The sequence below is a fragment of the Hungatella sp. genome (assembly GCF_046966825.1).
On the sequence record NZ_JBKVCZ010000007.1, the window covers coordinates 1 to 93,596 of the forward strand.

82 protein-coding genes and 1 pseudogene are annotated in these 93,596 nt (G+C 49.2%); 19 read left to right on the forward strand and 64 right to left on the reverse strand.

What is annotated here, in order from left to right:
* A pseudogene (locus ACLTD4_RS03645) lies at nt 1-311 on the forward strand (hypothetical protein); the annotation flags it as partial.
* 168 nt (nt 312-479) lie between these two features.
* Here ACLTD4_RS03645 and ACLTD4_RS03650 read toward each other — a convergent pair.
* From ACLTD4_RS03650 to ACLTD4_RS03785, 28 genes are all read right to left on the reverse strand, one after another.
* Nucleotides 480-2,312 carry a bifunctional metallophosphatase/5'-nucleotidase gene (locus tag ACLTD4_RS03650; protein ID WP_117623168.1) on the reverse strand — a complete coding sequence of 611 codons (1,833 nt, stop codon included), beginning with the start codon at nt 2,310-2,312 and terminating at the stop codon, nt 480-482.
* A gap of 190 nt (nt 2,313-2,502) precedes the next feature.
* On the reverse strand, nt 2,503-4,293 hold the full coding sequence (aspS, locus tag ACLTD4_RS03655; protein ID WP_412331136.1) for an aspartate--tRNA ligase: 1,791 nt from the start codon (nt 4,291-4,293) through the stop codon (nt 2,503-2,505).
* A 26-nt stretch (nt 4,294-4,319) separates the two neighbouring features.
* On the reverse strand, nt 4,320-5,579 hold the full coding sequence (hisS, locus tag ACLTD4_RS03660; protein WP_055656863.1) for a histidine--tRNA ligase: 1,260 nt from the start codon (nt 5,577-5,579) through the stop codon (nt 4,320-4,322).
* Between the two features lie 264 nt (nt 5,580-5,843).
* Nucleotides 5,844-7,274 carry a 6-phospho-beta-glucosidase gene (locus tag ACLTD4_RS03665; RefSeq protein ID WP_055656858.1) on the reverse strand — a complete coding sequence of 477 codons (1,431 nt, stop codon included), beginning with the start codon at nt 7,272-7,274 and terminating at the stop codon, nt 5,844-5,846.
* Nucleotides 7,271-7,909, reverse strand: a complete 639-nt coding sequence (gene pgmB, locus ACLTD4_RS03670) for a beta-phosphoglucomutase (RefSeq protein WP_117623166.1) — start codon at nt 7,907-7,909, stop codon at nt 7,271-7,273. The genes ACLTD4_RS03665 and pgmB overlap by 4 nt, the downstream gene beginning before the upstream one ends.
* A 22-nt stretch (nt 7,910-7,931) precedes the next feature.
* On the reverse strand, nt 7,932-9,632 hold the full coding sequence (locus ACLTD4_RS03675; RefSeq protein ID WP_117623165.1) for a glycoside hydrolase family 3 protein: 1,701 nt from the start codon (nt 9,630-9,632) through the stop codon (nt 7,932-7,934).
* Nucleotides 9,625-11,583: a beta-glucoside-specific PTS transporter subunit IIABC gene (locus ACLTD4_RS03680; protein ID WP_055656852.1), complete on the reverse strand. Its 1,959-nt coding sequence runs from the start codon at nt 11,581-11,583 to the stop codon at nt 9,625-9,627. Before ACLTD4_RS03680 ends, ACLTD4_RS03675 begins: the two co-directional genes overlap by 8 nt.
* 137 nt (nt 11,584-11,720) lie before the next feature.
* Complete coding sequence (locus tag ACLTD4_RS03685; protein WP_055656850.1) at nt 11,721-12,563, reverse strand: helix-turn-helix domain-containing protein; 843 nt, start codon at nt 12,561-12,563, stop codon at nt 11,721-11,723.
* Nucleotides 12,564-12,877: 314 nt separating this feature from the next.
* Nucleotides 12,878-13,483, reverse strand: coding sequence for a hypothetical protein (locus ACLTD4_RS03690; protein WP_242354504.1), 606 nt, complete (start codon nt 13,481-13,483; stop codon nt 12,878-12,880).
* A 2-nt stretch (nt 13,484-13,485) separates the two neighbouring features.
* Nucleotides 13,486-13,809: a PTS lactose/cellobiose transporter subunit IIA gene (locus ACLTD4_RS03695; RefSeq protein WP_055656847.1), complete on the reverse strand. Its 324-nt coding sequence runs from the start codon at nt 13,807-13,809 to the stop codon at nt 13,486-13,488.
* A 14-nt stretch (nt 13,810-13,823) separates the two neighbouring features.
* Nucleotides 13,824-14,123 carry a PTS sugar transporter subunit IIB gene (locus ACLTD4_RS03700; protein ID WP_002602171.1) on the reverse strand — a complete coding sequence of 100 codons (300 nt, stop codon included), beginning with the start codon at nt 14,121-14,123 and terminating at the stop codon, nt 13,824-13,826.
* 52 nt (nt 14,124-14,175) lie between these two features.
* Nucleotides 14,176-15,513 (reverse strand): 6-phospho-alpha-glucosidase, encoded by a 1,338-nt coding sequence (locus ACLTD4_RS03705; RefSeq protein ID WP_117623164.1) that lies wholly within the window; start codon nt 15,511-15,513, stop codon nt 14,176-14,178.
* A gap of 53 nt (nt 15,514-15,566) precedes the next feature.
* Entirely contained in the window at nt 15,567-17,585 is a 2,019-nt protein-coding gene (locus ACLTD4_RS03710) for a BglG family transcription antiterminator (RefSeq protein WP_412331137.1), read from the reverse strand.
* Between the two features lie 7 nt (nt 17,586-17,592).
* Nucleotides 17,593-18,870, reverse strand: coding sequence for a PTS sugar transporter subunit IIC (locus ACLTD4_RS03715; protein WP_002602168.1), 1,278 nt, complete (start codon nt 18,868-18,870; stop codon nt 17,593-17,595).
* A 209-nt stretch (nt 18,871-19,079) separates the two neighbouring features.
* Complete coding sequence (locus ACLTD4_RS03720; RefSeq protein ID WP_117623162.1) at nt 19,080-20,021, reverse strand: glycosyl hydrolase; 942 nt, start codon at nt 20,019-20,021, stop codon at nt 19,080-19,082.
* Between the two features lie 71 nt (nt 20,022-20,092).
* Nucleotides 20,093-20,926, reverse strand: a complete 834-nt coding sequence (locus tag ACLTD4_RS03725; protein WP_117623161.1) for a carbohydrate ABC transporter permease — start codon at nt 20,924-20,926, stop codon at nt 20,093-20,095.
* On the reverse strand, nt 20,927-21,808 hold the full coding sequence (locus tag ACLTD4_RS03730) for a carbohydrate ABC transporter permease (RefSeq protein ID WP_002602165.1): 882 nt from the start codon (nt 21,806-21,808) through the stop codon (nt 20,927-20,929).
* Between the two features lie 42 nt (nt 21,809-21,850).
* Nucleotides 21,851-23,149: an ABC transporter substrate-binding protein gene (locus tag ACLTD4_RS03735; protein WP_181988633.1), complete on the reverse strand. Its 1,299-nt coding sequence runs from the start codon at nt 23,147-23,149 to the stop codon at nt 21,851-21,853.
* 143 nt (nt 23,150-23,292) lie between these two features.
* Nucleotides 23,293-24,822, reverse strand: coding sequence for a response regulator transcription factor (locus tag ACLTD4_RS03740; protein WP_117623159.1), 1,530 nt, complete (start codon nt 24,820-24,822; stop codon nt 23,293-23,295).
* A gap of 12 nt (nt 24,823-24,834) precedes the next feature.
* Entirely contained in the window at nt 24,835-26,574 is a 1,740-nt protein-coding gene (locus tag ACLTD4_RS03745; RefSeq protein ID WP_117623158.1) for a sensor histidine kinase, read from the reverse strand.
* Nucleotides 26,575-26,589: 15 nt separating this feature from the next.
* Nucleotides 26,590-28,050 (reverse strand): coproporphyrinogen dehydrogenase HemZ, encoded by a 1,461-nt coding sequence (hemZ, locus tag ACLTD4_RS03750; RefSeq protein WP_117623157.1) that lies wholly within the window; start codon nt 28,048-28,050, stop codon nt 26,590-26,592.
* 13 nt (nt 28,051-28,063) lie between these two features.
* Entirely contained in the window at nt 28,064-28,708 is a 645-nt protein-coding gene (locus tag ACLTD4_RS03755; protein WP_117623156.1) for an MBL fold metallo-hydrolase, read from the reverse strand.
* A gap of 119 nt (nt 28,709-28,827) precedes the next feature.
* Nucleotides 28,828-31,167 carry a RelA/SpoT family protein gene (locus tag ACLTD4_RS03760; RefSeq protein WP_117623155.1) on the reverse strand — a complete coding sequence of 780 codons (2,340 nt, stop codon included), beginning with the start codon at nt 31,165-31,167 and terminating at the stop codon, nt 28,828-28,830.
* A 293-nt stretch (nt 31,168-31,460) separates the two neighbouring features.
* On the reverse strand, nt 31,461-32,525 hold the full coding sequence (locus tag ACLTD4_RS03765) for a lactonase family protein (protein ID WP_117623154.1): 1,065 nt from the start codon (nt 32,523-32,525) through the stop codon (nt 31,461-31,463).
* Nucleotides 32,526-32,542: 17 nt separating this feature from the next.
* Nucleotides 32,543-33,445, reverse strand: coding sequence for an RraA family protein (locus tag ACLTD4_RS03770; protein ID WP_117623153.1), 903 nt, complete (start codon nt 33,443-33,445; stop codon nt 32,543-32,545).
* Nucleotides 33,442-34,170, reverse strand: coding sequence for an SDR family NAD(P)-dependent oxidoreductase (locus ACLTD4_RS03775; protein ID WP_207660915.1), 729 nt, complete (start codon nt 34,168-34,170; stop codon nt 33,442-33,444). Before ACLTD4_RS03775 ends, ACLTD4_RS03770 begins: the two co-directional genes overlap by 4 nt.
* Before the next feature lie 4 nt (nt 34,171-34,174).
* On the reverse strand, nt 34,175-35,548 hold the full coding sequence (locus ACLTD4_RS03780; RefSeq protein ID WP_117623151.1) for a mandelate racemase/muconate lactonizing enzyme family protein: 1,374 nt from the start codon (nt 35,546-35,548) through the stop codon (nt 34,175-34,177).
* A gap of 19 nt (nt 35,549-35,567) precedes the next feature.
* Nucleotides 35,568-36,893: an endo-1,4-beta-xylanase gene (locus ACLTD4_RS03785; protein WP_117623150.1), complete on the reverse strand. Its 1,326-nt coding sequence runs from the start codon at nt 36,891-36,893 to the stop codon at nt 35,568-35,570.
* Nucleotides 36,894-36,996: 103 nt separating this feature from the next.
* On the opposite strand from ACLTD4_RS03785, the gene ACLTD4_RS03790 reads away from it, so the two are divergent.
* Entirely contained in the window at nt 36,997-37,866 is an 870-nt protein-coding gene (locus ACLTD4_RS03790) for a helix-turn-helix domain-containing protein (protein ID WP_055656822.1), read from the forward strand.
* Here the strand turns inward: ACLTD4_RS03790 and ACLTD4_RS03795 are convergent.
* The 5 genes from ACLTD4_RS03795 to add form a co-directional block, all read right to left on the reverse strand.
* A complete protein-coding gene (locus ACLTD4_RS03795; protein ID WP_117623148.1) occupies nt 37,831-39,069 on the reverse strand; it encodes an FAD-dependent oxidoreductase in 1,239 nt (412 codons plus the stop codon). The genes ACLTD4_RS03790 and ACLTD4_RS03795 overlap by 36 nt on opposite strands.
* Nucleotides 39,070-39,081: 12 nt before the next feature.
* A complete protein-coding gene (locus ACLTD4_RS03800; RefSeq protein WP_055656818.1) occupies nt 39,082-39,909 on the reverse strand; it encodes a carbohydrate ABC transporter permease in 828 nt (275 codons plus the stop codon).
* 2 nt (nt 39,910-39,911) lie between these two features.
* A complete protein-coding gene (locus ACLTD4_RS03805; protein ID WP_055656816.1) occupies nt 39,912-40,832 on the reverse strand; it encodes a carbohydrate ABC transporter permease in 921 nt (306 codons plus the stop codon).
* A gap of 63 nt (nt 40,833-40,895) precedes the next feature.
* Nucleotides 40,896-42,359 (reverse strand): ABC transporter substrate-binding protein, encoded by a 1,464-nt coding sequence (locus ACLTD4_RS03810; protein WP_117623147.1) that lies wholly within the window; start codon nt 42,357-42,359, stop codon nt 40,896-40,898.
* A gap of 244 nt (nt 42,360-42,603) precedes the next feature.
* Entirely contained in the window at nt 42,604-43,581 is a 978-nt protein-coding gene (gene add / locus ACLTD4_RS03815; RefSeq protein ID WP_117623146.1) for an adenosine deaminase, read from the reverse strand.
* 160 nt (nt 43,582-43,741) lie between these two features.
* Here add and ACLTD4_RS03820 point away from each other — a divergent pair, with 160 nt between their 5' ends.
* From ACLTD4_RS03820 to ACLTD4_RS03830, 3 genes are read left to right on the forward strand one after another with little or no spacing between them, the layout of a single operon-like run.
* Nucleotides 43,742-44,248 carry a cupin domain-containing protein gene (locus ACLTD4_RS03820; RefSeq protein WP_055656811.1) on the forward strand — a complete coding sequence of 169 codons (507 nt, stop codon included), beginning with the start codon at nt 43,742-43,744 and terminating at the stop codon, nt 44,246-44,248.
* Between the two features lie 5 nt (nt 44,249-44,253).
* Entirely contained in the window at nt 44,254-44,799 is a 546-nt protein-coding gene (locus tag ACLTD4_RS03825) for a nitroreductase family protein (protein WP_055656809.1), read from the forward strand.
* Nucleotides 44,781-45,998, forward strand: coding sequence for a hypothetical protein (locus tag ACLTD4_RS03830; protein WP_055656808.1), 1,218 nt, complete (start codon nt 44,781-44,783; stop codon nt 45,996-45,998). Before ACLTD4_RS03825 ends, ACLTD4_RS03830 begins: the two co-directional genes overlap by 19 nt.
* A 257-nt stretch (nt 45,999-46,255) precedes the next feature.
* On the opposite strand, the gene ACLTD4_RS03835 is transcribed toward ACLTD4_RS03830, so the two are convergent.
* From ACLTD4_RS03835 to proC, 16 genes are all read right to left on the reverse strand, one after another.
* Nucleotides 46,256-47,467 carry an NAD(P)-dependent oxidoreductase gene (locus tag ACLTD4_RS03835; RefSeq protein WP_002602154.1) on the reverse strand — a complete coding sequence of 404 codons (1,212 nt, stop codon included), beginning with the start codon at nt 47,465-47,467 and terminating at the stop codon, nt 46,256-46,258.
* Between the two features lie 195 nt (nt 47,468-47,662).
* Nucleotides 47,663-48,535 (reverse strand): helix-turn-helix transcriptional regulator, encoded by an 873-nt coding sequence (locus ACLTD4_RS03840; protein ID WP_002602153.1) that lies wholly within the window; start codon nt 48,533-48,535, stop codon nt 47,663-47,665.
* A 258-nt stretch (nt 48,536-48,793) separates the two neighbouring features.
* Complete coding sequence (locus ACLTD4_RS03845) at nt 48,794-50,407, reverse strand: amidohydrolase (protein ID WP_117623145.1); 1,614 nt, start codon at nt 50,405-50,407, stop codon at nt 48,794-48,796.
* Nucleotides 50,408-50,425: 18 nt separating this feature from the next.
* On the reverse strand, nt 50,426-50,620 hold the full coding sequence (locus ACLTD4_RS03850) for a DUF6783 domain-containing protein (protein WP_147335892.1): 195 nt from the start codon (nt 50,618-50,620) through the stop codon (nt 50,426-50,428).
* On the reverse strand, nt 50,601-51,125 hold the full coding sequence (locus ACLTD4_RS03855; protein ID WP_055656806.1) for an adenine phosphoribosyltransferase: 525 nt from the start codon (nt 51,123-51,125) through the stop codon (nt 50,601-50,603). Before ACLTD4_RS03855 ends, ACLTD4_RS03850 begins: the two co-directional genes overlap by 20 nt.
* Nucleotides 51,126-51,449: 324 nt before the next feature.
* Nucleotides 51,450-51,707: a TM2 domain-containing protein gene (locus ACLTD4_RS03860; protein ID WP_412331138.1), complete on the reverse strand. Its 258-nt coding sequence runs from the start codon at nt 51,705-51,707 to the stop codon at nt 51,450-51,452.
* A 167-nt stretch (nt 51,708-51,874) separates the two neighbouring features.
* Nucleotides 51,875-52,741: a sugar phosphate isomerase/epimerase family protein gene (locus ACLTD4_RS03865; protein ID WP_117623143.1), complete on the reverse strand. Its 867-nt coding sequence runs from the start codon at nt 52,739-52,741 to the stop codon at nt 51,875-51,877.
* Nucleotides 52,742-52,761: 20 nt separating this feature from the next.
* Complete coding sequence (locus tag ACLTD4_RS03870) at nt 52,762-53,766, reverse strand: Gfo/Idh/MocA family protein (protein WP_117623142.1); 1,005 nt, start codon at nt 53,764-53,766, stop codon at nt 52,762-52,764.
* 55 nt (nt 53,767-53,821) lie between these two features.
* Nucleotides 53,822-55,015 (reverse strand): Gfo/Idh/MocA family protein, encoded by a 1,194-nt coding sequence (locus ACLTD4_RS03875; protein WP_117623141.1) that lies wholly within the window; start codon nt 55,013-55,015, stop codon nt 53,822-53,824.
* 18 nt (nt 55,016-55,033) lie between these two features.
* Nucleotides 55,034-55,912 (reverse strand): sugar phosphate isomerase/epimerase family protein, encoded by an 879-nt coding sequence (locus ACLTD4_RS03880; protein ID WP_117623140.1) that lies wholly within the window; start codon nt 55,910-55,912, stop codon nt 55,034-55,036.
* An 18-nt stretch (nt 55,913-55,930) separates the two neighbouring features.
* Nucleotides 55,931-57,403 carry an MFS transporter gene (locus ACLTD4_RS03885; protein ID WP_055656797.1) on the reverse strand — a complete coding sequence of 491 codons (1,473 nt, stop codon included), beginning with the start codon at nt 57,401-57,403 and terminating at the stop codon, nt 55,931-55,933.
* A 152-nt stretch (nt 57,404-57,555) separates the two neighbouring features.
* Nucleotides 57,556-58,782 carry a helix-turn-helix transcriptional regulator gene (locus ACLTD4_RS03890; RefSeq protein ID WP_055656795.1) on the reverse strand — a complete coding sequence of 409 codons (1,227 nt, stop codon included), beginning with the start codon at nt 58,780-58,782 and terminating at the stop codon, nt 57,556-57,558.
* A 224-nt stretch (nt 58,783-59,006) separates the two neighbouring features.
* Nucleotides 59,007-59,894, reverse strand: coding sequence for a site-specific tyrosine recombinase XerD (xerD, locus tag ACLTD4_RS03895; protein ID WP_002602131.1), 888 nt, complete (start codon nt 59,892-59,894; stop codon nt 59,007-59,009).
* A 263-nt stretch (nt 59,895-60,157) separates the two neighbouring features.
* A complete protein-coding gene (locus tag ACLTD4_RS03900; protein ID WP_002602130.1) occupies nt 60,158-60,784 on the reverse strand; it encodes a stage II sporulation protein M in 627 nt (208 codons plus the stop codon).
* Nucleotides 60,785-60,938: 154 nt separating this feature from the next.
* Nucleotides 60,939-61,487 carry an NUDIX hydrolase gene (locus ACLTD4_RS03905; RefSeq protein WP_002602129.1) on the reverse strand — a complete coding sequence of 183 codons (549 nt, stop codon included), beginning with the start codon at nt 61,485-61,487 and terminating at the stop codon, nt 60,939-60,941.
* A gap of 64 nt (nt 61,488-61,551) precedes the next feature.
* Entirely contained in the window at nt 61,552-62,349 is a 798-nt protein-coding gene (gene proC / locus ACLTD4_RS03910) for a pyrroline-5-carboxylate reductase (protein WP_117623139.1), read from the reverse strand.
* A 367-nt stretch (nt 62,350-62,716) separates the two neighbouring features.
* On the opposite strand from proC, the gene ACLTD4_RS03915 reads away from it, so the two are divergent.
* Genes ACLTD4_RS03915 through ACLTD4_RS03925 form a run of 3 tightly spaced genes read left to right on the forward strand, consistent with a single transcriptional unit; the run spans nt 62,717 to nt 65,662 of the window.
* On the forward strand, nt 62,717-63,424 hold the full coding sequence (locus tag ACLTD4_RS03915; protein ID WP_117623138.1) for a transcriptional regulator: 708 nt from the start codon (nt 62,717-62,719) through the stop codon (nt 63,422-63,424).
* The gene (locus tag ACLTD4_RS03920) at nt 63,421-64,575 is read left to right on the forward strand and encodes an aminotransferase class V-fold PLP-dependent enzyme (RefSeq protein WP_117623137.1); all 1,155 of its coding nucleotides are present in this window, start codon (nt 63,421-63,423) and stop codon (nt 64,573-64,575) included. Before ACLTD4_RS03915 ends, ACLTD4_RS03920 begins: the two co-directional genes overlap by 4 nt.
* On the forward strand, nt 64,568-65,662 hold the full coding sequence (locus tag ACLTD4_RS03925) for a hypothetical protein (protein WP_117623136.1): 1,095 nt from the start codon (nt 64,568-64,570) through the stop codon (nt 65,660-65,662). The genes ACLTD4_RS03920 and ACLTD4_RS03925 overlap by 8 nt, the downstream gene beginning before the upstream one ends.
* Nucleotides 65,663-65,928: 266 nt before the next feature.
* Here the strand turns inward: ACLTD4_RS03925 and ACLTD4_RS03930 are convergent, their stop codons facing one another.
* The 5 genes from ACLTD4_RS03930 to dgoD form a co-directional block, all read right to left on the reverse strand.
* Nucleotides 65,929-66,708: an IclR family transcriptional regulator gene (locus ACLTD4_RS03930; protein WP_055656786.1), complete on the reverse strand. Its 780-nt coding sequence runs from the start codon at nt 66,706-66,708 to the stop codon at nt 65,929-65,931.
* A gap of 99 nt (nt 66,709-66,807) precedes the next feature.
* Nucleotides 66,808-67,641 carry a carbohydrate ABC transporter permease gene (locus tag ACLTD4_RS03935; RefSeq protein WP_055656784.1) on the reverse strand — a complete coding sequence of 278 codons (834 nt, stop codon included), beginning with the start codon at nt 67,639-67,641 and terminating at the stop codon, nt 66,808-66,810.
* Nucleotides 67,634-68,512, reverse strand: coding sequence for a carbohydrate ABC transporter permease (locus ACLTD4_RS03940; RefSeq protein WP_055656933.1), 879 nt, complete (start codon nt 68,510-68,512; stop codon nt 67,634-67,636). The genes ACLTD4_RS03935 and ACLTD4_RS03940 overlap by 8 nt, the downstream gene beginning before the upstream one ends.
* 84 nt (nt 68,513-68,596) lie before the next feature.
* Nucleotides 68,597-69,961, reverse strand: a complete 1,365-nt coding sequence (locus ACLTD4_RS03945) for an ABC transporter substrate-binding protein (protein WP_117623135.1) — start codon at nt 69,959-69,961, stop codon at nt 68,597-68,599.
* Between the two features lie 28 nt (nt 69,962-69,989).
* On the reverse strand, nt 69,990-71,141 hold the full coding sequence (gene dgoD, locus ACLTD4_RS03950) for a galactonate dehydratase (RefSeq protein ID WP_117623134.1): 1,152 nt from the start codon (nt 71,139-71,141) through the stop codon (nt 69,990-69,992).
* A gap of 368 nt (nt 71,142-71,509) precedes the next feature.
* On the opposite strand from dgoD, the gene ACLTD4_RS03955 reads away from it, so the two are divergent.
* The 3 genes from ACLTD4_RS03955 (at nt 71,510) to ACLTD4_RS03965 (ending at nt 73,881) form a co-directional block, all read left to right on the forward strand.
* On the forward strand, nt 71,510-72,142 hold the full coding sequence (locus tag ACLTD4_RS03955; RefSeq protein ID WP_181988632.1) for a bifunctional 4-hydroxy-2-oxoglutarate aldolase/2-dehydro-3-deoxy-phosphogluconate aldolase: 633 nt from the start codon (nt 71,510-71,512) through the stop codon (nt 72,140-72,142).
* Nucleotides 72,096-73,142, forward strand: coding sequence for a 2-dehydro-3-deoxygalactonokinase (locus ACLTD4_RS03960; RefSeq protein WP_181988631.1), 1,047 nt, complete (start codon nt 72,096-72,098; stop codon nt 73,140-73,142). Before ACLTD4_RS03955 ends, ACLTD4_RS03960 begins: the two co-directional genes overlap by 47 nt.
* A 67-nt stretch (nt 73,143-73,209) precedes the next feature.
* Nucleotides 73,210-73,881, forward strand: a complete 672-nt coding sequence (locus ACLTD4_RS03965) for a GntR family transcriptional regulator (protein ID WP_055656774.1) — start codon at nt 73,210-73,212, stop codon at nt 73,879-73,881.
* Between the two features lie 29 nt (nt 73,882-73,910).
* Here ACLTD4_RS03965 and ACLTD4_RS03970 read toward each other — a convergent pair whose 3' ends face one another.
* The 8 genes from ACLTD4_RS03970 to ACLTD4_RS04005 all read right to left on the reverse strand — a co-directional run bounded on the left by ACLTD4_RS03970 (nt 73,911) and on the right by ACLTD4_RS04005 (nt 83,138).
* Complete coding sequence (locus tag ACLTD4_RS03970; protein WP_412331139.1) at nt 73,911-75,332, reverse strand: GntP family permease; 1,422 nt, start codon at nt 75,330-75,332, stop codon at nt 73,911-73,913.
* A 19-nt stretch (nt 75,333-75,351) separates the two neighbouring features.
* Complete coding sequence (locus ACLTD4_RS03975) at nt 75,352-76,518, reverse strand: UxaA family hydrolase (protein WP_320990426.1); 1,167 nt, start codon at nt 76,516-76,518, stop codon at nt 75,352-75,354.
* An 18-nt stretch (nt 76,519-76,536) separates the two neighbouring features.
* Nucleotides 76,537-76,851, reverse strand: coding sequence for a UxaA family hydrolase (locus tag ACLTD4_RS03980; protein WP_002602124.1), 315 nt, complete (start codon nt 76,849-76,851; stop codon nt 76,537-76,539).
* Between the two features lies 1 nt (nt 76,852).
* Nucleotides 76,853-78,133, reverse strand: coding sequence for a nickel-dependent lactate racemase (gene larA / locus ACLTD4_RS03985; RefSeq protein WP_055656765.1), 1,281 nt, complete (start codon nt 78,131-78,133; stop codon nt 76,853-76,855).
* 262 nt (nt 78,134-78,395) lie between these two features.
* Nucleotides 78,396-79,145 (reverse strand): DeoR/GlpR family DNA-binding transcription regulator, encoded by a 750-nt coding sequence (locus ACLTD4_RS03990; RefSeq protein WP_055656763.1) that lies wholly within the window; start codon nt 79,143-79,145, stop codon nt 78,396-78,398.
* A 173-nt stretch (nt 79,146-79,318) separates the two neighbouring features.
* Nucleotides 79,319-80,719 carry a GntP family permease gene (locus tag ACLTD4_RS03995; protein ID WP_117623130.1) on the reverse strand — a complete coding sequence of 467 codons (1,401 nt, stop codon included), beginning with the start codon at nt 80,717-80,719 and terminating at the stop codon, nt 79,319-79,321.
* 82 nt (nt 80,720-80,801) lie between these two features.
* Nucleotides 80,802-81,803, reverse strand: coding sequence for a 4-hydroxythreonine-4-phosphate dehydrogenase PdxA (gene pdxA, locus ACLTD4_RS04000; protein WP_117623129.1), 1,002 nt, complete (start codon nt 81,801-81,803; stop codon nt 80,802-80,804).
* A gap of 27 nt (nt 81,804-81,830) precedes the next feature.
* The gene (locus ACLTD4_RS04005; RefSeq protein WP_055656759.1) at nt 81,831-83,138 is read right to left on the reverse strand and encodes a four-carbon acid sugar kinase family protein; all 1,308 of its coding nucleotides are present in this window, start codon (nt 83,136-83,138) and stop codon (nt 81,831-81,833) included.
* A 775-nt stretch (nt 83,139-83,913) separates the two neighbouring features.
* On the opposite strand from ACLTD4_RS04005, the gene ACLTD4_RS04010 reads away from it, so the two are divergent.
* From ACLTD4_RS04010 to trpA, 7 genes are all read left to right on the forward strand, one after another.
* The gene (locus tag ACLTD4_RS04010; RefSeq protein WP_055656757.1) at nt 83,914-85,458 is read left to right on the forward strand and encodes an anthranilate synthase component I family protein; all 1,545 of its coding nucleotides are present in this window, start codon (nt 83,914-83,916) and stop codon (nt 85,456-85,458) included.
* Nucleotides 85,458-86,141, forward strand: a complete 684-nt coding sequence (locus tag ACLTD4_RS04015) for an anthranilate synthase component II (protein WP_118519163.1) — start codon at nt 85,458-85,460, stop codon at nt 86,139-86,141. Before ACLTD4_RS04010 ends, ACLTD4_RS04015 begins: the two co-directional genes overlap by 1 nt.
* A gap of 99 nt (nt 86,142-86,240) precedes the next feature.
* On the forward strand, nt 86,241-87,284 hold the full coding sequence (gene trpD / locus ACLTD4_RS04020) for an anthranilate phosphoribosyltransferase (RefSeq protein WP_002602116.1): 1,044 nt from the start codon (nt 86,241-86,243) through the stop codon (nt 87,282-87,284).
* A gap of 10 nt (nt 87,285-87,294) precedes the next feature.
* On the forward strand, nt 87,295-88,176 hold the full coding sequence (gene trpC, locus ACLTD4_RS04025) for an indole-3-glycerol phosphate synthase TrpC (RefSeq protein ID WP_117623128.1): 882 nt from the start codon (nt 87,295-87,297) through the stop codon (nt 88,174-88,176).
* Nucleotides 88,173-88,940 (forward strand): phosphoribosylanthranilate isomerase, encoded by a 768-nt coding sequence (locus tag ACLTD4_RS04030; protein ID WP_333490841.1) that lies wholly within the window; start codon nt 88,173-88,175, stop codon nt 88,938-88,940. Before trpC ends, ACLTD4_RS04030 begins: the two co-directional genes overlap by 4 nt.
* Nucleotides 88,941-88,942: 2 nt before the next feature.
* Entirely contained in the window at nt 88,943-90,127 is a 1,185-nt protein-coding gene (gene trpB / locus ACLTD4_RS04035) for a tryptophan synthase subunit beta (RefSeq protein WP_117623126.1), read from the forward strand.
* Entirely contained in the window at nt 90,120-90,890 is a 771-nt protein-coding gene (gene trpA / locus ACLTD4_RS04040) for a tryptophan synthase subunit alpha (RefSeq protein WP_117623125.1), read from the forward strand. Before trpB ends, trpA begins: the two co-directional genes overlap by 8 nt.
* Nucleotides 90,891-90,991: 101 nt before the next feature.
* On the opposite strand, the gene ACLTD4_RS04045 is transcribed toward trpA, so the two are convergent.
* Complete coding sequence (locus tag ACLTD4_RS04045; protein ID WP_117622677.1) at nt 90,992-91,978, reverse strand: hypothetical protein; 987 nt, start codon at nt 91,976-91,978, stop codon at nt 90,992-90,994.
* 392 nt (nt 91,979-92,370) lie between these two features.
* Here ACLTD4_RS04045 and ACLTD4_RS04050 point away from each other — a divergent pair, with 392 nt between their 5' ends.
* Nucleotides 92,371-92,838 carry a hypothetical protein gene (locus ACLTD4_RS04050; protein WP_117622676.1) on the forward strand — a complete coding sequence of 156 codons (468 nt, stop codon included), beginning with the start codon at nt 92,371-92,373 and terminating at the stop codon, nt 92,836-92,838.
* 35 nt (nt 92,839-92,873) lie between these two features.
* Here the strand turns inward: ACLTD4_RS04050 and ACLTD4_RS04055 are convergent.
* The coding region (locus ACLTD4_RS04055; RefSeq protein WP_412331140.1) for a helix-turn-helix transcriptional regulator at nt 92,874-93,596 on the reverse strand (723 nt) is incomplete at its 5' end.

Below are 93,596 nucleotides of genomic sequence, written 5' to 3' on the forward strand. Positions count from 1 at the left end.
AGTTTCTGAGGTTCTGCTGCAGCATGGCCTTAAAACAGAATGTGGCCCAGAACCGCAAATACATGAGCCTGACCGCCTATCCCAGCCGCAACAACTTTGCCGCCTGTCTGCTCCTTCTCCAGAACGGTGGACTGCTGTCTGTGAAATACACAGAGATTGCGGAGTACTTAACAATCTCCTACCGCCACCTGATGCATCTAATCTCCACCATGTGTGAGGAAAAGATTCTGGAACGTGTACCGAAGGGCGTCCGAATCCTGGACTGGGATAAGGTGCACGAGCTGGCGGAGGAGATACGGGAGGAGGAATAGATGGGGATGAAGACAAAGGCTTGAAGACGATTGATATATTAAAAAGGCGGCTCACGAATTATGGATCGTGAGACCGCTCTTTTTATAATAAGTGTTTATGAAGTCGCTAATGCTCTTTTTATGGTATTGATTTTATAACATTTATTTTATTTCATTCATTCGCTGATACTATTTAACCGTAATTCTTCCCTGGCCATGCGGGTCGCCGTAATCAGCGCCTACATTGCCGCCTAAGTTGGTATTGATATATGCGGAAAGAATGTCCACATCCGTCATGACCTCGTCCCTTGTGATATTCGCACCTGCAAACATGGTCATTCCGTCACCGCCGGATTTCAGCATATAGTTATGGGAAGCTACCGTATATGTCTTGTTTACATCCAGAGCTTCCGCCCCTACCTTGATATCAGTCACGCGGTAAGCGCCGCCAACTTTTATAAAGTTCCCCTTTTCATCGGTCTGAACCGTAGTCGGAACAGACGTATCGATGGTATAGGATAGTCCTGATACCTGAAGGAAGCCGCCATTTTCATCCGGGCAGTTTCTGGAAGCCATTTCCAGAGCGTCCTTAATCTGCTGGCCCTTCACTTCTACTACGCATCCCATGTTGCCGTATGGGAATACTGCCAGTGTATCGTTATACGTGATATTGCCTGCCGCTATGTTGGCACGGATGCCCCCGCCGTTGGATAATCCGATATCGGCGCCCAGTACGTAGCGGTATGCATCAGCAGTCAGATCGCCCAGGTTCGTCTCGGCGCTTCGCACTGCGCGTTCTCCCGTCGCAGGATCGTTGACAGTCAAGTCCACGTCACTGTGCCCCAGTACTGCTTTTAACGTCTCATTGTACTGCGCCTGAATTCCTTTGATGAACTGATCGGTGTCATAGTCCACATTTTTACCGTCCTCCGTGACAGCACTTCCGCCAGGAAGAGTGAGCTGCATGCCGATCGTCAGCATATCAGGATTTTTAATCTTATCTCTGTTGGCATCGTAAATCTCTCTCCAGCGGTTATAGGATCCCAGTTCTCTCTTTGCAATTCTGCTTAAGGAATCCCCGGACTTAACCGTGTACGCCCTCGAAGCGCCTCCGGCCTCCACCTTGGAGATCAGTTCTGTCGTGATTGTTCCGTCTTTTTTGATCGTCATCTTTCCGATATCCTGAAGCTTCGTACCAGTCTGCGTAAGCGTGATATCTTTTCCGTCCTTGTTCTTCACAACCTTGGAGGGAACCGTCTCATGAGAGTGGCCGTCGATCACAGCATCAATCCCGTTGGTATTCTTAATGACGCTGTCAGATGACCAGCGCTCGGTGGTTCCGTTTTCTCCCAGATGGCCAACGAGAATGACGTAATTGGCTCCATCCGCTCTGGCCGCGTCCACGCTGGACTGGATCCGGTCATAGAGCTTCTGTCCGCTCTCGTCCTCACAGAAACTGTAGATATAGTTTCCGTTTGCATCCTGGAAATACGCCGGAGTGGATTTCGTAAAGCTTTCCGGTGTGCTGGCGCCCACCAGGGCAACCTTCGTATCTCCGTATGTCATCATCTTGTACGGGGCGAATACGGTCTGTCCTGTGCGCAGATCCAGGAAGTTACTGGAATAGTAGCCGCAGCTCAGTTTCCCCGCCAGTTCCAGGAAACGTGGCATGCCGTAATCGAATTCATGGTTTCCAGGTATGGCAAAGTCATAGCCAACCTTATTCATGATATCGATTAAGTAACCTCCATCGGAAAGCGTTCCGATGGGCGCGCCCTGAATAGCATCGCCGGCGTCCACGAGGACAACGTACGGTGTCTGCTCAAGCATCTGCTTCTTATAAAGCGCCAGCCCTGCATATCCGATGTTGTCATCAACGCCGCAGTGGACATCGTTGGTATACAGCACAACGATATCGTGGTCTGCCGCCGCCGCAGTAAACGACATGCCAGTGGTCAGGGACAGCACCATCAGCAGCGTGAGCCACAGAGACAGAAACCTTCTTTTTCCGCTTCTTTTCATTTCTTAAAGCCTCCTTTTTTACATTTTTTACCTTTAAGTTTATTATAACAGATAAATGTAAAATAAGGGTATTGTTTTTCTGTTTTTTTCTTATATTAAAATAAGCTGACAGAATGACAAACAACAGCCCGCATCCTGGCGCCATTTCCGGCGCGAGATGCGGGCTGTCTGTATCTGTCTCTATTTTTCTTTATTCTTCTGTCTCTGCGATCTCAATATACAGCTCTTCCAGCTGTTTTGGATCAACCGGCGCCGGTGCCTCTGACATCATGCAGGAAGCGTCCTTCACCTTCGGGAATGCGATTACGTCACGGATGCTGTCAGCACCTACCATGAGCATGACCACACGGTCGAGGCCGTAAGCCAGGCCTGCGTGAGGCGGTACTCCGTATTTAAATGCGTCAAGCAGGAATCCGAACTGCTCCTGTGCCTGCTCCGGGGTGAAGCCCAGTACTTCGAACATCTTGGACTGGCTGTCTCCCTGATGGATACGGACAGAGCCGCCGCCCATCTCGGTACCATTTAACACGATATCGTAGGCTTTTGCGCGCACTGCGCCCGGATCGCTGTCGATTAAATGCCAGTCCTCGTCCATCGGCATGGTAAATGGATGGTGCATGGCAACGAAACGTCCCTGTTCCTCGGAATACTCAAGAAGCGGGAATTCCGTTACCCATAAGAACTTGAAGTCGTCCTTCTTCAGTAAATCCTGCTGCTTCGCCAGCTCAAGCCTTAAGTTTCCTAATACATCGAAAACCACTTTATCTCTGTCAGCCGCAAAGAGGAGTAAGTCTCCCGGCTTTCCTTCCATGGCTTCCACTAACGCGTGAAGCTCATCCTCTGTCATGAATTTTGCAAAGGAGGACTTGTAAGTTCCATCCTCAGCTATGGCAATGTAAGCCAGTCCCTTTGCACCGAAGCCCTTTGCGAATTCCACCAGGGCGTCGATCTTCTTACGAGGCATGGCTCCCTGGCCGTCTGCATTGATACCGCGCACGGAACCGCCTGCTTCCAGGGCATTTTTAAATACAGCAAACTCGGAACCACGAACCACATCAGACACGTTCTTTAATTCCATGCCAAAACGCATATCAGGCTTATCGGAACCGAAGCGGTCCATCGCCTCGCGCCATGTCATTCTGGGAATTGGGAGTTCCAGATCAAAATTACAGATTTCCTTAAATAATCTCTTTAACAGTCTCTCATTTACCTCAAGGACGTCTTCCACATCCACGAAGGACAGCTCCATATCGATCTGTGTGAATTCCGGCTGTCTGTCGGCGCGTAAATCTTCATCGCGGTAGCATCTGGCCAGCTGGAAATACCGGTCATAGCCGGAACACATGAGCAGCTGCTTATATAACTGCGGAGACTGCGGAAGCGCATAGAAGGCTCCCGGATGAACACGGCTCGGTACGAGATAATCTCGTGCGCCTTCCGGTGTGCTCTTAATCAGGGTAGGAGTCTCAATCTCGAAGAAGCCTTCCTCTGCCAGAAATGCTCTCGTGATGATCGCGACCTGGCTTCTGACCATAATATTTCTCTGAATATCCGGTCTTCTTAAATCAAGATAGCGGTATTTTAAACGAAGTTCTTCCTTCGTCTTGCTGTTTTCCTCAATCGGAAATGGCGGTGTCTCTGATTCGGAAAGAACGCGAAGACTCTCTGCTCTGACCTCAATATCACCGGTTGCCAGATTTTCGTTCACTCCGCCTGCACGCTTCTCCACGTGTCCGGTTACCGCGATTACGAATTCGCTTCTCAGCTTCTCAGCCTTTGCAAAATTCTCAGCGCCGCAGTCACTCTCCTCGAAGATAATCTGCAGAATACCGGAACGGTCTCTTAAATCCACGAAAATAATTCCGCCTTTATTTCTGCTCTTCTGCACCCAGCCCATAACGGTGACGGTCTCACCGGCATTACTGCTCGTTACCTCTGTACATCTATGGGATCTTTTCAGTCCCAGCATTGATTCTGCCATAATGTTCCTCCAACTTAATCGTAATATTATTTCAAAGCTTCCCTGTAAAATTCCTTAAACTCGGTATAGCCTTCCTTCTGTAAATTCTCCTTCTGGAACTTCTTGTTCTTGTTCATCTGAGATACGAGAACGCAGACACCCTTTGCACGCTCGTCCATGGCCTCCTGAATAGCCGCTGTCATCACATCGGCGCTGACGCCCTTTTCGATCAAAAACGCCTTCTTCTCCGTACTTCCCGGAACGGTAAAGCCCTCTTCCATCAGGATGGTAATGATTCTCTCGAAGCCGATGGAAAAGCCGCAGGCCGGTGTCTCCATGCCGGTAAATTTGCCGATCATCTTATCGTAACGGCCGCCGCCGCCGACAGATCCCGGGAATCCATCCACCTGGATCTCATAGATCGTGCCGGTATAGTAGGACATTCCGCGCACCAGGGTCGGATCGAAAATAATATCGAACTGACTGGTAGCGATACTGTTTACACTGTCCATAATGGCTGCCAGATTTTCTGCCAGCTCCGGATCCATTACGTCTTTTAATGTCTCGCCGAGAGAACGGACCCCCGCCGCATCCGGTGTCACCGAACCGAACAGAGCTAGATACCGATCAATCTTCTCTTTCTCATAACCGGCTTCTAAAAGCTCGGCGCGGGCGCCTTCCATGCCAATCTTATCCATCTTATCCAGAATGATAAACACCTGGTCAAAGGATTCCTCCGGGAAACCGCAGTAGGATGCCATTCCCTTTAAGATATTTCTGTCATTGATGCGGACATGGTAACCCTTAAAGCCGACTTTGCCAAGAAGCGTGGTAGTTGCGAGAATCAATTCGATTTCAGCCAGTCTGGTCGGATCGCCCAGAATATCAATATCGCACTGAACAAACTGACGGAATCTGCCTCTCTGAGGCTTGTCCGCCCTCCATACGCTGCCCATCTGCAGTGCCTTGAACGGCGCTGGAAGCGTCGCCGCATTATTGGAGTAATAGCGGCATAACGGTACGGTTAAATCATAGCGAAGACCGCTGTCTGCCAGATCGTTCTCCGTCTCCGCGGTATCGAGGCGCAGCTTGTCTCCGCGCTTCATAATCTTGAAAATCAGTTTTTCATTATCGCCGCCCTGCTTGCTGGTCAGGTTTTCAATATGTTCCACACACGGGGTCTCGATGGAATTAAATCCAAATCCACCGTATGTCTCACGAATCTGATTCATTACATATTCCCGTACCGCCATCTCTGCGGGCAGGATATCTTTCATGCCGGTAACCGGTTTCTTTTTTAATGCCATACGTCTCACTCCGTTATCATTTTATTCATTTCTTCCCTGTAATTCGCCGCTTTCACGGGAATAACACGTCTTCTCTCTATTTTACTGGTCTTTTTTAGTTTTGCAAGTAGTTTTTGTAATTTTCCTGCCGCAGCGGTACATTTCCACCTGATCGTAAACGTTTTTGCCCCCAGCCGCCGCAGTTTACACAAAAAACGAAGAAGAACAAAAGGATACTCTCCTTCGTTCCTCTCCGTCTTCCGCATGGTCCGAACTACCGTGCGCTTACTCCCAGACACATTCTCCCCCGGTCCCAATTACCTGCCTGTACCATTCAAACGATTTTTTCTTCCTTCTCCCACCGGTTCCGGTTCCATCATCCTGCTTATCCACGTAGATGAATCCGTACCGCTTTTTCATTTCCCCGGTAGAGGCGCTGACCAGGTCGATGCAGCCCCATGTCGTATAGCCCAGCAGTTCCACACCGTCTTCCTCCACCGCCTTTATCATTTCCCGAATATGGGCTTTTAAGTATGCAATCCGGTAGTCGTCCTCAACTGTTCCGTCAGCCTTTACCTCGTCCACAGCCCCCAGGCCATTTTCTACAATAAACAGCGGCTTCTGGTAACGGTCGTATAAATTGTTCAGGGTAATGCGCAGCCCCACCGGATCAATCTGCCAGCCCCAGTCGCTGGCTTTCAAATAAGGGTTTCTCAAGCTGGACATGACATTGCCCGCAGTCTTTTCCATCTGCCCTGCATCCGCGGCGGTCAGGTGTGACGTATAATAGCTGAATGACACAAAATCCACAGTATTTTCCTCCAGGATCCGTTCATCCTCCGGGCCCATGGAAGGAAAGCAGCCCTTCCGCATAAGCGCCCTGGCGGCATAAGCCGGATACTTCCCGCGCACCTGCACATCGGCAAAGAAGTAGTTTTCCCGGTCCTTTTCCAGCGCCGCCCATACGTCATCCGGATTACATGTATTGGCATAACAGCTTCCCGCCGCAAGCATACAGCCGATCTTAAATTCCGGATTGATCTCCCTGGCCGCCTTCACAGCCAGCGCGGAAGCCAGAAGCTGGTGGTGGGCAGCCTGGTACTTCACCTTCTCCTGATCCTCACCATCCTCAAAAAACAGACCTGCGCCCACAAAAGGCAGGTGCATGACCATGTTGATCTCATTAAAGGTCAGCCAGTATTTTACCTTATCCCTAAAGCGTTTAAACAGCGTCGCCGCATACTTTACAAATAAGTCTGCCATGCTCCGGCTTCTCCACGAACCCAGTTCTCTGACAAGAGTGAGCGGAACGTCAAAATGGCAGATCGTCACCAGCGGCTCAATGCCATATTTTCTCAGCTCATCTATCAGTGCGTCGTAAAAAAGCAGTCCCTCTTCATTAGGATCGTCCTCCAGGCCGGTGGGGAATATCCTGGACCAGGCAATGGAAAAACGGTAGCATTTGAATCCCATTTCCGCAAACAGCTTCACATCTTCTTTCATATGGTGATACATGTCTATGGCCTCCCGGGAGGGATATCTCTCCCCCTCGCCCAGTTTTTCATAAGGCAGAATCCCCGTCATCACGGGAAAACGGTTCTCCCCTGCCGGTATCATATCCACCGTCGTCAGACCTTTCCCGCCTTCCAAATAACCGCCCTCACACTGGTTTGCGGCCGTCGCGCCTCCCCATAAAAAATCATCTGCCAGTCTCATCCAATCTCCTCCAATGTATACTCCTTCAGGCTTCCTACAACCATATCTGCTTCAGGCAGATTCTCCCGGCTTCCGATACCGGTCGCCTTCATGCCCGCACTGTGAGCCGCTTCAATGCCTGCCTCCGAATCCTCGAACACGAGGCATTCCTCACATGGCAGTCCCAGGGCCTCGGCTCCTTTTATAAACACCTCCGGGTCCGGTTTGGTCTTTTCTACCTTTGTCCCGTCGATAATTGCGTCAAAATATCGCGTCAGTCCCAGTCTGTCGAGAATTATCATGGAATTTTTGCTGGCAGAGCCCAGGGCCGTTAAATAACCCTTTGCTCTGGCCTCCTTTAGCAGTTCAACAGTACCCGGCAGCACTTCATCTTCTTTCATCCCGGAAATATACTCCACATATCTGCGGTTTTTCCTCTCACAGTACGCCTCCTGTTCCTTTTCATCCATGAAAATATTCCCGATCTCAAGAAGTATCTCCATGGAACGTTTCCTGCTGACCCCCTTAAGCCGCTCGTTATCCTTTATCGCAAACAAAAAACCCAGCTCCTCTGCAATCTCTTTCCATGCAAGGTAATGGTACTTGGCCGTATCCACCAGCACGCCATCCAAATCAAACAACAGACCTTTTATCATAGTTCGCTCTCCTTCCCTGCAGTTAAAAGGCGGCATCCCAGTATCCACAGTACGGATCATTGGGGGCTTTTCCTTTAAATTCACTTTTTCCTGTGATTTTCTCCACAAGCACCTTCGGATTAAATTCATTGGCCGTATAGGCGTTAATATATGTGGAAATCATAGGCACATCCTGCAAATGGTATGGATTGGCAATGGAGATAAACACCGTCGGAATTTCCTTCACAAACCACGGCGCATCCAGCCCCATAGGCGGCTTCCAGTTGATCCGCACCGTCGTCTGGTTACTTGCCGTTTTGATATTGGCAAAATAGAAGACAATATCGTACGTCTCGCGCAGTTGCTTCACCGGGGCTTTATAAAAGAGAGCGCCGTGCAGTTTCTCATCGAAGCGCTCTGCCTTAAATCCGGCTTTTTTCAGTTCCTCTATAAACAGGCTTCCTAACGCCGGTTTCCCGCTGGCGCTGACCGCGTCTCCCAGGACAATCACCATGGCGCGTTTTTTCTTCTCCGGATCCACTGGAATGAGCTTCTGCGTATCCTTCACCAGGGTAATGGACTCATCCGCAAGCTGGTACGCCCATGTTATGTGTTCCTGGCATTTGAGCACGGAGAGACCTTCCTTGGGCGGCATTAGCGTGTTATTCTTTTTCCTCGTGTTCAGGCCCAAAGATGCCTTTGTGGCCAGAATTCTTCTGACGGCCTCATCAAGCCGTTCCTGCGTCACCACGCCGTCCCGTATTCCCTTTTTCATTGAAGCCACGTCTTCCTCTAAATCACGGGTAAACAGGATCATATCGCAGCCCGCTGCTATGGCTCCCGGTATCAAATCTTCCCTGCGGCCCATGGCTCCAAAGCCCACCATAGCGGTGGCATCTGTCACAATCAGCCCGTTAAATTCCAGTTTTCCCCTCAGAAGCCCCTGCAGTAGCTCCGGCGACAACGACCCCGGCATAATGTCCTCATCCTTTATATCCGGGGAAAAGTACCGTGTATACGCAGGCTGCATGATATGGCCGGCCATAATGGTTTTCGCCCCATTCCTGATCATTGCGCTGTAGATATCCCCATACGTGCGGTCCCACTCTTCTACGGAAAGAGAATTCACCGAAGCCAGCAGATGCTGGTCTCTGTCATCTACTCCGTCACCGGGAAAATGCTTTACGGATACAGCGACTCCATTCTCCTGACATCCCTTCATGTAGGCCAGAGACATGCGTTTTACACGCTCCGGATCTGAACCGTAGGTCCTCACATTCGTAATCGGATTGGAGAAATTCATATCAATATCAACGACCGGGGCAAAGGCCCAGTTACAGCCAACCGCCGCGCCTTCCCTGCCCGCAATGACGCCCAGCCTGTATGCCTGCTCCGTATTGTCGCTGGCCGCCACCTGAATCTGCCTGCCGAAAAACGTCCCCTCATTGCCGATCCCGTCGCCGCCGGCTTCTAAATTGGCCGCCAGCAGCATGGGCGTCTTCGACTCTTCCTGAAGCAGCTTATGGATCTCGTAAATCTTCTCCGCTGCTCCGGGGCGGTACATCATAGCTCCTGGGTGATACGCCTCCACGATCCTTCTTAACTCATTAAAATCATCGCTGTCACCGTGGAGGCAAAAGAGCTGCCCCACCTTTTCTTCCTCTGACATTCCGTCTAAGGTCTTTTCCACCCATGCGATGTCCCCATCCTTTAAGAAAAACGGATTTGCCTTTAAATCAATCATGTTGACCTTGCTCCTTTCCCGCTAAAATAAGCAGCGGCTCTCCGGCCTTTCTGTGCTTAGCATCAACCGGAATGATATCCCGGTAGGCCGCCGTATTCGCCACGATGACAGGCGTAATCGGAGAATAGCCTGATTTTTTAATAAATTCCAAATCGAACTCCACAAGCTTCTGGCCCTTTTTCACATGGTCGCCATTCGCCGCCATAACACGAAAGCCTTCGCCATTTAATTTAACAGTATCCATCCCGATATGAATGAGCAGCTCCGCTCCCTGGTCCGTAACCATACCGATGGCATGGCCGGTAGGGAAAATCGCCGACACGGTTCCGTCAGCAGGCGCATAGACGCAGCCCTCCTCCGGTTCCACTGCAATCCCTTTGCCTAGTACTCCCTGGGAAAATGCTTCATCTTCCACATCGCACAGAGCCACAAGCCTTCCTGTTAACGGGCTTTCGATCTCCTCGCCGGACTGTGTCACATCTGCTTTTACAGACTCTTCTGCTTTCATAGACTCAGCTTCTTCCATACCGGTTTCTTCTGCCTTTATTTCTTTCGTCTGATTTTCTTCCTTGTCTTTAAACAGAATCATCATGGCCGCAAACGAGATTACCATAGCAATTCCCACCGCAATCAGGCTGAATACGAGGCTGGTGCTGCTTCCGTCTGGATTAATGTAACAGGTAAAACAGAAGATTCCCTGTCCGCCCATATTAAAGTACCGGGTTCCTCCCGCCACCGCGATGGCGCCTGCGATACCGGAGGCAGCACAGCTTATGATAAACGGAGTCTTAAGCGGCAGCGTCACACCGTAAATCGCCGGCTCTGTAATCCCGAAAATACCGGAAAACAGGGCAGAAATAGAAGTTGACCGTAAATTTTTATTCTTTGTTCTTATGACAATAGCCGCCAGTACCGCCACCTGGGTGAAGCAGCCCGCACACGTCGCCGCAAAGATCACGTCATACCCCATAGTTGCCATATTGTTGAGCACAATGGGGATCATTCCCTGATGGACGCCGAAAATAACGAACACTTGCCAGAATGCGCCTACAAACAAGCCGAATACAATCGGACTTAAATTAAAGAGCGCTTCCGTAATCATACCGATGATATTGGAGAGCCATGTTGCCACCGGACCGATCACCAGAAATGTGATGGGAACCGTAACCACCAGCGTTACAAGGGGAACAAGGAAAGATTTGACGACTGCCGGGCTCCACTCCTTCATCTTCCGTTCCACCTTGGAACCGAACCAGACAGCCAGGATAACAGGAATTACCGTGGAAGAGTAGTTATTTAAAATCACGGGAATTCCCAGGAAATTCATGTAAATTTTAGATTCAAATATGCTTCCGGCAAATAAAGTGGAAACCGGCTCGCCCGCCATCACACTTATAATAGCCGGATAAATCATGGTACAGCCGATGGCAATACCAATCACTTCATTGCACTTAAATTTCTTTGCCGCCGTATACCCAAGAATTACCGGGAAGAAATAAAAGATACAATCGCCTACCGCGTATAAGATCTGGTACGTCCCGCGGTCAGCCGTCATGAGCCCCAGCGTGGTAAGCATCACCAGCAGCCCCTTGACAATACCGCAGGCGCACAGAAGTCCGATTGCTGGCATGAATACGCCGGAAATAACGTCTACCAGCCCGCTCTTTTCCCCCTGCCCGCTCTCCGGCTGCCCCTGGTTTAAGTGAGCTGCCTTTAAAACCGCTTCGTACACATCCGGAACATGGGTGCCGATCACAATCTGGAACTGGCCGCCACTGATAATTACGTTAACCACCCCTTCCGTGTTTCTCAGCATTTCCGCATTTGCCGCCCCCTCATCCTTCAGCCGGAAGCGCAGACGTGTAAAACAGTGTTCTAAGGAAAGTATATTCCCTTTTCCGCCTACATTTTGAATAATTACCTTTGCAAGACCATCGTATTTGCCAGCCATACTCCTTCTCCTTTTCACTTTTTCTTATATTATAAAAGGAAATCAGCCGTTTATCTTTGGTAATTCCGGTATAATTATTCTCAATTTCCGACATTTATAAAACAGTTTCTATGTTAGCCTCGGTCCTGACTGCCGTGTCAACCTCTCTGCTGGTTTTCTTTTCTGTATTTGAGCGGCGTTGTTCCGTAGAACGCCTTAAAATCCCGGATAAACGCCTTACTGTCCGAGAATCCCGTATCCAGCGCAACTTCCAGAATGGATTTATCCGTAAACATGAGCTGCTTTCTTGCATTGTAGAGACGGAGCTTTCTCAAATGGACAAGAAAGCCTTCTCCGATATAGTTTTTAAAGCTTTTGGAGAAATAATCGGGATTGTAGCCAAAATGGCCCGCCACATCGCTGAGTTTTAAATTCTCATTGTAATGCTTATCAATATAGTTTACGATCTCTTTATAGATTTCCCCTGATTTCATGGATTTTATATGGCTGCTGTCTTTATCCAGCATACACTCTGTAAACAGCAGGTATATCAGCTCATAAGCGCTGCTCCTGATCATAAGGTTGTACCACTCCCCCTCCTGCCGGTACGTTTCCCTTATACGCATCATGACGCTGCGCAGCCTGTCGCCGACCTCTTTTCTTCCGCTGATTTCAAACCACGCCAGATCAATACCCGGATTCAGCTCTTTTAAAAAGGTATAGGAAATCAGAATGGAACAGCCCGTCTGGTTCTCTCCCTGAAAAGCCATAAAGCTGTGAAATTCTCCGTGGTTAATAATGGCCAGATCCAGATCCCCCATGGTTCTCGTAATTCCATTCACCCACAGCTTGAATCCATCGCCCCTGGCCAAAACGATCTCCACACTTCTGTGCCAGTGCTGCGCAACGTAGGCCCCGTCATTTACAATATTTTCATGGGGAACCACCTTGACCGGATAATTTTTTCGCATTTGGTTGATTTCATAGTAGCCTTCTTCCATCTGAATTATCCTTTCTTATTTTATAATAGCCGAACTGGCATATACAAATTACGTGCATATGTCAAATCCGGCCAAGTGCCTATAATCTCATTTAAAATAGGTTTTATTTCCAATTACAACTTTCTGGCCTTTTCGAGTTTTGCAATCGGTTTTTAAATTTTCCAGCTTAACATCGGAAAGAACCACTCTTGTATTTCTCATGCCTAACCCTCACTTAATATAACTTTTATTATATTCGATAGCAGCCAAAATATCAATCAAAAGGAAGCAGATGGCCATTCCCGCCATCTGCTTCCTTCCAAAAACCCTATATACTAATCTCTCCCCGAACTGTAAACAAATGCTCCCGGCACCGCCTTCGACGGGTCGTAATTCTCCAGGATCTTTCTGTAACGCTCCTTATATCCGTTATCCACGTCAAGCTGTGGAATCACCTTTGCCCCTTCCTCAAAGAAATGGATTGAACCGCGTCCCATCTCCTGGCCGCGCCTTGTGTGCTTGTCCAGCGCCACATCCAGGATCTCCGGTACTTTGCCCATGGCCGCCTCTTTAATGATGATATTCTTTAAATAATCACTGGAGCGGTCCTTCGTGCATGCGCAGAGAATTCTGATCGCATGGATAAAGAACATGGGCTGGTCGCCGTCGTCATATGCGAACTTCTTTCTCATTTCATCTAAGGTATTGATCTTTCCTGCCGCGTCCAGATCGCCGAATCCGATGTCCTCCACAGAGATCGACAGCAGACGGTGCCATACCTTTTCCAGTAAGGCCGGGCCGGAGGTGTACAGCTCATACGCGTACTGACACGCTTCCTCCACCATTCCGCGGCGAATCGACTTCTGCAGACAGGAGATGATCTCATCTGCCGCAAAACCATTCTTTGTCGTGGCATTTGCCCATATCGTGTAATTTGCCATCCTCATGCTCCCTTCTGATTCGTATAGATTTCTATCAATTCTTCTACCAAAACGCGCACCAGCTCCGCCGCCATGATCTGATCCTCTGCGTGAGACATTAACAGGGTAATCTGCGGCTCCAGGGTGTTGACCTCATTTAACAGGATCTCGCCGTGCTGCTCGTGAGCCTGGCGGTAGAACTGCTCGCCTTCCTTGATTCTCGGCTCCACAAGCTCCCAGTTTCCTTTTTTCGCCTCCTGCAGCGCCTGCATATAACAGGACTTGGCACAGCCGGCATAGGTCACGATCTGCATTGCACATTCCGATAATTTCGTAACATCAGCCATATTTTAAGCCTTTCTCATGATTTTTTTGCCAGTTCAATTGCAAAATCCAGGGCTTTGTCGCCATCGGCCAGTGCATAAACCCTTGGTTCAATGCTTGCAACCGGTATATTTAAAATACTCTTTATGTTGTTTACCGCGTAAACCAGCTGTGGTCCGACGAGACACACGTCCCACTTACCAATTTCATCACTGATTCCCGCATTTGGCACCGCCTCACAGGTAAGCTCCATATTCCGCTTCTCAGCCGCATCCTTCATCTTTTTCATGATGATGGAACTGCTCATTCCGGCATTACAGCAAATTAATATTTTCATATTGCCTCCTTCTATACTATGTGCCCTAAGGCTGTATCATCCTGACAGGATATTACTTTAATTCCGGCCAGTACTCCTTGTTCACCTCGATATAATCGTCGAGAATCTTCTTGGCTACATTGGCGCTCGGTACGGTCTTCGATAAGGTCAGTGCCTGCCACAGCTTATGATAGCTTCCCTGCTCGTAAGCGTCAACCGTCAGTTTCTCCACTGCGACCTGCTGTTCCATCAGTCCCTTCTGGAATGTCGGGATCGTTCCGATGGTGATCGGCTCGTAACCGTCTTTTCCAACGATACACGGAATCTCTACCATGGCATCCTTGTCGAAATTCTCGATGGCTCCGTTATTTCTTACAATGAGCAGCATTCTCTCATGTGTATTGAAGGCCAGTGCTGTCGCTAAATCCACGATGAAAGAAGCGTGAATACCGATCTCCAGGGAGGTTCCCTCAGCGGTTCCGGCTTCTGCGATCCTTGCGCATTCGCCGAAGACGCGTTTCTCTCTGCCATCCATAACCTGATTTGCTCTCGTATACTCAGGATTTGTGTGGGCTACCATGTCGTCGCCGAATAAGTAGTACTGGAAATAGGAGTTGGGAGCCATGGTAGGATCAATGGCGGTTAAATCTTTTACCTTCTTTGCTGTCTCATACCAGGAGTTGTCCGTATAGTCTCCGTTATTTCCTTCGTCAGGGAGCGTATTGCCGTATTCCAACTGATGCGCAAGGAGTTTATCAATGTATTCGTTGCCGTCGTTGTCCTTGATGGAGGTCCACCAGCCGAAGTGATTGAGACCGAAGTAGCGCACGGTCATTTCCTTGCGGTCGTTAAAGCCCAGGATCTTTGCAATGTTGTTTTCCATACCGATCGGCATATCGCAGATGTTGATGACTCTCGCATCCGGCTTAAAGCGTCTGCACGCCTCCGCCACGATGGCCGCCGGGTTGGAGTAGTTCAGCATCCAGCAGTTCGGAGAGTATTTCTCCATGTACTCGATATTTTCCAGAACGCCCGGGATGGAGCGCATGCCGTAAGCAATTCCGCCTGGGCCGCAGGTTTCCTGGCCGACTACGCCGTATTTTAACGGGATCTTCTCATCCTTTTCTCTCATCGGAAGCTGTCCTACGCGGATATGGGCCAGACAGAAGTCAACGTCTGTATAAGCCGTCTCCGGATCTGTGGTAGCCACAAACTCGATGGAAGGATCCTTTTCCCTGACGATAATCTCGCAGGCCTTAGCCAGTCTGCCCTGGCGCTCCTCATCGTTGTCATACAGCTTGATAGCGCGGAGCGGAAGCCTGTCCATGTTGTCCAGCAACATCAGAATAATCTCAGGTGTATAGGTGCTGCCGCCGCCTGCTATTACTACGGAAAATTTTTTCTTACTCATATTCTATGATTCTCCTTCTACTAGATATAATTTCGTTTCTCTTATCCTGCCTTTTAAAAGAGCTCGATGGAAGTCGATATGCTTATTAAACGGTTCAGAAAATCTGTTTCATCTTTTGCCTCATACAGGGTGTTCACCAGGTTTTCATTCATGGCTACCTGTTTAAAAAATTCGAACAGAATACTCACATCGTCGTTGGGCCTTCCCTCAATCGCCAGGAGGAAGATGACCTTCACTGCTTTTTTGCAGATCGTGACCGGCGGCTTTAAGATGGCTGCCGCCACCGCAGTCTCCTTCGCAAAGGTCATGAGCGGGTGGGGAATCATCACGGACTCCCCGATGACTGTGGGGTAGTTGACTTCTCTGGACAGGACGTCATCCACATACTCTTCCACCGTCTCGATCTTATCCTGCTCCTTAAACTTCCTGGAAAGCGTCTCGATAACAATTTCAAACGGCGCCTTTCCAGCCCAGTCTGCGGATCCGGCATCCTTTGCAAAGATCTTGATGCACTGTGTGTTAAAATACTTGTTGACGATCGTGGTAAACCGTCTGCTCACCCGCATGCGTCTGATAAACCCGTTCAGCGCGGAAAAGTCCTGCTGGTTCGGAATTCCATTGATCCGGAACACGGGTATGTCCGTCTTTACTCTCTGCCCTTCGGTGGAAATGATCAAATCCACCGCAGAAGCAGTGACAGCCCCCTCATCGCCATACGGCGAGGGATACTCCAGCTGGTGCTTGGGAAGGACCTTTACAAGTTCAATCTGATTCTGGAAATGATCGTTGAGCCAGTTGCAGATAACCGCGTTGACGCTCTGCCGCGGAGCACTGATCACCACGGTTTTTAACCGCCGGTTCACCTTTTCCAGAAAATAGGCCACATAAAGGGCCATATAGGCGATCTCTTCATCCCGGATCGGAATACTCTTATATTTGAACATGATCGGGACAAGCAGAATCGCGATTTCGTAGGCATATGGATACTGGGTTTTGATATCCTGCAATATCGGATTGTCGATCCGGTATCCGGTATCGATCCTGCGGATTAAATACTCCAGATGAAGCGCCATATTGTTGAACAGCTCGTCGGACTGGTGTAAGTCAAAGCTGTATTTGGCCAGCACTTCCTGACAGAACTCATTTAAAATAACACCGCTCAGCGCACTGGCCCTCGTGTCCCCCTGACTCTGAACGAGCCTTATGGAGTACAGAAATATTTTAAGGAGCGCTTCGTCGCTCTCTGTCAGATCCAGTTTCTGTGCCTTCAAATGATACAAAAGATTGGTCAGGACCTCCACCGGGAATTCGTCCGCCTTCACGCCAAAGAGCTCATGGCCCTGGCGTTTCCTCATGACTGTGGCGTAAATGGCGCCTACCACCATGTAGAGACTGGCATCAGACACCAGAATCTCATGGCCGCCGAAATAATCCTTGACCGCTTTTACGAATAACTCATACTCTCCCCGGTCAAACTGGCCGCGAAACAGGAGTTCCAGGTAATCACTGCCCCAATCCGTATGAGTCTGTACTTCATATTTGATAATGTTAAAAATGGAAAGTCTTATCTTTTCTTCGTTGTCCACGCCCCGGGCCTGGTTCCCTTCCAGAACAAGGATGCATAAGTCCATTTTATCCTCCAGCATCCTGCGAAGCTTCAGCACTTCCTCCCGAAGCGCCGTCTGGGATAAGAACAGCTCCTCTTCCAGATCGTATAAGTTGCAGCTCCCCTCTTCCAGGGCGTGGCCCAGAATCGCGTAGCCGCGGTTGTGGGGGGCAATGACATGATTCCTGTCACTGCCTCCGCTTAAAACAGCCCGAAAATATTCCATATCCCCCTGCGTGATATAATAACCGATTCTTTTCGAGGCTTTTATGGAGGGGGAAAGCAGCCTTCCCTCCGTTTGGCAGAGTAATGGATCACCTTTTAAAGCCGAGTTTATCTGCAGAATATCGTTCCTGATCGTGCGGGAAGACACTCCAAAATATTTTGCCAGTTTATCACCAGTGATGCCTGACACGTTATTCATGATATACTCTATGATTTCTATCTGCCTTTTCGTAACTGTCATGTTCTGCCTACTCCGCTTCGCTCTGGGCTTCTCTCTTCAATTCGTCTTTTTCCATCATCTTGAAGAATGGATAATAAATCAGTGCCATGAGAATCAGTGATACAAATACGAGTACAACGCTTCTCCAGTCATACGTGGTTAAGAACGCGCCTACGCCCGGAGGTAAGAATCCTGGAGGTGCTGCCACCGGATAGCCGACCAGCCCCATCTTCATACTGAAGTATGTAAGAACGGTAATGAGCAGTGGTCCGAATACGAACGGAATGAACATATACGGATTCAAAAGAATCGGAAGTCCGAAGATAACCGGCTCATTGATGCCAAAAATAGATGGAACGAGTGATGCCACACCGATGGATTTAAACGACTTCGCCTTTGATTTCATCATAAACAGGACGAGGCCTAAAGTCAATCCGGAACCTGCTACCTGAAGGAAATTGTAGTAGAGTCCATAGGTGAAAATATGGGTAACCGGAGCACCCGATGCGTAATTGGCCATATTCTCAGCCTGATATGCAATTGCAAATGCAGCCCACACCGCGGAGGTGATGGAAGGTCCGTGAAGACCAAAGAACCATAAAAACTGTGTCAGGAAGATTACAATCAGCAGGGCCGGAAGCGTGTCCATAGTGCTGATCGCAGGTGCCAGCAGCTTCATAATGGCCGCCGGGAATACCAGTCCGGAAACCGCAATCGAGATGTTGGCGATGGCAACCGCCACAATAACGTTGACTACCAGAGGGATCAGGGAGGCGAAGCTCTCTCCTACCATCGGAGGTACGGAGGATGGCAGCTTGATAATCGCATTCCTCTTGATCAGGAACCGTGTGATTTCCACACTCAAAATACCGGAAACAATACTGGTAAAGAGACCCGACGCCCCCAGAAACTCGGTGCTGATTCCGCCGTCAATGGAAACTGCGGACAGAATCAGATGAACGATGATAGCCGTCACACCCGTCTGCGTATTGTGGATTCCGTACCTTTTTGCCAGTGCCACGGCGATGAAGAATGCCGCGAAAATCGACAGCAGGTCATTGGTAAAACCGGCCGCATACGTCAGCACACCCATATGGGCGGAGATAAAATCGTGGATAGGTCCTGAAGCGATTAAGTTGTTCAGCGCGATCGGCAGAAGAAAGATAGAGCCGATAATGATGACCGGAATATCTGCGATCATGCCGTCTTTGATAGCCTGGAGCCAGTTGTTTTTCTCAACCCAGTTGGCAACGGGCATCATGTACTTCATAAGCTTGTCCTGAAAACCTGTGGTTTTCTCATTCATAAAGAAAGTTCCCCCTTTAATCATTTGTTCTTAAGGCCTTAATATTGTAACTAGAGTGTACCTGATTTTAATTTTCACCGCAAACGTTCTTTTTCCTAAGTGTTAGGAAACCATGTCACGATCCCCGGATATAATTTCAGGGCCTTAAGAAAGCCTGACATCAAAAAAGAATGCCCAAAGAGCCGCGCTCCTCAGGCATTCATCTGCTTTTATCCTAAATCCATATCCACATGATCTCTGTCACATACCAGTTGTTCCCCATCCACCTTCAGCTCCGCCACCTGCAGGGAAGTTCTCCTGTGCCTGTATTCCCAGACAAAATCCGGATTACTGCGTTCCTCCCTGCTCACCTCCGGGTGGGTAAAATAGAATATATATGCCCTGTCCTTATGGACCAGAACATCGGCATGGGCCGCTATCGTCCCGTCGTCGGTCCTGCTGCCCGGCTGTGCCAGAATATTGGGGCAGCGGTCCCAATGCTTCAGATCATCACTTCTGTAAACCCCCAGTCCCTCCCATGGATCGGTAATCATCCAGTAATGATGTTGAAAGAAGAAGACATTGGGGCCTTCATGAGGGCAGTCCGTAATCTCCGGCCCGCCCGCAGTCCAGTGATAAAGATCTTCGCTGTACGCCGTATAGGTATGACTGTCATGAACCTCATCTTTATACCACATTTTCCAGATACCATCCGGACAGCGCACCACGCAGGCGTCTATCACCCGGTCTGAAGATAGAGTAAGGGGTCCCTGGAGCGTCCAGTCCCACAGATTCCCGCTGGTATAGTGTAAAATCGTTCTTTTACAGTCCCACGTGGCGGGAATCCCTCTGACGTATGACACATACATGTGGTAAACGCCCTCATATTCCATAATCTCCGGCGCCCAGTATGTATTTCTGCCTTTCTCGTATTCCAGGCCCCGGGCGGTTCCCCGGTAAATCCAGGTCTTCCCGCAGTCATCAGAGCTGACAATCCCAATGTCGGTTCCATGTACATAGGAAACCCCATGATTGACGGCTGCCGCCCTTCTGTTTGTATAAAATATCCACCAGCTCTGTTCCTGTTTATTCCAGATAATTACCGGATCCGCGGCGCCGTCGTAAATCGGATCGCGAAACAGAGGCGCCCCGGGCACTACTGTATTTTTCATTATAAATCGACCTCCTTTATTTTCGCTGACAGTGCACCAGACTGACCTGTCCCCCTGGTTCGCTGCTGCACTTAACCTTTGACTGCTCCACTTGTAATGCCGGCAATAATATGCTTCTGCATCGCCACATAGAAAATCGTAATTGGAATCAGCACAATCACCATGGTGCAGAGCATCACGGTCCAGTTGTTGGCGAACTGTCCGACCCCCTTATATACCTCCATAATCAACGTAAACTTATCCGAAGAACTGATAAAGAGATAGGGCAGCATGAAATCATTCCATATCCACATAACATCAAAGATCACAATCGTCGTAGTAACCGGCTTTAACAGGGGAAATACGATCCGCCAGAACAGTTTCCAGAGATTGGCTCCGTCGATCAGCGCAGCTTCCTCCAGGTCCTTTGGCACTCCTCCTAAAAATCCCTGATACATGAACATGGCGAAATTACACCAGCTGGAATACAGCACAATCATGCCGGCTACGGAATTCTGCAGTTTTAAGAAGGACATCAGGTTAAACAGCGGAATCAGCGTCGTCTGGACCGGAACCATGAAGCCAATCAGAAAATAGAAGAAAAGGAATTGGGTCAGCTTATTTTTTCTCCTGCTTATGGCATAGGAAGCCATAGAGCCGATGGATATGATAATGACCACCGATACCACCGTAATCAGAATCGAATTGCGGAAGCTGCTCCAGAAATTGATTGTGTCAAGCGCCTGTCTGTACAAATCAAGAGTAAAGCTTTTTACAGGGAGAGAAAGCGGGAATACGGTTGCTTCCCTGGCTGGTTTAAACGTATTGACGAGAAGATAATAAAATGGTATGAAGAAAATAATACAGACACCGAGCATCGCCGCTTCACCCAGAATACTCTTTACGCCTCGTTTCCTTACTGTCATTTATTCCACCTCCCGTTTCTTCATAAGCTTTAACTGAATCACGCTGATCACTGCGATAAAGACAAAGAAAATCGCCGACATGGCCGTCGCTTTGCCGTAGGATTTTTCGACAAAGCCCGTTTTTATAATAATCTGTGAAACCAGTGTTGTCGATGTACCGGGACCTCCGCTGGTCAGTGCAAACGGCAGATCATAAAGCTTCATGGAATTTAAGAGCAGAAGCATGACGCTGACCGTCATGGCGGAAGCCAGCATGGGAAATGTGATATACCGGAATTTCTGCCAAGCAGTCGCTCCATCCACATTGGCGGCCTCATAATACTCCGTTGGAATGCTCTGAAGCTGCGCCAGATAGATACAGGCGTGCCATCCCACGACGCTCCATAGGTTGACAAGAAGTACGGAAAACATGGCCCATTTCGGAACCGCCAGCCACATGACCGGATGGATCCCAAACAGTCCCAGCAGCTTATTGAGGAGTCCGTTGCCTGTAGGCGACAGGATATATGCCCATAAATAGCCCAGAATAATCGCACTGGGAACAGATGGGAAAAAGAATACGGCTCTCTGGAGATTCTTCGTTTTCATACCGGAATTTAACACCAGAGACAGCGGAATGGCGAAAACAGTTGTCACCAGAGGAAACACGATGCTGTAAAAGCACGTGTTCAGCAGAGCGGTCTTCATAGACCGGTCCGCAAACACCAGCCTGAAATTTTTAAGTCCCGTAAAGCTTAAGTGACTCATGGAATATCCGTCCCAGTTGGTAAAAGACAGTCCCAGAGTCTGGACCAGCGGTATTACCGTAAGTATCGTATATACAATAAACGCGGGCAGAATAAACAGCAGATAAGGCAGTTCTTTTCTCAGTTTAACCTTCATTTCAATCATCCTTTCCTGAAAATGGGTAGAAAAAAATAAAAGCTATTGACTTAATTCTGCCTGTTTTTCATCAAGCCTCACAGGTATATTCTCGATCGTATCGGCTCCTGTAATCGTATCCTGGATACCGGATAAGAACTCCTTGTAGATACCGGAGGAATTATTCCATACAATCTGCGGCAGATAGAAGCTGCCGGAAACCGCATCCCCTTTGAATTTCTCAAAGACAGTTCCCATGGTATAGTCGATTCCTTCCACGATGATCGCATTATTTGTTACCTTCTGCCATTTCACAATATTTTCGTCCCTTGCCATGTACTCGATAAATGCACGGCAGGCATCCTTATGCTCGGAGGTGGTGCTGACAGACAATCCTACATTCACTGCGCCCGGCAGGACACGGTTTCCGCTGTTGTCGGAAAGTCCGAAAATGTCGTAGTTCAGCTCGGGGTTCTTCTGTTCAATCATGGCAATATTCCATGGACCGCCGTGCATCATGGCAACCTCACCGTTGGCAAACATGTCGATCACCTGGTCGCTGTTAAGTCCAAGCGCCATCTGGCTGTAGAGTCCGCTGGCTATCATATCGTTGTACCAGAGCTTCAGCGGCTCCGTATATTTCTCCTGGAACGTTGCCTTTCCCTCGTTGATCTGGACATCCGCATCCGGTTCCTGGCTGATGACGCTGCACTGATACAGGTCCTGCGCCAGGTTATGAACATTATCGGCATCATCCAGATAGGGTTCCACGCCAATCGCCTTCAGTTTTGCCGCACAGTCCACGAAGTCCTGCCATGTCTCAGGCTCCTTCTCAATACCGGCCTGTTCAAACAAATCTTTGTTATAGAAGATTCCGCCAATCCAGGCATCCGGAGAATACCCGTATATCTTCCCATCTTTTCCGTAGGTCGCCGAGGTTGCAGGGTCGATCCTGGAGAATATCTCCATATCGCTGATATCTTCCGCTACGCCCTTGCTGATAACCTCCTGCTTATTTTCTGCCGCGATATAGAACATATCGGTCATCTGCCCGGAGGCAGCTAATACACTGAATTTATCCACATACTGCTGTACCGGCGGAACGTATTGAAGGTCTATTTTGATATTGGGATTTTCCTGTTCAAAGCCCGCAATAAACTCTCCCAGAATCTCATCTGTATTCCACGATAAAAGACTGATCGTTACCTTTTCCCCTGAAGCCTTCGCATTTCCCTCTGTTGTACTCTCCGCTGCGGCACTGTCCGCCGAAGTAGTCGATCCGTTGTTCCCCTGGCCGCCGCAGCCGGACAGAACCGCCGCTGCTGCTAATACGCCTGCTAATAATGCTGCTCCTTTTTTCATTTCAGGAACCCTCCCTTTCTTTGATAAGTCCATTATATCCGTCCGGGATCCATTTCTAAATGTCTAAAACTCGGGGATTTTTGCTTCTTATCAGGGGAGCCTGCCGTTAATCCTGCTAAATACTACGCTTCTGTTGCTCAAAACTACGAATGCCTGCGGTACCGGTTGGGAGACTGTCCCGTATACTCTTTGAACTTTCGTGAAAAATGGTACTCGCTTTCATACCCGATCTGCCTTGCAACAGTCCCGATGGTATCATCCGTCGTTGTGAGAAGCTCTTTTGCCTTCTGCATCCGCAGCTGTGTGACGTAATCCCAGTACCCAAGCCCCGTTTTTTCTTTGTACAGACTGGTAAAATAGTTTTTGCTGATTCCGATAAAGTCCGCCGCCATCTGGACAGAAAAGCCGGGATCCGAGAACTTAAGCTCCGCAAAGGAATTTGCCCGGAATACGGCGTGTTCTCCTTTTCCCGCCTTTCGCATCGTATGGTCAAGCTCATCGAATGCCTCTTCTATCCTGCGGCATAAGAAGCGCTTCAGCACATCGCAGCTGACCGTATCGTAGATTTTCTCCATGCGAAGATTTCTCATCAGGTGAAAGGACTCCTCAGGTGCAAACTTTTTTAAACAGAACTTTATTTTCACCAGAACATCCAGCGCAAAATTTTTCAGTAGACGGGGCGAGATCTGCTCCAGCCTGGCCTTATTAAACTGCCCGTTTATCAGACTTATCAGACTCTCCGGTGTATTCTCTGCCAGCGCCGCCACAATCAATCCGTCCAGAGGCACCTTCAGCTCTGTATCCTGAAACGGATAATCCTCCAGCTTGTATACGCTGCCGTATTTCTCATAGAAACCGTAATTTTCCTGTGAATAGGACCGCGAAAGGAAATCGCCGAGCGGCCATGTACTCTCCCCGCTTTTCCATAAGTAAAGCTCTGCGGCGTAATCATTTTCCCGAAAAAACTCTATTATGGCCTGTGATGCAGACTCATCGGGAACTGCATCGCCGTAACCGAGGTAAAGGGAGGTACCCGACAGAATAAAGATCAGATCCAGCCCCTCAGAGACAACCGGCCGTAACGCCAGCCCTGCTGTAAGTTCTTTCATCCTCGCCGCCGGCGCCTCGTCACCGGTAAGCGGACGCAGAATCAGGCGGTACAGGGCCTTCATTTCTGAAAGGTACTTATACGGAGGCATTTTTCCGTCCGCATTCTGGGAAATACAGGCAAATATCTGATTCATTTCGTCTGTATACGGATTGGAATACAGATCCCGGGGGGGCTCCTGCCGGCATCTGGAATCCAGTGTTTTTTTGATTTTATCCACCTGCTGGTTCAGCATCATACGGCTCACCGGTTTTAGGAGGAAATCCTGTACGCCATAGCGGATGGCCTTCTGTGCGTAAGAAAAATCACTGTATGCACTGACAATCACGATCTGGACATCCTGATTTTCTTCTCTAATGCACCGGACGCACTCAAGGCCGTCCAGAAGCGGCAGCTGGATGTCCATAAAGATCAGATCCGGCTGGAGGCGTTCGTACATTTGAAGAGCTTCCTGGCCGTCAGCCGCTGTTCCCACAATTTGAAATCCCTTTTCTTCCCAGGGAACCAATTTTTCAAAGAGCTGGTAATTAATGATCTCGTCATCCACAAAACAAACCTTATACATAATTTCCCCCAATTATACGGTCTCGTACGGGATACGCAGGGTAACCTCCGTATACTCTGATTCTCTGCTGTCGATGGTAATGCCATACTCTTCCCCGTAGGTCAGACGCAGCCTTGCATTCGTATTGATAATTCCGATTCCCCCAGCCTCCGCCTGGCCGTTCAGCCTGCACCGCAGAGCCTCCAGAGCCTCTTTACCCATCCCACATCCATTATCTCTTACCAGTATCAGGATGTCTTTCTCTTCTTTCCACACACGAATGGCAATGACACCGCCAGTCCGGTTCTTAAGCGCGTGCTTAAAGCAGTTTTCCACGACCGGCTGCAGCACAAACTTGCAGGTCTGGCAGTCGTAGAGTTCCGGATCACAGCTGATTTCATAAGTAAACATTTGGGTAAACCTTTTCTTATAAAACATCAGATAGTCATCGGTATACTCCAGCTCCTCTTTCAGAGAGACGCTCTCCCGCTTCCGTTCCATCGTGTAGCGCATCATCCGGCTGAGCGCCTGAATCATTTCTTCAATCTCCAGATTATCAGACAGGACAGCCTTTGCCTGGATCAGCTGAAATACATTGTAAAGGAAATGCGGATTGATCTGATTCGTCAGCGCTTCCAGCTCCGCCTCTTTCTGTTTCAGCTTCGCCACATAGACGTCATTAATCAGATCATTCATATGGTCTGCCATCTCCTCGAAGCGGGAACGTATGACAGCCAGCTCCTGCGGCGCATGTTCAAAGCCGCTGATATCCGTGGAACGGCTTCCGTCATAGGAAACAATTCTCTGAATCAGGGCGTTGAAAGGCCGTTTGATCAAATGGCTGTTATAGGCAGAGATCAGAACCAGAAAGATCAGAACCACCGCCATGAGAAGCGCTGCAACGGTAAGAAGCTGCATGATCGGCTGTATGATGATTGCCAGACTGTTCTCCGATACCATCGTCCATCTGTTTGACAGCTTTTTCGCAATGTAGACCGACTGATCGTTCTGCGTTGCTCCGCAGTCCCCTTCCTTCAGGCTGTCTAAAAATTCTTCTTCCACCTGATCTGACCAGGACCGGCCATTTTTATAGTCCAAAATCATGCGGTTATCTTCATCCAGAATGAGGAACCCTGAATCCGACATCTGCTGTGCGGAAAAGAAATCCGTCAGCTTCGACAGATCGCATTCCATCAAAATATAGCCGATCAGAAGATCCGACTGATAAACCGGAAAAAAAGCCGTAATGGTCCTGTATGGCCCTTTATTTTCGTACATATGGTCTCTTCCATGGGGCGACGCATATCTGACAAATGTTTTATTCGCTAAAGCCTCCTGAAACCAGTCTGCATTTACATAATCATAGCCGCTGCGCAGAATATCGTTCATGCTGTACACAACGGTGGAGTCCGGCTGTATAAATAGTACATCGGTTATGTAATCACTGAATAGATTCATATTAGTCAGAAACGTATCGACGCTGCGTATGGCCTGCATCCACTCGGCGGAGTACAGCTTATAATGGCCTCGCAGCAGCCTGACCGCAGGTGTGTAGCCCGCCAGCGTAACAAAGGGCTCCTCCATACTTTTCAGTCTGCTGTCCAGCGTGTCTGCCACGGTGACCAGCTGCTCCTCCTTACTCCGGAGGATGTTGTCCCTCATGTATCTGCCAATAAAGATGGTAAATACAATAGTCAACAGAATAATCGCCGTAATAAACACACCGGAAACTCTCATAACTGTCTGGGTTACAATTGACCGCTGCTTTTTCAATCTCTTCCCCCTGTATTAATTTCTGTTAAGCAGTTTTTCCTTCCGCTCCAGCATCTCATCAATTCTGGCAATATACTGCTCCACATCCTTTACGTTCTCCACCCGCTCCAGCCGATTTTCCGCCGGATATACCACTTTTGTAGTAGTCCCTGCCCCGCAGGCCACTATCGTCTGCTTTTCTTCCATAATCAGAATATTATAGATACACGCTTTTCCCGGCCTGGAATAGCCTACGTTTTCAAAATTGCCGGCCATGTTTTTCTGACGGTATAAATAATATGGTTCCTGCCCCATTTCACGGGCACAGGAAGCGGTTAAATCGATCATATCCTGGGTGTTTGTTATCTTTAAATCCCCATATTTTTCCTTAAACATGTTAAGCCGGGCTGCACGCTTGATCGCCAGAGAGTGAACGGTGATGCTGTCCGGATCAAGCGCCCTGATCTCCTCCATGGTGTGGCGGACATCTTCCAAATCTTCTTCCGGAAGCCCAATAATCAAATCCATGTTGATATTGTCAAATCCCATCTCCCGCGCAAGCCGGTACTTCTCTTTTACCATGTCCACGGTGTGGCGGCGGCCGATCAAGTCCAGCGTCGCCTGTTTCATGGTCTGAGGATTGATGGAAATACGGGTGACTCCGTAATCCAGCAGAACCTTTAATTTTTCCTCCGTGATACTGTCCGGACGCCCTGCCTCTACGGTAAATTCCTTGACTGAAGAAAAGTCGAATGTGGCTTTCAGCTTCCTCATGACCATCTCCAGATGTTCCGCAGACAGCGAGGTAGGTGTTCCTCCGCCAAAGTATACCGTATCCAGGGTACGGCCGGCCATGGTTCGGGCTGCGTAGTCCATCTCCTTAAAAAGCGCGGACAGATATTCCTCCATCCGCTTCTCCCAGCTCTTAATAGGGAAGGAGGTAAAGGAACAGTAGAGACACGTAGTCGGGCAGAACGGGATTCCCACATACAGGCTGTAGCCGTTCTCATAATCGATCGCGGAGAGAAGTTCCCGCTCACGCTCAGCGATCTCGATGCTTAAATCGATCTTCGCGTCGCTGGTTAAGTAAGTCTCCTTCATATAGGAACGGATCTCGTCCTCCTCTTTTCCCTCTGTCAGCTTCGTCATGGCAATCTTCGTCGGACGGATTCCAGTAAGCGTCCCCCAGGGCAGCTCTTTCTTCGTCTTTTCTGAGAGCAGGCCGTACAGCATGCGCTTAATCCGGTTCTTTGTCTCAAAACGGTTGGAATAGTCCGCCTCCACCGCCGCTTCGTTCTCCAGGATTTCTCCATCTTCCACATACTCTCTGACTGTCAGGAAATAGCGGTTCTCTCCCGTCTTCCCATACACAGACAGACGGGGCTTCTCTTCCCCGTCCACTTCTTCATGAATATACGTTTCTCCCGGGTAAAATGCCATAAGCAGTTCCCGGATATCCTGCTCAAAGGCGTTGTCGTCTAATATAATTCCTATCATGGTATTTTCGTTCCTATCTGTTGTAAAATGCGACCGGATTATGGGCCTTCTCGTGTCTGATGGTGGTCGGCTCCCCGTGTCCCGGATAAACCATCGTGTCCTCCGGAAGAACAAACAGCCGTTCTTTGATGGAGCGAATGATATCCGCAGAGCTTCCTGTGGGGAAATCGGTCCGTCCCAGGGATTCCGCAAATAAGGTATCCCCGGATATCAGAACGTCCTCCTCTTCTATCCACAGGCACATGGAGCCCGCGGTATGGCCGGGAGTCTCTATAACCTGCCATTTCAAACCGGCAAGCTCCAGGACATCCCCGTCCTTTACCAGACGGTCCGGTCTCAGCGAAAAGCCGGTTCCGTAGGAGCCTGTCATATTAAGCCTGGAATCCCCCAGAAGCTTCGCTTCCTTTTCCGCCGCATAGACGGTGATCTCCTGAAATGCACGGCGGATCTCCTCCACCGCTAAAATATGATCGAAATGGCCGTGGGTCAGCACAATCGCCTCCGGAATAATTCCATACTCCCTGCATTTATTCAAAATATGGGCTCCGTTGTCTCCCGGGTCCACGATAACCGCCTTCTTTAAATCTTCCCGGTACACCAGGTAGCAGTTGGTTCCGACCATTCCAACGGTACACGTTCTGATTCTGAAATTACTCATACGCTCATCCTCTCTCTTCCTTTTCCTTCTACGTGAGCAGTACTGCATGGCAAAATCTGGCCTGCAGACTCACAGAGTTACAGTTACAGTTACCGTTCCTATGAAACAAGAGAACTGCGTTATCCCGCAGTCCTCTCTATATCAATTACGCCTTCAATTTGTCTCAGTTTATCGGTCAGCCGGTTCAGCTCCTCCACGCCGTGAATATCAAAAGTCATCGTGATGGTAGCCTTTCCCTGTTTGTTCGTTCTGGAATTCATGGAGGTGATATCGATCTGGCGCTCCGTGAAGACCTTGGAAATGTCTACGAACATACCAATCCGGTTGTTTGCATAGATCTTGATCTCCGTCGAGTAGCGTTCCTTCGTATCATCGCCCTCCGGTGTCTGCCACTCCGCATCGATCAGACGGCTTCTCTCATCTTCCGGAAGGTTGATGACATTTACGCAGTCGGTCCTGTGGATGGAAATTCCACGGCCGCGCGTGACGAAGCCTACGATCTCGTCGCCCGGTACCGGGCTGCAGCATTTGGAAAAACGGACCGCCAGATCATGGATTCCCTTGACCACGATGCCGCTCTTGCTGTGTTTGTTGACAGGCAGTTTATTGCTCATGTCCTCGATATCATTTAAAATCGTGGTATCGGTGACTTCCTTCTTCATCTTCTTGGCCCGCTCATCCACCATCTTGTTGATGACCTGGCCCTCTTTCAGTCCGCCGTGTCCGATCGACGCCAGCACGGACTCCCAGTCGCGGAACGCATAGCGTTTCATGACTTTATCCTGATATTCCGGCTTGTTGATATCGGAATAAACGATACCCTTCGCCTTGCAGTAGCGGTCCACCATCTCTTTGCCCCGGAGAATATTGTCCTCCTTGAGCTCAGTCTTAAACCACTGGTTGATCTTATTCTTGGCCTGTGTGCTCTTTACGATATTCAGCCAGTCACGGCTCGGCCCCTTGCAGTTCTGGGAGGTGATGACCTCCACCTGATCGCCGTTCTGGATCACATAATCGATATTGACCAGCTTGCCGTTCACCCGCGCGCCGACCATCTTGTTGCCAACCGCACTGTGAATGGAATACGCAAAGTCTATAGGTGTAGAGCCGCTTGGAAGATTCTTGACATCGCCGGATGGGGTGAAACAGTAGACACTGTCGGAAAACAGGTCCAGATCGCCCTTGACCATATTCAAGAATTCCTTGTTGTCTGACATGTCTTTCTGCCATTCCAGGATCTGGCGCAGCCAGCTTAACTTCTCCTCTTCCTTGCCTGCCGCCACCTGTCCGCTTCCGCTCTCCTTATACTTCCAGTGGGCGGCGATACCGTATTCCGCGGTCCGGTGCATCTCATACGTACGGATCTGAATCTCGAACGGCTGTCCATTGCTTCCGATCAGTGTCGTATGGAGTGACTGGTACATATTGGGCTTCGGCATGGCGATATAGTCCTTGAACCTGCCTGGAATCGGCTTATACAATTCATGGATGACGCCCAGCGCCGCATAACAGTCCTTGACGCTGTCCACGATGATTCTCACAGCAAACAGATCGTAAATCTGGTCGAGAGTTTTGTTCTGATTCACCATCTTCTTATAGATACTGAAGAAATGCTTCACTCTTCCGTCCACCTTGGCTACGATGGCCGCCTCGTTTAAGTGTTCCTGCACTTCATCCACGATGCTCTTTACAAATGACTCTCTGGCGTCTTTCTTTAAGGAAATCTTCTCAGCCAGATCGTAATACACATCCGGCTGCAAATATTTTAAGGACAGATCGTCCAGTTCTATCTTAATTTTGGAAATACCGAGGCGGTGAGCAATGGGGGCATAGATCTCCATGGTCTCGCGGGCTTTTTCCTTTTGTTTCTCCGGTTTCATGTACTGGAGCGTTCTCATGTTATGGAGCCGGTCCGCCAGCTTGATGATGATGACACGGATATCCTTCGCCATGGCCAGGAACATCTTCCTCAGATTCTCGGCCTGCAGCTCCATCTTATCCATGGACCAGGACAGCTGAGTCAGTTTCGTAACGCCGTCGACAAGAAGCGCCACCTCTCCCCCAAACTCTTTTCCCAGTTCATCGAGCGTCATAACAGTATCTTCCACCACATCGTGAAGAATTCCTGCTGCGATCGTCTCCTTATCCATCTCTAAATCGGCCAGAATAATGGCAACACAAAGAGGGTGAATAATATACGGTTCACCCGACTTCCTCTTCTGCTCCTTATGAAAATTATCAGCAACATGGTAAGCCTTTTCGATCATGCTGATATCATCGGAAGGATGGTATCTGCGGATACTGGCAATCAATTCCTGATACAGCACCTCCGGACTGGTAAAATCAGCCGGGGCTTCCAGTTCCTCATCATTAGGCGACTTGATCTCCACCGCACCGTCAACCCTTCCAACTCCCAATGGAGTCCTATTCAGTTTTTCCATGGTTGATTCATCTGCCATATACTGTCACCTTTTCGCAACTTATCGGTTATTATAAACATAGTTAACATTCATTATAAATTTTTTTGACGAAAAATGCAAATGGTTTTTTATCAACAGATACGTTCATACAATACTATTGAATTTTAAAACCCCACCTGTACTTTTTATAATACTATCCAACTTAACATAAATCTATAACAGGTTCAGTGTCGTCCTGCCGCGCTTCCTTCTATTTTGCACACGCCGCCAGGTTATCATTTCCATAGAAAACGTCAGCCTCAAAAACTGGGACTGACGTTCTGCATTTTATTTTAAGTTTCTTTATTCAACTGCGTATTTACAAGGCATACAGGCATGCTTATCCCCTTTATTTCCCGTAGATAGCTGAGTCCCCCGGTTTTGCTGTCTCTTAAATAAACAGTGATATTATCCGTATCCCGGTTGGTACAAAGCAAGTACCTGTCACAGGAAGCCAGTATAAAATCTCTGGGGTGTTTTCCCTTACACGAAAAATTCATAATCCGTTTTATCCGTCCGTTTTCAGATACTCTGTATACTGCGATATCATCGGCTCCCCGGTTAGAACTGTAGAGATATTTCCCATCTCTGCTGATGCGGATAGCGGCACCTATGGAATACCCCTCATACCGGCAGAGGGCGCTCTCCTTTCCAATTGTCTCAAATCCCGCTTCACTGCTGTACTCAAGGGTAAACACTTCAGAGGTGAGTTCCGCCAGAACATATGCAAATCTGCCGTTTGGATGGAACACCAAATGTCTTGGCCCTGATCCCTGCGGAAATGTGACACACAGATCTTTCCTTTCAACCAATTTACCCTGACACCGGTCAACCTCATAGACAATCAGACGGTCTATCCCTAAATCACACACACAAATTCTCATTCCATCGGGTGTAATCGAGACAGAATGTGCATGAGCTTTCTCCTGCCTTACCGGATCGCGTCCCTGACCGGAATGCACTTTTTCATCGTGAAGACTGCCAATCCCCCCGTCTTCTCTGATCTCATACATCAGGACGCTTGCATCCCGGTAACTCACTGCAAATAAAAGTTTTTCTTCCGAGTCCAGCGCAACATGAACGAGTCCTGCTCCTGGAGCCAGAACCTTATTAATCAGAGTAAGCCCTTTCTCCGTACAGTGGAAGGCCGCAATCTCTCCCCGGATCCCCGGCTGCGCTTCGGATACGGCATACAGTATTTCCCCGTTTCCGGACACAATCAGATAGGTAGGTGATATCATCTCCGCCACAAGCTTAAGAGGCGTTTCCGGTGCATATCCCATGTCCATGGTAATCTGATAAATCCCTCTGCTGTTCTGCTGCGTATACGTTCCGATAAATAATCTGTTTTTCATCATATCCCACCTCTGATTGATTATAGAGCAGTTTGAGTATCGTTCGGGTCTCCATGACGCGCCAGATCATACTCCTTCGACCAGTCGAGCTCTCTGTATTCGCTGCCCTGAGGATCATTAGCAATGAATTCAACAAGCTGATTAAGCATCTCTTCCGTCCAGGTATTTCTGTCTATCTGGGCCGTTGTAAAGACATTCTGCGTAATCATTTCAAACCCGAAGATATCCTTAATATGAGTCTTTGCTGCGCCATTAACCACCTCTTCCACCTCGTGGCTCGGAATAAAGAACACTCCGCTGTAATCGGCAAATACAATATCCCCGGGAAGGCAGACTGCATTTCCAAACCGAATGACCGTATTAAATCCGGTCATAACAAAGTCCCTGATCGGTGTAGGATCAATGCCCCGGTAATAAGCCTGAAATCCCTTCACTTTTCTCATCTGTTCCATGTCCCGAACGCCCCCCCATATAACAGCGCCTCCGGTCTTTGTTTTCGTCTGAATTGCCGTAGCCAGATTGCCCCCCACAAACGTTCCTTTATAGATTTTATCATACATATCTGCAACTACAACATCGCCTTCTACCAGACTGTCGATCACCCACTGATTATAATTACCTTTGCGTCCTTCTGCCATTCCTGCAAGAAAGCATACCTCATGAAGGTCAGGTCTCGTCGGTACAAAGGCGGCGGTGACTGCCCTCCCAATCAGTTTTCTCTCATCATCATGCAGCCGCTTAAGCTTTCCCTCAAATTGATTGTCATAGCCCTTTACAAAAAGGGGCTTCCAGATCTCCTCCAACGTCATTCCCCGCAGCGCCTCCAGATAATGATCCGGCACTCTCGGTCTTCCATCCGGGAAACGTTCCCCCTTCCATTCAGGAGTCAGGGCGATAATCTCCTCACGCACATTATATCTCATAGATGCATTCCTCCGTCAATTACCAGGTCTGTGCCTATTATATAGCGCCCTTCCTCTGAACACAGAAGCAGTACGCCTCCGCTGCAGTCACACGCACGTCCTGCGTAACCACAGGGAATACCGTCCATCACTTTTTTAGAGTATTCCGGATCAGACAGAGCCGCCTCATTCCTCGGTGTCGCAATGACTCCCGGAGACATATTGTTGACGGTTACACCATAGGGAGCCATCTGTTTTGCCACATTTCTTACCAGATTATACTGCGCGTCCTTTGTCGCTGCATAAATGCCCATTTCCGGATGCGGTTTATACTGCTGAACACTTCCCACCGCTACAATTCTTCCCCAGCCCTTTTTCGCCATGTAAGGTCCATACAGTTGCATCAGTTCCAACGTACTCAATAAGTTCACATGGACCTGCAGATTAAATTCTTCTGGTGTAATCTGATTCCATGGCTTGCGGATCTGAACGGATGCGTTCAGAACAAGAATATCGACGTCGCCGGTTTTCCGGTATAGCTCGCTGCAGCTTCCCGATTCCGATAAATCTGCCGTCACCGGCCTGGAACCCGGAATGCCAGCTGCCGCTTTTTCGCATTTCTCCATGCTCTTTGAACCATGTACAAATACTGTGGCACCCTGCTCTGCCAGACACGATGCGACCGCATATCCGATTCCCTGGGTAGAACCCGTAACCAGTGCTGTTTTTCCAGTTAAATCAAACATATTATCAACTCCATTCCCGGTCATTAGCCCATTCATGATCCCACTGGGCTGTAGACTCCCACTGTCCTGTATACTTTTTGTGGAGATGCTCAGCAATTAATTCTTCGTTTAATTCATCAATTCCAAGTCCAGGCTTATCCGGAACTTCTATAAATCCATTCTGGAACAGCGGATTGGCAATTCCCTTAGCCAGATCATTCCACCATGGTATATCAATGGAATGGAATTCTACCGCCATCACATTACGCACTGCGGCCGCACAGTGAACCGCTGCCATACAGCCAATAGGGCTTTCGGCCATGTGGATCGCCATGGCAACACCGTATTTATTGCACATATCCCCCAGCTTTTTCGTCTCCATTGCACCGCCGATCGTCAGTACATCCGGATGTACGAGGGACACGCCCCCCGCTTCCATCAGCGGTTCGAAATTCTCATGCAGATAGATATCCTCGCCGGTCGCTATTGGAATCGTAGTTGCCCGTGATATGTTTACATAATGCTGTGTATTCTGCCAGGGCGCTACATCCTCAAGCCATGCAATGTTATATTTTTCTAAGCGTCTTGCAACTTTTATGCAGTCCTGCCATGCGATATGTCCCAAGTGATCAATCGCCAGAGGAATCTCATATCCAATTACTTCCCGAACTTCACGGACGTAATTCTCCATATAATTCAGGCCATTTTCCGTTATCTGGATTCCTGTCGCATAATGAGGAATTGTGAAAACCCGGTAATTTTCTCCTCTCATAAGTTCATAGTCAATAGAACCGCTCTGATGCATGATCGCTTTGGCAGAATACTTTCTAATATCATCCAGAAAGCCCATCGGAGCGTTTAAACAGCCCTTTTCTTCTAGAAGCATTTCTATTCCGAGATCCATTTTCAGAAACGTAAATCCAGCCTCCATCCGTTTTTTCAGTGCTCTTCCCATATCCGTTCCCGTATGTTTCCCATCTACATCGGTATCGCAGTATACCCTTACCTTGTCGCGGTATTTGCCTCCAAGTAACTGATACATCGGCACACCGTACGCTTTTCCGACCAGATCCCACAGTGCTATCTCAATTCCGGAAACACCGCCCCCCTGTCTGGAATGGCCGCCGAACTGCCTGATCCGGTTAAAAAGCTTATCCACATTACACGGATTTTCTCCAACCAGCCTGCTTTTCAACATAAGAACATAGGTGTCACTGGAGGCATCTCTCACCTCTCCGTAACCGATTAGTCCCTGATTCGTGTAAACCTTGATTAACGGGCAGTGTTTGGGCGCTCCATCTATATTGGCAACTCTGATATCTGTAATCTTTAAATTCGACGGACCGGAACACATATTTGTGTTTTCTGATACAATATCCGATATAAGCCTGTTTTCCATTCTGCTGTCTCCTCCATTGTTAAAGAATGATCTCGAAACGATTAGAGGCTTTTTTCGAGAAATCGATTTCTTTTTCTACGGTCTTACCACCCACGTCAAACGTTAGCCTGTATTTACCGTAGAATCCTTTAAAATGTGCTTTACCCTCCCCATCAGTCATACAGTCTTCCTCTGTGTGCCATTCGTTCTGGAATAAATTCTTTATAACCTTATAGGCGGGTTTTTCCGACATATCAAAACGGAGAAGTCCGCCATGGTAATAATTTTCTCCGGACGCCATATCGCCCTGCGGCGCAAAAGCGGCATATCCGTCTACCATATTCCAGTAAATAATGGCTTCTACCGCCTCATGGCTGAACCAGATGGAGTACAGCTGCTTTATGAGTTCCGCCTGAATTTCTTCGTCTTCCTCCTCCTTTGAATATGCGGGAATCGTAATCTCTGTAATCTGGATCGGCCGGTTAAGCTTTGCATATTGATCCAGAACAGCAAACAGCTTCTCAGGATTTCCCATCCGCTCAATACATACATTTTCCTGCTCTCTGGGATAGAACATATGATACTGCATACCGATGGTATCAATCGGTGTATGGTTTAACAGTGCTCTTTCGATTTGCAGATAATACGCAGAACGATTATATTTAAACTGTTCCCAGGAGGCACTGGACGCCTCATTGATGATCAGTTCATTATTTTTGAAGTAACGGTCTGCACGATCAAAACTCCATTCAACCACATCAGGTTCTTTAAAGAATTTCCGGTCCTCAAAAAGCTTGATTTCCATAGTTTCATTAATTACTTCCCAGCCATGAATCCTGTCTCCATAACGATCTGCCAGCTCATGAAAACGCTTGTCCAAAAGCCGCTTAGTCTCATCAATATCGTCCGGCACCCAGTCTGGCGACCATGGCATGTAATTTAAACAGTGGGCCTTCGGCGTAATTCCATTCTCTTCGCAGTATTCAAGACAGAGATCCGGAACCGGACGGCGATACACTCTTGGGCTGTCCTTTTCAAAGCGCGGCTTCCCCTGCTCAGGCTCTAAATCTTTCCAATAAAACGGCAGTGTGGCCAGATTAAAAGTCTCTTTAAACAGTTCTTTGTATTTATCATTTTTCTCTTTTGTCTCCAACTCATCCAGCATAAACAGATTTGCACCGTGTTTGAATTCATGTTTCTCTAAAACCGCTTTTATACGTACTCCTTTTAGAGGGGCTCCATCGCAGTCTTTGGTACTCAGTTCTGCAAATCCCTTTCTGTTTTTTTCAATTCCAAGAGCCACCCGGTCATTCGTATATTCTTTCTGTTCATTGAAATACTTGAAAACTGTTTCTTTTCTTCCCATCTTTATTTCCACCTTTTTCCTTTTTCGCTTTGATTGACTGCTATCATAAAAACTCTTATAATGTGATTAGGACACCCTACTTTATATTACCCAGGAGGCTATCATGATTGCCAAAGAATACATAATCCCGGGGCACAGCACTCCCACTTCTCAGCTACGTATGACGGAGGTTCTGACCCTGCATAAAGACAAGGTACTTCTCTATGAGCACCATCACACGGAGATTGAGATCGGACTCTACAACAGTTTTGGTGAATACAGCATTGACGGTATTATATACCATTTTCAGCCTGGTGATATCTTTATTTTCCCGAGCAACACAGACCACCGAATCTTAAAACTTGAACGCAATTCTGATTTGAAAGTTCTTAATATTTTTCTGGAACCGACACTTATCTGGTCTCCTGGCAATGGCATGTTTAATCCCAGATATATAAATGTATTTTCCAGACCTGAATTCAATTATCACCTGCCAGCGGGAGATCCGTTTAATGCTCAGCTGACAATGCGGCTTTTAGACATCCGGAAAGAGTTCTGCGACCGTCTCCCGGAATATGAATCCATGGTTAAAGTTCACTTACTGGCTATCTTAATTGAGATCACCCGCCACTACAATCCACAGGAACAGATCACTGCCTCCCCTGCCAATGAAGAAAATCTGATATGCCTGGAACATGCGATCGAGTATATCATGACCAACTTAACTGCTTCGCTTACTTTAAATGATATCGCCCGCCATGCCGGTTTAAGCAGAACGTATTTTTCTACTATTTTTAAGAAAATGAACGGCATATCCGTCTGGGATTTTATTACGATCAAACGGATTGACTTAGCTATCCATTACCTTACTCAAACCAGCAAGGATATCACGGAAATCGCAGGATTATGCGGATTTAACAGCACTACAAATTTTAATTACGCCTTTAAAAAGATAACCTCACTCTCTCCGGGTGTTTATCGGAAAAGTATCTGACGCTAAGCCGGCCTCAGCAAAATGAATCTTCTGCCCATGCTTTCTAAGCGTGTCCTGCAGAGCCCTCCTGTCTAATTGTGAAAAGTCGCAGGTCTGAGCGGCAGCGATGCCTGCCGCCTCCCCTGTCACCGCACAGCCGGGAATTGCCCGGATGATATCCCACATACCGTCATCCACAGATACACACCGGCCCGCGCCGATTAAGTTTCTTATTTTTCCGGAGTAGAGACACCGGAATGGAATCTCATACACCATCCCCCTTTTTCTCCAGTCCCCAACCATACCGATTGAGTCCTCAAATTGCTTATCATTTTCAGATTCCTTAAGCGTATATTCGCCGCAGAGACGCCTTGTCATTCGGACCTGTGGTATCGTACTGATCGTAACCGGTTCAAAAGAATCATCTTTTAATTTATTTTGTCTGATATCTTCCAGTGTTGCTTTATGGGAAGCAAACAGCAGTTCGCTGTTTTCTTTTCCGTCCAGACCTGAAAAACGGCGTTTCAACAGTGCCTCTCCCTTATCCCTTTCCGTATCCGCTGGAGCGTCAGCAAATCCCAGTATTCTGAGCTTTACTCCCTCTCTTCCATTTTGGTAATACCACCCTGCAAGCGTATTCTTTTTCTTATACTCTTCTGTATCTCCATGGGCCAGCCAATAAAGGTCCGCATCTCCCGTTGCATCCACATAGGCTGCTGCACAGACAGCACTTCTCCCGCTTTTATTCTCAATGACCAGTGCACGAACTTTATCACGCTCCATATGTACACTGCAGATCCGGGTATCATAGAGAATTTCCACTCCATTTTTCAGCAGTAATTCTTCTGTCAGAAGAGCCATACTCTGCGGGTTAAACTGAACCTCAAATCTCTGTTTTGATCGCTCCTCTTTTGTACCATATTCAAGCCAAGCTTTGGGATAACGTTCCTGGGCTCCCTGGCTTATAGAAAGATGAAACAACTCCTCTGCTATGCCGTAGGACATCTGATTACCTCTGCCGTCGCACAGCGGCAGGTAGATCGTCACCAGACCGGCTGTCGCTAAGCCTCCCAGGATACACTGTTTTTCAATGAGAAGAACTTCCGCTCCGTTTCTCGCTGCCGCCAATGCCGCTGATATTCCCGCTATTCCACCGCCAGCCACCACCACATCAACAGAAGGGTGAAGTGGAATCTTTAACTCTTCTTTTATGTATTGCTCCATTACTCTCCTCCATCACTGTTTAATTCCTGACACTGCAATACTGGCCACGATATGCTTTTGAAGCAGCAGGAACAAAATTGTTAAGGGAATCGCGCTTAACACCGCCACTGCCATTCTGGGACCGTAATATACACTGTTTTGCTGTGCATTAAACATAGCCACGCCTACGGAAATCACCTGCTTTGCCGAATCACGGATAACTACCAGCGGCCATAAGTAGGAATTCCAGTTAGCAATCACCTGAAGAATACTTAATGTAGCCATTACCGGTTTTGACAGTGGAAGAATGATGCTGAAGAAAACACGCCATTCTCCCGCTCCATCCAGATATGCCGATTCCGCCAGTGAATCCGGGATTGATGCAATATTCTGTCTTGCAAAGAACACACCGTATACGTAAGCAAAATTCCCCAGGATCAAAGGCCAGTATGTATTTAAAAGCCCCCAGCTCTTATACTGCAGATACAGCGGTACAAGCCTCGATTCAAAAGGAACCATCATGACAGCAAGCATAAAAATATACCAGAACTTCTTTCCGACAAAATCTCCTTTTGCGAATGCATATCCGCACATAAGGGAGAAAAATACGGAAATCAGGGTATTCACAATTGTAATGAAAATCGTATTTCCATAGTATCTTGCCAGGTCTATCAGTTTTGCAGCTGCCTTATAGTTAAACAGAGTAGCTTCGTACGGTAACCATGAAAACGGCGGAAGCGCCGTCGTCGCGGCACGGTCAAAGGAAAGAACAACCGCCCACCACAGCGGTGTCAGAATAATTACTAGAATGACCAATAAGATAACGATTGTAACTGATTTTCTAATTTTTGCTTTTCTCATACTCATTTCTCCTCATCCAAAAAGCCCGTCAACTTAACATTCAGCATGGTAAACGCAAATACCATAACAAATAAAATCATTGCTCCGGCTGAGGAAATGCCATAGTTAGGCACTTCAAAGCTAAACTGATAAATATACATTAAAATTGTCTGCAGAGTGCCTCCCGGTACGCCCGCAGAACTGTTTCCGCCGATGATAAACAGATCCGTAAATCTGGATAACCCGTTAATCATCGTCGTTACAAGCAAGAAGGAAAAGCAGCCTCTCATGCAGGGAATGGTTATATAGCAGATTTTTTTCCAGCCATTGGCTCCGTCAACAGCCGCCGCATCATAAATTTCCGTTGGCACAGACTGCATACTTGCCAGATTAATCAGCATGGAATACCCCATATTCATCCAGCACCACAGGATCGTCGCTCCGATCTTTGCATATTTAGCATTGGACAACCACCCAATGGTTATCTCACGTCCCATAATCCGGCTTAAAAATGTATTTAAAAGTCCCCCATCCCCCTGTAAAACAGCCTGAAACATCAGGATTACACTGACTCCTGTAATAATATTGGGAAGATAGAAGCCAATTCTGAAAAAGCTCTGCGCCTTACCGGAACCGAGACTGTTAATCATGGTTGCCAGTATAAAACCCAGAGGAATTGTCAGCAGCCCCAAAAGAGCCAATAAGACAGTGTTCCATAAAGATTTTAAGAAGGTTGACTGTGTCATCAGTACCTTATAATTTTTTAGTCCCGCGAACTTTTCTCCAAATCCGATTACTGACACGTCAAACAAGCTGTATTTGATTGTTGTAAGCATAGGAAGGTAAACCAACAGCAGCAGGGTCACAATACTGACAATAATAAAGGAGTACCATGTCATCTGTTTTTTTATCTTTCTTTTTGTCCATTTTTTTTGTTTCATCATACCTCCTGCTTTCTATCAGGAGATGGGAAATGGTCAGAACCATTTCCCATCATTATGCCTGTGTTACTGAATGGATTTCAAATACTCATCGACCGAGTTTTGAAGTGTCTTAGCTGCTTCTTCCGGTGTAGTAACCTGATTAAGCAGATCACTGATAACGACACCCATCGTCGAGGTTACCGGCCCAAAGCTCACATTATTAAAGAAATCATTAGTGGAATTGTTAAAGCCATCCGGTATCTCTTCCATGGCTCTGTTAATAGCCTGAACCTTATCACCCATTTCCGTCTTTACGAATTCCATGCCAGATGGATTATTGGGTATTCTTCCACAATCGGAAACCCATTTTGATACGGTTTCATCCGTAGATATGAATTTAAGGAATTCCCATGCCCATTCTTTATTCTCACTGGTCTTGCAGATCGCCACATTGTTGCTTCCCATAAAAGCGGATGGTTTTCCTTTATACTCTCCGGCTTCTATGGCCGGCATGTTCCAGAAAACAAACTTATCTTCGACTCCGGCTGCCTTCGCTTCTTTATAATGCTTATATGCGCTCTGATCCCAGCGAATTGCCGTATCATTTTCAGCCGTCAGGGTTTTATCGACGTTGACACCTTCTCTTACATTGGAACTGCAGTATTGCCCAAGATCCTGCAGCATCTTTAATGCTTTAACCGTTCCATCGCCTGTAAAATCAACCTTACTGTCCAATGGGGTCTTTCCGTATGTAATTACTTTGGCATCAAACCCTGAGGCCATCATCTGGTAATTAAAAAAGCTGTTGGCGGTACTATTCGTATCTACCAGCTGAACCCCATACGTCTGTTTTCCGGTAACCGGATCGGTTCCCGTCATCTTTTCCGCCATGGCAAGCATATCTTCCCATGTCCAGTCCTCCCCCGGGAGTTCCACGCCGTAATGTTCGAAAATATCCTTGTCCAGATATACGATCATAGGATCAACCACATACTGAATCCCGGTTGTCGTGGATACGGAGAGATCGTTTACCGCATCCGTGCGTCTCTGTTCCACTGCATAAATCTGCTTCCGAAACTCCGGATCTGCTTCTAAATAGCTGTCCAAAGGCTCTACAAGATCACATATACTGGCCCCGTGCAGTATCAGGTCGATTCCCCCGCCCAACACCGCCGTCTGGATGGAAGACTGCCAGTTTTCCCACGGCACGGCCTCAATTTCCACATGAACGTTGGGATACAGCTCGTTCCATTTATTTACAACAACATCGTATCCCGGTGTCTCTTCCCCTGTAATCATGTCGAGACTTCCCTTTTCTCCCTGCTCTGCAAACAGTCCAGGCCCATACACATGCAGTGTAATCTCTTCCTCACTGGTTCCCGCCTCCCTGCTGCTTTCCGCCTGGGTGGTCTGTGACGCCTGCGCTGACTGTTCCGCAGCCGCCACCGTACTTTCTACTGCTTTTGTCTCATCCCCCGATGAACCACAGCCAGATAAAAGTCCTGCAGCCATTACTGTTCCCATTAATAACGTCAGATGCTTTTTCATAGTAGATCCTCCTCCGATATAGTTTTATAAATGGATTCGTTGACTCTGTATCTTCATAAGATATGTGTATATTTTAGCAAATGAGAGTTAGTTTACAACAAATATATTATACTGTTTGACAAATATATTTGTTTCTGCATTTTGCCGGAAAGGATAAGCCAATCAAGCGAAATGCAAAACAACGCCGGGTCCTGATAAAACCAGGTTCCCGGCGCTGCTGTTACCATTATTTATGTACTTTTTCCTATTTTCTCATGAGCTCACGAATTCTGCATTTCACCTCTTCCCCCACAAACGCCCCATCAACCGCATACTCATTCATCTTCTTAAGTTCCTCTTCCCGGAATCCCAATTCACTTATAAGCAATTCCGCCTCCCGCTCCAGGGAAGTGTCGGATACCGTCATATTATCGGTATTATACGTGACTCTTATGCCCCTGTCGAAAAACTTCTTCAGAGGATGCTCCTTGATTCCGGCCACAGCCTTTGTCTGCAGATTGCTCACCACGCACATCTCCAGGGTGATCTTCTCCTGTTCCAACAGCCTCATGCAATCTTCCGACTGAATGGCCGCGCAGCCGTGCCCGATTCTCTTCGCGCCAAACGCCACAGCTCTCGCCACATTCTCATAATCTCCGCATTCACCGGCATGAATCGTAAACGGTACCCCGGCCTGATACACCCGTTTAAACATTCCTTCAAAATGCTCCATCGCAACGAAGCCCTCCGGTCCGGCGATATCCGCGCCAACGACGCCTCTTCCCAGATACGCCTTCGCCAGCTCCATCGTCTCCTCATTCTCCGCGTCGCTGCCGTTTACCATGGCGCACAGCAATACTCCCGCGTAAATTCCGGTCTCCAGACAGCCTTTCTTCACGCCTTTCACGACGGCTTCCACCGCCTGTTCCTGCGTAAGCCCCTTCTGCTTATGAAGCTGCGGTGCAAATCGAAGCTCCGCGTAGACCAGCCCCTGTCCTGCCAGCCGTTTCACCAGATCGCAGGAGGCCAATTCCAGAGCGTCTTCCGTCTGAAGCAGCATTCCCGGCAGATCAAAACATTTTAAATAATCCGGCAGACTTTCACAGTTCTCGCCTACCGACAGCAGTCCCTTTACATCCTTCCCGCCAAAATCGTATCCAATTCTATCCGCCAGTGTCTTTACCACTTCTATAGACAGTGAACCATCGAGATGCAGGTGTAAATCCGTTTCCGGTCGTCTCATAATCAATCCCTCGTTTCTGTAAAATGATAGTCTCAGTATACCATAACCATTAAATTCGCGAAAGAGCGTTTCCGGTTGTATTTTTCTCCAAAAAGCATTATGATTAATATCAGGATACGGACCTCCGCGGCAGATCAATCATACATAAAAAAGGAGCTTCATGAAAAACAAAGCAGAAAACAGCAGAACTGGAAATTCCCGATCCTTAGATCAGTCTTACATCTGGAAAGATGCGGCCGGGCTCATCACAAAAGAACTGGGAAAATCCGTTGGAAGTGAACGTCTTTACGTCAATCTGGATATCATTCCTCCAGGCGCTTTCAGCGCAACGTACCACAGTCATTCCTGTCAGGAAGAATTCTTCTATATCCTGTCCGGCACTGGGACTCTTCGCCTCAACGATGAGATGTATCCGGTCGGACCAGAAGACTTTTTCGCAAAACCTGCAGGCAAAAACATCGCCCACACCTTCTACAATTCCGGCAGAGAGAATTTATGTATACTTGACCTCGGAACCGTAGATCCGGAAGATACCTGTTACTATCCGGACGAGCAGATGTATCTGCATAAATCGAATGGAGAAAGAAGAACCTACCGCGCGGACGCCTTAGGAAACGACTGGTGTTCCAACCCGGATCAAACACGCACCACCAAGAAAGGAGATTAACAACCATGGATACTATGAACGCAATCCGCAATCGAAAAAGCTTTCGCGGCCCCTTTACAGACACCCCCGTTTCACGGGAAGATTTAACCGAACTTCTGGAGGCAGGTTACTTAGCCCCCTCCGGCTGCAACCTGCAGACCACCAGGCTGATAGGCGTGGATGATCCGGAGCTTCTGGCCGGACTTGCCGATATCTACAGCCACGAATGGGCAAAGGGAGCCACCGCCGCCATCCTTCTGATTGGCAGCTACACCATGTCACCCAGCGGAGTTTCCTACCACGTCCACGATTACTGTGCAGCCGCTGAAAACATCTATCTGGCTGCCGCCGACAAGGGCCTTGGAACGGTGTGGATCGAAGGACAGATCCGCGGAGAAAGGGCAGAAAAGATGGGCAGATTACTGGGCGTGCCGGAGGATCAGACCGTCTACATCTACATGCCGGTAGGCTATCCCGCAAAGCCCGGCCTGGACGCCAAAAAGAAACCGTTTGAGGATCGGGTATGGTTCAATGGATACGGAGGCGCCAAATCATGCACTTCAACAGAATAATAAAAAAGACAGGCGTTCTCACCTTCCTTGCCCTGACTCTGGCCCTGGGCCTGACCGCCTGCTCAAGAAGTCAGGCAGGGGCGGCGGATTCCTCCTCCCAGACATCCACGCAGCAGTCCCCGGCCTCCGATACAGCCGGACAGCAGACCGCCGCTTCCGATACAACGGAACCGCAAACTGAAGCATTATCGGCCGAGAACTCCTCTTCCGGGTCCGCTGTCGATTCCACAGCTCCGTCTGCCGGCCAGATCTACCTGTTCGGTGAGGAACATGGCGTGGAAAAAATCCTGAATAAAGAGGTTGAAATATGGAACGATTATTACCACAACCAAAATATGAGACATTTATTTGTGGAGCTTCCATACTATACCGCAGAATATTTAAACCTGTGGATGAAGTCGGACAGCAACGAGATCCTCGATGCCATCTACGATGACTGGGACGGCTCCGCTGCCCACAATCCCTACATCAGGCCATTTTATAAGGCAATTAAGGAAAAGTGCCCCGAGACCATTTTCCACGGAACCGACGTGGGTCACCAGTACTTCTCGACTGGAGAGCGATATCTGGCGTATTTGAAAGAAAACGGGCAGGAAAACTCCGAGCAGTACCAGTTTACACAGAAGGTTATCGAACAGGGAAAATACTATTACGACCATTCTGACGATGTCTACCGTGAAAACATGATGGTAGAAAACTTTATCCAGGAATACGATAAGTTAAATAACATAGATATTATGGGCATCTACGGAGGCGCCCACACGAATCCCGAGTCCCTGGACAACACCGGCACCATTCCATGCATGGCAAACCAGCTGAAGGAGCATTACGGTGATGTCATTCATTCGGAGAACCTGGTTCTTGCTGTGAAAGACGACATTCCCGTCCGAACCGACAAACTCACCGTCAACGGAAAAGAGTACGAGGCTTCCTACTTCGGGAAACAGGATTTAACAGGCTTTAAGGATTATTTATCCCGTGAATTCTGGCGCCTGGACAATGCATACGATGATTTTAAGGGCTGTGCTTTAACCGGAGAGCAGCTCCCCTATGGCAATTACCCCATGCGGATCGAAACCGGACAGGTCTTTGTCATAGACTACACAAAAACCGACGGTTCTGTTACGAGGCAGTATTACCGGTCTGACGGAAACCAGTGGAACGGATCGCCGTCAACGCAGGGCATTACCGTGGAGTAATCCCACGCGGGGGAGAGACGGAGCGATATGTGAGTATATTTATCCCTCTCACTGCTCGTGGATATAAAAATGGCTGCGCCGGAAAGTACGATGAGATATTCTGTGCTTTCTGACGCAGCCATTTTCACTTGTTTTTTTATGACGCCTGACGGTTCGATTTCATATGTGCATTTCTATATCCATTTCACATATACATTTCATGTATTCATCTCACGCATTCATCTTACATATTCATCTCTTATATCCATTTCATATATTCATCTCATATATTCATCCATGGCTTCCGCCACCACTTTGGAATAGGCTGCCGCTTCCACCACAGTTCTCGCGCCCAGCACCACGTCGCCGGAGGCGAAGATCCCCGGGATCGTTGTCTGGCCGTTCTCATCGGTCATCAACAGGCCGTTGGGTGAAGCCTTCAGCCCTTCCGTCGTATTGACGAGCTTGCTTTTCGGACCCTGGCTGATGGAAATGATCGTGGAATCGGCGTATATCTGTTCCATCTTCTCATCGACACCGGTCTGATTGCCTTCCTCGTCGTAAAGTATATTTTCAAACACCGGTCCGTCGTCTGTGATCTCTGCAATCTGTTTCCCAAACTCGAAGGCCGCGCCATCCAGTCTGGCGTAGGCAGTCTCATGTTCACTGGCATTGCTGGCAAGGCCTCTCGCATATAAGGTCACCTCGCGGGCGCCGTGGCGGATCACGGTACGGGCCACATCCATGGCCGAATTCCCCATGCCGATAATCGCCACCCGTTCTCCCAGATCGTAGGCGTCCGGATTCGCCAGATAGTCGATGGCATAGTGTACATTTCCAAGGGATTCCCCCTTGACGCCCAGGGTCTTCGGCCTCCAGACTCCGGTTCCGATAAAGATGCTCTCGTATCCGTCCCGGAACAGATCTTTAATCTCCAGCGCCGTGCCGATGGCCGTGTTGGGCCTGATCTTCACGCCAATCTCCAACAGCTTCTTCTTATAGCGGTCCAGGATCGTCTTCGGCAGACGGAACGCGGGGATTCCATACTGAAGGACGCCTCCGATCTTATCCTTCGAATCGAAGATGGTGACACTGTAGCCCTTCTTTGTCAGCAGGATAGCGATGGTAATTCCGGCCGGGCCTGCGCCGATAACCGCAACCTTCTTTCCATTTTTCGGCTGACACTCAATCTTCATCTTATCAAAAATAGTATCGGAAATGTAATTTTCAATGCTGCTGATATGGACCGGCTGTCCTTTTCTGCCGAGTATGCAGTGGCCCTCACACTGATTTTCATGATTACATACCAGAGAACAGACTAAGGACATGGGATTATTGGCGAATATCATATCTCCCGCCCGATTTAAATCGCCTTCCTTAAACGCCTCGATCATCTTTGGAATCGGTGTGTGTATCGGGCACCCCTGCTGACACATCGGCTTCTTGCAGTTTAAACATCTGTTTGCTTCATCAATCACATGAACAGCCATGACAATCCCTTCCTTTCGCTGTTTGGAACACTGTTGTATTTTGTATACAATTATTTTTGTTCACATCATAGCACAAAGGAAACCAGTAATCAATATCCGGACTTCATGTATTGAAAAAAATAAATTTTGATATTTTATTATCTTTTTCGTTTATTTTTAAACGATTAAAACAGGGTTTGGGGCTGTTTAATCCCCTCACTTCTTATCCCCCCAGATCACCGCTACAACGGCACAGAGAATTCCGCTGATGGGGTAAACGATCCAGGCAATCCGAAACATATCCCATGCCAGCCCCAGATAGAGGAAGAGAGCCGTAGCCAGAAGCATGATGACGCCGCACGCCTTTCCCACGATCGCCTCCCCTTTCTCTCTGCTCCCATCGTGGCGCTTATTGTATTCCTCGACCTCGTACTTTTCCTTCTGAATTCCAAAGTACACAAACATACCAACTGCAATGGTGACACAGAGCAGGAAAAAGCCGCCGGAAAACTGTTCTTTTAAAGGGATGTTTATGGAATCCAGCGCGATATTCACACAGATTCCAAACAGGATCAAACATACTGCAAAAGCGATGGCGATGCCGAATCTTCTGGTAAAAACGGAACGTTCTTCTTCCGAATAAAAATCCTGGATATGAGGATATTTCTTTTCAAATGCTTCCATGTTGATGCCGGTCACAATCATAACGGCCACCGACACACCCACGACCGCAATCAAAAAGATCGCCAGAATATCCTCATGAACGATTCCATCCAGGAAAGCCATCAGCGTGACCGCGGCCAGAATTAATGTAACGCAGCCTGTTATGCGATGGGAGAAGCTGTTCATGAAACGGTCGTATCCCGCAGCATCCGCCTGGTCCTCCAGTGTCATATCTCCCTTGACCAGGGAATCCATGTCACAGTGAAACATATCACAGATGATTAACAGTTTCTCCATCTCCGGATAAGACTGACCTGATTCCCATTTGGAAACCGCCTGCCGCGATACCTCCAGCTGCTCCGCCAGCTGTTCCTGGGTCAGATTGTTCCTTTTTCTCAACACTTGTAAATTATCAGAAAAACTCATATATTTTCCCTCCTGTAGGATATATTTTATAGTTTTATTCTACAGTTGCATGGCCGCCACTTCCACCAACCTGACGTAGCATTCCATTTTTTTCATGCTACTTGCGGTTGCATCCCTTATTTTACGTAGTTTTTGATGAGTTCTGTCATCATAATATAATAATTTTATTTATCGCTATGTAATCAAAAAGACCGGCCGCGCGTTCTGCCTTTTGGCAGTCTGATACTGCAGCCGGCCTCCATAAGGATTGCCGTCACCTTATAGTCGGAAAATTGTATCTCCGGATTTTATCGTTTCAAGTACTCTTATTTCTCTAAGTTCATCTTTAGGAACTGTAAGGGGATTTTTTTCCAGTATAACCAGGTCCGCAGCCTTCCCCGCCGCTATGCTTCCCTTCCTGTCCTCTTCAAAAATCTGGTACGCTCCGTTCACCGTCACGGCCTTAAGCGCTTCCATTACGGTGATCGTCTGCTCTGCTCCCAGCACACGGCCCTTTGCCGTCTTCCGGTTCACGGCGTTGTGTACTGCCCCCATCACGTCGGGCGGAGCCACCGGGCTGTCCTGATGAAGCGTAAAGGAGACTCCGCGCTCCAGGGCCGAACGGGCCGGACTGATGCGGGCCGCCCTCTTCGGGCCCAGCACGGACTCATAGTGGTAGTCGCCCCAGTAATACACATGGTCGAGGAAAAAGCTGGCGATCATGCCGATCTCCTTCATCCGATCCAGCTGATCTTCCCGCACGGTCTGGCAGTGAATGATCACTGGGCGCAGATTCTTCTCACTCCCCGTCTCCTCAAGTACCGACTGATAGCAGCGGATCATCTGCTCGATTGCTTCATCCCCGTTGGCGTGTACATTGATCTGCCAGCGGTTTTTCACGCAGGTGCGCATGATATCCATCACATAGGCTTCCGTCTGCACCGGAAATCCCCGGTAATCCGGCTTCTCGCCGTCCGGAACCACGTAGTACGGCTCTGACAGCCAGGCCGTCTTCCCCTGAGGCGAGCCATCCAGAAACAGCTTCACTCCCGCGGGGCGCAGATGGTTTTCATAGCCTTTCGCCGCAAGCGCTTCCGGTCCCTGCTCCGTCAGAAACTGACCGGCCAGCTCCGGTATCAGATACATGACCACATCGTTCTTTAAAAGTCCCATGGACGCGGCTCCTTTTAAGAGCTGATACTGCCCTTCCGTAACCTTGCCGTCGTGAACTGTAGTCAGGCCATAGGATGCGTACAGCTCTGAGGCATCTCCCACCGCCTTCACCACATCTTCGGGAGTCGGCCCCTGCATCACTCCGTTTTTCCCGAGAAATGCCTGTTCCTTCAAAAGCCCTGTGGGTTCCACGACTCCGCCCTCGGGAACTGTGAAATGATCTCCCGTGTACCCCAAAAGCTCCAGCCCTTTCGTGTTCACCACACACAGATGGCCGGAGACGTGAGTCGCCGCGACGGGAATCTCCGTACTCACGCGGTCTAAGTCTTCCTTCGTGGGATGAACTCCCTCCGGGAAGACGCTGTTGTCGTATCCCATGCCCAGCAGCCACTGGCCCGGTTTTAGTGAATGCGTCTCCAAAAAGGTCTTCAGCACCTGCACTACGTCCTCCACGCTGTCGCAGGTTCCCAGCGGCGACGGTTTTAGGTTGGCGATTAACAGCTGGTACGCCACCGCGCTTAAGTGGGAGTGGCCGTCGATAAAGCCGGGAAGCACCGTATGGCCTTCCATGTCCCAAAGCGCGCCGTCCGGAGCCAGCGCCTTCATCTCCTCCAGCGTGCCGGTTCCGCCGATCATTCCGTCCCGGATCAGAACCGCCTCCGGTTCAGTCCGGGACTCATCCATTGTCAAAAAGGTTCCATGGTACAAGATTTTATCCATTCTCTACACCTCTGTGATTCATGTTCTCCGATTAGAGCGTGTCTGAAAATTGCTTTTCGTCAGCTGTGCGTCACACTTTGTGGGAGATTGGGCCCCGATGAAGGAGGCGTAGTGGGCTACGCTGACTGAATTGGGGCTCAATATGCCGCGAAGTGGGGCGTGCATCTGGCGGAAATGAATTTTCAGACACGCTCTAGTTCCCCTCGTAGGCAATCAGGGATTCCACGTCATATCCCTTTAATTTTTCTCTTCCATTTAAGCCCTTTAACTCCATGATAAAGCAGATCTTTACCACCTCTCCGCCCATCTCCTTTATCAGTCCGATAATGGCCTCGATCGTGCCGCCCGTGGCGATTAAATCATCGATGATCACGACCTTCTGGCCTGGCTTTATGGAATCTCTGTGCATCTCGATGGTAGCTTTGCCGTATTCCAGCTCGTAATCGGCGGAGATAACCTCTCTCGGAAGCTTTCCCTGCTTTCTCACCGGAACGAAGCCTTTGTGCTCCGCGTAGGCAACCGGAACGCCAAAGATAAACCCTCTCGATTCCGGGCCGACTACGACATCGTAATCCACATCCTTTAACATCCCGCGCACGCCGTCAACCGCCAGTGCCAGCCCGTCCGCGTCCTGCAGAATGGTGGTGACATCACGGAAAATAATGCCCGGCTCCGGGAAATCCGGGATACTTGTTACGTAATCTTCTAATTTTTTCATGCTTTTTACCTCTTCTTTATATTTTGTAGTTTTACTTTTTTCATGCATCATTTCATAGGACAAGCGTTCCTATGAAATAAAAATAACCGAAATAAAAAATAACCGGAATAAAAAATAACCGGAATAAAAAATAACCGGAAACCATGAGCGGTTTCCGGCAGCGTTCCGAATCTTCCTTGCTCTTCGCGGCTCTTTCATTATAGCACAGGCCCACAAAGAAATCAGTCTATTTTTTTGCTTTTCTTTTTACATTTCTTATCACTATACGGCCGAAAAAATGTACCAAAGCTTCCAGCCAGCCGGGACGCAGAAGCCGCAGCGCCATTACAGAAACAGCCTGCCCTGCTCGTCAGCCTGCCTGGGCAGTGCAATCATCAAATCAATCAATGTCATTGCAAACGGAATTCCTGTCCAGCAAAACAGCAGATAAATAAAGCCCAGGGCATACTGCTTCGTATAAAATCGATGGCCGCCGACCCAGCCCAGGCACAGGGCCAACAGGATATATTTTTTCGGAATACCGGCACCGGCTGTCTGGTTCCGGCATGGTTTGCGATGAAATCGCCAAGACGCATCCACCACTTCGGTTTATCCACGATTCCGTACTCTTTTTTCAGCGCAGCCATCTCCTCTTCCAGAGCGATCATCTGGTTGGGATCAATGTAATCCGGATGGTCCTGCATCCTTCTTTTCCCCATCGTTTTGCCTCCTGCTGCCGGGAGCCGCACTCCCGGCAGGTATCCATCACCCTAATCCATGCAAAACCAGTCCGCATATCCCATCTTCTCAAGGTTCTCTTTGCTGATCCTCAGGCTTTCAAACGGGTCTCTCCCGTACGTGGTATCCTGTTCAATGAGAAAATATTCGCTGCCTTCAGCAAAACCGGCTTCTATGCATTCCTTAACCGGAAGATTCCCCTCTCCTATCTCCGCAAATTCCACGATGTCAGAAAATGCAGCCATAAAGGCCTTCGGATCAAACGGTCCCTCCGGCATCTGAATCTGTCCGATGCGGTAATCCTTTAAATGGAGCAGCCGGATTCTTCCATCATACTTCTTTATGAATTCCACCGGATTCTCTCCACCGCGGTGGATCCAGTGGATATCCAGCTCAAATCCCATATATCTTGTATGGTTCCTGATAATGTCCAGCAGATATTCACCGTCATACTTTACGAACTCTACATGGTGGTTGTGATAATACAAATCAATTCCCTGCTCTTTTAATCTGCCGGCGATCTCATCTGCACGTTTCACAAAATCCAGAGCCTTCTCACGGCTCCCCATGCAGGTCATTGGAAGCATGCCGATACGCAGCATATCACAGTTTAACGTCCTGCAGTCAGCAACAATCTTATCGAAATCCGTAGTCAGGTATTCCCCTGGCATCCCCGGCATCATCGGCTCCATAGCTGCGCTTAAAGCTGCGATTTTAATTCCGAATTCCTCACAGGCCTTCTTCATGCCTGCAACATTCTCCTCTGTCATAGGGATCTGAGACACCTCCACGCAGTGATATCCCAGCTCTGCGCAGGCCTTTAATGTCCTATAGGCCCCAAGCTCTGCAATTTTATCTTTGATGGTACTCATCTGAATTCCGATCAGTCCCTTATTCATACGATATCTCCTCTCTGAAATCACGATATGGTTACGTAAGCGCCGCTCCTGCCAGACTCTAAAATGGCGTCTATCAGGCGAATGCTCATTTCTGCGTCCTTTACTCGGATATAGTCCCCTTTTTCCTCTTCCAGTACCTGATAAAACCTGCGAATCAGTTTTTCATGACTGGCGCCGTAATAGAAACGGGTCCCTGGAAATTTCCTGTCCTCAGTCAAATACTTTTTTTCTCCACCCGGCAGGATTTGATACAGGATATTTTCCTCTATACGGAACTCAGCGCGTTCCAGCTGGACCGCAATCTGCACCGCCTCGTTCTTATAGTTGGCATTCGTGGCAAAGAACAGACCTTTCGCACCATTTGCATAGTCCAGCCTTGCGGTCACCGTATCCTCTACCTCGATGCCGTAATCCAGGATCTGGCTTACAGAGGCTTTCAGCCCTTTCATGTTTCCGCCTAAATAGTACAGAAGGTCCAGAGTATGCACCGACTGATTAATCATACAACCGCCCCCTGCCGTAATCCAGCTTCCTCTCCAGGGCTTTACGCGGTAATACTCGGCCGGACGGTACCAGGGGACGATGCCTCTCGTCCCCACCACCTGCCCATATTCACCACCTTCTATGAGCTTCTTTAACAGCTCCACGCTCTCGTTGAGACGGTTCTGCAGGCAGATGGTGATACGGACCTCCGGATGCGCTTCTTCCAGCCGGACAAACCGTTCGGCTTCCTCCGTATTTAGGGCCACCGGCTTTTCACAGAAGACGTTGCAGCCCATCTCCACCAGTTCTTTCGTCACCGGATAATGCAGGTAATGGGGCAGACACACATGAACACAGTCCGGTCTTTCTTTCTCCACCATCTCATGGTAATCCGTATAAAAGACTGTGCCGGACGGCGCTGCTTCCTTCGTCTCCGGATTGCTGTCGCAAACCGCGCACAGAACCATATCCGGACTTGACTCTATGATCGGTATATGTATTTTGGATATATCTCCCAATCCAATAACTGCGGCCTTCTTCATCTTTCATCCTCCAGGTTCTGCGGATATGCGCCGGTTCTGCACCGGTGCATTTACGCTAACGGGTTGGGAATTTGCCTTCGGCGGCAATCTTCCTGTTTAGTTCTTCCAGATACAGATCCTCGTCCACCGGCAGATCCACTCCCTTTCCCAGCCAGCTGGAAAGCAGGGTCGCATTCGCCAGGTTTACACCGTTGATGCCGTCGGCCCCCGGTGCCAAAAGAGGGGTTCCCTCCAGTATATGGCATGCGAAATCCTCCATTACGGTCATATGCTGCACGCCCCATCCATCTGTATTCTCAAAGGTTTCCACCGTGTACAGGCCATCAGCTCCGGCAGCGTTTCCCTGTGTCAATTTCACCAGCTCCATCATGGACATCGTGCGGTTTAACTCGTCTTCCTTTTTCTTCAGCCGGTAAACTGTCGCTGTTCTGCTGTCTTCCACGACAATCTTTCCGCCGTCCAGGTCGATCTCCAGACGGTCTGTACCGATGGGATCATGGGTACAGGTTACAAAGCTCCCGGTCGCTCCGCCAGGATATTCCGTAACAATGGTAACGTCGTTCTCCACAATAATATCCCTGTGATCGCCATAGATGCATTTTGCGTAAACCTTATTGGGGATTCCGCATATCCACTGCCACAGATCCAGCTGATGAGGAGCCTGATTGACCAGGACGCCTCCGCCCTCTCCTCCCCAGGTCGCGCGCCAGCCGCTCTGACGGTAATAGCTGTCCGGACGCCACCAGGAATTGATAATCCAGTTAGAACGGCGGATCTGTCCCAGCTCTCCGGACTCGATGATATCCTTAACCTGCTGATACAGCCTGTTCGTGCGCTGATTAAACATAATACCGAAAGCCGTCTCCGGATGCGCCGCCGCGCATTCGTTCATCTCACGCACAGACTTTGCGTATACGCCCGCCGGCTTCTCAACCAGGACATTCATCCCCCTTTCCAGACAGTAAATCGCAATCTCTGTGTGGAGATAGTGGGGAACCGTCGTAACTACCGCGTCAACCGTACCGGAATCCACCAGATCCTTCCAGTCTTTAAAAAACGGCGTCTCGGGATACTTTTCTTTACACATGGCCTCCTTCGCAGGGTCCGTATCGCACAATGCACCGAGGGCACAGTGAGGCGGACACTCCGGTGCGGGCATCCCCGGGAAGCCGCCCCTGCCCGTTAAAAATCCAGCGTATGCGCCTCCCTGTGCCCCGATTCCAACTAATCCAAATCTTACTTTATCCATAAAAACTCTCCTTTCCACCTAACGCTCTATAGCGTTTAATATCTCTTTCAGAGCGTAATACTGCAACGCGTAGCCTTCCGCACCGTCCGTGGCCTTGTTTTCCCGGATGATGCTGTCCGCATCCGCGAGCTCCAGGGATTTTAGCGCATCAAATACTACCAGATGGGGTTCCAGTGTCAGAAAGCCCTCATATCCTTCTTCTCTGACAGCTCTCTCCAGAATCTCTTTAATTTTTCCTTCGCCGGTCCCGCAGAGCACATTTTCTTTATCCGATGCCACGGCATCCTTAATATGGATATAAACAACCTGGTCATGGAGAAGCTTCCAGCACTCCACAGGGTCCTCTTCACACTGCACAAAGTTGGCAAAATCAAAGACTGCCTTAAAATGATCGCTTCCCAACGCATCCAGGATCACCCTGCAGCGCTCCTTCCCATCTCCATAGATCCCCTTTTCATTTTCATGGATCAGTACAACGCCGTACGTTCTGGCTACAGCGTCAAACTTTATCAGCTTTTCGATCACTGCTTCCCGGTAGTCCTCCGGATTCCGTCCCTCCGGAATATAGAAACTGAAAATGCGAATGTAACGACAGTCCAGTACCTTTGCGATCCTGCATAGCTCCTCCAGCTGAACCAGCTGTTTTGCGATCCCTTCCTCATCACCGATTTCAACTTTACCTATGGGGGAGCCTAAGGAAGATACCCGGACTCCCGCGTCCTTAAGCTTCGGCAGCAGCTTCTCCTTCACCTCTTTTGCCGAATAGTCAGCTATACTCTTTCCATCGGCAGTACGAAGGGAAATGTACTCCATACCAAGTCCTGTAACCACCCTCAGCTGTTCATCGAAATCAGAACTGATCTCATCGGAAAATCCGGAAATCATAATTTTCTCCATATGAAGCAACCTCCTGTTTTAAGCATGCTGCGCCTGCGCTTTGATTTCTGCAATCCTTTCCTGAATTTCTTCCATCTTTTCCTTTGTCAGAGGGTAGAACTTCATGGCAACCAGGTTACAGAACAGGCCGAATAAAATCAATCCGAAGAAACAGACCAGGCCGATGAATTTCAGTTGAGGGCTATAGGGAGTATCTACAGTAGGCAGAGTCTCTTTAAAACCGATCATGGCGCACATAACGCCTACGATACTCGCCGCCAGAGAGGAAATCAGCTTATCTACAAAGCTGAACAGGGTTCCCATCAGGCCAGGAACGTATTTCCCGGAACGGTAAACTTCATAGTCGGCACAGTCAGCAGTCATGGGAATAACGATATTGCCGGATACTCCCATACACCCCTGTCCCAGAATATACAACACCAGGAATGCCAGAGTGAAGAAATTCCAGCCGGTGAAGCCTGCAATACCCGGAAATGACATCTGAGCCGGATCTCCGACCACAAACAGTACAATATTTAAGATTGTAAAAATGAGACCTCCCCAGGTTCCGAACAGCATGGCCTTTCTCTGTCCTAAACGGGTTGCGATCCATCCTACGCCGAAGAACAGGATCAGCATGTTCGGAATGGACGTATAACCGGCTACAGCGCCGGACAGCGCATAGTTGCCGCAGACGATGGCATACAGGATAACGCCTATGGTAGAGTTGCTTCGGACAGAGGATGCCAGCTTATCCGTAGATGCCGCGACTACCAGCATCTGGATAGCCCTGTTATTCTTAAGCACTTCCCAGTAATCCTTAAACCCTACCTTGACCGCTTTGCCTGTACCAAAGAACTCCAGGCGGTCCTTGCTGGAAATGCAGTAAACGGCAATACAGGTCAGGATCGCGGATACGGCTGCCACATAGCACCAGATTTCGTGGAAGAATGCGGCGTTGAATCCCCCGTGTTTCGGTACTAAATAACCGGAAATAAAGATCGGAAGCACCGCAAATACGAGCGTATTATAAACGCCGTCAAATATCGAGAACAGAGGTCTCTGCCTTGGGTCATTGGTCAGACAGGACTGGGCGGATTTCGTAACTACGCATTGGAACGTATAGCCAATGATATAAATCATGTAAATCAGCACAAAGAAAATAAAACGCGCCCCCTGCGGAAAGAGATGGGTCACATGAAGCAGGATAAAGCTTGCCACGGCAAGAATCACATTACCGATGACCATAAACGGACGGTTTTTGCCGAATTTTGTATTCGTCTTATCTACCAGATATCCGATGAACGGGTCTGTGACACCGTCCCAGATACGCATCGTGGTGATCAACGTTGATGCAACGACTACACCTACGCCCACATAGCCGGTTAAGTAATAAGCGATAAAGTTCATCATAAACATGTACAGGTTCGTAGCCGTATTATTAAATGCAAATCCCCCGATCTGCCACAACTTCGCGCGGTGCATGCCGCTTGTATTCGTTGTTGTTCCCATATGTATAAACCCTCCTGATATTTTAATAAAAGCATGGTCCCGTTAGGACAGTCGTCCTCCTTTTTCTAACGACATTTTAACACTGCTCAGAAAAATGTATGAGGAGAGTTTTTGTAGAAATCTGTAATATTATTATATTTTTTGTGAGCTCCCTACAATTGGGTCCTGACGAGAATCAGCTCCCGATACTCGCTGGGAGTTTTACCTGTAGCCTTTTTAAACAGCTTGCTGAAATAATTCACATCCGAGATTCCCACGTCTGCCGCAATATTCTGAATCTGCATATTGGACGTATTCAGATAACGGATCGCCTGCTTCATCCTCTGCTGGTTTACGTATGCCGTAATGGTTACCGACATCTCCTTCTTAAACAGTGAGGACAGATAGCTGGGATTGACACAATACTCTGCCGCCAGGTTCCTCAATGACAGGTCGGACATCAGGTTTAAATCAATATGGTTGACTACCTTTTGAACCAGAGGCGAATATCCCTGAAGAGAGTAATTCCTCACCAGCATACAGTACTTGCGAATCATCTCCAGATTGAACCGGTCTGCCTCCGTCTTCGTCATCAGCGTTTCTATCTTCTTCGCAAACTTGCAGGATAATTCATCGATATGTACCGGATGCACGCATCCCGCCTGGGCCGCCTTCCGGTAAAGCGTATTGGCCGTAATCATAAGATTTCTGAAGTTCCTTGCAGGGTCTTTATACCGTTTGGCAATGTGGAAATTACGGAATCTCCCATGGACCTTTAAGGCTTTTTCCATATTCCCCTGAGCTATGGCAGCCAGCAGCTCCTCTTCTGCTTTATATCTTTCTTCAATCAGCTTTGCCGCCAGAGGCTCAGCCGGAGGATTGCTGAAAAAATTCATATCCCCGTATTCATCAATGCTTTCTCTGCGGACAATTTCCATTTCCCGCCCGCCATAGAGTTTCCCTGCCATAGCTGTAAGGACTGCCAGCCAGGGCTCATAGAGCAGCATAACCGGAACTGCATTATAGTATTCCTGCAGCTCCTTCATCAGCCCCATAGGGATTTTATGGGACTGCACAAGCATATTGAGCTGATACTCATCCACATATTCCTTCTGATACGGCCCAACTAACACCATTTCTCCATACTGGCCTTCTTCCTTCGGTATTCGGAACAGGCAGTATTCCATTTCAAAACAGTCATTTAAAAAATACAGGATCCCTTCCCGGCAGAAACTGTACAGATGCCTTACCGTCTGTCCGATCCCGCCCTCCTCCATAAACGTCTTCCTGATACCCAGGTCAAAATCCCCGATTTCGTCATCAGGTGTTTTTATGACCGTCATATTTACTCCAAAGCCCCCTACGAACGCCTCAATGACTTCCAATAAATCTACCTGCATCTTTTCCTCCATCTGTTTTACAAATATACGAATTCTGCATCAGGACACACGGCCTGTGATCTAATTGCTAATATACCTTAAAACGATTTGGAATCGGTAGAACAATTTCAAGCATATATCGTAAAATTTTTACCCCAAATGATCGTTACTCCTGAAATTTTGCTGTTTACGGCATCAAAAAAAGAGCCAGGTACTGAAAACTGGCTCTTTCATAAAATTCTCTGTTAATTCCTCGGATGTGCCCCCGCGTATGCACTGCGAACCGCCTCTCCCTGGGCGTAATTCATGTACATCTGGGTCGTCGCCATATCGGAATGGCCCATCATGGCCTGAACCGCGTGAATATCGGCTCCATTCTTAAGAAGATGGGCGGCGAAGGAGTGACGCAGCGTATGAGGCGTTATATCCGCCTGAATACCGGCCTTTTCTCCATAAAATTTAATAATCTTCCAAAAGCCCTGGCGGCTCATGGGGCGGCCGCTGCAGTTGGTGAACAGCCACTCGCTCTCCTGGCCCTTTAACAAACTGACGCGTCCGTTTTCCATGTAATTCAGCATGGCCTGCTTCGCAACCTTCCCGAAAGGAATCATGCGCTCTTTATGTTCATCCCGGCACGTGATAAAACCAACTGCCAGATTGATGTCTTCCACCTTTAAATTAATCAATTCCGAAACACGGATTCCCGTAGCATAAAGAAGCTCCAGCATGGCCTTGTCCCGGATCTCCTTCGGCGAATCGCCGTTTGGCTGCTCCAGTAAGCTGTTCACTTCCTCTACTGTCAGTATGGTCGGGGCTTTTTTCTCAATCTTCGGAGCCTTTATAAGTTCCGCCGGATCTCTTCGAATCCGTCCCTCTCCGAATTCATAGTGAAAAAACGCTTTCATGGAAGCCAGAGTCCTGGAAATGGTTGTAGTCGCCCTGCCCTCCTTCTCCAGATACAGCACATAGGAATTAAGGCTTGTCTTTGTAACCTTTTCCACATCCGTAATTCCCTGCGCCTCCAGATAGGAAGCCAGCTGCAGTAAGTCTCTCTGATAAGAGACCTCCGTATTCTTAGAGGTCTTCTTCACCTCTCTTAAGTACTTTACAAACTCATTTATCTCCGTAACCATCTCTACGTCCCCTAACCTGCCGGTATCAAAACAGCCCCAAAATCGGCCTCTTCCTATCCATTATATAGAGTTATTTCGATAAAATCAAACACATTTTTCCCACTTTGGGGGCATTTTCATACTACTTTACATAAAAAGTACAACATGTTGGAAACGCAGGGATTTCTCTCGCAACATGTTGTAAAAAAAGTTTTAAATATTTTTTTGACTTTTTTCGTCTTTTAGCCTGAAAACGCCCTTTTCATGCGGTCTTTCAGACATTTTTACCCAGTCATACTCAGAAAGTAGGGATTCAGCCACACCTCGCACGCGCTTCCGGCAGCCACAAATGCCAGCACCAGAAGCAGCGCCGGAATTCTCAGTCTTCCGTTTCTCCTGATTCCCCACATGAGCAGCAGACACCAGACGGGAACGTACAGAAATGCCTGCGGCATCACACTCGCAAGAAAAAACGGCAGTCCCAGAATTCCCTTCTGTCCCGTCATGACGGATAAAACCACCCCCACCGACAGGCCGAAGCCGGCGCTCAGGACGCAGAAGCACGGCACCGCGTAGGCGGTCAGGCCGATCAGCCAGGCGATCAGCACTTCAATCATTCTCTGACGGCAGATATCTCCAAACAGCGCCAGCTGCTCCGTTCTTCCCAGATTCGACTGGTGGCTCAGCAGATTTAAATAGTATCCCGCCTGATCGCTTAAAGAAGCATGCAGGAAATTAGCCGCGGCTGTCCCTGCCAGGAGTCCGGCAAAAAAGAACAGGATAAAACGGTTTCCGCCGCTTCCGTATCCCACGGCAGGCAGGGCAGCCGGGCTTTTCCGAAAATGGATGGGCGTAAACGTTCCGCCCCGTATCCGAAGTCTCGGTCCCATGCTTCTAAGTCGTATGGCCATATACAAAAACCCCCTCACAGGTCTTGTCACAATCTATGCCTGTAAGGGGATTTCTATGCACCGGATTCGCGGGGGGGCGGCTGATTCGTCCTGCCACTGACCTGCTGATCTGTCCTGCTATTCTGTCCTGCTGCCGACCGGCTGATCCAGCCGGCTATTCCACGTGGTATTTTCTGGCATATGCCATGATGGCAGCGATCGTCTTTCCGTCCGTAATTTTTCCTTCAAAAATAAGCTTCTCCAAATCAGCAACTGTCCATTCTTCCACATCGATGCACTCGTCGTCATCGAGATGCTGTCTGGACGGCTCCAGTTCCCTCGCCACAAAGATGTCGATGGCCTCGTCACAGAAGGCCACGGTCGTGTTCACGCTGATTAAATACTCCATCTTTTCTTTGTCTGTCTTAAATCCGGTCTCCTCTTCCAGCTCCCTGTGCGCACAGTCCAGCTTCGGCTCCTCCGGGAAATCCAGAGCGCCGGCCGGAATCTCCAGCGTATAGCGGTCCAGTGCGTTCCGGTACTGGCGGACCATCAGAAGCTTTCCTTCCTTCGTCACAGGAACCACTGCAGCCGCGCCGTTGTGATGGATAAAATCCCAGTGAGCCTCATGCCCATTGGCTTCCACTGTGTCCTCGTAGATCTTTAAAATTGTTCCCTGATACTTAAGTTCCCTGTTCAAACGCTTTACCGGCGGCTGTTCCATCTGATATCCTCCATCTTTACACTTTATTTCTTAATTATATATTTCGCCATCTTGATAAGTGGCGTCATTTTATATTTTCACATTTCTCATAACAGGCGTCTCCCGCCTTAATCACCGCATTGCGGAACCCATGTTCCTCCAGCGCCGCTACCGCCGCGATCGTCGTACCGCCCGGCGAGCAGACCTTGTCTTTCAGCGCACCCGGATGTTCTCCGGTTTCCAGCACCATCTTCGCGCTTCCCAAAACGGTCTGGGCCGCCATCTTATAGGCGGTGTCCCGTGGGAGTCCGTACTTCACCGCACTGTCAGCCAGAGCCTCGATAAACATGTATACATAGGCCGGAGAGCTTCCGCTGGCACAGACAACCGCACTCATCAGCCGTTCCTCCACGATACACATCTCACCAAATGAGGTGAAGATATTCCGGAGGGTCTCTTTTTCCTCGTCATCAAACGCCTTTTCATCGAAGCAGACGCCCGTCATCCCTTCGCCCAGGAGCGCCGGTGTATTCGGCATCGCCCGCACTACCCGTTTTTCTATTCCCAGCTTTTCCTTCAGCTGGCCGATGGTAATTCCCGGCGCAATGGAAATAATCACATTGGCTTCCGTCACCACGTTGCGGATATTTTTAAGCACCGGATCGAAATACTGGGGTTTTACCGCCAGAATGATGTACTTCGCCTGGTTGGCACATTCCGCATTGCTTCCCACATGAGCGACTCCCGTCTCCTCCGTGATCTCTTCGCATTTCTCCTCATTCACATCCGTGAAAATGATGTCTCCCTTACCATATACATGAAGCAGCCCCTTTAAAATCGCACTGCCCATATTGCCGATGCCGATAATTCCAATCTTCGCCATATACGATGCCTCCTGTTCCTTATGTTCAGCCTGTCTCAATGATACATATTCTAACACTCTTCCATTCAATATTCAATGGCCGCAGAACCAGGAAATTCCTTTTTCAAAAAATTCCGATCAAAAATCCATTCATTTTATACTCATCCATTTATTCATATATTTCTCAACTTTATCTGGCTTCCTCCTGACATTTTGCCTTATTTTTTTATCTCACGTTTATCATTTCAACTTTTTGTCATGACATTTTCATACTTTTTGTTGATTTTATCGCATTTTTTATATTTTTTTCAACATTTTGTTTGACTGTATCATACCTCAGTGATAAAATTAAATGAGAAAAGACAAGCCAACAATAACGGAGGGGTTTATGAAAACAATCTACGATAACTGGCCATTCTGGCAGAGGCTTTTAAACATGCTGGAGAATGAATTCGGCAACCGCTGTGAACTGATTCTGCACGATCTGACCAGGGATTACGCCCATACGGTCGTCGATATCCGTAACGGCCACATTACCGGGCGCAAAATCGGTGACTGCGGAAGTAACCTCGGTCTGGAGGTACTGCGCGGAGAAGTTAAGGACGGAGACCGGTACAACTACGTTGTCCACACACCAAATGGGAAGATTCTGCGCTCTTCCACAATGTTTCTCTATGATGATGACGGTAATGTAATCGGCTCACTCTGCATTAATCTGGATATCACGCAGACCGTTGCCCTGGAAGGAATACTGCATCAGTATAACCGTTACGTTCCCGGCAAGGAGACAGAAAAACCGGAGGAGGAATGCAAGGAGACGTTTGCAGGCAACATCAGTGATGTACTCGATTTTCTTATTGAGCAGGCCGGAGAACTGATCGGGAAACCGGCAGATGAGATGAACCGTCTGGAAAAAATCCGTTTTACTGGATATCTCGATGCGAAGGGCGCTTTTCTAATCACCAAAGCCAGTGACCGGGTCTGTGATTACTTAAAGATTTCCCGCTATACACTGTATAACTACCTGGATCTGGCCAGAACTGAAAATGGGGATTCCGATTTAAACACCAAAAGAGAAGGGACAGGGGTAAAATGAATATTTATGACGAACTGAATGTGGACAGGATCATCAATGCCAGCGATACCTACACACGAATCGGCGGTTCCCGCATGAGCCGCCGCACACTGGAGACCATGCAGGAAGCCGCAGAAAGCTTTGTGGACATCGGAGAATTATCCGATGCCATTTGCAAACGAATTGCAGAGCGCACAGGCAATGAGACGGCGTTTATCTCATCGGGGGCGGGAGCCTGCGTCGTTCTCACTGCCAGCGCCTGTATGACCAGGGGAAACGAAGAGCTGATGTACCAGCTGCCAGATGCCTCTTCCTGCCCGAAGAATGAAATCATCGTATTTGCGTCTCAGAAGAACTGTCCGATTCTTCCCTACTGGCATTTAACCGAGCTTTCTGGCGCATCGCTTATTCCTGTGGCGGACAGTATTAAATCGCTTCAGGAGGCCATCGGCCCGAAGACGGCCGCCGTCTTTTTCTTCACCGGAACCGTTTATGAATGGACCACTCCTGACTTAAGGGATGTGATTGAGACAGCCCACGAGACCGGTGTGCCCGTGATCGTGGATGCGGCGGCTCAGCTTCCTCCGAAGTCTCTGATGTCCTGGTATACCGTGGACTTAAAAGCGGATGCCGTCATTTTCAGCGGCGGAAAATTCATAAACGGTCCTCAGACGACGGGGATCGTGCTGGGGCGCCATGAGATTCTCGACCACTGCCGGGCCATGGCCAGCCCTAATGTAAGAATCGGCCGGCCCTATAAGGTAGGCAAAGAGGAGTATGCGGCATTTTACCGGGCCTGCATGGATTTCCTTGACCTTAATGAGGAGGCGAAGTACCAGGAACTAAAGGCTGTTCTGGAACACATAAAGGCCTCTCTTTCCGAAGTTCCAGGGTATCACAGCTACATAGAGGAAACCGGACGTCTCGGCCAGCAGATCCCCATGCTCTACCTTCAGTTCACCGATGGAACCACGGGAAAAGAGTGCTATGACTTCCTGTATTCTGCACCGGAACGGATAGATATCGGAACCTTTAACCCCAAAGATCCCACGGGTGATCCGTGCCGCATCTTTATCAACGCCATCAATCTGCGTGAACCGGATCTCCCAATTCTGATTCAGAAACTGAACCGCTTCCTCACCTTGCCGGAAAGGGGGCGTTCTCATGAATGAAAAAACGCTGGTCCGGTACTACGATGCCCCAAAAAACAGTTTCTTTAACGGCGAGCTCTGTGGCCGTGATGGAGACTGGCATGTCGAATACAGAAACGACGGGCCGCCCGAAACAGACCTTTTCTTAAGCCCCGGATGGATCGATATGCACTCTCACATCTTTGATGGATTCGGCCTTTTCGGTACGGAAGCCGATGCGGTTGGCTGGAAGACAGGAACCTGTCTTCTGGTCGATGCCGGAACCGTGGGGGAATACACACTTCACGGCTTTACAAAGTATGTGATGCCGACTATTGAAACGAATATCAGGCTGTTCCTCTGCATCAGCCCGATCGGCGTGATCTTCCATCACGATTATAATGCCATGCAGTATTTGAATGTTGACCGCTGTGCCGCATGTGTGGCCGAACATCCCGGACTGATTTCCGGTGTGAAGGTGCGTATGGGCAGTGAGACCATCCGTCACGAGGGTCTCGAACCGCTGCGCTTAGCCAGCCTTGCCGCCCGGAAGGGAGGTGTTCCGATGATGGTTCACGTCGGAGGAAATCCCCCGTATTTAAAGGACATGGAACCGTATTTTGAAAAGGGAGACATCATAACCCATGTATTCAATGGCCGCGGCGGCGACGTGTGGAACCCTGACGGTACACCGTCAGAAGCACTTCAGAAGCTGATCGACCGCGGCGTCTGGCTTGATGTGGGACACGGAAGCAGCAGCTTCGATTTCGATGTATTTGAAAGAGCCGCCCGCTACCCGCTGCCCCGCTTCCTGATGGGAACCGATTTACACCAGAGCTCTGTGAAAAAACTGGTGCGGAACATGGCTGTTCTGCTCTCCAAACTATACGGCTGCGGTGTTTCTCTGGAAGACATTCTTTACGGTGTCACCACAGGTCCCGCGACGGCGCTGGGACTCACCGACTGGTGCCGCTTAAGTACAATTCAGAATGCCACACTGTTCCGCATCGTGGATCATACGGAGACGTATGAGGACTGTCAGGGAAATTCGCGGACCTTTCACAAGGCGTTTTCGACAGAGGCTGTTATACTGAATGGGGAGTATCGAAAGACTGCTGCTATATTATAACTATAAGGGTATGTTGAAGAATAAAGAGTCCGGCGAGCCGGACTCTCGCGCCGGAGCGCGGTTGCTTCAGCAACCATAATTCCTTAGCGCGAAGTGCGCATCCTGCCCGGAGTTTTTTTTATGTAACAGGAGCACTTTCCTGTTACATAAAAAAGCTGATCTCCATGGACCGTTTGGATCCACAGAAATCAGCTTTACTTTTTTATCAGGAAATGTCTCTCATTGCTGCGGCTTTCCTTCCCCACAGCTCTTACCGCCTTCCACAGCTACATAATCCCATTGAAATCTGCGTTTTTCAGCAATTTTTCCAGACGGAGCTGCGCTTCTCTTAAAAGCCGGATCGTGAGCGCTTCCTTTTCCGGATCATACCGGAATACCGGCATGGCGATGCTCATGGCCGCAATGACTCCGCCATCCCGCCGGATGGGTACAGCCACACAGCGAATGTACTGGGTTGATTCCTCACATTCAAAGGCAAGCCCGTTTCTCTGTATCTCATCCAGCTGGTATGAAAGCCTGTCTATGTCGGTTATCGTATTCGGCGTCAGCGCTTTTAAGCCATCCGGATACAATCGCTTCAGTTCGTCCTTTGATTTTCCTGACAGCAGCGCTTTCCCGATTCCTGTCGCGTAAGCGGGCAGCCGCTGTCCCGGGGATACCACGGAACGGACCGGCTCGGTGGAATCCACCTTATAGAGGTAGAACACGTCTCCCTCTACCAGTTGGGCAAAGTAGCAGGTCTCGCCGCAGGCTTCCACAATCGTATGCATCTGCGTCTGAATGTCGGTGGTGAGACCACCTCTTCTTAAATATACATTACCAATCTCATAAGCCTTGTATCCGATACAGTACCGGCCCGTATCAGGATTCAGGGACAGCATATGAAGCTCACAGAGCGTATGTACAATTGGGAACAGGCTGCTTTTCGGAGCTTTTAATGCGGAAGCAAGCTCTGTCAGCGTCATTCCCTGGACGGGCGCTGCCGTCAGCTGCTCCAGCGTATCAATCACGCGTTTCGTCGCGCGGTGAAGTTCCTCGTTTGGCACGTTCTAACACCTCTTCTTTTATTCACAGCTGTGTATCTGCCGCACAGCTGAACAGTTATTCTTATTGTACACACTTTTTCCAAATAGTACAAGCATTAATTAACCTTTTACAGCCCCCTGCGTCATGCTGCTGATAAAGTATCGCTGAAGGAAAATAAACATTACCACGACGGGAAGACTGGAGAGCAGGGAAGCGGCCATCAAGTCGTTCCACATGATTTTATCATAACTCGCCATCTGTCCGATCGCCACCGGTAACGTCTTCATCTTATCCGATGTAATACACAGCATGGTAAACATATATTCATTCCAGCTCTGGATAAATGCGTAAATTGTCGTGGAGATCAGACCAGGCAGCGTCAGCGGAGCGATAATCTTCCAGAATATCTTCAAATGGCTGCAGCCATCAATTCTGGCCGCCTCGTCCAGTTCCCTGGAAATGCTGTTAAAGAATCCATACATCATCCAGGAACAGAACGGTATGACACTGGCGATGTGAACCAGGATGATTCCTCTTCTGGAGTTGGCCAGCCCATAGATTGTAAGAAGCTTATAATAGGGCACAAACAGCATAACCGCCGGAAACATCTGAGTCACAAGAATGAACATCATGATCATCCCTTTTCCTTTAAACTGAAAACGGGAGAACCCATAGCCGGCCAGCGTGGAGAAGAGGACCGCAAGTACGGTAGCCACCGTGGAGATAACCACACTGTTCTTTAAATAGGTGAAAAACGGATACTCTGTTATTACGTTTTTGTAGGCCTCCAATGAAAATGTCTTTGGAAACATCGTTACGGTAGAGCTGGTCATAATCTCGTTGATTGACTTGAATGAGGTGGAGGCCATATAGAGAATCGGCACAAGGACGATCAGGCTTCCCAGAGTCAATCCGATATAGCAAAGCGCATTTATTCTCTTTTGACTATTCATCCTTTAACAACCTCCTCTGCAGAATACTAATGACAATACAGATCAGGAACACCACAACCGCCAGGGCGGACGACGGACCGAAATCGAAAAATTCGAATGCCCGCTTATAGATGTTGACACCGATGGTATTGGTGGCACCGTTGGGGCCGCCCTGGGTCAGCAGCCAGATCATCGTCACATGCTTGAACCACCATACGACATCGAGAATCAGGGTAACGGAAAGTGTCGATTTCATGCTGGGAACCGTCACATACCAGAAGGTCTTCCAGTTGGTGGCCCCATCGATTCTGGCCGCCTCAATGATGTCACCCGGCACAGTCTGAAGTCCGGCCAGAAGCTGGATCATCACGAGAGGGTATCCTTTCCAGATACAGATAAAGATTAGTACTGCAAGTGCCAGCTTCGGAGATCCCAGCCAGGACATCGGCTCCTGCAAAATCCCCATGGATACCAGCGTACTGTTTAAAAATCCCATGGTAGGATTGAAAATCCACCGCCACAGATTAGCAATTACGACTTCCGGAAAGAGCCATGGAAGCAGTAAAATAGCCCGGAATACGGTGCGCCCCTTTATATCCCGGTTCAGCATAACCGCAAATAAAAATCCAAAAATAAAGTGTCCCAGTACGACGCCGACCGTAAAGATCAGCGTGATCTTCATGCTGGAATAGAAATCGGCCTCCGTCAAAACCTTTGCATAGTTTTTCAGGCCAATAAAATTCCATTTGTTGACCAGATTCGTCTTAAAAAAGCTGATATAGATTCCATAACAGAACGGATAAAGAAGCAGCAAAGCCAGCGTGATTACCGCAGGCGTGACAAAGCCATAGGCCGCAACGCGCGTTTTTACCCGATTCATCGTTCCATTCATTCCGTGCTTCAAATAATCACTCCCCTCAACATACAGGAAAGACCGGCTGCCGGAGGGCAGAGCCGGTCTTTCCTGGCTGGTACTTTAACCTTCATTCGCGGCGTCACAGATCTCCTGCGCTCTCTTCTGCGCTTTGGCTGCTGCCTCCTCTACGGTCGATTCTCCGGTGAATACAGACTGATATGCCTGTCCATGTACATCGTTGATCTCGCTGTAGCCTGGAATATTTGGTGTTTCATAAACGGTCTGGCGTGCCTCTAAGAAACCGGCCAGCTCCGGCATATCGTTGATGCTCGGATCGTCAAGAGTCTCTGTACGGGTTGGAAGACGGCCTGTCATAACAGAAAATTCAAGCGCTCTCTCCTTCTCAAGCATAAACTTAATAAATTCAGCAGATTCTTTTTCATGTTTTCCAGGTGTAATGAAATACCCAAAACCACCCGGTGTGCTGACAGAACGCTCCACTGCCGGTACCGGGAAGGAACCGAGTTTGCCCTTTAACTCCGGAACCTGAGAGGTTATCGCACCAATCGCATTGGAGCCGGTAATCAGCATGGCTGCTTTGCCTGATGAAAACAGATTGACTGCGGTCGGGTAATCGGTCTCAATGACTCCCGGAGGGCAGGTATGGTAAGTCACATCCAGATCGGTGTAGGCACGCAGTGCATCAATATACTTCTGAGAACCGATATCGGTAGTCCACTTTCCATCGTCTCCCAGAATAAACTCATCCACACCAAAGTTACGGATCACATACTGGAATCTTCCTGCGCCGGAACCATTGTTTGCGCCGACCAGGGTATTACCGTAGGCTCCGTCTCCCGTCAGGGCTTTGGATACTTCTACAAATTCATCCCATGACTTCGGTACCGCTACCCCTTTTTCATCGAAGATATCTTTACGGTAAACAATACCGGATGCTCCGCTGAACCATGGCGCGCCGTAAGCCACTCCGTCTACACTTGCACTTGCAAGGCTGACACTTTCAAATCCGTCCACGTAGTCCTGCCCAAAAATTGGTGCGATTTCCGCAGCCAGCCCCATATCCACAATCGTAGCGGTATCCAGCATATTCGCCAGGAAGAAGTCCGGCATGGAATCCGATGTTGCCAGCGTTATGTACTTTTTCATAAGATCATTGGCGCTGACGCCCTCTACTTCCACGGTAATTCCGTTGCCCAGCGCATTGAACTCCTCAATACACTTCTTTTCAAAGTCTCCCTCCGGAGACTCCAGAATCGTGGAAGAAATATAAGTAATCGTCACATTCTCTCCACTGCTTTCCTTTGCAGCTTCTGTCTCCCCCTCTGTCTTTGCTGCTTCCGTCTGCTGTGTCTCTACGGCTGCCGCTTTCGTAGTCTCCGGAGCCGCTTCTTTTCCGCCGCATCCGGCCAGCATAGAAGCCGCCATCACTACTGATAATCCAATTGCCAGATTCTTTTTAACCATTTCTTCTCCTCCTTGTATCGCTTTATCTTTACCATTCAATTGGTGTTCCGTCGTAGGTCCGCCACATTGGATTCTTCCAGTTATGGCGGTTCTTATTCTGCTCCTGAACCATCTCCTCGTCTACTTCTACGCCGAGTCCCGGCCCTTCTGGAATCTCAACAAAACCATCTTTAAAATGAAATACTTCCTTATTCTTTAAGAAATTGATCCTCGGGTTCGTATCGCCTGCATCGTGAATATCAATGCTCTGTTCCTGAAGTACCAGATTCGGTGTCGCCGCTCCCATCTGAATACAGGAAGAAAATGCAATCGCGTCCAGAGGACAGTGCGGCGCAACTGCCACATCGTAAGCTTCCGCCATGGCTGCGATTCTTCTCGCTTCGCTGATACCACCCGCATGGCTCAAATCGGGCTGGATAATATCCACATATCCCTGCTCAAACAGAGATTTATAATCCCACCTGCTGTACATTCGCTCTCCTATGGCAATGGGTGCAGATGTATACTTCGCTACCTCACGCAACGCTTCCTTATTCTCCGGAAGCACCGGTTCCTCCATAAAAAGCGGATGAAACTGGTCTAATTCCCGGACCAGAACCTTTGCCATAGGCTTGTGAATTCTTCCGTGAAAATCAATGGCCATATCGATGTTGTTACCGATGGCATCACGGATTGCTCCTACTTTTTCCACCAGCTTATTCACGCTTTGCAGCGTATCTACATAATGGGTGGGGTCTGTCGGCGAAGTCTTAATGACTGTATAGCCTTCCCTGACCGCCTGTCTCGCATCCTCTGCCACTTCTTCCGGCGTATCACCGTGTATGCTTCGGTATACCTTAATCTTATCCTTGACCTTTCCCCCCAGCATCTCATAAACAGGAGCATGATAATACCGCCCCTTGATATCCCACAACGCCTGGTCGATACCGGCGATCGTGCTCATCAGCACCGGACCTCCCCGATAAAAGGCGCGGCGGTACATGGTCTGCCAGTGCTCCTCAATCCGCAGCGGATCTTTTCCTATAAAATAGTCGCGCCACTCATTCACGGAAGCTTCCAGCGTTGCAGCTCTTCCTTCTACCAGAGGTTCTCCCCAGCCACAAATTCCTGCATCCGTCTCAATCTTTAACAGCAGAAAACGGTGTGGCATAAAATAGAGCTTCATGTCTGTAATTTTCATTTTTCTCCTTGCATCCCTTTCTGTTTCATTATTTGTACTTCTCGCTTATCTGTTCGTATATAGGAACTTAGTTCCTCATATTAACCATATTTTTACTATACCCCATGTTTTCCCGTCTGTCAATATAGAAAATCTCTTTTTTCTGTATTTATTGTTTATTATGTACTTCTTTTTTCTTTTATATTTCAATTTTTCTAGCATATTATTATTATATTTTTTCTTTCAGTAAAAAACAATTGACAAAAGCTTTTCCTCACGCCTATAATATAATTAGTTTTTGAAGAACCGAGTTCTTATATAGGAACTATATATTTTCAGATTATTAACTTCATCTTACTTTTATGTTCTTTAAACAGGAGGTCATCATCATGACAACTTTTGATAAAATTCTGGCAGACGGTATCATCACAATTATCCGCGGCCTGGATTCCGATCATGCGGAAAAGACGGTGGAGGCAATCTTCGCGGGCGGGCTTCGCCTGGCCGAGATCACCTTTGACCAGACAGCCGCGCCTGAGGTTACAGCGAATATCATCCGCACTTTAAACCGGAAATTCGAGGGGCGGGTCCTCATCGGCGCAGGCACCGTCATGACCGCCGGGCAGCTCCATGCAGCGTATGACGCAGGAGCCGCCTACATTATTTCCCCCAATGCAGATTCCGCCATTATCCGTGAGACAAAGCGCCTCGGCCTTCTTTCCATACCCGGCGCCTATACCGCAACGGAGGTGGCACGCTGCTATGCCGATGGAGCCGATATTGTAAAGGTATTCCCCTCTGATTCCGCCGGTCCGGGTTACATAAAAGCGCTTCGCGGCCCGCTTCATCACATTCCGCTTGCCGCAGTCGGCGGAGTAAGCCTGGAAAATATCCGGGACTTCTTCGATGCAGGAGCCTGCTGCGTGGGCATTGGTTCCAATATTGTCAGCAAACAGGCCGTACAGGAAGGGGATTTTGACAGGATCCGAATGCTTGCCGCCGCTTATGCGGCAAAACTTTAATAAGAAAGTTGGTGTTTCCTTGTATTACTTCTACTTTGACTCAGGTACAACAAACACGCGGGCCTGCCTCTTAAATGGCGGAACCATTCTAAACCGCGGAGAAATTCCGGTCGGTTCCCGCGATTCCGCTCTGCATCAAAATCGGGCCGTCCTCATATCCGCATTAAAACGGCTCTATGACCAGCTCCTCTCCGAATCAGGAATTGTCGATACGCAGGTGGCGGATATCTATATGTCCGGAATGATTTCCAGTCCCTCCGGATTGACAGAGATTGAGCACTTGTCCACCCCTGTGGATTTTAAAAAATTAAAAAACAGTATTGTCACTCATTATGAGGCCGATTTTTTTCAGCGATATGTTCATATTATTCCCGGAATCAAGACGCTTCCCCAGGGAATGACAGCTTCCGTCGAGACTGTGGTTGATGCCAATAACATGCGCGGAGAGGAAACTGAGTTGTTTGGAATTCTCCACCGCTATCCTGGTCTGGCCAGCGGCAGAAGCATCATCCTGCTTCCCGGTTCCCATACACAGGCGGCTTTCCTGTTCGACGGTACCATCGAAAATATCTCTTCCACCATAACAGGGGAGCTCTATCACGCCCTGGCCGGGCATACGATTCTCGGTTCCAGCATCAATGGAGAGAAGTGTACTGAGCTTCTTCCCCACATGGTCTGTATGGGATACGATATCGTTCACCGGTACGGTTTCAACCGCGCGCTGTACGTCGTCCGCAGCATGGACTTATTTGCCGGTTCGACGCTGTCTGAGCGGCGCTCCTACTTAGAAGGCGTGATTAACGGCGGGGTCATGGATGCCATCGTCTCCGTCACACAGGACAAACCAGCAACAATCGCCGTGGCCGGACCGCATATGCAGTATGAGATCTTTTCGGCCTTTGCCGATAAGCTGTTTCCGCAGTTTAAGATCACGGAAGTGCCTGTCACTCCGTCATTTCCGTTTGCCGTAGAAGGATTTTTAAGTCTTATGGGATTTTAGGAATCATTGACATTTTTCCCCTTTTCAACTATGATTGTTATACAAATCATTTAAGGGGGAAACTGCAATGGCAGGAACACGCAGACCGGTCACTACCATTAAGGAACAGGTATATCAAATCATCAAAGAGGATATCTGTAATGGTGTCTACCCGCCGGGCTACTGGCTTCAGGAAACTGATCTTTCCGCCGCGCTCTCCGTCTCAAGAAGCCCGATCAGGGAGGCGCTGCGCCAGTTGGTCGCGGATGGACTTGTGGTAGAATACCCGAACCGCGGTGTGTTCGTTAAGGAATATACGCAGAAGGATATTGAAGATATCTTCGATCTGCGGATCATCCTGGAGAGCTATGCCATCCGGAGGTCCGGTCAGAATCTCACCTCTGCATATGCCGAAAAGCTTAACGCCTTCATGGATACTTTAATCTACTACCATAAAGCGGCTGATCTCCAGAATTACATCAACGCAGACACCGGACTCCACCAGCTGATCATTGAGCTGAGCGGCAATAATCTGGTTATCAGCACTTATGAAAGGGTCTATTCCATGGTACAGCAGTTCCGGATCTATTCCCTTACCAGCAAGGAACGTTTTGACGAATCGGTGACGGAACATACCAAGATCATACAGAACATCCTGTCCGGGAACGCCCGGGAGGCCGACCGGATCAACCGGACTCACTTAGAACTGGCCCGCGAAAAGATCATTGTATATTTAAACAAAAAAGATGCTCTCCCTTAGCCTGTCGCCAAAGGAGGGCATCTTTTTTATTAATGGAAAAATACTGCCAGAATACAGATCAGGATGGAACCAAAGATCGGTATGATAATGGTTCCTATGCTCCATGTCTTCAAGTTGGTCTTGATATCCATTCCACTGAAGTTGGTTACCACGTGGAAATAACTGTCGTTTAAGAAGGACGGACACATGGAGGTCAGGCAGACCGCCAGACCGGCCAGGTAGGGATTAATTCCCAGGGTTGTAAGCATGGGGGCGATGATCGCGGAACCGGTAATCATCGCGGTTGTGCCGGAGCCCTGCGGGAAACGCATAATCGTTCCAATCAGAAGCGGAACCAGAATTCCCGGAATTCCTACTGCGACGATTCCGTCTGCCATCAGCTGAGCCGCGCCGGTTGCTTTCACGACCGCACCCAGAGCGCCGCCTGCTGCGGTAATGCAGACGATCGGGCCCGCGTCCTTTAACGCGTCGTTCATCATTCCGTTGACCGTCTTCTTATCCATGTCCTTAGCCAGAACAAATGCGCCCAGACAGAGAGAGATAAACAGAGCGATTACAGGATTTCCGAGGAAGGTAATGATGCCTCCCACGGCGTTAGCCTTCCATGCGGTCTGGCTGACAACGGTATTGCAGAGAATCAAAAATACGGGAAGCAGCAGAATCGTAAAGGAAATGCCTGCTGGCGGAAGCTTTTCCGTGGACAGCAGCGCTTCAAAATCAGAGTTCTCCAGCTCTTTTCCCTCTTTCAGCTTTTCATCGATCTTATCCAGAACCACCAGCTGAGCCTTCGTATACTTGCTTCTGTCGATCTCGCTCGGAACGATGAAATCAGGGTACCGGTTTCCGAACCAGCGGAATAAAAAGATGGATACGATGAACAGCGGAATACTGAAAAGCAGTCCTGCTATGATAAACATACCCAGATCAACGGGGATGCCTTCTTTCTGGAACGTACTGACTACCGCCAGAGGTCCCGGTGTCGGCGGAACCATAAAGTGGGTAATATAGAGGCCCATACCCAGGATGCCGCCCAGTCCTACCATGGATTTCTTGGTCAGACGGGAAAATTCTTTTGCCAGTGACGATAAGATAACGAATCCCGAATCACAGAACACTGGAATGGAAACCACAAAGCCAGTCAGACCCAGCACCACATCGGCCCGTTTCACGCCTACCATCTTTAAGATGGTAAGAGCCATACGCTTTGCCGCTCCGCTCTTCTCCAGGAAAATTCCCATGATACAGCCAAAGCCGATCACGATGCCGATACTGGCCATCGTCCCGCCAAAACCGCTCGTCACGGTGCTGATGGATTCCCCTAGCGGAATGCCTGATAAGATGCCGATTAAAATTGCAGAAATAATGAGTGATGGAAACGCATGCATTCGCGTAAAGATAATCAGTCCCATCATAACGACTACACCAATTAACATAGCTATTACTGGATTCATACAGTTACTCCCCTTTCTACTAGATGACCGGACCGAGACACTGAATATCGATCGAGCTGAAATACTGGATCGCTTCATTCTTCGTCATTTCTCCGTTTAAGGTCCGTATCATTTTATCAAACGCTTCTTCTCCTACCTGTTCAATCGTCTTTTCACCGGTAATAATCAGTCCGGCGTTTAAATCCATATCGTCTTCCATCCGCTCATACGTATTGGGATTTCCACAGATCTTGATGACCGGCATGCTCGGGAACCCCTGAGGCGCCCCCCGTCCGGTGGAAAACATCATAAACTGTGCCCCCGTGGCCGCCATACCGGTCAGAATCTCCGGCTCTCTGCCCGGCGTATCCTTGATCCAGAGGCCCTTCTGATTCGTCACCCGTTCCGGATAGTCAAGCACGCCCTGAATCGGCTTTGTTCCTGATTTGACGATGGCTCCCAACGATTTTTCTTCAATACTGGAAAGTCCCCCTGCGATATTCCCCGGTGTGGGCTGTCCTTTTCTCATATCACAGCCTAAGGATTTCGCCCTGGCCTCCATCTTGTTTACAATGGTATAGATCTGATCTCCCACCTCTTTACTGACCGCTCTGCGCGCCAGTAAATGTTCCCCTCCGATAAACTCCGTCGTCTCGCCAAATACCACCGTCGCGCCCAGACCCACGAGACGGTCGGCCACATAGCCGATCACACAGTTGGAGGCCATGCCGCTGGTGGTGTCTGACGCGCCGCATTTGATCGCCATGACGACGTTTGATATATCCGCAGGCGAACGCTGCATACCCGAGGCCTCGATCACGAGCCGGCGCGCAATGTTGGTACCGGCCATGATGGCCTTGCTGACTCCTCCCAGCTCCTGAATGTGAATGATCTCCACGCGTTTCCCGGTGGCGGAAATCTCCTTCACCATCCGCTCATGATCCGTCCCCTCGCATCCCAGGCTTACGATCAGCACGGAGGCCGTGTTGGGCGAACAGCCTATGCTGATTAAGGTGTCCGTCACCCGCTCCAGATCCGGCGGCAGCTGACAGCAGCCCTGATGATGCAGGTAGGTTACCGTTCCCTGGACCTGGCGGCATATGGCAAGCGCCACGTCATTGGCGCACGTCACGCTGGGAATAACCGCTACGAAATTGCGGGCGCCCACCTTTCCGTCGGGGCGTATGTATCCCATGAATTCCATCATTAATCCTCTCCTTTCCGTCTACTGTGCGGCTTTCTCCGCCCAGTCTCCTCGTCCGCGCATGCTGTCCAGATTATGAACATGCACGTATTCCCCCTTTTTTATATCCGCGGTGGCAATTCCAATCTCTTCTCCGTACTTTTTTATCAGCTCTCCTTTCTTAATTGTTGTAACTGCTATTTTATGTCCATAAGGAACATCACCTGTTACGGTCACCGTCTCCCCGGTTCCCTTTTTGTCACGGATCTCCACTTCTGTTCCATCCGTAATGCCTTCAGCGAAGATTGTTGCCACGTTGTCATCATCGCTGACCTTCAAAGCTAATTTCAGACTCATGTTATTCCTCCTTTACCACCATAACACTGACTCCATCGGGTATTACCACGACGCCCGCATCGCTTCCCTTTCTCTCATAAGCCATTTTAAGCGCCTCATCCAGGCTGGAAGCGGGTATCATATTGGCTCGCCTCACCATCTCATGATCCAGGAATGTCGTAACCACAATCACCGTGTGTTTTCTTAATATTCTGGAATAAATCTGCGGGCACCACTGCTCCGCAATCGTCTCCTTCGGCGGTATCTTCGATAAATACGCGTCGATCTCCTCCGGCGTTCCCAGTGTGATCAGCCGCTCAAAATGGGTTCCCCCCATACCGTCACAGCAGGAACAGCACATGATGATGACTCCGTCCTCTCCTGCGCACACCTCTGCCGTGGACACGGCCTTAGGGCTCTGATACAGGTTCTGGTCCAGAGGATATCCCCCGTTGGAGGTCACCACGATATCTCCGGTCACCGCCCGGCACTGGGACTGAGACCGGATAAATTCCACGCCTGCCTCATGGGCCGCCTCCAAGTCTCCCGCGAAGGCCGCAACCACCTTCTTCTCTCCGTCGAGCGCCACATTTAAGATAAATGCAGTGTTGACCTTCCTGGCCGCATAGACCATATCCTCATGAATCGGATTCCCCTTCAATACTCCCGTAGCTGCATACGGACTGGCAATCGCCCGATAGCTGTGATTCTCATTCACCGTCTCCTTGCTGCAGATTCCCGGAAGTATGCTCTTTCTTCCCCCTGAAAATCCCGCGAAGAAATGGGGCTCGATAAAGCCCTCCGCCAGCAGAAGATCGCACTCCGCCGCCAGCTTATTCACATAAAAATCAGCGCCGGAAGGAAGCGTACAGATATTTGTAAACTGCTCCGGATCAAATGCGTCATTGGAGACTATCGTCTCATGATCCACAATGGTGTCTCCGAACATCCGGCGCTGCTCCTCTTCCGTAGGCGCGCGGTGCAGTCCGGTCCCTATGAGGATCGTAATCTCCGCCTCCGGATTCCCCTTTCTGATCTCCCGAAGCAGAATCGGAAGCGTCAGTTTGCTGGGCACGGCTCTCGTATGGTCGCTGGTCACAAGCGTCACCCTCTTCTTCCCCACCGCCAGCTCACTTAACCGCTTCGTTCCGATGGGATTCGCCAGCGCCTCCTCCACGAGTTCTCCTTCTCCCTTAGTCCGGGTGAACTCATGCATTTTGGCAGTAATCACCGCCTTTAAATTTTGTTCTGATACGTGAAGGTCCATTGTCCCTTTGTAATATGGAATTTGTATGGTCTTCATCCTCATCCCTCCTTCTCATGATCTGTTTCTTTTTGAAATTACACTATAAAATGGAACCGTTCGAAAATCGCATATTGTAGATTGTGTGTTGTAGATTGTATGCAATTTTGCTCTATATTTTTGATTATAATATATTTTTGTGCATTGTCAACAATTAAATTGTTCTATTTTTAATTTTTATATATTTTATCATCTGTTTTCTTCGCGTGACCGATCAAATACGCAAAAAAACAGCACTGGATTGCTTCAATCCAGTGCTGTTTCAAACAGTTATGATACGCGCGCCCTCTTTTCTCAGCAGCGTCTTTTCCGTTTCCTTAAACTCATGGTCTGTAATGATTCCGGTGTAGTCCGACAGTTTATTGATAAAATTCATCCCCTGCCGGTTAAACTTGGAATCGTCCACCACCAGAAAGGACTGCTGGCACTGATGGGCCAGCTGGCGTTTTAAGAACGCCTTGTCGATAGTGGGCGTCAGAACGTGAAACTCCTCGTTGATAGCCGCCGCTCCGAAAAATCCCATATCAAAGCGGAAGTTTTCCATCATCTGTGTCGCATAGTAGCCGACGGCGCTCCCTGTCGATTTCTGAATGTAGCCGCCGCAGATAAACAGTTCCACCCGGCTGCTCTTTAAGAGCAGGGCGACCTCTAAGTCGTTGGTAACGACCGTCATGTTCTCATATTCCATGATGTGCTTCGCGATTTCGTACGTGGTGGTTCCCGCGTCCAGAAAAATCGTCGTCCCGCTGCGGATAAACTCCGCCGCCTTCAGGGCGATCTTCTCCTTCTGGGTGTGGTTGCTGACACTCTTCACCGCATAATTCACCTCGGTCTTATTGACAGCGCCGCCATGGCAGCGCTCGATCAGCCCGTCCTTCTGAAGCTTCTCCAAATCCCTCCGGATCGTCATGTGGCTGACGTCCAGCTTCTTCGCCAGTTCCTCCACCTGTACGCTTCCGTTATCCTGTATCATTCCTAAAATCTTCAACTGCCTTTCGGCCATTAACATCATAAATATGCCTCCTCATTCCGGGTTTCTTTCCTTTCCGCAGGCGCACGGCGGGCCGGAATGCGCTTCGTTCCCCGGGACAGCTTCCCCGTTAAAACGAAAAGGCCCCGTACCGGAATACCCGGCAGCGGAGCCTTTGTATCTGCACATGAATCCCATGTGTCTATCATATATGATTACAGGAAAATACTCAATATCAAAACTTCAATAAATCCTACCGCCCACGCAATCGTTGACGTGATGGAATACGTCATGATCTGGTCCTTTACCTCGCCTACGCCCAGAGTTCTGTTTACAACCCAGAAATAGCTGTCGTTGAAATAGCTGAAGAATAAGGAGCCCACGCAGCATGCCAGCGCGCCCAGGATCGGATTCACACCGGCTGCAAGGATGATCGGAGCGGAGATGCTGGCCGCTGTCGTCATGGCTACCGTACCGGAACCCTGGATAAATCTCATTGCCGTGGAAATGATGAACGGAAGAACTACGATCGGAACCGCCGTTCCTGCAAGGCCTTCTGCCATATATGTACCGAGTCCGCTGTCCTTGATAATCTGGCCCAGCGCACCACCGCCGCCTGTTACCAGCATGATGATGCCTGCGGAAGCCATTCCTCTTTCCATCTCTTTAATAGCTTCTTCTCTTGTTAAGTTTCTTCCAAGTGTTACAATCGCTACGACAAGTCCTAAGCCTACCGCCACGATCGGGGATCCAAGGAACTGGAAAATCTGCATAAATCCGGTTGTAAGGCCGAGTGCGCTGGATACCGTGCTGATCAGGATCAGAATAATCGGCAGTACAAGGGGTGCAAATGATTCAAGCGTGGATGGAAGCCCGCTGAAATTCGTTGTAAAATCAGTGGAGTAATCCGGTTCCTGATAAGGAAGGCGGTCAAAGCCCTCGTCGTCATTGGGAATCTGATAGATTTTTTTGCCGACCCATCTTGCGTAAATGGTACAGGCAATCGCCATCGGAATCGCAATCACAATACCAAACAGGATAAATTTTCCCACATCGACTCCGAAAATACCGCAGACGCCCAGAGGACCTGGTGTCGGAGGTACCAGAGTATGGGTAATAACGAGGCCTGCCGCCAGTGCGACGCCCAGGGAAATTACGGATTTTTTGGTTACCTTTGAAATCGCTTTTGCAATCGGAGCAAGAATAACGAAGCCGGAATCGCAGAAGATCGGGATGGATACAAGGAATCCGGTGATACCCAGTGCCTCTTCCTCTCTTCCCTTGCCGAACAGCTTTAAGAACGTCTGCGCCATTCGTTTCGCTGCGCCGGTTTTTTCAAATATCTGCCCCATCATGACACCGAAACCGATAATAATACCGATGCTTCCCAGTGTACCGCCGAAGCCGGTTGTAATCGAGTTGATGATGCCCAGCGTCTTGCCGTTTTCCAATGTTACATTCACCATTGGCATTCCGCCCACCAGCCCGATGATGACCGCACTCATAATCAGCGCGAGAAATGCGTGAATCTTGGTCTTTAATACCAGAACCACCAATACGATAATACCGATCAACAGACCGATCAGCATCCTTTGCCCACTAAGTCCGCCTACCATAAAATAAACCCTCCTTTAAATAAATTGACTTTTTATTTCTATGCCCCCCGGACACGAAATACTGTTTCAGTTTCGCCGTGAATTATTTTCTGGTGAAATTTGGTGAATACTTTGCCGCCAGTAAAATAGCCTCAATCATGCTTATGGCGCTTACCTTGCCCGTACCTGCGATATCGAATGCGGTTCCGTGATCTACAGAAGTTCTGAGAATCGGCATTCCGTTGGTGATCGCAATCGTCCTGTCGAAATCCAGTGTCTTCGTCGCAATATGGCCCTGATCGTGATACAGAGATAGTACGCTGTTAAACCGTCCCTGAGCCGCCTGATGGAATACGGAGTCTGCACCGATCGGTCCGGTTACCGGATATCCTTCCGCCTGCAGCTCCTCGATAGCCGGTATGATTTCCCGGACCTCCTCGTCGCCGAACAGTCCGTGCTCGCCGCAGTGAGGATTTAATCCGGCAATCGCCATGGTGCCGCCGGTTACGCCCAGCTTCTCGAGGGCCTCCAGACAGCGTTTTACGTAATCCTTGATTCTCTCCTTCGTGATCATGTCAAGCATCTGGCGCAGGGAAACGTGTCTCGTCAGGAAGAACACACGCATTCCGTTGGTCTCAAACATGGTGAGCGGATCTTCCGTTCCCGTCAGCGCTCCAAATATCTCGGTATGGCCGATAAAATGAATATCGCCGGCCTTTAATGCCTCTTTATTGATCGGAGTGGTGGCTACCGCATCCGCTTTTCCTTCATTGGCCAGCCGGATACTCTCAGCAATATACTCGTAAGCCGCTTTTCCGCACATTCCACTCACTTTGCCGAATTCAAACTGGTCCATGTCGATATTGTCCAGGTCAATGAGATTTAAGACACCCGGCTCGTAGATCCCTTCCTCCGGTTCCTTAACCACGTTTACTCTTACCTCTGCCCCCGTGATTTTGACAGCCTGCTCCATGATCTTCCGGTCGCCGACGATGATACATCTGGCCGCTTCCGCCACCTTGCTGTCCGCCAGGGCCATTGCTACGATTTCCGGTCCGACACCCGCCGGATCTCCGATAGGAATTGCAATTAATGGTTTGTTCATGATATTTTCCTCCATTCTCATTTTATGTTACATGTATAATTTTTCTTTCAAATAGGTGATACAGCGGTTTGCGGCATCGCTTTCGCCCACCATTCCGCCTTTTGTGATGATATGCACACCTTCGAAATCGCCCTTTAAGAACTGGCCGTAGGCCGCCAGAGGAAGCACCTCATCCAACAGACAGAGGCCCGCAGTCTGGAATCTCCGGCACACGGAGACGGTGATATCGCCGCCGCTGCTGTATATTCCCTTGAATCCCTGGTGCATGGTGAACACCCGGTGCGCGATCTCGGCAAAGGAATCGTTGATCGTTCCCGTCATATCGTCCACACCGCCCGGGAACCGGTCTTCGTATTGTTTAAAGTCGATTCTGTTTTCCGGATAAATGCCGTCGCCCGTCACGGTTATAATATCAAAAGCCCGGCTGGCCTCCAGCACCTCGTCGGTAATGCGGGTGATTTCCGCTTCCCGCTCTTCTTCACTCTCCAGAAAACGTTTAGTGGCTGCAAATATATTATACGCAGTTCTCTGAGAAAGCCACAGCTCTTCCATCTGCTGCCTCGTCACCGGGTTTACGCTTCCCACAACTGCCAGAATCTTCTTTTTCTCCTTCTTATCGGCCGGCACGATCAGCTTTCTCGCAATGGTCGCCGTAAAGACTCCCGGATCTACGGCCACGAATTTCAGCTGGCTCGTGATTACGGCGTCTGCGATCAGGTCTAAATCTTCCTGGGTCACACAGTCCGTCACAATGATGCGGCACCCGCCGGCAGCCAGCTCCTTCATGCGGCCGGCCAGGTAATGCTTTCCGTTCATCATGTCGTTCATCAGGATGCTTCCTACCGGATACTTGCTCTGCTGCTCAAAAATCTGTTTCACATCTGACACGGTAACCGGCGTCTTCGGATCCAGTGCCACCTCGGTCTTATGAAGCGGCAGACCCTTGACCAGCATGTAACCGCCTATCACAATTCTTCCCGATGCCGGGAAACAGGGTGCCGCAATGGCTATGTAATCATCACCCAGCGCGTCTAATATGGCGTCTGTCTCACTTCCCACATTTCCCCGCATGGTGCTGTCAATCCGCTTTGCGTAAACCTTTACCCCGTCTTCCTTTAATAAATTCGTCACGTTGTATACCCGGTTGTATGCCAGTGAGCTGCTCACGCCCCTGCTGTCCGTCGGATACATGACACAGTCACAGCTGTCGAACAGTGCCAGCTCCAGACGCTCGGAATTCATCACCGTATACGTCTGATAATTCATCTTTTTTAAAAGTACCCCTGTCGCATTGGCCCCGGTCAGGTCATCTGCTACTACTATACACTGAGGCATATCATTTCCCCCTTTTAACCACCCGTGTTCCGTTTTGTTCATGTTCGTTTATGTTATATTCTATGTTCGTTCTAGTTCGTATACTACATCATCTCGTCACATTTGTCAATATTATTTTTCATTTTTTCGGTTATTTTTTTGTTTTTTTCATTTCTTATTGTTTGTTTGTGTTCGATCCCATAAAATGTTCTGTTTTGTTCCTTTCGATGGGCCAAACGCTTTCCGTCAACGTGGAAGAAACACGGGCGAAATTTTTTTTTACATTTTTTTGGAAATTAATATTGACATTTCAGATTCGATCTCATATACTGTAGCAAAGCAAATCGATAAACCGATGAGCAGGAGTAAGTAAGATTCTTCTATCATGCGCAGAGAGCTTCCGGATGGTGTAAGGAAGCGTTGGTAATGAGTCTGAATGGACTTGCGAGGGCGGCTTGAAACCGGTATTCAGGGAAAGCAGTTCTGTCTGAGAAGACAGGGGATGCGTGAACTGGCCGGAAGTAGATACCGACGGGTTTCCTATCCGTTACCAAGGGGAGGCACATGTTAGTGTGTTACAGAGCGGATGAATGATATATTTATTCATCAATCAGGGTGGTACCGCAGAAGAGAATTTATAGAGCTCCTGTCCCTCTTTATCCATATTTTATGGGTAAGAGGGACGGGGGCTTTTTTTGTTTCACAGGGAAATTCGTCCTACGAAACCAGCCCCCTCCGACGGGCCGTACTCAACTATAATAACAGTTTATCACTCACGAAAGGAGTATTGTCAGCTATGAAACTCACACCAGACTGTACAGAAATCGAAGCACTCGCAGCAAAGTATCCTATCATTCCGGTATGCAGAGAAGTGTTCGCCGATATCGTAACGCCGATTACACTGCTGAGAAAAATCGCAGGTTTAAGCAGCCGCTACTGCCTGCTGGAAAGTATTGAGGGCGGTGAGAACTGGGGACGCTACTCTTTCCTCGGGTATGATCCCATTCTCCGGGTCACTAACAAAGACCACGTGGTGACGATCCGCCGGGAACCGGCCGGTATAAGGAAAGTCTCCCCTTCTATCGTTCATCAGGATGAAAGAAGTTCCAGACTCACTGCCGGCACGGAAGAAAAAGTGATAGAAACAGACCAGCCCTTCGATATCCTCAGAGACATTTTAAAGGAATACCAGTCTCCAAAGCTTGATGGAATGCCTCCGTTTACAGGCGGCTTCATCGGATACTTCGCCTACGGCATGATCGGTTACGCCGAGCCGACACTGAACATCAAAAAGGGAGACTGCAGCGATTTCGACCTGATGCTGTTCGATACGGTTATCGCCTACGATCATCTGAAACAAAAGATCGATATCGTCGTCAATATGAAGACCGGGCAGAGGGCGGAATGCATGGCCAATTACGGAGCGGCCTGCGCCAGGTTAGAGAGCATTGCGCAGATGATCGCCAATCCCGCGCCCCTGGAAAAATCGGTTGCAGACGACAAACCGGACTTTACCTGCAACGTCTCCAAAGAAGAGTACTGCCGGATGGTGGAGAAGACGAAAGAATATATCGTGGACGGAGATATCTTCCAGGCGGTCATCTCCAGACAGTTTTCCAGCGATTACCACGGAAGCCTGCTGAACGCCTACCGGGTTCTCCGCACCACCAATCCTTCGCCCTACATGGTTTACCTATGTATGGACGATACGGAGATTATGAGCACCTCACCGGAGACTCTGGTCCGTTTAAAGGACGGACGGCTCACCACATTTCCGGTGGCCGGGTCCAGGCCCAGGGGCGCTACGCCGGAGGAGGACGCCAGGCTGGAGAGAGAGCTTCTGGCCGATGAGAAAGAGCTGGCCGAACACAACATGCTGGTCGACCTCGGACGAAACGATCTCGGACGGATCTCAAAGTTTTCCACCGTGGAGGTCACCGGATACCAGATGATCCACAAATACTCCCGCATCATGCACATCTGCTCCCAGGTGGAGGGAGACATATTAAAGGACTGCGACGCCTTTTCCGCCATCGGGGCGGTCCTCCCGGCAGGCACCTTATCCGGCGCACCAAAGATCCGGGCGTGTGAAATTATCGAGGAGCTGGAACCGGTGCCGAGAGGTATCTACGGAGGGGCGCTGGGATACATTGATTTCACCGGAAACATGGATACCTGCATTGCAATCCGCATGGCAGTAAAGACCAAAGGAAAGGTCTATGTTCAGGCCGGCGGCGGCATTGTGGCCGACAGCGTCCCGGAAAAAGAGTATGAGGAATCCGCCAACAAGGCAAAAGCCGTAATTCACGCCATCGAGGCGGCAAGCGAGGTGAATGACTGATGATATTACTGATCGATAACTACGACAGCTTTTCTTACAATCTGGTCCAGTTTTTCGGCACGCTCTGTCTGGAGAACAAGGGACCTCTTACTCCCCATCGTTCGGGGGAATGTACCGGAACGGAACCGGCTGGAACGGAAGCCGCCGGACCCGAAGACGCCGAACCTGAAATAGCCGGAACAAAACCGGATATCCGGGTGATCCGGAACGATGCGATGACCCCGGAAGAAATCCGGAACCTTCATCCAGACCACATCATCCTCTCTCCCGGACCCGGATATCCGAAAAACGCCGGTGTCTGTGAGGATGTGGTCCGCCAGATGAAGGGCGAGGTTCCTATCCTCGGCGTGTGCCTCGGACATCAGGGCATCTGTGAGGTATTCGGCGCCGAAATCGTTCACGCGGCAAGGCTGATGCACGGAAAGCAGAGCACCATCACCATCGACAACAGCGATCCCATTTTCCTGGGCCTTCCGGAGAAGATCCCGGCGGCCAGGTACCACTCTCTCGTCGCCAGACGCAGTTCTCTCCCCGATACCTTAAAAATAATCGGCGAGGACGATATGGGAGAGATCATGGCAGTCCGTCATACCGACTATCCGGTCTACGGCCTCCAATTCCATCCGGAATCGATTCTGACCCCCGACGGCATGACAATACTTCGGAATTTCCTTAACCTATAAGTTATAACTTATAACCTATAATCTATAATTTATGACCGGCAACAGCACCGGCAAACAGAAACGAACAACGTTAATTTTCTTATATGGAGGTAACAGACTATGATACAGCAGGCGATTCACGATGTAATCGAAGGACAGGATTTAAGCTTTGAGGCGGCAAAAGAGGTTATGAACGAAATCATGAGCGGCGAGACGACTCCCGCACAGATGGCGGCATTTTTAACAGGACTCCGGATGAAAGGAGAGACCATCGACGAAATCACGGCCTGCGCGACGGTCATGAGAGAAAAGGGGCTGAAGCTGGAACCGAACTTCGCGGTAATTGATATTGTAGGCACCGGCGGCGACGAGGCCGGCACCTTTAACATCTCCACCACCAGCGCATTTGTGGTCGCGGCAGGCGGGGTTCCGGTGGCAAAGCATGGAAACCGAAGCGTATCCAGCAAGAGCGGGGCCGCCGATGTACTGGAAAACTTAGGCGTGAACTTAAAGCTTACGGTGGAACAGTCGGAACAGATTTTAAAGGATACTGGCATGTGCTTCATGTTCGCCCAGTCCTACCACTCTTCCATGAAATATGCCGGACCGGTCCGCAAGGAAATGGGAGTCCGCACCATTTTCAACATTCTGGGGCCTCTGGCCAATCCGGCCGGAGCCACCATGCAGCTTCTGGGTGTCTATGATGAGAAGCTGGTGGAACCGCTGGCAAAGGTGCTCAGCAATCTGGGCGTCAACCGTGGACTGGTGGTCTGCGGCAACGACGGGCTGGATGAAGCTACCGTCACCGGACCGACCCACGTGTGTGAAATCCGTTTCGGCGAGCTGACCATGTACGAGATCACTCCCGAACAGTTCGGTTTCTCCCGCTGCAGCTTACCGGAGCTGGTCGGCGGTAATCCTGAGGAAAATGCACAGATTACCAGAGATATCCTGACCGGGAAGCTCACCGGACCGAAACGCGATATCGTCGTCTTCAACTCGGCTCTGAGCCTCTATCTCGGAATCGATGACTGTACCATAGGAGACTGCGTCGCTCTGGCCAATGATTTGATCGACTCCGGAAAGGCGGCCGCCAAACTGGAGGAATTCGCAAAAGCAACCAACAAATACAACACCCCATCGGCTGCCGGCGGAATGGAATAGGAGGCCCCTCATGATTTTAGACACACTGGCTGCTTCCACCCGCAGACGGGTAGAGGCGGCAAAAGAAAACATCCCTCTTTCGACCATGATGGACCTGGCCTCGCAGGCGTCCGAATCCGAACGGGAAGTCCCCCTCACATGCGTTCAGCGGAATGTTTCGAAGGAAAGTGTCTTTTCCTTTGAAAAAGCGTTAAAAGCGCCGGGAATGTCCTTTATCTGCGAGGTAAAGAAGGCTTCTCCCTCCAAAGGCCTGATCGCCTCCGATTTCCCCTATGTGGATATCGCAAAGGATTATGAGGCCGCCGGAGCCGCCGCTATCTCCGTCCTCACGGAACCCGAATACTTTTTAGGAAGCAATGAATATCTGAAAGAAATCCGCCGTCACGTCTCTGTTCCTCTGCTTCGCAAGGATTTTACCGTCGATCCCTATCAGATTTTCGAGGCGAAGGTCATCGGAGCTTCCGCAGTTCTTTTGATCTGCGCCCTCCTTGACACAGAGACGCTCCGTACCGGGATCCATTTATGTGACAGTCTGGGGATGAGCGCGCTGGTCGAGGCCCACGACGAGGAAGAGATCAAATCCGCTCTCCGGGCGGGCGCACGGATCATCGGCGTCAACAACCGGAATTTAAAGACCTTTTCAGTAGATTTCTCCAATTCCATCCGATTAAGGAGTCTGGTGCCTGACGACGTACTCTTCATCGCGGAAAGCGGAGTAAAATCGGCGGACGATATCCGACTGCTCCATGAGGCCGGGGTGGATGGCGTACTGATCGGCGAGACGTTAATGCGCTCCGCCGACAAGAAAAAAATACTTGATTCCTGGAAACAGGCGTGTGGGGAAAGAAATACAGGGAGTCATGCAGAAGGAAGAGAAGGAGTCCGAACATGAGTAAGTCAAAAAACCCGCTGCAGGCAACGGGACATCAAATTTGCAACGAGACGGGCCGCGGGATTTTTGACCCTCGCGGCAATCGCCAAATGGACGCGCAAGCGTGCCCGTTTGACTCGTTGCACACGGGAATAAAGATTTGCGGCCTAACACGGCCGGAAGATATTGCAGCCGTGAACGAGTACCGGCCCGACTACATCGGTTTCGTCTTTGCGCCCAGCAAGCGGAATGTGAGTGAGATGAGGGCCGCCGGACTGAAGAAGCTCTTATCACCGGATATCACGGCCGTCGGAGTATTTGTCAACAGTCCCATCGACGACATCGTACGGCTCGTGAGCCGGGGGATTATCGGCGCGGTTCAGCTCCATGGCGATATGGAAGGCTTTGAGACAGTTCAGTATGCAGAGGATTTAAAGAAGGCGCTGGCCGCGGCAAGGCTGGCCGCTTCCGTTCCCCTTATCCGCGCTGTGCGTGTAAAGGATGGGGACGATATCCGCAGGGCCGTGAGTTATCCGGCCGAATACCTGCTTTTTGATACCTTTGTCAAGGATCAGTATGGCGGAAGCGGAGTCCGTTTCGACTGGTCCCTAATCCCCCACATCGAAAAACCGTGGTTTCTGGCCGGCGGCATCTCTGCCTCCACCATAAAAGAAGCGCTGAACACGGAGGCCTGCTGCCTCGACATAAGCAGTGCCGTCGAGACCGACGGACGGAAGGACCCGAAAAAGATACAGGAAATCATACAAACAGTAAGGAGTGTTTAATCATGTCAAAAGGAAGATTTGGACAGCACGGCGGACAATTTATCCCCGAAACGCTGATGAACGCAGTAAATGAGCTGGAAGCAGCCTATGAAAAATATATCCACGACGAGGCGTTTCTCGCCGAACTCGACGAGTTAAACCGCACCTATACGGGAAGGCCCTCTCTCCTCTACTATGCTGGAAAGATGACCGAAGATCTTGGCGGTGCGAAGATCTATTTGAAGAGAGAGGATTTAAACCATACCGGCTCCCACAAGATCAACAACGCGCTGGGGCAGGCGCTTCTGGCCAGGAAGATGGGCAAGACCCGCGTCATCGCCGAGACCGGCGCAGGCCAGCACGGCGTTGCAACGGCTACCGCCGCCGCGCTCCTGGGGCTGGAGTGTGAGGTCTACATGGGAAAGGAAGACACCGACCGCCAGGCCTTAAACGTATTCCGCATGGAGCTTCTGGGCGCCAGGGTCCATCCCGTTACCAGCGGCACACAGACCTTAAAGGATGCCGTCAACGAAACGCTGCGTGAATGGACGAACCGCGTGGAGGACACCCACTATGTGCTGGGTTCCGTCATGGGGCCTCATCCGTTCCCCACGATCGTCCGTGATTTCCAGAGCATTATCGGCAAGGAAGTAAAATCCCAGCTTATGGAAGCAGAAGGAAAGCTTCCGGACATGCTGATCGCCTGCGTCGGCGGCGGCAGCAACGCAATGGGGCTCTTCTACGACTTCATCGACGAGCCAGGTGTTGCGCTGGTGGGATGCGAAGCCGCCGGACACGGTGTCGATACGGATAAGAATGCCGCCACCATCGCCACCGGCAGCCTGGGAATCTTCCACGGCATGAAATCCTATTTCTGTCAGGATGAATACGGCCAGATCGCTCCGGTCTACTCCATCTCCGCAGGGCTGGATTATCCGGGAATCGGGCCGGAACACGCTTCCCTGCACGACACCGGCCGGGCTCAGTACGTCCCCGTCACCGACGATGAGGCAGTAGATGCATTCGAGTACTTATCCCGGATGGAGGGAATTATCCCGGCCATCGAAAGCGCCCACGCGGTAGCTTACGCAAGAAAAATCGCTCCGACCATGGGAAAAGATCAGGTAATCGTCATCAATCTCTCCGGCCGCGGAGACAAAGATGTGGCGGCAATCGCCAGATATAAGGGGGTAGAAATCTATGAGTAGAGTAAGAGACGCATTTGCAGATGGTAAGGCATTTATCCCGTTTGTCACTGCCGGAGACCCGGAGCTTGCTGTCACGGAAGAGCTGATTGTTGCCATGGCCGGCGCCGGCGCGGATCTAATAGAAATCGGTATCCCGTTCTCCGACCCGGTGGCAGAGGGGATCGTCATACAGGAGGCGGACATACGGGCGCTGGCTTCCGGCACCACCACCGATAAGATTTTCGATATGGTGAAACGGATCCGTGAGAAGACAGATGTACCGCTGGCGTTTATGACCTATATCAATCCGATCTTCGTCTACGGAAGTGAGAAATTCATCCGCACGGCGGCAGAAACCGGCATCGACGCGCTGATCGTCCCGGATATGCCTTACGAGGAGAAGGGCGAGCTGCTCCCGCTCTGCCATCAGTACGGCTTAGAACTGATCTCCCTCATTGCCCCCACATCGAAGGAGAGAATCCGCGCCATTGCGAAGGAGGCCGAGGGCTTTGTCTACTGTGTCTCCTCCATGGGTGTCACCGGGGTCAGAACGGAGATCACCACCAACATTGGAGAGATGGTTTCCTTAGTAAAAGAGGCACAGCCCATCCCGTGCGCCATCGGCTTCGGAATCTCCACGCCGGAGCAGGCCAGGAAGATGAGTGAACACGCCGACGGCGTCATCGTTGGAAGCGCAATCGTCCGGATGGTGACGAAATATGGAAAAGACTGCGTTGGTCCGGTGTGTGAGTATATCAGGGAAATGAAAGCAGCAATTTTATAAAAATTTGTTTCTCCCAAAAAGCCTTATACAAACCAGGAAAGCGGCTTCTAACGATAGCCGCTTTCCTGGTTCTTTTTATAAATTTCTCTTAATTCCTAATTTTAGGGATTTTTACCTGTTTTGTTTCTGTTCAATAGAATTCCGGCAATTTCTAAATCCGTTTTCCCGATCTTCTCTGCCAGCAGATTCAAAACGTTTTTTACGTAAGATTCCTCCGTATCCAGCATGTCCGCAATTGATCGGGGATCTAGCGCTTTAGCTGCCATATTACGAATAACCATTACTTTTTCCGCCTCACGGCCTTGTGCTATTCCTTGTGCTATTCCTTGTGCTCTTCCTTCTTCTCTTCCCGCTTTCTTAGCGCCTTCCCGAGCAATCGCCAGTTGCTTCTGCTCATCATATTCATATAGAATCAAATTGCATACCTCCGCTCTGTTCTTTTTCAGAATGTCTGCAAGTATCCCCTCATTGATACAGGAATTAACCGCCAGCTCTACCGCTTCATTAAGAGCCATACCTCTCCTTTCATTTTCCCTGATGCGGTTCACAAACACTGCATAATCTTTCAGCCGCTTACAGCGGTCCATCAGTTCCTCATTATGGCCATAATTAATATTAATCATGGTCGCCCTGCATTCCAGACAACCATTTTCCTCTGGATTCTGACACAAAAATGCATCCGAAAGCCGAAGTTCCACCCGGTCCGGTTCCTCTTTCATCCCATTGTAAAAGACGATATACTGTGGCATCGGAAGGCGGATCAGCTTTTCTCCATAAATATCCAGTCCGTTTATTTCAATATATTCCCGGTAGGTGTCTGCAAAATAATTCAGCCCGCGAACAGGCATATTAGGGTTAAAGCTGCTCTGGTGTTCATATAAATTAAGTACGTCCGATACCAGAAAGGATATATCATTTTTCATCCCCAGATAAATCGCGTCTGCAAGTGTGGTAATTATAATATCTTCCGGATTCGTATACTGTCTGCCGCTTACAGCGTTATACAAATCCAGCAAATCCCCTTTCTCCTGAAAGGCCAGCCGGAACAATCTGTCTTTATAGTTTCTGTTTATGTTGATCTGCTGCATTTTCCTACCTCCATTATAAATGATTCTATCTGTAGTTGCAATAAAAAAACACAAATTTTATGTAAACCTAAATATTCGTCATAGGCAGACCTCCCCCTGTAATTTGATATTAGAATACTTGAGAAATTGTGGCTGAAACGCCAGGACGATTCTCCATGGTAAAACAACATAAAGAACCGGTTGAAACTCAGCCGCTGTGAACCGGCTGAAAAAAGAAACAGATCATTGTTTCGTTCCTTTATTATATCTCATATAAGACAAAATACAAGACTCAATCCTGGTAATACAGATCCTTTTAGAAAATATTAAGAAAATTATGCTCTGTTTTTTCCTTTCAATCTGTTATTCTCATATTACAGACAAACAGGAAAACCAGGAAAGGGGGATTTACCATGAAGCGTACCGCGCTCTTTACAATACTTATCATATTCTGTCTCTCAATAACCGCCTGTGCCACTGATCCGAATCATTTGACCGATGCTCAGACCAGCATCTTCCATTCACTGAATGTCACACATACAGACCGCTCCATCGTCGTAAAAGCTGACGCCTACTTAAACATTACCGACGCCGATTTCTTAATAATTGATGTCTCTGAGGAAGACACTGTTTCTCTCACCTACACACTGACCAGAAATAAAGGGGACATTACACTCTCTTACCGCACACCGGAGGACAGCACGGTTCTCCTTGCGGATACGGAAGACAAGACATACGGGGAGGAGACAATCACTTTGCAGCCGGGGACCACCACATTTTTCCTTGCGGGCACGGACGCTTCCTTTCAAGTGTCCTTCTCGGTCAAGGATATCGATATCTCAAAGGTTAAGTCCATCAATGACACTGCTCCCGAATTGTAGGGAGAAGACGGAAGAAAAGAGGAGAAAGCACCATTTTATGGGTTCTTTCTCCTCTTTTCTTTTGACATCGAATGTCCCAGCTGCTTTTTATAGACGCTGTAGAGATAATGCCAGTCGGAATATCCCACCAGCTCTGCAATCTCATAGATTTTCATGTCCGTGTTCATATACAGGCTTCTGGCCTTCTCCACCCGGAGCCTGGTTACATAGTCGATAAAATTGACGCCCATGACCTCCTTGAATATCCGGCTGAAATAATTCCGGCTGATGCCAACCTGATCCGCCACCGTCTGAAGCGACAAATCCTTATCCCCCAGATGGTCCCGGATATAATCCAGGGCTGCCCGCATCTCCTGTTTCAAACTGCCGGAATCCGGACCACCGGCATAGAATATCCCCGTTTCACTTTCCCTTCCATTGTCCGCAGCCTCTGTGTATCCCTGACAGCAGTCAAACAGGCTGGCTGAGCTGCGGCTGATGCCGATGGAAAACTCCAGTCCGTAATACCGGCTCAAAAAGTCTGCCGCTGTCCGGATCAGCGCTTCCAGCCGTTCATAAAACTCCTGTCTTCCGTCTTCCCGTGCCTCCCAGACAATCCACACGTACTCATCAAACTTATTGCACAGAAACTGGCAGTCCTTTACGGAATCCAACGCCTCGGACATGACATTGCAGACAGAAGCCCGAAGCAGAGAAACGTCATTTTCAAAGATTTCCGCCATGCTTTTCCGGTACCGGATCAGCCGGAATACCACGAC

Coding starts and splice junctions, on each gene's coding strand:
- ACLTD4_RS03650 (WP_117623168.1), bottom strand. CDS start 2,312: ATGAAAAGAAGCGGAAAAAGAAGGTTTCTGTCTCTGTGGCTCACGCTG.
- aspS (WP_412331136.1), bottom strand. CDS start 4,293: ATGGCAGAATCAATGCTGGGACTGAAAAGATCCCATAGATGTACAGAG.
- hisS (WP_055656863.1), bottom strand. CDS start 5,579: ATGGCATTAAAAAAGAAACCGGTTACCGGCATGAAAGATATCCTGCCC.
- ACLTD4_RS03665 (WP_055656858.1), bottom strand. CDS start 7,274: ATGAGACTGGCAGATGATTTTTTATGGGGAGGCGCGACGGCCGCAAAC.
- pgmB (WP_117623166.1), bottom strand. CDS start 7,909: ATGATAAAAGGTCTGTTGTTTGATTTGGATGGCGTGCTGGTGGATACG.
- ACLTD4_RS03675 (WP_117623165.1), bottom strand. CDS start 9,632: ATGATTGATTTAAAGGCAAATCCGTTTTTCTTAAAGGATGGGGACATC.
- ACLTD4_RS03680 (WP_055656852.1), bottom strand. CDS start 11,583: ATGGCTGGCAAATACGATGGTCTTGCAAAGGTAATTATTCAAAATGTA.
- ACLTD4_RS03685 (WP_055656850.1), bottom strand. CDS start 12,563: ATGGAAGAAGGCTACTATGAAATCAACCAAATGCGAAAAAATTATCCG.
- ACLTD4_RS03690 (WP_242354504.1), bottom strand. CDS start 13,483: ATGGCAAATTACACGATATGGGCAAATGCCACGACAAAGAATGGTTTT.
- ACLTD4_RS03695 (WP_055656847.1), bottom strand. CDS start 13,809: ATGGCTGATGTTACGAAATTATCGGAATGTGCAATGCAGATCGTGACC.
- ACLTD4_RS03700 (WP_002602171.1), bottom strand. CDS start 14,123: ATGAAAATATTAATTTGCTGTAATGCCGGAATGAGCAGTTCCATCATC.
- ACLTD4_RS03705 (WP_117623164.1), bottom strand. CDS start 15,513: ATGAGTAAGAAAAAATTTTCCGTAGTAATAGCAGGCGGCGGCAGCACC.
- ACLTD4_RS03710 (WP_412331137.1), bottom strand. CDS start 17,585: ATGACAGTTACGAAAAGGCAGATAGAAATCATAGAGTATATCATGAAT.
- ACLTD4_RS03715 (WP_002602168.1), bottom strand. CDS start 18,870: ATGAATGAGAAAACCACAGGTTTTCAGGACAAGCTTATGAAGTACATG.
- ACLTD4_RS03720 (WP_117623162.1), bottom strand. CDS start 20,021: ATGAAAAATACAGTAGTGCCCGGGGCGCCTCTGTTTCGCGATCCGATT.
- ACLTD4_RS03725 (WP_117623161.1), bottom strand. CDS start 20,926: ATGACAGTAAGGAAACGAGGCGTAAAGAGTATTCTGGGTGAAGCGGCG.
- ACLTD4_RS03730 (WP_002602165.1), bottom strand. CDS start 21,808: ATGAAGGTTAAACTGAGAAAAGAACTGCCTTATCTGCTGTTTATTCTG.
- ACLTD4_RS03735 (WP_181988633.1), bottom strand. CDS start 23,149: ATGAAAAAAGGAGCAGCATTATTAGCAGGCGTATTAGCAGCAGCGGCG.
- ACLTD4_RS03740 (WP_117623159.1), bottom strand. CDS start 24,822: ATGTATAAGGTTTGTTTTGTGGATGACGAGATCATTAATTACCAGCTC.
- hemZ (WP_117623157.1), bottom strand. CDS start 28,050: ATGATAGGAATTATATTAGACGACAACGCCTTTGAGCAGGATATCCGG.
- ACLTD4_RS03755 (WP_117623156.1), bottom strand. CDS start 28,708: ATGAGTAATTTCAGAATCAGAACGTGTACCGTTGGAATGGTCGGAACC.
- ACLTD4_RS03760 (WP_117623155.1), bottom strand. CDS start 31,167: ATGGCAGATGAATCAACCATGGAAAAACTGAATAGGACTCCATTGGGA.
- ACLTD4_RS03765 (WP_117623154.1), bottom strand. CDS start 32,525: ATGATGAAAAACAGATTATTTATCGGAACGTATACGCAGCAGAACAGC.
- ACLTD4_RS03770 (WP_117623153.1), bottom strand. CDS start 33,445: ATGAGATATAATGTGCGTGAGGAGATTATCGCCCTGACTCCTGAATGG.
- ACLTD4_RS03775 (WP_207660915.1), bottom strand. CDS start 34,170: ATGTTTGATTTAACTGGAAAAACAGCACTGGTTACGGGTTCTACCCAG.
- ACLTD4_RS03780 (WP_117623151.1), bottom strand. CDS start 35,548: ATGGAAAACAGGCTTATATCGGATATTGTATCAGAAAACACAAATATG.
- ACLTD4_RS03785 (WP_117623150.1), bottom strand. CDS start 36,893: ATGGGAAGAAAAGAAACAGTTTTCAAGTATTTCAATGAACAGAAAGAA.
- ACLTD4_RS03790 (WP_055656822.1), top strand. CDS start 36,997: ATGATTGCCAAAGAATACATAATCCCGGGGCACAGCACTCCCACTTCT.
- ACLTD4_RS03795 (WP_117623148.1), bottom strand. CDS start 39,069: ATGGAGCAATACATAAAAGAAGAGTTAAAGATTCCACTTCACCCTTCT.
- ACLTD4_RS03800 (WP_055656818.1), bottom strand. CDS start 39,909: ATGAGAAAAGCAAAAATTAGAAAATCAGTTACAATCGTTATCTTATTG.
- ACLTD4_RS03805 (WP_055656816.1), bottom strand. CDS start 40,832: ATGATGAAACAAAAAAAATGGACAAAAAGAAAGATAAAAAAACAGATG.
- ACLTD4_RS03810 (WP_117623147.1), bottom strand. CDS start 42,359: ATGAAAAAGCATCTGACGTTATTAATGGGAACAGTAATGGCTGCAGGA.
- add (WP_117623146.1), bottom strand. CDS start 43,581: ATGAGACGACCGGAAACGGATTTACACCTGCATCTCGATGGTTCACTG.
- ACLTD4_RS03820 (WP_055656811.1), top strand. CDS start 43,742: ATGAAAAACAAAGCAGAAAACAGCAGAACTGGAAATTCCCGATCCTTA.
- ACLTD4_RS03825 (WP_055656809.1), top strand. CDS start 44,254: ATGGATACTATGAACGCAATCCGCAATCGAAAAAGCTTTCGCGGCCCC.
- ACLTD4_RS03830 (WP_055656808.1), top strand. CDS start 44,781: ATGCACTTCAACAGAATAATAAAAAAGACAGGCGTTCTCACCTTCCTT.
- ACLTD4_RS03835 (WP_002602154.1), bottom strand. CDS start 47,467: ATGGCTGTTCATGTGATTGATGAAGCAAACAGATGTTTAAACTGCAAG.
- ACLTD4_RS03840 (WP_002602153.1), bottom strand. CDS start 48,535: ATGAGTTTTTCTGATAATTTACAAGTGTTGAGAAAAAGGAACAATCTG.
- ACLTD4_RS03845 (WP_117623145.1), bottom strand. CDS start 50,407: ATGGATAAAATCTTGTACCATGGAACCTTTTTGACAATGGATGAGTCC.
- ACLTD4_RS03855 (WP_055656806.1), bottom strand. CDS start 51,125: ATGAAAAAATTAGAAGATTACGTAACAAGTATCCCGGATTTCCCGGAG.
- ACLTD4_RS03865 (WP_117623143.1), bottom strand. CDS start 52,741: ATGAATAAGGGACTGATCGGAATTCAGATGAGTACCATCAAAGATAAA.
- ACLTD4_RS03870 (WP_117623142.1), bottom strand. CDS start 53,766: ATGAAGAAGGCCGCAGTTATTGGATTGGGAGATATATCCAAAATACAT.
- ACLTD4_RS03875 (WP_117623141.1), bottom strand. CDS start 55,015: ATGGATAAAGTAAGATTTGGATTAGTTGGAATCGGGGCACAGGGAGGC.
- ACLTD4_RS03880 (WP_117623140.1), bottom strand. CDS start 55,912: ATGGAGAAAATTATGATTTCCGGATTTTCCGATGAGATCAGTTCTGAT.
- ACLTD4_RS03885 (WP_055656797.1), bottom strand. CDS start 57,403: ATGGGAACAACAACGAATACAAGCGGCATGCACCGCGCGAAGTTGTGG.
- ACLTD4_RS03890 (WP_055656795.1), bottom strand. CDS start 58,782: ATGCAGGTAGATTTATTGGAAGTCATTGAGGCGTTCGTAGGGGGCTTT.
- xerD (WP_002602131.1), bottom strand. CDS start 59,894: ATGGTTACGGAGATAAATGAGTTTGTAAAGTACTTAAGAGAGGTGAAG.
- ACLTD4_RS03900 (WP_002602130.1), bottom strand. CDS start 60,784: ATGGCCATACGACTTAGAAGCATGGGACCGAGACTTCGGATACGGGGC.
- ACLTD4_RS03905 (WP_002602129.1), bottom strand. CDS start 61,487: ATGGAACAGCCGCCGGTAAAGCGTTTGAACAGGGAACTTAAGTATCAG.
- proC (WP_117623139.1), bottom strand. CDS start 62,349: ATGGCGAAGATTGGAATTATCGGCATCGGCAATATGGGCAGTGCGATT.
- ACLTD4_RS03915 (WP_117623138.1), top strand. CDS start 62,717: ATGAAAACAATCTACGATAACTGGCCATTCTGGCAGAGGCTTTTAAAC.
- ACLTD4_RS03920 (WP_117623137.1), top strand. CDS start 63,421: ATGAATATTTATGACGAACTGAATGTGGACAGGATCATCAATGCCAGC.
- ACLTD4_RS03925 (WP_117623136.1), top strand. CDS start 64,568: ATGAATGAAAAAACGCTGGTCCGGTACTACGATGCCCCAAAAAACAGT.
- ACLTD4_RS03935 (WP_055656784.1), bottom strand. CDS start 67,641: ATGAATAGTCAAAAGAGAATAAATGCGCTTTGCTATATCGGATTGACT.
- ACLTD4_RS03940 (WP_055656933.1), bottom strand. CDS start 68,512: ATGAATGGAACGATGAATCGGGTAAAAACGCGCGTTGCGGCCTATGGC.
- ACLTD4_RS03945 (WP_117623135.1), bottom strand. CDS start 69,961: ATGGTTAAAAAGAATCTGGCAATTGGATTATCAGTAGTGATGGCGGCT.
- dgoD (WP_117623134.1), bottom strand. CDS start 71,141: ATGAAAATTACAGACATGAAGCTCTATTTTATGCCACACCGTTTTCTG.
- ACLTD4_RS03955 (WP_181988632.1), top strand. CDS start 71,510: ATGACAACTTTTGATAAAATTCTGGCAGACGGTATCATCACAATTATC.
- ACLTD4_RS03965 (WP_055656774.1), top strand. CDS start 73,210: ATGGCAGGAACACGCAGACCGGTCACTACCATTAAGGAACAGGTATAT.
- ACLTD4_RS03970 (WP_412331139.1), bottom strand. CDS start 75,332: ATGAATCCAGTAATAGCTATGTTAATTGGTGTAGTCGTTATGATGGGA.
- ACLTD4_RS03975 (WP_320990426.1), bottom strand. CDS start 76,518: ATGATGGAATTCATGGGATACATACGCCCCGACGGAAAGGTGGGCGCC.
- ACLTD4_RS03980 (WP_002602124.1), bottom strand. CDS start 76,851: ATGAGTCTGAAATTAGCTTTGAAGGTCAGCGATGATGACAACGTGGCA.
- larA (WP_055656765.1), bottom strand. CDS start 78,133: ATGAAGACCATACAAATTCCATATTACAAAGGGACAATGGACCTTCAC.
- ACLTD4_RS03990 (WP_055656763.1), bottom strand. CDS start 79,145: ATGATGTTAATGGCCGAAAGGCAGTTGAAGATTTTAGGAATGATACAG.
- ACLTD4_RS03995 (WP_117623130.1), bottom strand. CDS start 80,719: ATGGTAGGCGGACTTAGTGGGCAAAGGATGCTGATCGGTCTGTTGATC.
- pdxA (WP_117623129.1), bottom strand. CDS start 81,803: ATGAACAAACCATTAATTGCAATTCCTATCGGAGATCCGGCGGGTGTC.
- ACLTD4_RS04005 (WP_055656759.1), bottom strand. CDS start 83,138: ATGCCTCAGTGTATAGTAGTAGCAGATGACCTGACCGGGGCCAATGCG.
- ACLTD4_RS04010 (WP_055656757.1), top strand. CDS start 83,914: ATGAAACTCACACCAGACTGTACAGAAATCGAAGCACTCGCAGCAAAG.
- ACLTD4_RS04015 (WP_118519163.1), top strand. CDS start 85,458: ATGATATTACTGATCGATAACTACGACAGCTTTTCTTACAATCTGGTC.
- trpD (WP_002602116.1), top strand. CDS start 86,241: ATGATACAGCAGGCGATTCACGATGTAATCGAAGGACAGGATTTAAGC.
- trpC (WP_117623128.1), top strand. CDS start 87,295: ATGATTTTAGACACACTGGCTGCTTCCACCCGCAGACGGGTAGAGGCG.
- ACLTD4_RS04030 (WP_333490841.1), top strand. CDS start 88,173: ATGAGTAAGTCAAAAAACCCGCTGCAGGCAACGGGACATCAAATTTGC.
- trpB (WP_117623126.1), top strand. CDS start 88,943: ATGTCAAAAGGAAGATTTGGACAGCACGGCGGACAATTTATCCCCGAA.
- trpA (WP_117623125.1), top strand. CDS start 90,120: ATGAGTAGAGTAAGAGACGCATTTGCAGATGGTAAGGCATTTATCCCG.
- ACLTD4_RS04045 (WP_117622677.1), bottom strand. CDS start 91,978: ATGCAGCAGATCAACATAAACAGAAACTATAAAGACAGATTGTTCCGG.
- ACLTD4_RS04050 (WP_117622676.1), top strand. CDS start 92,371: ATGAAGCGTACCGCGCTCTTTACAATACTTATCATATTCTGTCTCTCA.